We start from the raw sequence: 115,343 nt of genomic DNA, 5'->3' as shown, positions 1-115,343 counted from the left end.
GACCAAGGATGTGGCGCCCTATGCCATCGTCGCGGGCAATCCGGCCGTGCCGATCCGCAAGCGCTTCCCGGACGCCGTGGTCGAGGCCCTGCTGGCGCTCGACGTCTATGGCTGGCCCGAAGAGAAGTTCGAGGCCCTGCGTCCCCTATTGTGCGCCAATGACATCGACGCGCTGGTCAAGGCGGTCGAGCGCTACGATCAGGGCTGAACGCTCAGGCGATCCTGATGAAAAAAAGGCCCCGGACGGCGAACCGTCCGGGGCTTTCTGTATCTGGCAGATCCGCAGATCAGCAGCTGTAATACATGTCGAACTCGACCGGGTGCGGGTGCAGTTGCAGCCGGGCGACTTCTTCCTGTTTCAGGGTGATGTAGGCGTCGATGAAGTCGTCATCCATGACGCCGCCCTTCTTGAGGAAGGCGCGATCGGCGTCGAGGGCGTCCAGCGCCTCCCTCAGCGAACCGGCGACTTCCGGGATCGAGTGACGCTCTTCCGGCGGCAGGTCGTACAGGTTCTTGTCTGCGGCGGCGCCCGGATCAATGCGGTTCTCGATCCCGTCCAGACCCGCCATCAGCAGGGCCACGAACGTCAGATAGGGGTTGCCCATCGGATCGGGGAAGCGGGCTTCCAGACGCTTTGCCTTGGGCGAGGTGACGTGCGGAATGCGGATCGAGGCCGAACGGTTGCTGGCCGAATAGGCCAGTTTCACCGGCGCCTCATAGCCCGGCACCAGACGCTTGTAGGAGTTGGTGGTCGAGTTGGCGAAGGCGTTGATGGCCTTGGCGTGCTTGATGACGCCGCCGATGTACCACAGGCATTCCTGCGACAGGCCGGCGTATTGGTCGCCGGCGAACCGGGGCTTGCCGTCTTTCCAGATCGACATGTGGACGTGCATGCCCGAGCCGTTGTCGCCGAACATCGGCTTGGCCATGAAGGTCGCCGACTTGCCATAGGCGTGGGCCACATTGTGGATCACGTACTTATACAGCTGCATCCGGTCGGCCATGGTCAGCAGGTCGCTGAACTTCAGGCCCAGTTCGTGCTGCGCCGGGGCGACTTCGTGGTGGTGCTTTTCAGGATCGAGGCCCAGATCCTTCATGACGGCCAGCATTTCGCCGCGCAGATCCTGGCCCGAGTCGACCGGGTTGACCGGGAAGTAGCCGCCCTTGGTCGCCGGACGGTGGCCCAGGTTGCCCTCGGCGTATTCGGCGCCGGTGTTGGCGGGCAGTTCGGTCGAGTCGAAGCTGTAGCGGGTGTCGTGCGGCGCCGTGTTCCAGCGCACGTCGTCAAAGACGAAGAACTCGGCTTCGGGGCCGAAGAAGACGGTGTCGCCCACGCCCGACGACTGGACATAGGCCAGCGCCTTCTTGGCCATGGAGCGGCTGTCGCGGTTATAGGGCTCGGCCGTGTCCGGGTTCAGAACGTCGCAGAACATGAACAGCGTCGTCTGCTGATAGAAGGGGTCGATGAAGGCGCTCGACAGGTCCGGCTTCAGCAGCATGTCGGACTCATTGATGGCCTTCCAGCCCGCGATCGACGAGCCGTCGAACATGGTGCCGTCTTCCAGGAACTCTTCATCGACCATGCCGATGTCGAAGGTCACATGGTGGACGCGGCCGCGCGTGTCGGTGAAGCGCAGGTCGACATACTGGACATCCTTGTCCTTGATCTCCTGCAGGATCTTTTGGGCGGCGCTCATTGGGGGAGGTCCTGTTTACTGGAAAAAAGAAATCGGCCGCCCTGTGAGGCGGCCGCTGGTCTAGATGGCTTGTGGGCCGGTTTCGCCCGTGCGGATGCGGATGACGTCTTCAAGGTTGGTGATGAAGATTTTGCCATCCCCGATCTTGCCGGTGCGGGCGGCGTTCTGGATCGTCTCGACCACAGCGGGGGCCAGATCATCCGCCACCACGACCTCGATCTTGATCTTGGGCAGGAAGTCGATGACGTACTCGGCGCCGCGATAGAGTTCCGAATGACCCTTCTGGCGGCCGTATCCCTTGGCCTCCAGCACGGTCATGCCCTGCACCCCGATGTCCTGGAGAGCGTCTTTAACTTCATCCAGCTTGAACGGCTTGATGACGGCTTCAATCTTCTTCATGGCGGGTCCCGAGCCGGCTCCTTGTTTGGTCCGACGCTCGGGCGCTAAAGGGACATTGCATCGCACAATTTGGCAAGCGATTTTCGCGCCCAGAGGCCATCCGTGAACGGAAATCCACATGAAGTTCGGTAACAGCCCTTCAGAGTGGCGTGATCTGCTGCCCCGACCGGGGGCTGACACCCATAAACATGTCCGTGGACGGCTGGGCGTCGTCTCGGGCGATATGCTGTCGACCGGCGCGGCCCGGTTGGCGGCGCGCGCGGGGCTGAGGATCGGCGCCGGTCTGGTCAAGGTCTTCTGCCCGCCGGATGCGGCGCCGGTTCTGGCGCCGACGCTGGAGGCGGTGATGCTGGCCGCGTTCGCCACGCCGGACCAGCTTCAGGCCCTGGCCGATCCCATGGACGCCGTGGTGATCGGCCCGGCCGCCGGACTGAACGACGGCACGGCGCTGAACCTGGCGGCTCTGGCGCGCACCGGGGCGGCTCTGGTGGTCGACGCCGACGCCCTGACCCTGTTCCGCGACCGACCTGAACAGCTGTTCGGCTGGCTGGACCGCGATGACGTCTTGACGCCGCATGAAGGCGAGTTCGAGCGGCTGTTTCCGGGCCTGCTGGCCGACATGGGGCGCGAGGACGCCGCGCAGGAGGCCGCCCGGCGTGCGGGCGCGGTCGTAGTGCTGAAGGGCGCGGCGACGGTCATCGCCGCCCCGGACGGCCGTCTGACGGTCAATGAAGAAGGCTCGCCCTGGCTGGCGACGGCGGGCAGCGGCGATGTTCTGTCCGGCATGATCGGCGGTCTGGTCGCCCAGCACATGGACAGCTTCGACGCCGCACGCGCGGCGGTGTGGATGCATTCGGAAGCGGCGCGACGGTTTGGAGCGGGTCTGATCGCCGAAGACCTGCCGCAGGGGATCCCGGCGGTGCTGGCGGCGCTTCATTCAGGCTGAAACCTGGTGCGGATGAGAGGACTCGAACCTCCACGCCTCGCGGCGCCAGAACCTAAATCTGGTGCGTCTACCAGTTCCGCCACATCCGCATAGGTCTGCCTCAGCCTGTAGGCGAGGGCGGCGGTTTCGGCAATCCCGCCCGGCCATGAAAAAAGGCCCCGGATCGCTCCGGGGCCTTTCTCCTTTTGGGCCTGCCGCGCTTCGCGCTGATTGAGGCCGTGAGGACTGATCGGGATCAGTCCTCCTTCTTGTTGTCCACGCCGTGACCCAGGGCTTCGGCCGCCGTTTCCAGCGTCGTGTCCTCGGTGATGTCGATGCCTCGGGCCAGCTTCGAGTGAGCGAAGCCGTACAGGCCGTAGATCAGCGCGCCGACCACGGCGTAGACGCCCAGGATGGTCAGCGGCAGCGGGTTGTCGTTCAGCGCGTGCTGGACCATCGGCACGAAGTTGAACGAGGCCAGCGTCAGACAGGCCAGGATGCCCAGCACGGCCGTGACCATGCCGCCCGGCACGCGGAACGGGCGCTCCATCTCCGGGTGTTTGATGCGCAGGACGATGACCGACAGGCAGACGATGGCGAAGGCCGTCGCCGTGCCCAGCGACACCAGATCGCCCAGGATCGAGATAGGCAGGAAGGACGCCGCGATGGCGATGACGATGCCCAGCAGGATGGTGCCGATCCACGGGGTGCGGAACTTCGGGTGCACCACGGCGAATGCTTTCGGCAGCAGGCCGTCGCGGGCCATGGTGTAGAAGATGCGCGTCTGGCCGTAGCACAGCACCAGCATGACCGAGGACAGGCCGGTGATGGCGCCGATCTTGATCAGGAAGGCGATCAGGTTCAGCTGTCCGCTCGGCGCGCCGGCCAGCGGCACATTGGCCCATTCCAGACCCATGCGGTCGATGGCGACGGCGATCGGGGCGGGCGAGGCCAGCTCCAGGTAGGGTACGACGCCGGTCATGACGGCCGCCACGACCATGTAGATCAGGGTGCAGACGAACAGGGCGCCCAGAATGCCGATCGGCACGTCCTTGGACGGGTTCTTGGCCTCGGCGGCGGCGGTCGAAACCGCTTCAAAACCGACATAGGCGAAGAAGATGATCGAGGCGCCGCGGAAGATGCCGCCCACGCCGAACTGGTCCCAGGTGTCGCCCTGCGGCGGGATCAGCGGATCCCAGTTGGCCGGGTTGATGTACTGCAGACCCACGGCGATGAAGGTCAGCAGGACGATGATCTTGATGACGACGATGGCGTTGTTGATGTTCGCCGATTCCGACACGCCCAGCACCAGCAGGCCGCACACGGCGGCGATGCCGACAGCCGCGACCAGGTTGAAGGTGCCCGTCAGCGGGAAGCCCGCATCCGCGCCCGAGGCGACATACTGGATCAGCGGGGTGGCCCACTGAGGCCCTTCGCCGCCGGGATAGGTTATTGTCGGGAACAGACTGGCGCTTAACCCGAAATCATTCAGGATCGACACCACATAGCCGGACCAGCCGACCGCCACGGTCGAGGCCGCAACGCCGTATTCCAGCACCAGCAGCCAGCCCATGATCCAGGCGAAGATCTCGCCCAGGGTGCCATAGGCATAGGTGTAGGCCGAACCCGACACCGGCATGGTCGAGGCCAGTTCCGCATAGCAGAGCCCCGCCAGACCGCAGGCGATGCCGGCGATGACGAAGGAGAACATGATGGCCGGACCGGCATGGGCCGAGGCCACCTGACCGGTCAGAACGAAGATGCCCGCGCCGATGATGGCGCCGATGCCCAGGCTCATCAGATTCATCGGACCGAGGGTCCGTTTCAGCTCGCTCTTGGCGGCTTCTTTCTGAATCTGGCCGATGGATTTTTTAAGAAATAGCCGGTTTCCGGCTGGCTTTACGCCATCTGCAGACATGCAGGTGCGCCCCCAAACTTATGCGACGACCCCTCCCGGGTCACCTTCTTGGGCGTGGACGCTAGCCATCTGAGGCCGTCCGCGCAACGCGGTTTACGACGGATGACGCGCCGACGACGCTTTCGTGACCCGGGCCGAAGGCGCTACAGCCCCTTCATGTTGCCGATTCACGCCGTTCTGGAGCCGCTGAAGGCCGCCCTGGCCCAGACCCCTGCGGTCGTTCTGGCCGCGCCGCCGGGCGCGGGCAAGACCACGGTCGTGCCTCTGGCCCTGCTGGACCAGCCGTGGCTGGGCGAGGGCAAGGTGCTGGTTCTGGAGCCGCGACGACTGGCCGCGCGCGCCGCCGCTGACCGTATGGCTGCCTCTCTGGGTCAAAAGGCGGGCGGAACCGTCGGATATCGCACCCGATTACAGAGCCGGATCGGCCCGGACACCCGAATCGAAGTCGTCACCGAAGGCGTCTTCACCCGCATGATTCTGGACGATCCGGGGCTGGAAGGTGTCGGCGCCGTCCTGTTCGACGAATTCCACGAACGCAGCCTCGACGCCGATCTGGGTCTCGCTCTTGCCCGCGAGAGCCAGTCGGTGCTGCGCGACGACCTGCGCCTGCTGGTCATGTCTGCGACGCTGGATATCGCCGGGGTGTCGAGGCTGCTGGACGGCGCCCCCGTCATCGAGGCCGAGGGCCGGATGTTCCCGGTCGAGACGCGCTATCTGGGCCGCAACCCGGTCGAGCGGTTCGAGGACGCCGTGGCCAGGGCTGTCATGCAGGCCCTGCATGACGAGAGCGGCTCCATCCTCGTCTTCCTGCCGGGGCAGGGCGAGATCCATCGCACCGTCCAGCGTCTGAACGAGCGGCTGCGTGATCCGTCGGTCGATGTCGTCGCTCTGTATGGCGCGCTGGACAAGGGCGAGCAGGACCGCGCCATCGAGCCTGCTGCGCCCGGCCGCCGCAAGGTCGTGCTGGCGACCTCTGTGGCAGAGACCAGTCTGACGATCGAAGGGGTGCGCGTGGTCATCGACGGCGGCCTGTCGCGCGTGCCGCGTTTCGAGCCGTCCAGCGGCCTGACCCGGCTGGCCACGGTCAAGGTCAGCCGCTCCTCGGCCGAGCAGCGGCGCGGCCGGGCGGGCCGGGTCGAACCTGGCGTCTGCTATCGCCTGTGGGACGAGGAACAGACACGCGGTCTGGTCGCCCACCAAAGGCCCGAGATTCAGGAGGCGGACCTGACCGCCTTCGCCCTTGATCTGGCGCGATGGGGCGCGAAGTCGGTCGATGGGCTGGCCCTGCTGGACCCGCCGCCCGCCGGAGCGATGTCCGAGGCGCGCAGGGCGCTGACCCGGCTGGGCGCGCTGGACGACAAGGGCGATCTGACGCCGCACGGACGGCGTCTGACCCGCATCCCGCTGGCGCCGCGATTGGCGCATATGGTCGCCGTCGCCTCGGATCAGGGCGACGCTCTCGGCGGGGCCAGGATCGCCGCCGTGCTGAGCGAACCGGGGCTGGGCGGCAACGGCGTCGATCTGCATGACCGGTTGAAGGGGCTGGAGCGGGATCGTTCACCCCGCGCCCGCGACGCGATGAAACTGGCCGAGCGCTGGGCGCGGGCCGCAGGCGGCGGGCGGGACGCAGAGGTCGACGCCGGGCTGTTGCTGGCCGAAGCCTTCCCTGAACGCATCGCACGCACCAGGGGCAAGCCGGGCGAGGTGCTGCTCGCCTCGGGACGCGGCGCCTTCATCGAGCCGACGGATCATCTGGCGCGCGCGCCCTGGCTGGCCGTGGCGGAATTGGGCGGCGGCGATGCCCGCGACCGCATCCGTCTGGCGGCAGGGCTGGATTCGACGACACTGGAAAACGATCTGGCCCATCTCATCGAGGTCGAAGATCGGCTGACGCGCGAACCATCAGGCAAGCCTGTGATCCGCCGCATCCGACGCATCGGCGCCCTTGTGCTGGATGAAAAGGTCGTCGGCGCCCCTGATCGCGCGACCATGACGGCGGCCCTGAAATCAGAGATCGAAGCAGGCGGGCTCGGCGCGCTGAACTGGGGCGAGCAGGCCGGGGTGCTGCGGGCGCGGTTGACCTTCCTGCGCGGGCTGGATGCGACATGGCCCGATGTTTCGGACGAGGGCCTGCTGGCGGCGCGCGAGGACTGGCTGTGGCCTCTGTTGGACGGGGCGCGGTCGCTGGCCGACATCGGCGACGGCAAACTGGCCGAGGCTCTGCGCGGCCTGATCCCTTGGGATATGCAGCGCAGGCTGGATGATCTTGCGCCGACGCGATTGACCACGCCGCTGGGCAGCGCAGGTATCGACTACGGCGCCGAGGGCGGGCCGCGCGTCGAAATCCGGGTGCAGGAACTGTTCGGCGTGAAGTCTCATCCGATGGTCGGCGGCGGACGAACGCCCCTGACGCTCAGCCTGTTGTCGCCTGCGCGACGGCCGGTGCAGGTGACGAAGGATCTGCCGGGCTTCTGGGCCGGATCATGGGCGGCGGTCCGCAGCGAGATGCGCGGTCGTTATCCGCGCCATTCATGGCCGGAAGACCCGGCTAATGCGGCGCCGACCAGCCGGGCCAAGCCGCGCGGAACCTGATGCCTGCCGCTTGACGCCTCGCGTCGGCGCGCCGCAAAGATCGTGCGTCAACCGTAAGGATACAGCGTGACCGACGCCGCCGTTTCACCGCCATCCGCCTCCAAGCGGCGCGTTCTGTTCGCCAGCCTGATCGGCACGACGATCGAGTTCTACGACTTCTACATCTACGCCACAGCGGCGGTGCTGGTTTTTCCAGACCTGTTCTTCCCCGGGGGCGACCGGATGACGGCCATGCTGGCTTCTTTCGCCACCTTCTCCATCGCCTTCTTCGCACGACCGATCGGCGCGGTCGTCTTCGGCCATTTCGGCGACCGGGTGGGGCGTAAGGCGACGCTGGTGGCGGCCCTGATGACCATGGGCCTGTCGACCATCGCCATCGGCCTGTTGCCGACCTGGCATTCGGTCGGCGTGATCGCGCCCCTGCTGCTGGCCCTGTGCCGGTTCGGTCAGGGGCTGGGCCTTGGCGGCGAGTGGGGCGGGGCGGTCCTGCTGGCGACCGAGAATGCGCCGCCGGGCAGGAAGGCCTGGTTCGGCATGTTCCCTCAGTTGGGCGCGCCGATCGGATTCATTCTGTCGACGCTGAGCTTCATCCTGCTGGGGCAGGTGATGAGCGAGGCTCAGTTCATGGCCTGGGGCTGGCGCATCCCCTTCATCGCCAGTTCGTTGCTGGTCATCGTCGGCCTGTGGATGCGATTGAAGATCACCGAGACGCCCGAGTTCAAACGCGCCATCGACCGCGCTGAACGCGTTCAGGCGCCCGCCCTGACGCTTGTGGCGCATCACAAGTTCGCCCTGCTGACAGGGACGCTGGCCGGGCTGGCGACCTTTGTCCTCTTCTATCTGATGACCGTTTTCGCCCTGGGCTGGGGCACGACGAGCATGGGCTATACGCGCGAGCAGTTTCTGCCGATCCAGTTGCTGGGCGTCTGCTTCTTCGGCCTGTTTATCCCGCTGGCGGCTCTGGCGGCGGATCGTTGGGGGCAGGGAAGGACTCTGCTGGTCACATCCATCGCCATCGCCCTGTTCGGTCTGGTGCTGGCGCCCCTGTTCGGCAGCGGCGGGATGGCGGGCGTCGTCGCCTTCTTCGTCATCGGCTTCAGCCTGATGGGCTGCACCTATGGCCCGCTGGGCGCGGCATTGGCGCGGCCGTTCCCGACGACGGTGCGCTATACGGGCGCGTCCATGACTTTCAATCTGGCGGGCATCCTCGGCGCCTCGCTGGCGCCCTACGCTGCGACCTGGCTGGCGGGCCATTACGGGCTTCAGGCGGTCGGCGTCTATTTGACGGTCGCAGCCCTTCTGACGGTTCTCGCTCTGATCGGCATGGGTCGCATTCGGACCGAGGGCGAAGTCTGATCGTTCAGCAAAGACCTGAAAGATAAAACTGAAGCCATATTCATAAAACTGGCGCTTAACGGTGAAGCAGGTGTCGCCTGATGGGGGCATGGCGAGGATACGGGGACGTATTCTGGCAAGGCGATGTCGAAAAGAGGCCAGGCGGACGGGCGACGCGACAGCCGTTCGCTGAACTATCTGCTGGCGCGTTATGGCGTGGAAATCCGTACGGCGCTGGTCCGTCGTTATGGCGCGCAGCAGGATGGGGTGGATGACGCCCTGCAGCAGGCCTTTCTGCGCTTCAGCACGCTGGAGAACCGGGATCGGGTCGCCGATCCACGCGCCTTTCTGTTCGTCATGGCGCGCAACGCCCTGAAGGACTCCATCCGTCGTGCAGACAGCCAGAAACGTCGCTGGAAGGCGCTGGCCGACACCACGCCGCCGCAACATGAAATCAGTCCCGAGGAGGCCCTGTTGATGCGTGAAGAACAGGAGGCGCTGGATCGCGGCATTCAGGCGCTGGATCCTGAGGCGCGCGGCCTTTTGCGGATGAGCCGGATCGAGGGGCTGACCTATGCAGAGATCTCGCGCTTGACGGGGCGCTCTGCGGCGGACATCAGCCGCACGATCGCGCGGACGCTGATCGAATTGCGCCGCGCCGTTCAGATGCGCGGGACGGAGGCGGCATGACGGCGCGGAGTGATGCGCCGCCCATCGAACAGGCGTTGGAATGGCTGGCTCTGCGATGCGGCGGGCCGGTCACCGCGGCGGATCGCCGGGCGTTCGAGGCGTGGCGGGCCGCGTCGCCGGATCATGCGGCGGCCTATGCCGAGGCCGAGGCTCTGTGGGCGCGGCTGGACTGGTCCGAGGCGCTGAACCAGCAGAGTTTGAGTGAAGCGCAGGCTGTTCCGGCTGTTTCGCCACACGCTGGGCCGCGCCTCTGGGCCGCGCCGTCGCGTCGAGGGCTGATGGCGATAGCGGCGGGGATCGGAGCCTTGGCGGTGACGCCTCTGGCGCTGCAACTGGCCAGCGGTGAGCGGCGTCGGTTTGCGACCGAGGTGGGTGAGATCCGTCATCTGTCGCTGGAGGACGGCTCGCGCGTGTCTCTGGGCGGGCGCTCGGTTCTGGCGACCCGCGTGGGCGAGCGGATGCGTCATATGCGGCTGGATGCGGGCGAGGCCTTCTTTGATGTGGCGCGGGATGAGACGCGGGTGTTCACCGTGGTCGGCGCAGGGCTGAAGGCCGAGGCGCTGGGCACGGCGTTCGAGGTGCGTCTGGGCGAACAGGGGCCGGAAGTCTTTGTTGAAGAGGGGCGGGTGCGGGTGACGGCGACCGCCACGGGCGAACAGGTCGTGATCGGCGCAGGCGAGCGCGCAGCCCTGCGCGAGGGCGTGCTGAAACAGGCGGCCATCAATCCGGCGGGCGTCGCCCCGTGGCGGCGTCAGCGCTTCAGCTTCATCGACCAGCCGCTGTCGGAGGTGGTGGCCGAGGTGAACCGCTATTACCGGCCCGGTGTGACGATCGCCTCGCCGCAGCTGGGCGCACACAAGGTGACGGCGGCCTTCACCATCGAGCAGATCCCGCAGGCGCTGGAGAGTCTGGCGCAGGAGCTGAACGGCCATCTGACGCGCCGCAGGAACGCCGAGGGCGAAATCCAAATGATGCTGAAAAGCTGAGTTATCTTGAAGCTTTAATGAAATCGACCGGCGAGCTGGAAGGAAGGGCGTCGGCCTGCGTCTGGGGGATGTCGAAGCTGTTGGGGGCCGTGTCGGCTGCAGGCTTCGCGCATTGCTCAGGGGATAGAGTTGATCATTCGTCGTTCCACGCTGAAGGCCGTCGCCACGTCTTCCGCCGCCGTTTTTGTGCTGGCTGCCGCTGCCATGCCCGCAGTGGCGCAGACCCAGTCCGCTCCGGCCGCCGCACAGGTTCACGCCATCCGCATCGAGGCCCAGTCGCTGGACCGGGCGGTGGTGGCGCTGGCTGAACAGACGGGCACGGTGATCGTCGCCGCGGGCGTGACGCTGGACAACCGTCGTTCAAGCGTGCTGACAGGCTCGATGACGGCGTCGGAGGCGCTGGCGCGTCTGCTGGAAGGCGCCAATCTGACGTTCCGGCGCGACCCGAACGGCGCCTTCGTCATCGTTTCGGCCGCCGAGGCGCGGGCTGAGACGACCCAGATCGGCGACGTGGTCGTCACCGCCCGTTTCGATCCGCTGAGCCGCCTTCAGAAGGGCGCGACCGACAGCTTCACCGGGCTGGACCGTTCGCTGCTGGAGACGCCGCGTTCGGCCTCGCGCGTCAGCTCGGACACCATCGCCCGCTATGGGATGGAGAACGTCGACGATCTGGTGGCCGCCGTGCCCGGCGCCTATACGGCCAGCTTTTTCGGCGTGCCGGGCAATCTGAACGTGCGCGGCACCCTGGCCGACACCTATTTTCAGGGCTTCAAGCGGATCGAGAACCGGGGCAGCTTTTCGTCCAATCTGGGCGCCGCCGCCTATGTCGAGGTGCTGCGCGGGCCGTCATCGCCCATCTATGGCCCCGGCAAGGTCGGCGGCCTGCTGAACTTCGTGCCCAAGTCGGCGCGCGGCGTCGATGCGCGCTATGCCGATGAAATGAGCGGCGGCGTCAACGTCACCGTCGGCTCTTACGGACGGCGCAATGCGGCGGCGGACATCGTCGTGCCGGTGGGCGAGGGCGGTTTCGCCTTCTATGTCGAGCGCGAGGACTCGGACTCCTACTACCGCAACGTCCACCCTGAGCACCTGAACCTTCAGGCCACCTATGTCGGCGACTTCGGCGACGGCTGGTCGGGCGAAGTCAATCTGATGCACTTCAAGGAGTCGGGCCGCATCCAGTCGCCGGGCTGGAACCGGGTGACGCAGAACCTGATCGATAACGGCGTCTACATCACCGGGCGTGACACCGATCTGGTCGATCTGGATGGCTCGGGTATGATCGAATACGGCGAGATCGACGCCGCCTTCGGCGCCTGGGGCGGCACGTCCAACATCCGCCAGATCCTGGAATACGGCGGCAAGAACAATCCGAAATTCGCCCTTGATGAAGGCGTCGGCACGACCAAGTTGAGCCGCCGTAACGTCATGGCCGACAACGCCGACTATAACGACAGCCGCACCTTCACCGCCTATGCGGGCCTGCAGAAGCAGATGGCGAACGGGTCGGTGCTGGCCTTCAAGGCCTTCATGGACGACATCGAGAACCAGCGTTTCAACAGCTTTGGTTTCGCCGCCGACTATGACGCCCGCGCCCTCGAAGGCCGCGTGACCTACAGCTTCCCCTCGCGCTTCGGCCAGCACGTCAGCGCCGACACCGTCGTCGGCGCCGGTTATCGCGACCATACGGCCAAACAGTATGAAAGCTTCCTGTCCGGCTATATCGCCCTGAACCGTCGCGACCTGTCGCACGGCTCGACGGCGGGCGATCGCATCGCTGCGCCCCTGATGAAGGACGGGGTTCAGATGTGGGACTCGCGGCACGAGATGGAGTGGAACAGCCGCTCGGTCTTCGCCATGAGCGACATCACCATCTTCGACCGTTTCAGCATCCTGGCCGGGCTGCGCTGGGACGATTACGACGTGAAGGCGATCAACAAGGGCGAGACGGTCTTCGGCCTGAAGGACACCTGGGTCGAGAACAGCAAGGACGCCGTCACCTGGTCACTGTCGGCCCGCTATGAGACGCCGTGGGGCCTGACGCCCTATGTCACCTTCGCTGAGCCTCGCTCGCTGGAATCGACCCAGACCGGCGGCGTGTCGGTCGGCACGGTGACCAGCAATCTGTTCATCTCGCCGTCGGAGTTGAAGGAAGTCGGGGTCAAGTTCTCGCTGTTCGACGGCGCCCTGTTTGGCGGCGCGGCCTATTATGAGCAGTTCCGCCGCCAGACGGACATCATGGGCAATGTCAGCGGCACCACCTCGGACGGTTTTGAGCTGGAGGCCCACTGGCTGGCCACTGACAAGCTCAGCTTCACCACGGCGCTGACGCTGCAGGAAACGCGCGTGGATGCGCCGGGCAAGGGCAAGGGCGAGTATCTGGAGCTGCGGCCCGAGCAGTTGGGCTTTGATCCGGTCCTGTCCTACGGCGGCACCTTTGCGGTGAACAATGCGGGCAGCTTCCCGGAACTGGCCGACGGCTATGTCGTGCGCACCATGCCCGACACGGTGTTCAGCCTGTTCGGCGCCTATACGACCGATCCCTTCACCCTGATGGGCGCCGAGGCCAGCGCGGGCTTCACCGCCGGGGCCACCTATGTCTCGGAAACGGGAGGCATTCTGGAAAGCAGCCTGCGTCTGCCCGGCTATACGCTGGCCAAGGCGGCGGCCTATGTGAAGGTGCGCAACGTCACCGTCTCGGCCAACATCGATAACCTGTTCGACGAGGAATATTTCACCCCCTCGGCCGAGGTCTACAAGGAAGTCGCCGTCATGCCGGGCCTGCCGCGCATGTTCCGGGTGAACCTGGCCTATCGCTTCTAAGGCCTGAGACTCTCCATCCGGCGGCCGGGACGACTGGCCGCCGGAATGCTTTATTCCGCGCCGTCTGCACGGCGCATCTCGAACGAAAAGAGTATGTTCGATGACGCAGAACCTTCGTCTGTCGCGCCGCGGCGCTCTGGCCCTGATGAGCGGCGGCGCGGCGCTGACCGGTCCCGCCGCCGCGCGCGCCTCGGTCGATCCGGCCGTCTTCACCCACGGCATTGCAGCGGGCGATCCGACGCGGACGGGGTTTGTGATCTGGACCCGCGCGACAGGCGCGGGCGGCGTGGTCACCCTGCGCTGGGAGGCGGCCGAGGACGCCGGGTTCAACCGCATCGTCCAGTCCGGCACGGTCCAGGCCACGGCCGCGCGCGACCACACGGCCAAGGTCGATGTGACGGGCCTGCGCGCCGGGCGTGAATACTTCTACCGCTTCCACAGCGCTGACGCCGTCTCGCCGGTCGGGCGGGCGCGCACCCTGCCGGGCGGAGATGTCGAGCAGGCGCGGCTGGCGGTGGTGTCCTGCTCCCACTACGGCTTCGGCTATTTCAACGCCTATCGCGCCATCGCTGATCTGGAACAGCCGGTGGACGCCGTCGTCCACCTGGGCGACTACATCTATGAATACGGCGTCGACGGCTATGGCGGCGACGAAAGCCGCGCCCTGGGCCGTGAGCATGATCCCGCACATGAGATCGTCACCCTGGACGACTACCGCCGCCGCTTCGCCCAGTATCGCACCGACCCTGACCTTCAGGCCGCCCACGCCCGCGCCGCCTTCATCACCGTCTGGGACGACCATGAGACGGCGAACAACAGCTGGATGGGCGGCGCGCCCGACCATGACGAGGATACCGAAGGCCCTTGGGATCGCCGTCGCGATGCGGCGATTCAGGCCTATTTCGAATGGCTGCCGATGCGCGACCCGCCGCCGGGCCGCCCGGCGCATGTGCTGAACCGCGTCTATGACTTCGGCGACCTGCTGTCGCTGATCGCGGTCGAGACGCGTCTGACCGGCCGCACCAAGGCGCCCAGCGCCTCACGCGAGATGATCTTCGACGCCGAGGGCCGTCCAGACGCCGCCCGTTTCGAGGCCGAGGTGTTGAACCGCCCCGAACGCTCCATGATGGGCGCGGCGCAGGAGCTATGGCTGGAAGACGCCCTGACCGCCTCGGTCCAACGCGGAACGACGTGGCAGATGCTGGCCAATCAGGTTGTCGTGGCCCGGATGCGGGCGCCGGACTTCATCTCCGTCATGCCTGAAGACCTGCTGGAAGAGGCGATGTCGCGACCCGGCTCGCGCCGCTGGCTGGAAAGCACGCGCCTGGGCCTGCCGATCAATCTGGACGCGTGGGACGGCTATCCGGCGGCGCGCCTGCGCCTGTATGACGCCGCCCGCCGCAGCCGGGCCAATCTGGCCATCCTCAGCGGCGACACGCACATGTTCTGGGGCAACCGCCTGCACGACCCGCGCGACGAAAGCTTCGTCGGCGTCGAGTTCGGAACCGGCAGCGTCACCTCGCCCGGCGGCTATGAGACCATCAGCCCCGACCCCCGCATCTATGAGGTCGCCGAAAAGGCGCTGGTCGCCAAGAACCCCGACGTCCGCTTCGCCCACGTCCGCGACCACGGCTTCCTGATCGTCAGCATCACGCCGGACGCCCTGACGTGCGACTATCATCAGGTGGCGGATATCGAGACGCGCGACGGCCGCGCCTGGCGCTTCGCCCGCATCACCGCTGATGGCGAAGGAAGCTTTCAGGTGCAGGAGGGGTAAGAGGGCCCGCGGTTTTTTCTTTCTGTAAGCGTGCGATGCTCATACTGAGGTCGAAGCGTGGCGAAGATCGCGCAGTGAGGAAATCCGCGAGCCCGCTGCTCGCTATCAGGAGCGACCTTCTTGTTCCCCATCGCGTCCAACACGACGGTTGTCGTGCGCCGCCCCTTCTATCGGCATCTCTATTTTCAGGTGCTGGCGGCCATTGTAGCGGGGGGCGCCATCGGCCACTTTTGGCCCGAGTTCGGCGAGAGCCTGAAGCCGCTCGGAGACGCTTTCATCAAGCTGGTGAAGATGGTCATCGCACCGGTGATCTTCCTCACCATCGTTACCGGCATCGCCGGAATGCGGGATATCGGCCGGGTAGGGCGGGTGGCCGCCAAGGCCTTCGGCTACTTTCTGGTCTTTTCAACGCTGGCGCTGATCGTCGGCCTGATCATCGCCAATGTTGTACGCCCGGGTCATGGGCTGAACATCGACCCGGGGTCGTTGGATCAGGGCGCTGTCGCCCAGTACGCCCAAGCGGCGCATGAGAGCACCATTGTCGGCTTCCTGACGGGCATCATCCCCGACACGGTCGTCAGTGCTTTTGCGACGGGTAATATCCTTCAGGTGTTGTTCGTCTCGATTCTGTTCGGCGTCGCCCTGGCCATGGTCGGCGATCTGGGCAATCCGCTGATGAAGGTGCTGGAGTCTGTCAGTGCGGCCTTCTTCAAGTTGGTGGCCATCCTGATGAAGGCCGCGCCGATCGGCGCCTTCGGGGCCTTCGCCTTCACTATCGGCGCCTATGGCATTTCGTCTGTCGCCAATCTGTTCGCCCTGATCGTCACCTTTTATCTGACGTCCGCCATCTTTGTGGTGGGAGTTCTGGGGCTGGTGGGAATCGCGAACGGCTTCAATATCCTGAAGTTGATCCGCTATTTGAAAGAAGAACTGCTGTTGGTGCTGGGCACCTCCAGTTCGGAGGCGGCTCTGCCCAGTCTGATCTCCAAGATGGAGCACGCCGGGGCGTCCAAATCCGTTGTCGGCCTGGTCGTGCCGACCGGCTATTCCTTCAATCTGGACGGCACCAACATCTATATGACGATGGCGGCGCTGTTCATCGCTCAGGCGCTGAACATCGACCTGAGTCTGCAGGATCAGATCCTGCTGCTGCTGGTGGCCATGCTGTCCTCCAAGGGGGCGGCAGGCATCACAGGGGCGGGCTTCATCACCCTGGCGGCCACCCTGTCGGTCGTGCCCAGCGTGCCGGTGGCGGGCATGGCGCTGATTCTGGGTATCGACCGTTTCATGAGCGAATGCCGGGCGTTGACCAACTTTATCGGTAACGCCGTGGCCACCATCGTCGTCGCGCGATGGGAAGGCGAACTGGACCGCAATGCGCTGAAGGCGGCGCTGGATGGCGGGCCTCAGCCGCTTGCCGCTGCGCCTGATCCTGCCGCCGGTCCGGGAGATGATCAGGTTCTGGCGGGCGACTGATTTCGAAACTGCAGTTGTGGCATGAATTGACATGCCAGAGCGCTGTGCCGTTCACGGTTGATGGCTGCGGATTCACGCCATGCTGTTTCGGTCGCGTGGGGCGTTAAACGTCGACAAGTGTAATCAGAGTGGGGAGTAAGACATGACACATGAATCGATGAAGGCGGGGCATGCAGAGGTAGGCCGCAAAGGTATCGGTCGGCGCCAAATTCTGCTCGGCGGTATGGGCGGCGCGGCGCTGGCCGTGGCCCAGGGTCAGGACGCGGTCGCCCGCACCGCCTTCCAGACCGGCGTAGGCCGTCAGGCGCCGGACGCCCCAGCCAGCGGCGCGGCCTCGGTTTCCTCGCACCGGGTCGAAGTTCCCTTCCCGCACGGCGGCGTCGCGGCGGGGCATCCGCTGGCCTCGATGGCCGGGGTGCGGATGCTGATGCAGGGCGGCTCGGCCGCCGACGCCGCCGTCGCCGCCATGGCCGTGCTGAACGTGGTCGAGCCCTGGGCCTCCGGCGCAGCGGGCAACGGTTTCGCCACCTGTCTGGACAAGAAGTCGGGCGAAGTCCTGTCGCTCGCCTTCACCGGCGCCGCGCCGGGCCTGCTGGACAATCAGATCGACCCGTCGGAACTGAACGCCGGGCACAAGGCCGTGGTCACGCCCGGCGCCTTCGGCGGCTGGATCGAGTTGGCCCGACGCTTCGGCCGCCTGCCTTTGTCGGTGCTGCTGGAGCCCGCCATCGGCTATGCCCGCGACGGCCATCCTATGGATGTCTCCATCTCGGCCACCATCCGCCGACAGCAGGCGGCGCTGGCCCGTTATCCCACGACAGCGGCCATCTATCTGCCCGGCGGGCAGCCGCCTGCGCCGCGTTCGCTGTTCCGCAACCTGCCGCTGGCCCGCACCTTCCAATCTCTCGCGGATGCTGAAAGCGCCGCACTGAAGGCAGGCGGCGACCGCAACGCCGGGCTTCAGGCAGCCTATGACTATTTCTACACCGGCCCCATCGCGCAGGAGATGACCCGCTTTTCACAGGCGGGCGGCGGCTGGCTGCGTATGAAGGACATGCAGGACTATCGGCCCAAATGGCAGGCGCCGGTCAGCACCAGCTATCGCGGCATCGACGTCTATTGCAGCCCCGTCACCTCGCGCACCGGGCTGGAGATGTGCGAGCAGTTGAACCTGCTGGAGGGCTTCGACTTCGGCGCCCTTCCGGCCGACGGCGCTCAGGCGGTCCACCTGCTGGCCGAGACGATCAAGGTCGCCAAGTCCGACGTCTATCGCTACGCCGCCGATCCTGCATCCGCCCCCACGCCGACCGAGACGCTGATTTCCAAGGCCTTCGCCGATCAGCGTCGTCGCCTGATCAATCCGCAGGCCGCCATCGCCTATCCGACCGGCGCCGACCTGATGAACCGCTCGGCGGGCCTGCGCCGCCGCCTGCGAGCCGCCAGCGTGCCGGGCGACACCACCAGCCTGTCTGTGATCGACAGCGACGGCAACGCCATCGCCTGCACAACCACCCTGGGCGGCGGCTTCGGCACCCTGCTGGTGATGGGGGAGACGGGTCTGATCTGCAACAACGGCCTGCGCGTCGGCTCGACCGCCCCCTATCGCGACCATCCGAACTTCGTCTCGCCGGGGCGTATTCCGCTGCTGGGCAACTGTCCTGTCATCGTCAAGGACAACGGCAAGCTCAGGATGATCTTCGGGACGCCGGGCGGCGAGACGATCGGCCAGACCCAGTTCCAGACGCTGGTCAACGTCATCGACCGCGGCCAGTCGATCCAGGAAGCCATCGAGGCGCCGCGCATCGCCATTGACGCCGATCCGGGCTTCTACACGCCCGGCGCCGCGATCCGCCTGCAAATGGAGGCGCGCTTCCCCGTCGAGACGATGGCCCAGTTGAAGGCGATGGGCCACACCGTCGAGCCTGTTGGCCCCTACGCCATCGGCAGTATTCAGGGCATCCTCGTCTCTGCGGACGGCCAGCCGATGGCGGGCGGCGATCCCCGACGCATGGGATACGCAGTCGGCTACTGAAAACCAGATCGCCCGCCTTGCATCCGCTCGGTGGGCGATCTGCTTATGGAGTGGCGAGGAAGCTGTTCTGAACGCAGAGATGCGGACGCACGTCTATGCGTATCGTTTCAGGAGATGAATTTTCCAGATTCGCAGGGGGCGTTCTTTCAAGGTTTGAAGAACGCCCCCGAGTGGCTCCGCTTCGCGGAAGCCTTTCGAACTATCTGCTTCCTGCCAAATCGAGAAGTAGGAGCTTTGTTTGAGATGGTGCGATTCTTCTATGACGAACGACGGGAGGCTCCTGATCTCTCACCAACTTGAATCGTGTGCCTCTTCATGCGGGACCGTGTTGACGCTCAACGCGCGCGCAGCGGCGATCTCAGAATAGCTCATTGCGCTTTTCGGTGCCGTGGCGGTTCTCGCCGGGAATGTGAGAGGATGAATGGAGGCTCCGTGAGACGGCCGACGCTGCGGATGCCTCAGCGGTCAGACAGTCGCGTCTGGCGAGCTTGAGTTCGAGCCGCCGCGTGGGGGAGGCGCGGAAGAACGCCGCGCCTCGGAGCGGCTGCTCGCGGAAGGGAGAGCGTTCGCCGGCAGATGGGCGTAATCCGTTGGACCTGGCCTTGAGCATGCGTTCGGCATAGGCCACGCCGCTGTCGCGGGCACCGGGAAAGCCTGATGAGGGAAACGACGCGGACCTGTTTAGGCATTTCGATGTGCTTCCGTACCCAAGTCGGAAGGCGCCATGAGATCGGCGAGAGCGGCGACGGCGCCGGCGATCTGGCGTCGCTTGTTCGGCGACAGCAGCGCGAGCCTCGCCAGCACATCTGCATGAAGAAGGTCCGGCGCCTCGGCCAGAGCCTTGTGCCCTGGTTCGGTCAGGCGCGCGTGGACGATGCGACGATCCGTGGTCGATCTGTACCGGACGATGAGGCCGCGCGCCTCCAGTCGGTCGAGCACCGCCACCACGGTCGGCGGCGACATAGAGACGTCCCGCGAAATGGCGCGGGTGCTGACCTCGCCGAGATGACGGATGGATTGCAGCACCAGAAGCTGGGGAAGCGTCAGGCCTGTCAGCCGGACGATCTCGCGCGAGCGGACGTCGATCGCTTGGGCTATGCGGCGGACCGAGCGCACCAAAGACGCCGTGGCGTCGGCTGCTGACGGCAGGGGAATTTCGCTCATCGGGTTGAACTCATTCGTGGACTAACCATTTGTACGCGCTGCATCTACATTTCAAGGAGGACCCATGTGCGGTTTTAGCGGCGAGATCAACTTCGACGGGCGTCCGGCCGACGCCGGCGCGGTACAGCGGATGACGGACGCTCTCTCGCCTCGGGGACCGGATGGGGCCGGCATCGTGATACGTGGGCCAGTAGGATTGGGGCATCGGCGCCTCATGATCATCGACCTGTCGGAGAAGGCGCAGCAACCGATGGTAGACGCCGATCTGGGCGTCACCCTGGCCTTCAACGGCTGCATCTACAACTATCCGGAATTGCGCGAGGAGCTTCAGGGCCTGGGTTTCCGCTTCTTCTCGCACGGCGACACGGAGGTGATCATCAAGGCCTGGAAGGCTTGGGGCGAGGCCTGCGTCGAGCGGTTCAAGGGGATGTTCGCCTTCGTCCTGCACGAACGCGACAGTGGTCGGATCGTGATCGCGCGCGACCGTTTCGGCATCAAGCCGCTGTATCTAGCCGAACGAGGCAGGCGGCTGCGTTTCGCCTCGACCCTCCCGGCGCTTCTGGCGGCGGGCGACGTCGACAGGACAATCGATCCGGTAGGTCTGCACCATTATATGACCTTTCATGCGGTGGTGCCGCCGCCGCACACCATCCTGAAGGGGGTGAAGAAGTTTCCGCCGGCGACGATACGTGTGATCGAGCCGGACGGCGCGTCGCGCGAACGGGTCTACTGGCGCCCGGACATGACGCGCCACGCCGGGGACGCAGCCCTGACCGCCGAGGACTGGCGCGACCGGGTGCTGGACAGCCTGCGCACGGCGGTGAAGCGCCGCATGGTCGCCGATGTGCCGGTCGGCGTGCTGCTCTCGGGCGGAGTGGATTCCAGCCTGATCGTCGGCCTGCTGGCCGAACTGGGTCAGAAGGACCTGATGACCTTTTCGGTCGGCTTCGAGGAGGCTAACGGCGAGAAGGGAGACGAGTTCGTCTATTCCGACCTGATCGCCAGACACTATGGGACGAAGCACCATCAGATCTTCGTGCCGCACCAGCGGCTGATGGAGGCTCTGCCGGGCACGATCGGCGCCATGTCCGAGCCGATGGTCAGCTATGACAATGTTGGCTTTTATCTGCTGAGCCAGGAAGTCTCGAAACACATCAAGGTGGTCCAGTCCGGGCAAGGGGCCGACGAGGTGTTCGGCGGCTACCATTGGTATCCTTCGATGGTCGGGGCCGCCGACCCTGTCGAAGGCTACGCCGGCGCCTTCTTCGACCGCAGCCACGAAATCCTGAAAACCCAGTTGAACGGCGCCTATATGACGGATGTCGATGTCAGCCGGGCTCTGGTCGAGGCGCATTTCGCGCAAGCCGGGGCGGAGACCTCTGTCGACAAGGCGCTGCGGCTGGATAGCCAGGTGATGCTGGTCGATGATCCGGTGAAGCGGGTCGATAATATGACTATGGCCTGGGGACTGGAGGCGCGCGTGCCCTTCCTGGACCATGAACTGGTCGAACTGGCCGGCCGTATCCCGCCGGAACACAAGCTGGCCCAGGGCGGCAAGGGCGTGCTCAAGGCGGCGGCGCGCCTTGTCGTCCCATCAGAGGTGATCGATCGCAAGAAGGGCTACTTCCCGGTGCCCGCGCTCAAGTACATCCAGGGTCCCTATCTCGACATGGTGCGCGAGACCCTGACTAATCAGGCGGCGCGCGACCGCGGGCTGTTCGACAGAGCCTACCTGGATCGGCTGTTCAACGACCCGACAGGCCATATCACCCCTTTGCGTGGTTCGGAGCTGTGGCAGGTCGCCGTCCTCGAGATGTGGATGCAGCAACATGGCGTCTGATCTTCGTCTCGCGCGCCCTAAGGCGCACCGGCTGAAACGCATGCGTCATGAAGGCCTCAAACCGCCCGTGCCCTCGGGACGTGAGTCCGTGCGCGATGCTGTCCTTGACTGCGGCTGGGGCCGCCTTCTGTTCGCCCAGACCTTCGAGACCGCCGCGCCTCTGGTCGAGGCTCTGCGCGCGGAGGGGCCGGATCGCCGCGACATCGCCTTCTACGTCCGCAATCCCCACGTCCTGCTCGCCTCGGCGCCGCAGGAGCTGTTCCTCGATCCGTCTCATACCTATCGGCTGGACCTGGCGACCTATCGGTCCAGCCGCCGTCAGCCGCGGGGCTTCACCATTCGTCGTCTGATGTCTGAAGCGGACGCCCAGGCGGTCAACGATATCTACGCCAAGCGTCGCATGGTGCAGGCGCCGCAGGATTTCCTCTGGTCGCATCGCGACGATCGGACCCTCTCCTATTTCGTCGCGGAGGACCTGACGACCGGAGCGGTGATCGGGACGGTGACGGGTGTGAATCACGCTCGGGCCTTCGAGGATCCGGAGAACGGCGCATCCCTCTGGTGCCTGGCGGTCGATCCCCAGGCGACACAGCCGGGGATCGGCGAGGCTCTGGTCCGCCGTCTGGCGGAGCATTTCAGGACGCACGGCCTGGCCCACATGGACCTGTCGGTCATGCACGATAACGCCCAGGCGATCGCCCTCTATGAGAAGCTGGGTTTCCGGCGCGTCCATTTCTTCGGCGTGAAGCGCAAGAACCCGATCAACGAAGCCTTGTTCGTCGGGCCCTCGGACGATCATGCGCTCAATCCCTATGCCCGGATCATCGTGGACGAAGCGCGGCGACGGGGCATCCAGACCGACATCATCGACTCGGAAGGAGGGCTGTTCCGCCTTTCCTGGGGCGGACGCTCCGTCCGCTGCCGCGAAAGCCTTTCGGAGCTGACCTCGGCCGTGGCTCTCAGCATCTGCGACGACAAGCGGGTGACCCGCAGGATCGTGGAAGCCGCCGGAGTGCGCGTGCCGCGCCGCATCGATCCGCAGGATCTCGGCGCGATCGACGAAGCGCTGGAGACCTATGGTCAGCTGGTGGTCAAGCCTGCGCGAGGGGAACAGGGCAAGGGCGTGGCCGTGGGTTTGAAGACCATGGCCGACGTCCAGGCGGCCCTGCTGCGCGCCCGGCGCATCTGTCCGGACGTCCTCGTCGAGGAACAGGTGGAAGGCGAAGATCTGCGCCTGGTCGTGATCGACTATGAGGTCGTGGCCTGCGCCGTGCGGCGTCCGCCGCGCGTCATCGGCGACGGACGCTCGACCTTGCGGGCCCTCATCGAGCATCAGAGCCGTCGGCGCGCCGCCGCCACCGGGGGCGAATCCAGCATTCCTATCGATGCGGAAACGGAGCGCACCCTGGCGGAGGGCGGTTATGGCCTGGATGACGTCGCAGGGGAGGGCGAGGAGATTCTCGTCCGCAAGGCGGCCAACCTGCATCTCGGCGGCACCATCCATGACGTGACGGACGAGGTGCATCCGGTTCTGGTCGAAGCGGCCGTGGCGGCGGCGCGGGCCATCGACATCCCGGTGACGGGGATCGACCTCATGGTGCGTGCGCCGGATCAGCCGGATTACGTCTTCATCGAGGCCAACGAGCGCCCTGGCCTGGCCAATCACGAACCCCGCCCCACGGCAGAACGGTTCATCGATCTGCTGTTCCCGCTGTCGGCGCGCGCCGACGCCTGAGACTATGTCAGGAGCGACCTTGACCTTCCCGAAGATCGATCTGGACTACCTGAACGCCCGCCTGGGGGAACTCCTGAACCTGCCCAGTCCGACGGGCTACACGGACGAAGCCGTCTGGGCCCTGTGCCGGGAACTGGAGCGTCTGGGCCTGGATTATGAACTGACCCGACGCGGCGCGATCCGAGTGCGCCTGCCGGGTCTCGAAGCCGTCCCGGCGCGGGCCATCGTCGCGCACGTCGATACGCTCGGCGCCCAGGTGAAGGCGGTGAAGGACAATGGCAGGCTGGAGCTTGTGCCGATCGGCCACTGGTCGTCACGCTTCGCCGAGGGGGCCCGCTGCACCGTCTTTGCGGAAGGCGGAGGCTATCGCGGAACGATCCTCCCCCTGAAGGCCTCCGGGCACGCCTTCAACGAAGAGGTGGACGATCAACCCGTCAATTGGCGTCAGGTCGAACTGCGAATCGACGCCGTGATCCACGGGCGGGCCGACACCCTGGCTCTGGGCGTGGATGTCGGCGACATTGTCGCCATCGACGCCCAGCCCGAATTCACCGACAGCGGCTTCATCGTGTCACGTCATCTGGACGACAAGGCCGGCGTCGCGGTCATGCTGGCCGCTCTGGAATGCATGTTGCGCGAAGAACGCACACCCAGGGTCGATACCTGGTGGCTGTTCACCATCGCCGAAGAGGTGGGCCTGGGCGCCTCCGCCGTGCTCGTTCCAAACGTCGCGGCGATGGTCACGGTGGACAACGGAACCACCGCGCCGGGTCAGAACTCGTCCGAGTTCGGCGTCACCATCGCCATGGCGGATCAGACCGGTCCCTTCGACTGGCACCTTTCCCGAAAGCTGGTCCAACTGGCGCGGGATCACGACATCCCGCATCAGAAAGACGTGTTCCGCTACTACCGTTCGGATTCCGCCTCTGCATTGGAATCCGGCGCCGACATCCGCACGGCCCTGGTGACGTTCGGCGTGGACGCCAGCCATGGCTACGAACGCATCCATCAGAGCGCTTTAGTCGATCTAGCTCGCCTCTTGACCCTCTATGCCCAGAGCGAGGTGGAAATCGGACGCGACGCGCGCGCGCTGACAGGCGTCAGGGGATTCACGCATCAACCGAACATTTCGACGAATTGACGCTGCCCTGGCGGTCGGGACGAAGGGAAGACCTAGGTCCTTCTCAGCCTGAAACGCTATACCCGGCGCAGATCGAAATACTGTTCTCGCAAGGCGGGAGCGAAGCGGAGCGCGAGCCGTCACGCCCGGCAAGAAGGAGCCGCCGGATCGTGCGAGGGCGTTTCCCGACCATAGGGTTATCGCGCGCTGGCGATCAGGGAGCCGCAGTCCGCGTTTTCCGCCAGGCCGGGATCGATAAAGCCGAGCAGCGCTGCGATGGGGCTGACGAGCGTGGCCAGGGCTCCGACAACGCCGCCCTGTGCGGCGACGGCCGACAGGTCCACGCCCAGATCCGGAGAAGCGAGGGGGCCGGTGATGGTGATCGGCGCCCAGACCCGCATAAGACGAGGCTTCTTGGTTTCGCCGTCGATCTTCAGATTCAGCTTTTCGGCCCCCAGGTCGATGGTTCCTGATCCCTGGGCCAGGACCACATCCGTGTCGATCACCAGGGTGCGGGCTGTAGCAACGCCGTCTGAGACCTTGAAATCGGCGACGGCGCAGCGGATGGCCGAAGTGGACTGATCGCCCGAAAGTAGCTTGCGCAGGCCGGCGCCGACGTTGATCCCCAGCAGTTCGGCGAAGGCCGAACGCATCCGCCCTTGAGGAACGACGAGGCTGAGGCTTCCCTTCGAACGGGCCGCCAGTTCATGAATGGACGCGCCGGGCCCTTCCAGCTTCGCCCGGCCCAGGGCGTGGCCCGTCACCGTCGGCGCGCCGTCCCGGGCGGGTATGATGGATTCCAGCGGGTAGCCGCTGAGACGGAAGTCGACGGCGCTGTAAGGCGTGTCCTTCGTGGCGTCGATCCGCGCGGTTCCGTTCAGTTCGCCGCGGTTGAAAGCGAAGGAGACCGGATCGAGCTTCAAAACGCCGTCCTTCAGATCCGCGCCGAGCCGGACCTGCCGGATGTCGAAGGCGTTGGCTTTCACCGAAGCGGCGCGATAGGCGAGGGTTCCGTCCATCACGCGCAGACGTTCTGTTCGCAAGGGCGCGGCGGGCAGCAGTTTGCCGGGCTGGCCCGAGGTCGCGACAGTGCCCGCAGTCGTGACCTGCGGGCGAGCGCCCAACACGGCCGCCAGGTCGTCGATGTCCAGGGCACGGGACGCGAGCTCGGCATCGACGCGGCGGCGCCCTTCGACATTGTTCACCTCCAGGGTCCCCGACAGGTCCGACGATCCGACCTGCCCGCTGAAGTCCGCGAAGCGGAACCGGGCTCCGTCGCGCGTCAGGCTTCCTCTCAGCCTATAAGGCGGCGTGTTGGGGGTCGTAATCCCGGTGAGAAGGTAGAGGTCGGCCAGATCACGACCTTGTAGCTCGAGCCTGGCGTTGAAACGACCCAGGTCGAAGGGCCGGGTGACGGCTCCGGTGGCGCTCAGCCTGGAGCTCGCGCCGGCCAATTCAGCCGTAAAGGCGTAGGGCCGGTCGCGGCGAATGTTGATGAAGGCACCGCCCGTCACGCGAAGCGTCAGGGGCTCGCCATTCATGGTCCCCTTGCCGTCGAGCACAAAGCCGCTCTCTCCATCCTGGGGCGAGCGCGCCTCACGCGCCGTGACCACGGCGTCGAGCGTCATGCCGCGTCGCTGCTCGTTCAACGTCAGCCGCCCGTCGTGAATGACCAGGCGCTGTATGACGGGCAGCCTGGCGCCCCTCCCGTCATCGGGTCGGTCCGGCTCCAGGTCCCAGCTGCGCCGGCCCTGGCTGTCGACGACCAGGTGGACCCGCGGGCGGGTGAGGGCCAGCGAGGCCACTTCGATCTGGCCCAGAAACAGCCGTCGCAATCGTATCGAGACGTCGAGACGTTCGATCTCGGCGGTATTGCGCCCGGACGCCCATGTGGGCCCGCCGACGCTGAGACTGCGCACCGTCGCCGAGGGCGTCCAACTGAACAGCCTGACATCCAGGTCCCTTTTCAGAGCCACCTCCCGGCCGGTTGCGGCGGAGGCGGCGCGACCGATAGGGCCGCGCACCCAGTTCCAGTCGAACAGAACGAGGAACAGGAGGAAGGCGGCGACGAGGGCGAAGGTGATCGCCGCCGCGATGAACTCCGGCCGGCCGGGACGACGAACGGCGAGCCATACCGGATCCCGAGCGACCACGTAGGCGCAAAAGGTGTCGCGGCACTCTCCTGCGCGCCGCAGGGCCGCTTCCGCTTTCTGGCGCAAGCTGTCGATCGCCGATTTCGCTCCAGGCCTGTCGAGCAAGATCACCTCCGGTGAGGCTGCTTAACGCCTCAACCGGCAAAGGGCGCCATGTGCCGGATCGGCTTGCGCGGGTTCAGGCGCTCATCGGCTTTCCCGAGGCTCTCGCGTTCGAGCGCCTCAGACGTTCAGAACTCTACGCAGGGATTGCTCGATGTCGCCGCCGCAATAGGCGTCGCCGTATTCGCGGCGCGACCACTCCGCCAGGCGGGCCAGGGCTGGCGTCCTTGAGAGGCGCCATGCAAGGCCCCCGGTCATGGGGGCGGTTTCTTCAAGCATTACTTCGATAGGGCGGAAGCGCTCGGTCAGGGCGGACCAGAGGGTCGCGGTGACGATGTCGGCCACGCCCGGCCTTTCTCCACCCAGCAAGAAACCGGAATGCGCCGTCAGGCCATGGCGTCGGCCCAGGTCCTCCCACAACGCCATCCATTTTTCCAGGCGGGGCGCGAAGCCCGACCAGCGCGCCTCGGTCCACATCTGTCGGCCGCCGTCCAGAGTGATCTCATCGATGACGTAGTTCGCGTCATTGACCACCTTCATCGTCAAGGCGCGCAGCTCTGGCGTGGAAGGCAGCAGTTCAAGCGTCTCTCCCAGATACAGAAGGATCGCGGGCATCTGGGAGATCGCCGCTCCGGAAACGTGATCGACCAGTACTGGCGGCCCCATGAAAGGCACGGGCATCTCCCCTGGCGGCTCCTGCATGAGCGCGCTGATCGCCGCTTCGTTCGTCTCCGACCAGGTCCTGCCGGCATGGGCGAGAATGGCGCGAACGAATTGGCCCCGGAAGGGAACCGGCCAATAATAGAGGGTGAAGTCCGTCATGGAGCTCTCCAGCGCTTAGCTGATCGCGAACGCCAGCGGGGGTGGGCAGCGTCTACTATCACGACGTCGAGAACCTCTCCCCCAACGACAGGGCCGCGTTCGAAACCGCGCGCACGCCCGCCGCTTATGACTATGACGATTTCAAGCGCGACGTGGTCACCCAACTCGCCAAGCGTTTCGACCCCGACGTGACTGTCGGCCACAAGGCCATCGCCGTCGCCGCGCGAGGCTCCCGGCGGGATGCCGACGTCGTCGCTGCCGTGCAGTTCCGTCGCTACTGGTCGTACAAGAGTTTCTACGATCAGAGGTACACCGACGGCATCTGCTTCTGGACCCGCGACGGCGCGCAGATCATCAACTATCCGAAGCAACACCGGGCCAATGCCACGACCAAGCACCAGGCCACCAACAGCTGGTTCAAGCCCTGCGTGCGCATCCTCAAGAACATGCGCAACACCATGATCGACAAAGGGCATCTCGCGGCTGGCGTCGCGCCATCGTACTTTCTGGGGGGATGCTCTACAACGTGCCCAACGACCAATTCTTCGGGACCTACGTCGACACGATCAGTCGGGCGATCAACTGGTTGCTGGCCTGCGACCGCGATAAACTGCTCTGCGCCAACGAGCAGTACATGCTTGAAACAGATGTCGAGGCAGCGATCCCTCATCACCCGATGCAGGAGATATTCTACGGTGACGCGCCACGAATGGCCGACAAGCCCAGGATCATCCGCGCGAAGGTGATCATTGACCAGGTGCGCGCTAGGCTGGCACCGCACGATGACGAGCAGGGCGTGGTCAGTTTCGTGGGCTTTCCCCAACGCGTGAACGACTATCTCGTCGCCGTCGTGCTGCGCGTCCGAGCATCATGCTTGACCTCCACCACCTCGATCGTGCCGTCGCTCAGAAGGCGTACACAATCGACGATGTAGGTACGCTTCTGGCCGTTGCTGACAAACTCGAAGCGGAACGGCTGCGCGCGATAGTCCACGACATCCGTGTCCACTTCGCTCTGCATGAACAGGGCGCGTTCCGCCATGCTTTCATATGGGAGTCCTCGCCCGGCCTTACGGCTCGCGTAAGAACCGGTCGTGATGTGTCTGCGCCCCGTGATGATCGATCGGATCGGCGCCCCATCCTTGGTGAGAACGAGCGTCGCTGTCGCAGACAGATTCTCCCAAGAGAGCGCATCCCCATCATCATGGCCGCATGCCTGGATCGCGTGGTCGAAGGCGGTTGGATCGTGCCTTTCGGGCACGCTGAGGGGTGGATGGAGGGTTTCCATCTGAATCTCCTAGTCTTTGTGAGTTAGACCCAACCCGAGCGCCATCGACCTTCGTTTCTTGCGAAACGCAGTTGACCCGACCGGCATTTCAGGAGATGATCTTCAAGTCGCAGCCAAACGACAGGATGATCAGTCCTCAGCCGAGCCCCTGGCGAACTGCCTCGGGCTCGAGTTGTGTCCGGGGTAAGCTGCGGACATAGTTTATCAATCAGGGCGGACGCACAGCGACCTTCTATTTCCAGGACTCTGTCACAGGCGGAAAATCCGACCTGAAGCGGGCAAGGATTCGCCGCCGCGTCGGCCATGATGTCATTATTGGATCGAAGAGTCCAAGACTCGTCAGCTGGAGATTGAGTCCTCATGATCTGCGGAAATGCGATATATATTATTCTATATATATACGCTGGCCACGTTGCTTGAGAACCGAGACGCCGACGGCAAGTCTCTAAAAGCGGATCGGCGCGCGCCAGACGCAGTGTTCGTGCGCTTGGACAGCCGGTTTTGCCTCATAGACGCGGTCGGCTGCGCCTATTTATCGCGGCATCTCCCTGTACAGGGGCTAGGGCGGCTGGCCCGGGCCGAAGCCGCGAGTAGCGCGCTCCCGCTGCTTCACACGCGGCGGCGACAGAGCCGAACCGCTTTATGTAGGTCAACACCTGAACTATCGTGGCAGCCCGAGGAACGACGTCACGGACGCCCTGAAGGTGCTGCTGGACAGTGGAGTGGTCCCGATCGCGTTTCTGGGGACGCTGGAAGCCAAGGTGCTGTTTGAGCGCAATCTCCAGCTCAACGGTCGTCTGCTGCCGCCCTGCGACCTACAGCCCTTGGATAGTAAACGAGCGGGTGATCGTGACCTGTTCGCTCGGTTCGTGGATCGGCTGGATCACGCCATTGTCGAGCAGGGGATCCTTGCTCCGGATCAGGTCGAGAGTGGTCGGCGCCGTGTGCCGCCGAGCCATGTCCCTGGCGCGCCGGACAAAGCCATCTGGATGGTGCGCGACCTTGGGTTCTGCCCGACCAGCTGGGAGATGTTGATCGACTGCTGCCCTCGCCCGACCTGTAATTTGCTGACCTGGATGAACGCGACAGCGCTCCACGTTTGCGGTTACTGCAGGACGCCGGTTTCAGCGCTAAAGCGGCGCACAGTGCCGAGAGCGTATCGGCCGGCGCTCAGCTGGGTAGTGGGGCTGTTCGGTGATGATGCTGAGCAGGAGCGGTCGATGAAGGCTTTGATGCTGGCCTACTCCATGAGGATAGCAAGCTAGGCGGCCAGCACCGGATGCATAGCTCGCTCCAGAGGGTGAACGTGGATACCTGAACTGCACGGCTCAGGATGTGTGCTGGCTTCGGCAGCGGAAATATCTCCAGTCGCTGAGCGCCAAGGGCGAGGTCGCACAATACGCCAGACATGAGGTCGAGACTCTGGGGCGACGGATGATCACGACGCGAGAGGTCGCCGCTCGTATCGGAAAGCCGCCCGCTAAGCTCTGGCCGGAACTACAGGCCTTCAGCGTCGGAGGGAGCTTGGGGCAAGGCTTCTACGAACGAGCTCTCATCGAGCCTTGGATGGCGCCGGCATGAATAACGAACGCAAACGCCGGGTACGACAGCGTCAAATCCTTCACTGGGCTCAGGGCGGTCGTTGTGCGGGATGCGGCAAGCCCATGGGACTGAAGCGTGGCCTGCCGAGGGATCGACCCGATTATCCCACCTACGACCACATAGTGCTCAAGTGCCCTGGCGGCGGGCACGGGCTTATCAACGGTCTGCTGAAGCACTTCGCCTGCAATATGCGACGGGGATCAGACCCGCCGACAGGATGTGATCGAATCTGGCACGCCGTGGTGCTGGAGCGTCTCCACTCTCAGGCCGCCGCCAAGCGGTGGCGGCTGGAAATGGACAGGCCGGTGACGTTCTTGATCGGGCGTCGGGATGAGGCCTGATAGAGGCTTTTGCGCTTAAGCGGCATTTCACGAACATTGCGCGGCTAGGAAGCCTAGCTGTGGCCGCCGGGGGCAGCCCGCTCGCTGCCATCAGTTCCCCTCAGGGCGCAGCGAAGCGCGTCCTCGACTCGCTGATTGTCCGACTGCGCGACGTTGAACCGTAGGAAGGGGGCTGCAGATTGCGAGACGCTGAACACGTTGCCGGGAGCAAGGATCACGCCCTGATCCATGCACCGCCTGGCGATGTCGGCGGAATCCAGTCCCTCTGGCAAGCGGCGGCATAGATAGAAGCCGCCGCGCGGCATGATCCAGGGCGCGATGTCCAGCTTCGACAATCGCTCCGCCGTCTTGTCGCGGGCGCGAGCGAGGCGTTGCCGCAGCTCAGACATGTGTTTGCGGTAGGTGCCGCCTGCCAGGACATCGGCGATCAGCTCGGCCGCCATCGGACTTGGCCCGCCGAAACTTGTCGCCACCTGTAGATCCAGGAGCCCTTCGATCCATTCAGGGCGGGCTGCGATATAGCCGCAGCGCACCGATGCAGAAAGAGTCTTGGAAAAGCTGCCGATCCGAATGATGCACAACGCCACCGCGTTGGAGGTCTCCGGTCACGCCAACTGGAGAGCTTTGGACAAGAGGGCGGAAATGCCATGATTTCTTGACGTTCACCTGCGGACGAAGCGATCAGCGCTGTCGTCTGATCGCGGAACAGCACCATCCATTCGGCGTCCACCACAATCTTCACGCGCATGTGATCCTTGTTAGCTTGACCATATTCGCTTCTTGGGTGCGCATTGCTTACCTGTCAGGGGAGGCGGTCATGAAGCGTGGCGTTCTCGGCGGGGTGGTCTGCATCTTTGGTTTCGGCCTTTCCGGATGGGCGGTTGGGGCCCAGGAGACCCAGTCCTACTTCTACGACGTGCACGGCCGGCTGACCGCCGTGACCCGCGCTCCATCAAACGGCGGCTATCGCACGCGCTACAGCCTGGACGCCGCCGACAACCGGGCCAGCGACGCGCGCCAGCTGATCGCCGCCAAGGCGGCCCAGCACACGTTGCAGTCGGGTGACGGGCTGCTGCCGAGCCAGTTCCTGCGATCCGCTGACAACCGCTTCACCTTCGTCCTCCAGGGCGACGGCAATGCGGTGATCTACGGGCCGACCGGGGTGCTGTGGGGCTCTATGACGGCGACCGGCCAGTCCACGCTGCTGTCGATGCAGAGCGACGGCAATCTAGTGATCTACGGGCCGTCCAACAACGCCATCTGGGCCACCGGCACCTCGGGTCATCCAGGCGCGCGGCTGTCGATGCAGAACGACGGCAACCTCGTCATCTACGACGGCTCGACGCCGGTTTGGGCGTCGGGTACCGGTGGGCATTGAAGGGATACCATGAATCGCAAGGCGCTGGCTCTCGGAACCTCCAGCATCGCCCTCGCCCTAGGTCTGGCGATGGCCGCACAGGCCCAGTCACCGCTTCAGGCGCCCCCGCCGCAGTTCTACTCGGTTGATGCACGCGGTGTGGACGTGACCTCGGGCAAGTTCGTCCGCCAGGCGACCCTGGCGTCGATCGGCGATCCCAGCGGGTCGGGTCTGGCCTATACTCGCACCTATTTCAACGGTGACTGGCGCGACAACGTCACGGGCACCCTGACGGCCAGCGGCCCCAGCAATTCCATCTATTCGCTGAGCATCGGGGGTGTGACCGACGTCTTCACCAAGTCCGGCTCGACCTTCACGCCGACCCGAAACGTCGGCTAGACCCTGACCCACAGCGGAACGACCTACACCTACACCATGCCCGACGGCACGGTGGCGACCTTTAACCAGGATCTCTCGGACCGATCGATCCCGCCGCCCCAGACCTTGGCCAACCAGGGCCGGATTTCCCAGCTTCGGCGACCGAATGGGGAAACACTCTCCTTCTTCTACCAGATCGCCCAGAACATCGACGATCCGGGACAACCCGACTATTGGGCGATCCGCCTCAAGTCAGTGCGCAACAACTATGGCTATGCGCTGATCTTCACCTATGAGCTCGACGGCCTGATTCCGCCGACTTACTTAAGCCTCGGGGCCTGGCAGCGGATGACGAAGGCCACCGCCCTGAACCGCACGGCTTGCGTGAGCCTGGTCACCCCATGTCCCAGCACCACGCCCTGGCCCAGCGCGAACTTCTCAGGGGCGACCACGACCGACCAGAGCGGACGGGCGACCTATTATGGGTCCGATGGGACGGTCTATACTCAGGTCCTTCGCCTTCCGGAGAATCCGACCGTCGATGCGGTGCGTTACAGTTTGGACACGGCGACCCTGCGCGTCACTTCCGCCCAGGTCGCGGGCCAGACTTGGAACTACGCCTATGCCGAGGCCGGGGGCGTGCGGACGGTGACCATCACCGATCCCGATGGAGGCACGTCCGTGGCGCGCACGACCACCGCCACGGGGCTGCTGGCCTCGTTCGAGGATCAACTGGATCGCACCACCAGCTACGAATATGATTCCAACAGCCGAGTGACCCGGATCGCCCTACCGCGCGGCAATTCGGTCAGCTATGTCTACGACGGCCGCGGCAACGTCACCCAGACGACTTACAACCCCACCCTCTTGCCCGGGCCGGCGCCGTCGCCGATCGTCACTTCGGCTACCTATCCGTCGTCCTGCGCCAACCCGGTCCTGTGCAACCAGCCCGAGACCACCACGGACGCCAACGGCGCGGTCACGAACTATACCTATGACGCGACGCACGGGGGGGTGACCTCGATCCGGTCTCCGGCCCCCACGACCGGCGCGGCCCGGCCCGAGACCCGCATCACCTATGAAGCCAGGCAGGCCTGGATCAGCAACGGCTCGGGCGGCTTTACGGCCGAGGCGCCGATCACGCTGCCCGTCGCCGCCAGCGCCTGCACGACCGGCTCCAGCTGCGCGGGAACGGCGAATGAAGTTAAGACCACGATCGCCTATGGAACCTCGGGCGAGGCCAACAATCTGCACCCGACGGTCCTGTCGTCGGGCTCCGGAAATGGCGCGCTGACGGCCGCCATCACCTTAACCTATACGGATCGCGGCGACGTGGCCTCGGTCGACGGGCCGCTCAGCGGGACGGCGGACACCACCACCTATCGCTACGACGACGCTCGCCAGCCGGTCGGGGTGATCGGTCCCGACCCGGACGGCGGCGGCGCCCTGCTGCGCCGGGCCCAGCGCGTCACCTACAACGCCGACGGCGCCGCCACCCTGGTGGAACAGGGCACGGTGACGGGCCTGACCGATCCGAACTGGGCCGCCTTCGCCAGCCTGCAACAGGTCGCGATCGCCCATGACGTCTATGGCCGACCGACCCACCAGCGGCTCCAGGCGGCCGGGACGACCTTCAGCCTAGCCCAAATCGGCTATGACGCGCAGGGGCGGACGGACTGCGTCGCGACCCGCATGAACCCGTCCGCCTTCGCCAGCCCGCCGGCCTCGGCCTGCACCTCGTCCACGACTGCCGGCTACGGCCCCGACCGGATCATGAAATACGGCTATGATGTCGCCGGCCAACTGACCTCGACGATCTCTGGCTATGGCTCGGGGACGACGATCACCGAGAGCGCGACCTACAGCGCCAATGGCCTGCCGCTCACGCTGACCGACGGCAAGGGCAACGTCTCGACGCTGGAGTATGACAACTTCGACCGGCTGAGCCGGCTGCGCTATCCGAACAAGACCGGGGGCGGCTCCTCGACCACGGACTTCGTGCAGTACGCCTATGACGACAACGGCAACGTCGTCTCGCTGAAGACGCGTGCCCAAGCCGTCACCAGTCCGATCACCTACGACTTCAACTTCACCTACGACGCCCTGAATCGTCGCACGCTGCTGAACGCCCCGACCGGCCTGGCCGACACCAGTTACACTTACGACAACCTGGGCCGGATGCTGAGCGCGAACAACGGCGTGATCAACAGCCAGGCTTGGGACACGCTGGGCCGGCTGACCTCGGAGACGGGGCCGCTGGGGACGATGAGCTACCAGTACGACCTGGCGGGCCGCCGCACGCGCCAGACCTGGCCCGACGCCTTCTTCGTCACCAACAGCTGGAACCTGGCCGATGAGATGACCGCCGTGCTGCACGGCGGCGCGACCCAGATCGTCGGCTTCGCCTATGACAACCTGGGCCGCCGCACGGGGATCAGCCGCAGCAACGGGGTAAACTCTACCTACGGCTATGACGGCGCCGGCCGCCTGACCAGCCTCAGCCACGACGTCGGCGGCACGGCGGCGGACGTCACCTACACCTATGCCTACAATCCCGCCGGCCAGATCACGTCCAAGACCACCAGCAACGACGCCTATCTGTGGACGCCGTCGGTCGGCTCGACCGCCTATACGCTGAACGGCCTGAATCAGGTCACGGCGGCGGGAGCGACGTCGCTGACCTACGACGCCAACGGCAACCTGACCCACGACGGAACGCGCGCCTACGCCTTCGATGCGGCCAACCGCCTGACCGGCAACGGCACGGCGACGATCAGCTATGATGCTCTGGGCCGGCTGGACAACTACGTCGGTACGTCCGGCGCGCGCTACCTCTACGACGGGGTGGAGGCCGCCGGCTTCGCCACGTCGGGTTCAACGATCAACACCCGGTTCATCCGGGGGCCGGGCGTGGATGAGATCCTGGCCAGCTACACCTCCGCCGGCTCCACGCCGGCGCAGTTCTGGCTGTCGGACGAGCGGGGTAGCCTGGTCGACACCGTCAATGGCTCGACGGGGGTGAGCACCGCCATCAACACCTACGATGAGTACGGCAATCCCGGTTCGGGCAACGTCGGGCGGTTCCAGTATACCGGCCAGATGTGGCTGCCGAGCTTCGGGGCCTATCACTATAAGGCGCGCGCCTATCATCCGGGGCTGGGGCGGTTCCTGCAAACCGATCCCATCGGGTACACGGACGGGGCGAACCTCTATGCGTATGTGGGCGGCGATCCGGTGAATCTTGTAGACTCGCTGGGGCTCTGGGGCGTAGAGACTCCATGTGATACTGCCACTGATACTCCGGATTGCACAGCAGTGGGGCCGCCGGTGTCGCCCTGCACAAGAGGTTGGAGTTGCATCGGTGGTAACGATTGGTTCTGGGGGCGAATAAATTATTGGGATTTGAACCGTCCTACAATTGGGAGTCATTTCCGTGCGCAGGGTTACGAAGTACTTCAAGAGTTAGGGTATGATGATCGCCCAGACACGACGCAATGCACCATCGCTTCCTACGGACGTCTTCTAAACGCAGCCGCCACTGGCGCTGGGCTAGCTAGTACCAGTGTTCAGGCTGGCGCTTTTTCAAATGCAGTTGCAGGCCGCATTACTACCGATGAGAGACTTTATGCGAGAGCGATCTTGATATCACGCAGTGGCGCAGCAAAAATGACTCATTTGACTGGGATGCTTGGCACGGTAACGGCCGCAGGAATGTCATATTTCGCGGGGGATAACGAAGCTGGAGACAACGCAGTCCTTTCTTTGGTTGCACCAACTGCGCTTTATAATGAATGGCTGGGGCCGCTTGTTGTTACTGTAATGACAAATACATCGCCGTTATCCAATCCTAAATCGTGCTTTAAGTAGATATGTACGCGCTAGCTGCATCGACAATAGTTGCGATTCTGACTCTTTTTCTAATTAGTAAAAGAAGAATTGGCGACCATGCTTCACGTAGGGAGTTTTCAGATTCTGAAAAAATCATTCTCAATTTATTAACTATAACTGCCGGCGTTGGATTTGTTATGGCTATAGTATTTGGCGGAATTACATTTTTGGCAAATTTTAACCTGTTGACCTTCCTATTTGGTGTGGCAATTTTTGTTTTTTCTATAGTTGCTCTAGTTTTCGTATCAAAAAGCAGCCATTAGAACCCGATTGACGACCGCCGTCTATGCAGCCTGATCGTCGGCTTCGCCTGCGACAACCTGGGCCGTCGCACGGGGATCAGCCGCAGCAACGGCGTCGGCTCCACCTACGGCTATGACGGCGCCGGCCGCCTGACCAGCCTCAGCCACGACGTCGGCGGCACGGCGGCGGACGTCACCTACACCTATGCCTACAATCCCGCCGGCCAGATCACGTCCAAGACCACCAGCAACGACGCCTATCTGTGGACGCCGTCGGTCGGCTCGACCGCCTATACGCTGAACGGCCTGAATCAGGTCACGGCGGCGGGAGCGACGTCGCTGACCTACGACGCCAACGGCAACCTGACCCACGACGGAACGCGCGCCTACGCCTTCGATGCGGCCAACCGCCTGACCGGCAACGGCACGGCGACGATCAGCTATGATGCTCTGGGCCGGCTGGACAACTACGTCGGTACGTCCGGCGCGCGCTACCTCTACGACGGGGTGGAGGCCGCCGGCTTCGCCACGTCGGGTTCAACGATCAACACCCGGTTCATCCGGGGGCCGGGCGTGGATGAGATCCTGGCCAGCTACACCTCCGCCGGCTCCACGCCGGCGCAGTTCTGGCTGTCGGACGAGCGGGGTAGCCTGGTCGACACCGTCAATGGCTCGACGGGCCTCAGCACCGCCATCAACACCTACGATGAGTACGGCAATCCCGGTTCGGGCAACGTCGGGCGGTTCCAGTATACCGGCCAGATGTGGCTGCCGAGCTTCGGGGCCTATCACTACAAGGCGCGCGCCTATCATCCGGGGCTGGGGCGGTTCCTGCAGGCCGATCTGATCGGATACGCGGCGGGAATGAACCTCTACGCGTATGTGGGGAATGATCCAATCAACTCGATCGATCCCCTTGGTCTGTTCGAGGACGAGCCAACTGACGTTGACGACGTGCCTGCTTATGGCGAACGCTGTCCATGGTATGCAGTATGCTTGTTCGATAGGGAGTCGATCGAACGCTTTTTGGCCGATGTAGCTGATCTTGGGGAGATCGTCGTTACAGCTTCACTCGGGCATACCCAAAGAGAACGGCGGGGAATTCTCCCGTCAACAGAGTATTTCCAATGCTTTGCCGCCGGCACAGGAGGCGACGGCACAATCCTAGGAAACTTCCTTGCGGCAGCAGGACTGGCGCTAGCGGGCTCTCCCATTATCGACAAGCCCAGAGCTGGGTTTGGTGGAGGAGGGCCAAGCGGGATCAAGACGACGATGATATCTGAGTCCGTACGCTCTCTTCCCGGGATGAGTTTGCGGGCTCCATCGGCATTGCGTGGGGCGGCCGCTGCTGTTTCTCGGCCCGGCACTCGACCGAGGAACTATGGAGCTTCGTTGGGACGTATCGGAAGTCGTGGTGCGGGATATCTCAGCCTCGGCCTCACCACAGAAGGCGTGGGGCGAGTGGTAGGCATCGCACAACAATGCAATCAACTAGTTGGGAGATAGGGCGATGAATGCAAGGTTGCGCGAGATCCACGCCAAGCTCGCTAAGTGGACAGGAGAGCCAGCGGAATCGATCACGCCTACCACCCGTATTTATCATGATCTAGGGATTGCCGGCAGTGATTTCGTCGATTTGATGGATTGGTTTTCTAGCACCTATCAGGTCGATACCTCAGGCATCGATTTGTCATGCCTGTGTCCGCATGAACTCGGCGGTAGACGGAAGCAGACCTATGAACCACTGACCGTTGAGGATCTGAGCTCGCTTTCACACTACGACCATTGGACCGACTGGTCCGGTGCGTCGCGATTGCGGCGACTCGGCGGAATGTAAGGAGTTAGATGTGCCCCCTGAAACTACTCCAAGAATGGTGCTGTCATTTGTGGACGGACCCTGCGCTTGGTCTGCGCCCTTTGAAGTGATTGATACCTCATGTTGGTCTGCAGACCGGAGTGGATGGAGCCAAGAACGGCTAGGAAGCGTCACGAGCCCTGCGTCCCGCTCGACGACAAGGGATACGACGCCGACTTTATCCTAGCCGATCTTGAAGCCAAGGAGATCGCCGCCCCTACAATAAGTTTCTGGCCAAGTTGGCCTCGGAACGACGCAAGCCGAACGGCCAGTTCGTGGTCCCGCCCGGGCGAGGAGAAGCCTTTGTCGAGGTCCTGCCGGTGAAGCGTTTCCACGGCGTCGGGCCGGTGACGGCTGAGAAGATGAACCGCCTGGGTATCGAGACCGGCGCGGACCTCAAGCGTCAGTCCCTGGCCTTCCTTCAGCATCATTTCGGCAAATCCGGTGCCTGGTACTACGGCGTGGCGCGCGGGGAGGATCCGCGCCCCGTCAATCCGGACCGAGAGCGCAGGTCCAGCGGCTCGGAGACCACCTTCGCCAGCGACCTGGTCGATCCCGCGGCGATCGAGGCGGGCGTGGATCGGATGGCCGACGAGGTCTGGGCCTGGTGCGAAAAGGTGGCGGCGCTCGGCCGGACCGTGACGGTGAAGGTCAAATGGGCGAACTTCCAACAGTCGACCCGCAGTCGGTCCTTCAAAGAGCCGGTCGCCTCGAAGGTGCGGTTGCGTGAGATCGCCCGCCTGCTGGTGCGCTCCCTCTATCCGCCAACCAGGGGCGTGCGGCTTCTCGGCGTGACCCTGTCCAATCTGGAGAAGGCTTCGCCTGGAATCCCGTCATGGACGCCGGCGGGCGAACTGGCGCTGTGACGGCCATCCTCCAGACCGATCTGTTCGGCCACGTCCCGCGGCCGGCCGCGCCTGCAGGTTTCGACTATTGGCCAGACGTCCTCACGGCGGCCGAACAGGCGGCGGTGGTCGCTCACCTGCAGAAGCTGAGCTTCAGGCCCTATGAGCATATGGGCTATCAGGGCTTCAGACGGATCGCAGCTTTCGGACGCTGCTACGACCGTGAGCGACGTCGACTGGAGACGGCCGAACCTTGGCCGGATTTCCTTAAAGCGCTTCTGGATCGCTTGGCTGGACTGCTCAGTCTTGATGAGGGGGCGTTCGTGCAGGCCCTCGTCAATAAATATGCGCCCGGCGCCGGGATCGGCTGGCACCGCGACCGTCCCGTCTATGGGAAGATTCTGGGCGTCTCCTTCCTTGCGCCCTGCGTCATGCGCCTTCGTCGCAAGGCGGGGTCGAAGTGGCGTCGCGGCGCTGGGGCCGGGCTGCGTCTATCGCCTTTCCGGCGAAGCGCGGAGCGACTGGGAGCATTCCATCTCGCCGATGACGGCGCTGCGCTACTCCGTCACCTTCAGGACCCTGGCCTGACAGGCGGGGCTAACCCGTCAGGATTTCGGCGGCTTCAGGGTAGCGCTGGGCCAGACGCGAGGCCCAGTCCGCCGATGCGGGGCGCAGCACCTGCCGGGCTTCGCGAGGGCGCGCCAGGACGAGGGCGGCCGCCTCGCGATGGGCGGGCCAGTCCATCAGCAGGCGCATGGCCGCTTCAAAGTCCAGGTGGGTCGAGGCGTGAACGAAGGCCTGGACGAGCGCTTCGACATCGTCGAAGTCCGCCAGGCGCGAGAGGTAGTCGCGAAGGACGGGCGCCGACATGTCGCGCTCGAACAGGCGCCAGCGAAGGTCCTGGGCTTCCTGGCGATGGCCCCCGGGGTCCATCACCTCGATGGATGCGGCCTCCCAGGCCGGGGTCAGTCGCGGCGCGCCGTCAGTCGGGTCGCGCCCATAGGTCCAGCGAAGGTTAAGCGGGGAGGGGCTAAGGGCGGCTTCCAGGGCGGCGCGGTCTTCTGCATTGCGGCCGACCTCCATGAGCCGGCGGGCGATGTCGGCGGCGGCCTGTTCAGGCGTGACGAGGGACAGCCATAGATCGAGATCGCCGGCCCGATCCGCGAGGCGACGCAGCAGGTTGCGGCCGGCCGGAGTTTTGCAGGTCGATACGTCCAGGCCGTTCAGAAGTCGGCGCGCCGTGAGCGGGCCGAGGGCCTCGCTGGCGGCGGAGATCCAGCGCGCGTAATCCTGCGGACGTCGGCGCAGAGCGTCGATCAGGTCGCGCAACGCCTCGTCTCCTGCGGTTTCGGCGAGGGTGAAGAGATCTTGAGAGGCGGCCTCGAAGGCGGCGGGCAGTTCCCCCTTGGTGTCCTTCACGCGGGCGGCCAAGCCAGGATAGAGGTCGAACCAGCGAATGAGGTCGGCGAGCGCCTCGCCGGGGACCTCGGGCGCCAGGCGCTCCAAGATCATGTCGCGGTGCGTGTTCAGGTCGTCGATCAGTTCGCCGCGCTTGCGCCAGGACACACGTGTTCGGGCGACGGAGACGGCGGTGATGCGCTTGTCGATCTCAAGGGCGAGGAGGTCGGGGCCGGCCTCGGCCGCCAGTTCCAGACGAAGACGGCGCTTGAGATTGGCGTTCCCGGCGCCGGCCTCGATGAGCAGGCCCGCCAGGCGGGGCGCGCCGAGATGGACGAGGTTGGCTTCGGAAAGCCTGGTCGAAATCCTCGGTTGTCGCGCCATGAGGTCCTTTGGGAGGAGCGGGGTCGTCCGAGGGGCGCCTATAGCACGGGCGCCGAGGGCGATTTCGTCACCACCCTGCTATCCAGCAGTCGCTAAGTGTCGGGCAAGAGGCGCGCCTTGCGCATGCGGCGCAGCGGGGTGAGGGCCGAGTTGGGATTCGCCGGTCGATCGATGGAGGCCGCGATCGGCCCGCTCGGCGAGTCTTCCATATCGTACACCACCATGCCTCCAAGCTTCCGATGGACCGGGTCTGTGCCGTAGGTGCGATGCTTTTTGAGCGTACCGCCGGATAGCCCGAGATGCCGACCCGCCTCAGGGGTGCGCAGAAATCGCCTCACCGGAACTGTCTCATGACGCTTCCCTCAAAGGAGATCGATTAGGCCTGGGAAGCGACGGGGGGAGCCCCGCTACTTCATCACCGTAACGACGTGGTCGGGCTTCGCCTCAAGACCAGGGGAAGCGAACGGGCACTTGAAACGGTTTGTCCAAAAGTACCGTTCTAAATGCCGTTCTAAACGGTCAAGCTAAAACAGAACGCGCCGGTCTCGTCTTCAAATTATATTGTAATTTCAATTCTCTATCTCCGAGTGGCTCCACTTCGCGAAAGCCTGTCGAACTATCTGCTTTCTGCCAAATCGTGAAGTAGGGGCTTTGTTGGAGATGGTACGATTCTTCTATGAGGAACGAGGGGAGGCTCCTGATCTCTCACCAACTTGAATCGTTTGCCTCTACATGCGGGACCGTCTTGGCAATGTCGCGGGCAAAGTCCCGGGCGCCTTCGTGAATGGAGCGCGTGACCTTGTTGGGGCCGCAGCGAGAGACCTGACCGTCAGGAGCCGACGCGACCTTAGCCTCCATGACCTTCAGCATCGCCCTCTGGGAGTCGATCGACCTTCTCAACCAGACGGCAGACCGCGCCTCAGCGGCCTCGCCCTCGTGGCGCTCGGCCGTGTCCAAGTCTTGAAGATAACCGGCGATGTGCTTGGCGAGCCCATCAGGACAAGTCGGCTTGATTTTCGTGGTTAAGCCCGCCGGTAGGGCGGCCGCATGGCCCGCGGGAAGGGAGACTGGCGTGGAGTGCGCCTGAGCAGAGACTGAGCCGAGGAGCATGATGCGGCCGAGGCAAACAGCCCGCCGAACCCCATCGCCTAAGGCGCAAACGATCCGTTCAACCCTTACGAACGTATCTCGCGGAGCTAAAGGAATTGCGCCATGAACATAGCAATCGCCTATCTTCTGACCCTAGTGATCTTCGCCGTGATCGACACGGCCTGGTTGGGGAGCATGGGGGATCGGCTCTATCGACCTTTCATCGGCTCTATGCTGGCTGATAATTTCAGGCTGGCGCCCGCAATCGCCTTCTACGCTCTGTACGCGGCCGGGCTGACGATCTTCGCCGTCTTGCCGGGGCTGGCCGAGGGCGGGTGGAAAAAGGCGTTGTTGTGGGGCGGGTTGTTCGGCCTGTTCGCCTACGGGACCTATGACCTGACCAATCTGGCCACGCTGAAGACCTGGAGCCTGAAGCTCTCCCTGATCGACATGACGTGGGGCGTGATCGTCAGCGGCGGTTCGTCCGCGATCGCCTGCGCCCTGGCCGCCAAGGCGTTGCGTCTTCTCTAGTCGCGCGGCGGACGAGGGAAAAAGACGCTGGTGCGGGCGGCGTAGGCGGCGAAGGCCTGGGGCCGTGAGCGACGCATATGGGCCTCCAGCAGGGGCACGCCCGATACGCGGGTGAGCAGCCAGTAGATGTAGGCCGGTCCGCTCAGCGCCAGCCAGCCCCAGGGCCAGCCGCCGCTCAGGTCGATGGCGAAGATCGGCCAGGCGCACCAGCCCAGCCATTCGAAAAAGTAGTTGGGATGGCGTGACCAGGACCAGAGGCCGGTGTCGCAGACCTTGCTGCGGTTGGCGGGGTCGGCCTTGAAGCGTTTGAGCTGACGGTCGGCCAGTCCTTCGCCGATCAAGGCGACCCCGAGCACCAGGGCCGCAAGGGCGTCCTGGACCGTCAGGCCCGGCGCCGGATTGCGGGCGGCGACGAGGATGCTGAGCGCCAGGAAGGCGGCGGCGCCCGCCTGCAGCATCAGGAAGCCGAACATCCGCGGCTGGAAATGCGGCGCCCACTCCTGTCGAAGGCGGGCGTAGCGCGGGTCTTCTTCTGATGAGCGGGCGCGCGCGGCGATGTGCAGCCCCAGACGCAACCCCCAGACGCCGATCAGGCAGGCCGCCAGCATCTGGCGAGCGGACGGCGCGCCGTCATCGAGCGGGAACAGGGAGACGAAGACGCCCGCGGCGCCCAGGCCCAGCGACCAGAAGGCGTCGGCCCAGCCGCCCTGTCCCGTGCGACGCTGCATCAGCCAGGCGGCGGTCATTACGAGGACGAGGAACAGCGCCGCCCCGGCCCACAGCGCCAGGAGAGAGCCGATCACAGCCGCACGAAAGGCTGCATCAGCCGGCCCAGCCAGCCGTCGAGCTGAATCTGGCCGTCCAGCGCGACGACGCACAGGCACGGCTCGTCGGAGACGACGCGCGGCCGGTGCAGCACGTCCTCGTCGGCCTCTTCCAGATCGCCGACCTCGAACTGCTCGGTCTCGGTGGCGTAGGCGCCGGACAGGACGCAGGTCAGTTCGACGCCGCCGTGGGTGTGGCGAGGCGTCTCCCTGCCGGGATCGATCTTCAGCAGGATGACCCGGCAGTCGCCGTCACGCGGGGCGTGCACGTCACGCACCCGCATGCCCGGCCCGATCCAGCGCCAGGGGCCCAGGGCGTAGCGGCGCAACGGCTCGGGCAGTTCGGTCATGTCGTTCAGCGACGGCGGAACACGCGCCTCGCCGGAGTCGGTCTCGATCCGCGCCATGGCTCGGGCCAGGGCGCCGTCCGACAGGTCGGCGGGACGGGTGGTTTCCAGAAACGCGCCGCCGACGGCTTGCAAGCGGTGGACCCAGGCGTCGTTGGCGGGCCGCAGCGCCAGGTGAGCGGCCACGACCACGGCCTCGGGCGGACTCAGCGTCCCGGCTGCGTAGGCGAGCAGGCGTTCTTCGGAAGGATTGCGGGCGGCGACGGTCATCGCGACGCCTCCTCTGACGGTTCTAGGATCGTGCGCAGCTTGATCATGGCGTTGCGGATGCGGGATTTGACCGTGCCCAGCGGCAGGTCGAGCCGCCGGGCGATTTCGGAATGGGGGCTGTCCATGAAGAAGGCCTGGCGCAGCACTTCGACCTGATCGGGCGTCAGCCGGGACAAGGCTTCGCGCACGCGCCGGGCGTCGTCCGCCATGGCCAGGATGGCGTCGGGCCGCATCGCCTCGTCCGCGGTCGGTTCGATCTCGGGCGTGGGCAGGGCGCGGGCGTCGCGCCGCAGCATGTCCAGGCGGCGGTTGCGGGCGATGGTGAAGATCCAGGTCGCGGCCCGCGCCTTGCGGGAGTCGAACAGTTCGGCCTTGCGCCAGACGGTCAGCATGGCGTCCTGAGCGAAGTCCTCGGCTGCGGCGGCCGTGGCGCCCGACTTCATCAGCCAAGCCTTCAGGCGCGGGGCGAAATGTTCGAACAGGCGGGCGAAGGCTTCGCGGTCGCGGCGCAGGGCCACCGCCTCGATCAGCCGATCATGCGCAAGCGCATCTTCAGCCTCGCCGCTCATTACGCCGACGCGCTGTTCAGGGGGGGCGAAAGACGGAGCCTCGACATGCATGGAGCCTAATACGCTTCGCGCAAAAGTCTGGATCAATCGTCATCCGTTCGGCCGCTCCGGTCGTATCAGCCGGACCAGCATCGCATTCGATCGCGGGTTTCGCCGGAGCTCCCATGTCGTCATCCTTCGCCGCCCCGTCCAAAGCGCCCCTGAAGGTTGCTGTCGTGGGGTCGGGCGTGGCCGCCCTGTCTTGCGCCTGGCTGCTGTCCCGGACGCACAGGGTCACGCTGTATGAAAAGGCTGAACGGTTGGGCGGCCATTCCAATACGGTGATGGCCGGAACGTCGCAGGGCGAGGTTCCGGTCGATACGGGCTTCATCTGCTTCAACGACGCCACCTATCCCAATCTTATCGCCCTGTTCGAGCATCTCGGGATTGCGACGCGGGCGACCGACATGTCCTTCGCCGTGTCCCTGGACCAGGGGCGGTTCGAATACGCTGCGCCGGGCCTGTTCGCCCAACGGCGCAACCTGCTGCGACCGCGCTTCTGGTCCATGCTGAGCGAGATCCTGCGGTTCTATCGACAGGCGCCGGGGGATCTGTCCGGTTTGACCGACCCTGAATTGACGCTGGGCGACTATCTGAAGCGTCAGGGCTTCAGCGAGGCGTTTCGCGATGATCACCTGCTGCCGATGGCGGCGGCCATCTGGTCCTCGCCCGCGCACACCTTGCTGGACTATCCGGCCGAGGCCTTCATTCGTTTCTGCGGCAACCACGGCCTGCTGAAGCTGGTCGGGCGGCCGCTGTGGCGCACGGTCGAGGGCGGCAGCCGCGTCTATGTCGAGCAACTGGCGGGGACGATCCCTGACATTCGGCTGGATCGCGGCGTGACGGCGGTGCGCCGCGCCGGCGAGGGCGTCGTGGTCCACGACAGTCAGGGCGGCGTCGAACGGTTCGACCATGTGGTCATCGGCGCTCATGCGGACCAGGCGCTGGCCATGCTGGCCGAGCCGACGTCGCGCGAACGAGAGGTGCTGGGGGCTTTCCGCTACAGCCGCAACCTGACCGTGCTGCATACGGACCAGAGCCTGATGCCGCGTCGCCGCCGCGCCTGGGCCAGTTGGAACTACATCGGGGCCGACGACGGCCTGTGCGTCACCTACTGGATGAACCGGCTCCAGGGGCTTGGAGGCCAGGACCTGTTCGTCACCCTGAATCCGCCGCGTCCGCCGCGTCCGGACACCCTGTTGCGCAGCGAACTGTACGAGCACCCCATCTTCAACCCCGCCGCCATTCAGGCCCAGAAGCAGTTGTGGAGCCTGCAGGGGCAGGACGGCGTCTGGTTCTGCGGCGCTTATTTCGGCGCGGGCTTTCATGAGGACGGCCTGCAGTCAGGCCTCGCCGTGGCTGAACAGTTGGGCGGGGTGCGGCGGCCGTGGACGGTCCTGAACGAGAGCGGGCGCATCCATCTGCCGCCCGTGGCCACCGTGCTGGAGGCGGCGGCGTGACCTTGGCCTCGGCCCTGTATCGCGGAGGCGTCACGCACAGGCGGTTGCGGCCGCGCGATCACCGCCTGAATTACCGCGTCTTCTGGCTGCTGCTCGACCTTGCCGAGATCGACGGCCTGGATCGGCGACTGCGCTTGTTCTCGCGCAATCGCTTCAATCTGCTGTCCTTTCATGATCGGGACCACGGCGACGGATCGGGCGCGGTCCTGCGGCCGCAGATCGAGGCTTTTCTCGACCGGGCAGGGGTCGACCTTGAGGACGGGGCGATCCGGCTGCTGACCATGCCGCGCGTGCTGGGCTATGTCTTCAACCCCATCAGCCTCTATTACTGCCATCGGGCCGACGGCCGGCTGGCGGCGGTTGTCTATGAGGTGACCAGCACCTTCGGCGTGCGCCACGTCTATGTCATTCCCGTCCCGGTCGAGGATCAGGCGGCGGGATTGATCCGGCAGGGTGCGGCCAAGGCCCTCTATGTCTCGCCCTTCATGGGGATGGAGATGGACTATGAGTTTCGCGGCCACACGCCGGGCGATCGTCTGGACATGACCATCGACGGGCTGGACGCCGAGGGCCTGCTGATCACAGCCGCCATGACGGGCGAGCGCCGCGATCTGAGCGACGCGAGCATATTGTCCGCGGTCATCGCTCTGCCGTTCGTGACACTCAAGGTCATGGCGGCCATCCACTGGGAGGCGCTGAAGCTCTGGCTCAAGCGTGTTCCCTTGACCCGCCAGCCGCCGCGCGCCTGGGATCCGGTCACAATCCAGCGTAGCGCGCGGGAGAGCCGTCTTGGCCGCTGACGCCCCGCGCCCCGTCATCCTTTGGTTTCGGCGTGACCTGCGGCTGGCGGACAATCCGGCCCTGGCGGCCGCCATCGCCACCGGGCGGCCGATCCTGCCCGTCTATATTCTGGACGAGAGCGGGGAGGGGTGTCGTCCCGGCGCCGCCTCCCTGTGGTGGCTGGACAAGTCGTTGCGAGCCCTGGACGTCGCGCTGCGCCAGCGCGGAGGACGGCTCGTCCTGAGGCGCGGCGACAGCGAGGCCGAACTGCGCCGCCTGATCGACCAGACGGGCGCCGACCAGGTCTTCATGAACCGCCGGTTCGAGACCCAAGCCTTCATCCGCGACGCCGACATCGCTCACGCCATGATGGCCGAGGGCGTCGCGTGCCACGGCTTCAACGGCAGCCTGCTGGCCCGGCCGGGCGCGGTGCTGACTGGCGCCGGAAAGCCCTACCGGGTGTTCACTCCCTTCCTGAAAGCCCTGCTTCAGGCCATGCCCGAAGGGCCGGCGACGCCCGCGCCCGAAACCCTGGTCACGCCCCAAGGCCTCGCCAGCGAGGACATCGACGCCTGGAATCTGCATCCCTCGACGCCCGACTGGTCGCAAGGCTTCGACTGGACGCCGGGCGAGGCGGGCGCTGCTGAGGCCCTGTCCGCCTTCATCGAGGGCGGCCTGGCGGACTACGCCGTCGGCCGGGATGTGCCGGGTCGCCGCGCCACCTCGCGCCTATCGCCGCACCTGCACTGGGGCGAGATCAGCCCGCGCCGCGTGGTGCAGGCGGTCCGCGCCGCCGCCAGCCAGGGCCGTGTCGCCCCCGCCCAGGCGGACAAGTTCGTCGCCGAGATCGGATGGCGCGAATTCTCGGCCCATCTGCTGCATCAGTTTCCCTACATGACCGAGCGCGCCTTCAGGCCCGAGTTCGACGCCATGCCCTGGCGAGCCGACCCCGAGGGGCTGGCGGCCTGGAAGACAGGGCGCACCGGCTATCCGCTGGTCGATGCGGGGATGCGCGAGCTGTGGGCGACCGGCTGGATGCACAACCGCGTACGGATGGTGGCCGCCTCCTTCCTGGTGAAGCATCTGCTGATCGACTGGCGCGAGGGCGAGCGCTGGTTCTGGGACACTCTGGTGGACGCCGACCTGGCCAGCAATGTGCAGAATTGGCAGTGGGTCGCGGGCTCCGGCGCCGATGCTGCGCCCTATTTCCGCATCTTCAATCCGGTCGCACAGGGCGAGAAGTTCGACCCCGCCGGGCTGTATGTCCGTCGCTGGGTTCCGGAGCTGCGGACGCTGCCGGATCGCTGGCTGCACGCCCCCTGGACCGCGCCCGCCGCCGTCCTGGCCGAGGCCGGGATCAGGCTGGGCCGCACCTATCCGCGGCCGATCGTGGATCACGCGGCGGCGCGGGCGCGGGCCCTGGACGCCCTGAAACAGATCGCCGCGAGGCCGTTGGACGAGGAGCCGGTATGACCTTTTTGCGCGCAAAGGCCTTATGACGCCATGACCACGACCTTATGCGGCGCTCACGGCGAGAAGCGGGGCGCATCGCCCGTCCTCGATCTGCTGCTGCGCCTATTGTCCTCAAACTGGACCTGGGGGCGTCTGACGCTGGTGCTGCCGGACGGAACGACCCGACAACTGGCCGGGCCGTCGCCGGGGCACGCGGCCGTTCTGGTCATCCGCGATCCGCGCTTCGCCGCCAGGGTGCTGAGGGGCGGCGATATCGGCTTCGCCGAGGGCTATATGGCGGGGGAGTGGGACACGCCGGATCTTGCGGTCCTGCTGGAGACCCTGGTCAACAACTACGATCACATCCGGCGACTGTTCGACGGCAACCCGCTGATGAACGCGATCAACTGGCTGGGGCATCGGCTGAACCGCAACAGCCGTCGCGGATCGCGGCGCAACATCCACGCCCATTACGACCTCGGAAACGCCTTCTACGCCGCCTGGCTGGACCCTTCGATGACCTACTCCTCGGCGCGGTTCGAGCGACCGGGCCAGCCGCTGCAGGAGGCCCAGCGCGCCAAGTACGCCGCCCTGGCGCGGCTGATGGATCTTAAGGCCGGCCATAGCGTGCTGGAGATCGGCTGCGGCTGGGGCGGCCTCGCCGAGTTCGCCGCGCGAGAGGTCGGAGCCGTCGTCACCGGCGTGACCATCTCGCGCGAACAGCATGACTACGCCCGTCGTCGCATGTTCGAGGCGGGGTTGGCCGAACGCGCGGACATTCGCCTACTCGATTATCGCGACGTTCAGGGGCGTTTCGACCGCGTCGCGTCGATCGAGATGTTCGAAGCTGTGGGCCGCGAATACTGGCCGATCTATTTTCAGAAGGTGCACGACGTGCTCAAGCCCGGCGGCCGCGCGGGCTTGCAGATCATCACCATCCAGGACAGCCTGTTCGATGAATACGACGCCCGCACGGACTTCATTCAGAAATATGTCTTCCCTGGCGGCTCTCTGCCGTCGGAAGAGCGGATGGCCTCACTGGTCGAAAAGGCAGGCCTAAGGCAGAGGACCGTCGAACGTTTCGGCCTCGATTACGCCGACACGCTCGCCGAATGGACACGTCGCTTCGACACCGCCTGGACGGAAATCCGCAAGCGCAGCCAGACGTTCGACGAACGTTTTCACCGTCTTTGGCGCTTCTATCTCGCTTATTGCGAGGCCGGTTTTCGTTCGGGGCGAACGGACGTCATCCAGATTGGCCTGGATCGCCCCTTTGATCACCCATGATTTGTGGAGCTGACGATGAGCCTGAAACGCCATTTTCTTATCTTTCTGGTCGCGGCGAACTTTGCAGTGCCTCTCTCCGCCTGCGCCACGCTGCAGCGCGGCCCTGTCGGCAATCCGAACGTTCCCCAGCCCGCCAAGGCCGTGGACCTGACGCGCTACGCGGGGCTTTGGTACGAGATCGGGCGCTATGAGAACGGTTTCGAACTAGGCTGCGAAGGCGTAATGGCTGAGTACGCCTTGCGGGATGACGGTCTGGTCAATGTGCTGAACACTTGCCGCCAGAACGCGGTGGATGGTCCTTTGAAGACTTCGCAAGGCAAGGCAAAGGTCGTGCCGGGCTCCGACAACGCCAAGTTGAAGGTTTCTTTTTTCGGTGCCTTCTACCTCGGTGATTATTGGGTGTTAGACCGGGCTGATGACTACTCCTGGTCCATCGTTGGAGAGCCCTCGGGCCGGTATCTCTGGCTGCTGAGCCGCGATCCTCAGCCGGACGATCAGGCGCGCGTTGCCATCATGGAGCGCACCAAGGCGCTGGGATATGACCTTTCTCTGATCAGACAAACTAGACACTAGGGGCGCGTGCGATCCGACGACCCTTCTGCTGCGTAATGATTTTAAAGCAGGAGGAACGGCATGGATTGCAGAACGGCGCGGCTCACTGTGGCAGTAGCGGGCTTGTCGGCCACGTTGGGCGCTTGCACCACAACCGAGGTCAAGCCCGGGTCTGGTTTTCTGTCCTCCTACGAAGGACTTGAGCCGCGCTCGGACGTGGTGAGGGCCTCGGTGCTGCAGCGTCGCGACGAAGCGCTGACATCTTCGATCGACCGTATCTGGATCGCGCCCGCCGAAGCTTTTGGCGTTTCAGACCCCGTGCTGTCGCATGAGGAGCGGAGGCTGGTGTTGGCGGAGGTCGACCGTCAGCTTTGTTATGAATTGAGCGAGCGATACCAGATCGCCGAACATCCAGATCCGGGGGCCGGGACAGTCCGGGTGGGGGTGACGCACATACGGCCTACGCATCAGGCGGGCTCCGCAGCGGCAGCAGTCGCGAACTTCTTTGTTCCGGGGCCGATAAAGCTCCGAGCGCCAGGCGGCCTTGGTGGGCTGGGCGCCGAGGTCGAACTGTTGACGCCGGTCGGGCAGCAGGCCGCAGCGATCGTCTGGCGACGCGATGCCATGGTTGTGGGTACTGACAAGCCTTCCCTTTCTCGGGTCGGCGATGCTCATCAGTTGGCCGAGCCCTTGGGCGATATGGTTGCTGACGCCTTGGCGCCGGAAACCCGCGAAGCGCGTTCGTCGCCCACGCCCGACCCATGCCGACGGTTTGGTTCGCGGGTTCGACTCGAAGGCTTCGTCGCCAGCATTGCGACGGGCCTGTATCAGCCTGAGTGGAGCGTCGGTCGTGCGGTCTCGCCTGACGCCGACTAAGGTCTGGAGTCGGCGTCGGACGCTTAGTGGAAATCGCGCGATCCCGGCAGGATGCGCACGTCGCGAGGATGCCGGGGCGGTTGCGGGTGGGCGATGATGTCTGCGCGGGCCAATTGCATGTTGGTTTCGTGGTCTTCTGACAGGCGGGACAGTTCGCCCCCGATTGAGCTGCCCCGTCTTTCGCTCGTGCAGATTTGGCGCAACCGTCGCGACCACGACCATGGGCTCAGATGGCTTCGAAATGAGATCATGGCGGAGGCGAGGGAAGTGGGTTAGCCGGGAGAAGTCAGCCCGCGCTTTTAACCGGACGACCTGAATGGCGTTGGATGAAAGTCATCGTAGGTTGCCGCCTGGTTGCGCCTTCAAACGATGTCCACATAATCCGATGACTATCCGAATCCCCATCCTTCGAGCTTGTTTCCGTCATGCGGCGATGGAGCGAAGAGCGTGTCCAGGCGCTGTCACTGGTTCGGGTTGGCCCAGAGCGAATGCTCCCATACCAGGCGCGATCAGGCGAAAACCAAACGCCAGACGGCGCTTTTGTCGCTTTAACGGATCGGGCGCCTACCTCTGACAGCAGCCGCCTGATCGGTTTGCCAGAACGTTGGCGTTGTGTGAGGTTACACGCCATGAAACGTCGGCCCAGAACTGTAGAAGATATCGAAGATTTCGCCGAGCGGCTTGACGGCCCGCTGGGCGCAGCGCTGCACTCGACCGGGATCGCTCTGGAACGAAGGCTTCGTGAAGAGGGCCTGGCCTGGGCTGATCTTGACGACGATCAAGTGGCCCATCTGTTCCTTACGGCCTTTCTGGAAGCCGCTCCCGCCGCATACCCACATCTGGAACGCGAGTACGTAGAGCAAGCCGTGCAGGCCATGGCGGCCAACGTAAGGATGGAGCTGGCAGCCAATGCTGGCGGCAGCGACGCCTGGAACTGAAGAGCTCTCGCCGGCGCTCGGCGCAGTTCAGGCGGCGGCGGGCAACTCAGCGCTTTCATGTCGTTGTCGAGCGCTCCTCAGCACAGCCGTACGACCGCATCCGCGCGGCGTTCGCCTCTTGCAACCTTCCCGTTCAACCAATCCCTTTATAGGGGCCATATGGCCAGTCCAAAGGAAGCTTCCCAGTGCGTAGAAAGAGCCCTTTTCCAGCCCCGGAGGAGGACCGCTCGGGCCGAGATGATCGCGCCTTAGCGGCGACAATGCTTGCCTTCCTAGTGGTCGCGGGTGCGCTTCTTTGGATGCATTAGACTTAGAGAGGTTACGATGCGCGGAGCGTCAAGCATGGCCGCCTGCAGGTGGTAGGGCCTGGCTGCTAACCGACTGCTGTTCGTTGGATTTATGAGCGACTCCCGCTACGTGAATGATCCGGGGTCAGATCAGCTTGGGAGGGCTGAGCATGGGGAGTTCACTATTGCGGTTAGCGACTGCTTGGCGAGCGGCGTCCGACACGGATGAAAATATTTTGGATCGTCTGGAAAGAAACATCCTTCGTCACAGTCCAAAATCAGCAGAAGAAGCGGCGATCATGCTCGATGTGGTCGCCGTTAATGTTACTACAGGGCAACGATGTGATGGGCTGGATGTGCGCGCAGTTCATTCAGTCGCAGACTGGCTGAGAACAACTCAAGAGCACACGGATCACGGTCGTTCATAAATCTGCATAAGTGCTCATCGAAGTCCGCCGTTGGGCGGCCTTTAACGCTTGGTCGCCGGATTGACACGTCTGGCTCCGTTTCTGGCGGCGACGGCGCAGTTGCCGCGGCGTCCTGATTGGCGCTCAAGGTCGTCGCAGCGCGAAACCAAACTGGATTTGACTGAGCGCGCGCGGAGCTTTCCTTAGCAGGCCCCGAGGAGAGGTTTTGATTGGCGTAGGTTCGGCCTCTCAGACTTTCGCATCCACCGATGACGCCTGGCGGAGAGGGGGCAACTGACCTTCATCAGCCCCGACTTTCTATGTTTGTCGGTCGGGATGACCAGCGGCGCGCCGGAGCAGCAGCCGTAGAGGAGCGCTGTTTCGAACCAGACTATCGTCGGGCCGGCGCGATGCGGACGGCTTGCTCTAGCTGCGGCGGACGAGGGCGGCCAGCGCACTGCTCGCGCCGATCATTTTTAGGTTTATGGCCGGGAAAAGCTCTTTAAATGCCTTCTAAAGATGCGTCCGCGGCGCGCATCCCGCTGTGCATCTGCAGCAATCCGACTACGACGGACCTTCGCGTCCAACCTTGACCTGGTCGCATGTCAGGCTGCGGGCCCGACCACAGCCTTCGACGACGAACTGTCGCCCGATCAGGGGGCTGGAACGCTTCTCACCTTGCAGCGCTTCGATCTCTCATGGCGCCATCCGACAGGCGCGGTCGAACGTATCAGCCGTTCGTGGCTGATTGACTTGATCTGATGGGACATTGATGACTGATGAGCTGATCGAGGCCTCCTCCCTTAGCGGGTCCGCCGCCATGCTGAGTTGGGTTCAGGACGCAACCGGAATCGGGGTCTTTCAGGTGTCTTCAGACGGCGCCATGCAGGCCACGCCTGCGCTCTTTCGCCTATTTGGTCTGGAGCCTTCGCAAGGGGCGACGGCGGCCGATTTCGAGGCTCTGATCCTGCCCGAGGACCGGGACAAGGCGTCATCGGCGGCATCGCGAGGCGACGGATCGGCTCGGCTGGATGTTGAATATCGGATTCGCCGGGCAGATAACGGCGAGGTGAGGCGAATCGCCCGGGTCGGTGAGGTCCAGCGGGGCGTCTGCGGCGAGGTCGTTGGTTTCGCCGGAGTGGTGCGGGACGTCACTGAGGAGCGCGCCGCCGCCGAAGCGCTGGTCCTGAGCGAAGACCGCTATCGCGCCTTGTTCAACGCCGTCGACGACGGCTTTTGCATCATTGAATTCATCGACGGGCCGCACGGCCCTTTGAGCGACTATATTCATGTTGAGGCGAACCCCGGTTATGCCCGCCATACCGGCATCGCGAACGTCGTAGGGAAGACGCTACGGGAGATCGCGGGCGAGCAGGCGGAGGAATGGCTGCACACCTATGGGGAGGTTCTTCGGACGGGACGAACCGTCCGGTTTGAACGCTGTTTCGAAGCGGTGGGGCGTCATATTGAGGTGTCCGCCACGCGGGTCGAGCCGCCTTCCAAGCGTCAGGTGTCCGTGCTTTTCCGGGATATTGGCGAACGACGCGCTCTTGAGGCGGAACGGGTCAGGTCGGCCGAAGCGCTTGGGGCGCTGAACGAGACCCTGGAGCAGCGGGTCCAGGAGCGTACGGCGGAACTGATGAAGGCTGAAGAGGCGCTGCGGCAGTCTCAGAAGATGGAGGCCATCGGTCAGCTTACGGGTGGCATAGCCCATGATTTCAACAATCTGCTCGCCGGCATATCCGGAAGTCTCGAATTGATCGGCAACCGCATCGCGCAAGGCCGTTTTTCAGAGGTGGAGCGCTTCAGCACGGCCGCGCAGCACGCGGCTAAGCGGGCGGCCGCGCTGACGCATCGCCTCCTGGCTTTCTCACGCCGCCAGACTCTCGACCCCAGTCACACGAATACGAACGCCCTGGTGCGTGGAATGGAGGATTTGATCCGCCGGACCGTAGGACCGGCCATCAATGTCGAGGTCGTCGCCGGCGGCGGCCTCTGGCCGACCTTCGTCGATCCTCACCAACTGGAGAATGCGCTCCTCAACCTCTGCATCAATGCGCGCGACGCCATGCCGGCGGGCGGAAGGTTGACCATAGAGACGGCGAACCGCTGGTTCGATCCGCGAGCAGCGGCGCTGCTCGATCTGGAACCTGGGCAGTATGTCTCTCTCTGCGTCACTGACACCGGGCCGGGCATGAGCCCCTCGGTCGCTGAAAGAGCGTTCGAACCCTTCTTCACCACAAAGCCCACCGGACAGGGTACAGGCTTGGGCCTGTCCATGGTCTACGGCTTCGCGCGGCAATCCGGCGGACAGGTTCTAATCTACTCCGAGCCTGGAGAAGGGGCGATGGTGTGCATCTATCTGCCAAGATCCGAAGCCTCAGCCGAGCCGATTGAAGAGCCGGTCGCAGCGACCCTTCCTATGGCGACGGCCGATAAAGGCGAAACGATCATGGTGGTGGACGATGAGCCCTCCGTACGCATGCTGGCTTCGGAGGTGCTGCACGAGCTCGGCTTCAACTCCATTGAGGCGGCTGACGGCCCGTCAGCCCTCAAGATTCTTCGGTCCGACGCGCGCATTGACCTGCTCGTCACCGATGTCGGCTTGCCTGGAGGAATGAACGGCCGGCAATTGGCGGACGCGGCGCGCGAGCACCGTCCTGAGCTGAGCGTGCTTTTCATTACTGGGTACGCCGAGAATGCGGTCGTGGGCAATGGCCAGCTCGAAGCGGGCATGCACATCATGACCAAGCCGTTCGAGCTGGCGGGCCTCGCCGATAAAATACGCAGCCTGACAGCGCGGGACGAGAGCTAAGCGAAGGCCATGCGCCGGCGGCGTCTCCGCCATGTCGCGATCCAATCCATCGTCGGCCCGCCCAAGGCAGGATCGGCGGCGCGCGGAAGGCTGCTCGACCCGCTAGTGAAGCGGATCTGTTTTGATGTTGATTCCTAATCAACATTGAACCAGCTGCGTGGATCCTGCAGGCTCCCGTGCAAGACGCCGAAGACAAGCGTGCGGCTGGGCTTAGAGAACCTATCCAGAAGAGTATTGCTGCGGCGCAAGCGATGGCGTCGAGGAAGAGGCTCGGGTCAGCCGATGGGCTCAGTTTAGGGGCGCCTTGGGCGGGGAAGACGGAGTTGCGCCGGGCGCGGCGCCGAGGCAACAGCGGGCTGTATGACGACAGGGGAATTTCCGCGACAACGACTTACACTTGGGCTGTCGGCGCGCTTATGCTGAAATCCAGCTGTGGAGGACAGACGTGGAGCAACGCCGTATTCTCATCATTGACGGTCATCCTGACCCAGACCCCGCGCGCTTCGTCCATGCTTTGGCTGCAGTCTATAAAGAGGGTGCCGCCACGCACGACGTCCACCTCATCCGTATCGCGGATCTGGAATTTCCTGTGCTGACGAGTCCGAAGGACTGGATGGAAGATGAACCGCATTCATCGATCATCGCAGCGCAGGGTCGGATCAGATGGGCGCAGCACATCGTGATCCTTTATCCTCTCTGGCTGGGCGACATGCCGGCTCGGCTAAAAGCATTCTTTGAGCAGGCTTTTCGGCCGGATTTCGCCTTCAAATACGGCGCAGGCATGATTCCCGACAAAATGCTGGGAGGACGTTCAGCGCGCGTCATCGTTACAATGGGCACGCCGAGCGCCGCCTACGAGTTTTTCTATTTCGCCCATAGCGTACGGAGCCTGGAGCGCAACATCCTCAAATTCGTCGGAATCGGGCCCGTGCGACGCACGATCATCGGGGCGGTGGCGTCCTCGGCGGTCCATCGTCTGCGGTGGCTGGAAAAGGTCAGAAAGCTTGGAGCGGCAGGCGCATAGAGGCGCGCGTCGGCGACAGTCGAAGCAGGGCCCCAACGAACGATACGGCTGTTGGAGGGCCGTCCAGGGAAAGGCCAGTTGGACGCACGTATTCTTCTGGTCCGGTGGAAAATGGCATCCACGGCATATGCGCAGTCATAAGGCCAGTGAAGATCGTGGTCTGGTCGTTTAGTCTCGCCACTCGGGAACCGAGCGTTCCATTTGCGTAGGTCGGCCAGTGCATCAATAATCATGTTGCTGCCGAGCGGCCCCAGCCGTCATCCAGAAGCGTCTGCAACTTGGGTTTCGTGCAAACGCCAATGCAGGCGTTTCCTTGTACCCTGTCGCATCGATCAGACTCGGGGATTGCAGTCACCTACCGGGCGCAGCCAGAGATGCTCGGGTCGTGATCGAGAGTCTCGGCTGCGTCGCCACAAGACAAGCCTCGCCTGCGATAGATGCGTTTGGCCATAGGTCAATCTTACGAGCTATTCACGCGATCTCTAGCTCGCCATCGTCTAACGTTGGTTTAGCGCCCTGACGGAGTCCACCATGACTGAAGCCGATTCGACTGACGTGCAGACCCAACTGCGGCGGTTGCGCCTCTGGTCTCGACTGCAGACTGGCGTATTGGCCATTCTGTTGGCCGCAGGGGTCGCCGCGTTTGCGTCATCCCAGCCTGGGTCGTTGCAAGTGTCGGAATTGGTTGTGGTTGATTCCGAGGGGGTGGAACGGGTGCGCATAAGCGGCGATCTGCCCGACGCGGTGGTCGACGGGCGCCGCATGGTTCGCGGCGAGAAGGCGGCCGGGGTCATCCTTTATGATGCGGCGGGACGCGAGCGCAGCGGCTATGCGACATTCGAGCCGTCGGGCAATGTCATGCTGACGCTGGACAACCGTCAGAGCGAGCAAAACGCACTGTTCGTAGCGGGACCCGACAACGCAGCGGCGCTGCGCCTTTGGCAGGGACGAGACGCGCTGGACCTCAGGACCGATATCGCTGGGACGAGGATGACGATCGTTCGGGACGGCCGGGTGTTCAGTCAGTCCCCTGCAACGCCAATGCCGGCTGAAGCCTGCGAGGCGTATCGGGAGGCCGAGACACGAATCGGGCGAGACCGCACCTTGAACGAATGCAATGGTCGGTTCGTGGCCGAAGCCTGCACCGCCTGTTTGGCGTCCTGAGTTTCCAGAGCGGCCCCGGGGGGGCTTGTCAGTTCTCTGGGCAGATGCCCAGGATGCTCGTTATCGAAGGGACGGCTGCGCACGCGCGGTTGCTGGCTCCCAATCCTGGTCATCCACAGGATATGGAAGTGATCCGTCGACTGGCGTCGTCGAACTCGATGTTCATTCGATCAGGACGATGATCCTCTGTGCGCGAACAGGTGTCGCAAACGACGCGCCAGGTCGCGTCTGAGGGTGGCGAAGGCAGACTTTCGACAGGGCGGCCTAGCCATGCCTGGTGCTCTGACGACCCGCATTGATCATTACCCGCCGAGGGAACGAGCGACGGCGCCCCTTGCGCGGACGGATCTCGCGCCAAGGGCGCCGTCGACGGCTCGGCTGACCTATGCGGTCGTTCGGGAGCAGGAGTGCACGCCGCGAGCGCGGCCGCGAGCGTCAGGGCGTTGCGCGCGTCGAATATCCTCATTGTCAAATAGTCTCCTGAAGGGCGCGGGGCGCCGCCGGGGGCGCCGTTGAAGGCCGATAAGATCTTTCTGGCTCATTCGCCGTCGAGGGCAAGCTAAGCCGTTAAATGCAGCTGAACTCTGGATCCGCCTTCAGGCCGCGCACTGCCTATTGGCAGGCGGGCTGGAGGGCGAGCCAGGCGCGGGCGGCGTCCACGGCATCTTCGCCTTCACCATCCATGACCTGATCCGGCTCGATACCATCAGGATAGGTTCGGCCGTTTCGATCCACCATCATGGCTGTGGTCACGACCACATTGGTGCCGTCGGCCAGAGGATACCCCTCGTTCGAGGAGGCGACGCCATAGGTGCGGGCGCCGAAGCTGCGGGTGAGCGCCCGGCCGGCGAAGGCGATCGCAACGCCCTCGCCGGAACTGGCGGTCGCGTCATCCAGCAGAAGCGCGACGGGGGAGGCGGCGAGCGACGGGATCGGGCGCCACTCGTCGATCGTCATCATTGTGAGGCCGCGCCCCTGTTCGGCGAGCACGACTGCGGAGCCTTCCTTCAAGGTGGCATAGTCCTCGATCCGTCCGTCGGCGTCCTCGCTCCGGCCCTGCGGACCGTCCCCGAGTCGACCCGAAAGTCCGATCAGCATCGGCCACACATTGCCGCCCGTGTTGCCTCTCAGGTCCAGGACATAGCCGCAGGTGCGCGGGCTGGCGTCGGCGACGGCGCCGAACAGGCGAGAGGCGTAGGCGATGGCCTTTTCACCAAAACCAGAGACGGAGGGCACGATGATCAGCTCGGCGTCATGACCGGAGCCGACAGCAAGCGTGCGCGCTTCGATCTCCGCCCGTTTCATGAACGGCGAACCTGGACGAGGCCGAGGCGGCGCATCAGGCATAAGCGGGCGGTCGCCGTATCGCTCGCGCCAGGCGCCGAGCGCTTCGGGAGTCGGTTGGACGAAGGAATGGCCGTCGCCCAATCCATCCGCCAAGGTCGCCCAGGCCGGAAGCATGTCGATGTCGTCGCGGGCGCCTTCGGCGCGATGGCGCATATCCTCGGCCAGGGCGTCCCAGTCGACCTGCCGGCTGCGATAGGCCACGGGGCGAACGACAGCGATGGCGTCTTTGATGCGCGTCTCGGCGTCGAAACGTTCGGAAGGCTGCTGGATCAGCGACAGGGCGGCGAGAAGGGGAAGGAGCATGACGGACCAGAATGATGTTCAGGCTTGGTAGTCAGCTGCGCCGGGGCGCGGCCAGTTAAATCTCGGTCATGCGGACGAATTGGAAACAGATCGTGGTTGAGCAGCTAGCCTTTGCCAGCCGCGGCTTTCCACACCGATGCCGACAACCGCTCCTGAGGCGGGCTTGACGGTTTAGGACCCCGCTGAGATCGCAAAGGCGAGCTTTGGAGGGGAGTCGGGCGACGTTCTCACTTCTTCCCACCCGTCACGCTGGCCGTACACGCCCCATGGGCGGCGGCCTACTGAAGCCCAAGCCGATCTAATCGATTTCGACGGCAGCTGAAGCGCGACGAGCGCATGATTGGGGCCCCGCTTCCACCGGTTTGTTTGGTCACCACGACACGATTGAACCGCTTGGGTGTCCACTAATCAAAAGTGGGCTATGGATTATCCATGATCGGAGGTGCGAACAGTCTAACCGAGCGGGAGAAGGAGGTTCTGCGCCTTCTCGCGGCAGGTCATGACGCCAAGTCCGCCGCCGCCCAGCTTGATCTCTCTGTACATACGATCAATGAACGCCTTCGGGCGGCCCGTCGAAAGCTGGGTGTTTCCAGCAGCCGCGCAGCGGCCCGGGTGTTGGCCGAAGTCGAAGTGGCCGGCCCCCAAAAACTTGTAGACAAGGATTTTGGGGAAGACCCCCTCCCGGCCGTCGTGAACGATGACCCTCTGACAGCCCGCCGGCCTATGACGTTCCGAGGCGGGCTCTTCGGAGGACTGCTTTTGATCGTCGCGCTCGCTTTCTTGGTCGCTTTGAACAGCCGGGCCCCTGACGTCGCTGTCGACGTTGGAGAGGAACCTTCATCTCTTGCCGAGGCCTCATCGACCTATCCGCCGCCCGCCGCCCAGCCGATGGGAACGGTCGTGACGGCGCCGGCGCAATCCAATGCTCCAGCTCCGTCACCCGCCTCTGGAGCCCCAGGGCGGCGTGAGGCGCCTCGGGACGCCGCCGTTTACGCCCTCACATGGCTTGAGCTGGTGGACCGAGGCGACTGGAGTCAGAGTTGGCGAACGGCGAGTTCTACGTTCCAGGAGCGGATGACGGAGGACGCCTGGACGGCAAGAGCTGCGCAGCTCGACCGCCCGTCAGGCGCTCTCGTCCGTGTTCAGCAATATGCCGTGCGATCCGCCTCTGCAGACTCTGACGTCGGCGACTCTGTTCTCATCCAGTATCAGGCGAGCTCCGATACGGGGGCGCGCGTTCTGGAGACGGTCGCCCTGGTTCCCGAGGGCGATGGCTGGAAGGTTTCGGCCTATTTCACCTACGGCTCGCCGCTGGCTCCAGCGGCGAAACCCTCGCGCTAGCTCGCCTCCAACCCGTCATGCGCCCTTAGTAGCTTGTCGGCCAGCTGACGCCGGGAGCGCACCGTGTCGGATTCTGTGAACCGACATTTGAAGGTCTTCGCCAGATGACCGACCAAGGAATCTCCTCAATGAAATACTCCATCCTTCTGATCGCAGCGGCGATCGGCATGTGGTCGACCGCGGCCCCCGTTTCTGCATTGACCGCCATGCCGCCTCCGTCCGGCGATCTTCGAACGGCGCCGCTTGAGTTCCAGACACGCACCTTGGCCAACGGCCTTCAGGTCATCTCCTTGCCGGATCGAAATACCGCTGATGTGACGGTTCAGGTCTGGTATCGGGTCGGATCCAAGGACGATCCGCAGGGCAGGTCGGGTTTCGCGCACCTGTTCGAACACATGATGTTCAAGGCGACGAGAAATCTTCCTGAGGACACCTGGGAGACCCTCACAGAGAGCGTCGGCGGCGTGAACAACGCCGGCGTCTTCCCAGACGCCACCTGGTACTTCTCGGTGGTCCCGGCCAATCAGTTGGAGCGACTTCTCTTCGCTGAGGCGGAACGCATGGGCTCGCTTGTCGTCGACGAGGCCGCCCTGACCTCGGAGACCTCCGTCGTTCAAGAAGAATACCGCCAGCGTGTGCTCGCAGAGCCTTACGGCCGGCTGTTCAGCCTGTATCTTCCGCGCGAGCTTTACCAGGTCCATCCCTATCGCCGTCCCGCGATCGGCGCGCTCGAAGACCTGAACGCCTCAACCGTGGAGGACGTGCGCCGATTTCACGCCACCTACTATCGGCCGGACAACGCCGTGCTGGTCGTGGCCGGTGATTTCGACCTCGCGCAATTGAACGAATGGATCGATCAGTACTTCGGATCTCTGGAAAGGCCAGCGGAGCCGATCCCGCATATCGCCGTGGAAGAACCGAACCCGGCGGGTCCGCGCGAAGCTACCTACTATGCGCCGAATGTGCCGGCGCCTGCGGTCGTCGTGGGTTGGCGAACGGTTCCCTACGATCACCCGGATCGCGCCGCGCTGAAGGTATTGAACGGCGTGTTGTCGACAGGTCAGTCGTCGCGGCTGTTTCAGTCGCTCATCTATGATCGACGCCTCGCCTCTCGGGCGGCGTCCAGCGCAGATTTCAACATGCAGGCGGGTACGTTCACCGCGCACGCTATAATGGCCGAAGGCCACGACGTGGAAGAAGGACAGAACGCTATACTCGCGCAAGTGGCTCGCCTGCGAAACGAGCCCGTGAGCGCGGACGAGCTTCAGGAGGCCAAGACTGAACTGGTCGCGGCGCTGCTTCGAGGCCGCGAGACGATTGACCGGAAGGCTCATGATCTGGGGCAGGCTCTGATCATGACCGGACACGCTTCCAGCGCAGACACGGAGGCTATGCGAATTCAAGCCGTAACAGCCGAGGATATTCGGCGCGTCGCTAAACGCTATCTGACCGACGAGACGCGTGTGATCTTGCGATATCGTGACGAGGCCGAGCGGCCTGACGGCGTTCCGGCGGAGCCTACGCTCTTTCCTGTGCAGGCGCCCGTCGCACTTTCCGATCTCTCCAGAGCGTATGACATCGTCGAGCTTGCGCCAGCAGCCGAACGCGTCGCCACCCCTGAAGCAGGCCCTGCGCACGCTGTCGTAACGCCTGAAGTGTTCGAGCGTACGCTCGCCAACGGTCTTAGGGTCTATGTCGCGCCGACGCGGGGCTTGCCGCTTGTCTCGGCCAGGTTGAGCTTCGCCGCAGGGTCCGCTGACGACCCGGCCGAGCGCTCGGGTCTGGCTAGCGTGACCGCCAGTCTTCTCACCCAGGGCGCTGCAGGCCGGTCCGCCTCCCAGATCGCTTCGGAGATCGAACAGTTGGGCGCTGTCGTGGGCGCTACGGCGGGGGCGGATTTTACCAGCCTTCACGCCAACAGCCCGTCCGACACTTTTGGTCGCACATTCGCTTTGCTGAGCCATCTGGTGCGCCACCCCAGGTTGACCCCAGAGGAGGTAGACAGGCAGAAAGCTCAGGCGATCGCCGGCGTCTGGATGGAATACCGTCAGCCCATGATGGCGGCCTATGCCGCCATAGCCCGAGCCGTCTATGGCGACGCTCCCTACGGCTCTCCCGCTCGCGGCACGCCATCGGGCCTGAACGCCATCTCGCTGGACGACGTGGCCGCCTTCCGGGCTAAGAGATGGCGGCCCGAGGAGGCGACGCTCGTCTTTTCAGGAGACATCGATCCGGAAACAGCCTTCGCCCTGGCGCAAACCGCGTTCGGGGACTGGACGTCGTTTTCTTCCGCTGAGAGGGGGCTGAAGCCAGCGGGGGAACCCGCGGACCGACGAGTCATCGTGATCGACATGCCTGGCGTTGACCAAGCGGGAGTCTACCTGGGCGCGCGCTCCATTTTAAGGAAGGACGCATCCTATTATCCCCTTCTGATCGCCAACTCAGTGCTCGGCGGCGGCTTTTCTGGTCGTCTGAACCGGATCATCCGGGTCCAACGCGGCCTGGCCTATTATGCGCTCTCTGGCTTCCTTCCCCGCGAGGACGAGGGCATCGCCATGGCCTTCACTCAGACGCGAAACGAGGCCGTCCCGGAGGTGGTCCAGGTAATGCTGGCCGAGATCGGGCGCCTCTCCACCGAGCCGGTCGCGTCGGAGGAAATGGAGACACGTCGCGCGGCTTTAGTCGGCGCTTTCGCCAGAGGGCTGGAGACAGTCGACGGCCTGGGCTCTGCGGTGGCCGCCATAGCCAATCACGGCCTTCCTATCGGTGAACTTGAAAGACACGTTTCCAGTATCCGCGCCGTGTCGGCTGAAGACATTCGGAAGGCCGCGTCGGAGCATCTGGATCCGGCGAAATTCAGCATCGTCGTAGTCGGAGACTCGTCTCAGTTCCTTGAAGCTCTGCGCCGTGACTATCCGAATGTCGAGCTGATCCCGGCGACCGATTTGAACCTCGATGGGGCCGCGCTTTTGTGAGGCGTCAGACATAATGGGGGAGGGTGCTGCATGCCGCCCTGGCGGCGCCGCCATGCCTCCTGACGCTGACCGGTGCACTCCATGCCTTCCGCGGACGTGTGGCGATTGGGCGCAAGTCAGGAGCAGACGGCCACCGCCCCCTGCGGCGCGATTGCATATCAGGAGACGAACCTAACGTCTGGGATTCAATAAGCTATCTCGGCGGCGTTGTGCGCCCATCTGGCGTGCAGACCCCTTCAGCCACGAGACGCTGGCTGAACAATCGCCCTTGCTCCCGGACATAGGCCATAGCCGCTTCCCGGCCCTGGTTCCGGTCTATCTCTCGAAAGCGCGCCTCCATAGCACGACGTTCATGGGCGGGAAGGGCGTCAGCGGAACACGCTCTCGACGAGTTAGATGCGCGATCGCCGGAAGCACTCTCGCTTTCGTCATCATATCCGCCGGTCGTTGCATTCCGCGTGTGCTCAAGAGCGCTCTGGCCCAAAAGGCTGTTGCCCCATATGGGAACGTTGACCCACTCTTGTGCGGAAGTTGATCCCGCAGCCATCAACAGTGCTGCTGATATCGCCATCAGGCCAAGCCGCATAAACCTGCCTCCTGTGAATGTGGAGAGTTAAACAACTCAACATCATATATGGATGCCATATTGTCTGTAAGTGGCTCGCGTGGGACGCCCTCTCCGGCATTGGGGTGCAGGAGATGAATGAGGCGCAAGTCGCGGCTGCGCTAGGCGAACGCGACCTGATACAGGGCGCGCTGTGTCGGAAAGCCAATCTTGTTGCCCATGTGGTGAACGTCCGGTGGCCAGCGGCTGGGCAATGCGGGTTTCTGACGCATTGGAGACGTCACCTGAGGGCCGAGTTTGACTCATTGCCGAACTTCGGAAGGTCCGCCTTAGGGCACTAGAACCTGCATTTATGGCGTCCGAACTGTGACTCATGGATCCGGTTAGGAGAGGACCCGTGCTCGGCAGAGCAATCCCCTGCTTGGCGGTTAACGAAGTCGGTTTGCCGCGCTCGCGTCCGGGCCTGCACCGTACATCTAGCGGTTTGCGAAGGGAGCGGTGTCATTCGTCGGGGGTCAAGATCTTCACCTCGTCGAGGGTCCACAGAGTGACCAGCGCCCTCATGTGGTCGAGGGCGAAGGCCATGGGCACCGGATTGCGGAACACCAGATGGCTTTCGATCCGCGGGTTCGGCAGCTTCAGGGAGTCGGCCACCTCGTCGATGGCCTGCCGGGCCACCTCGACGCGGTCGAGGTGAAGACGCAGATAGTCCCCTTTGCCGTTGGCGCGGGTCTCGCCCCGGAAATCCGCCAGCTGTTTGCCGACCTCGCCGAAGGTCTTGCGATACTGGACGTCCTTGCACTCCACGATCAGAACTCGTCCGGTCCGGTGATCCCACGCTAGGACGTCGATGTCGCCGTAGTTGCGGTCCAGGGATCGCTTCAGCAACTTGGTCATCTTGACCTCGGTCTCGACCGTCCACCCCTGCTCCGACAGCGCCTCGGCCACCACGGCCGTGAAGCGGGCGCCGCGCCGGTCCGCGATGCGGGCCTTCAAGCGGCGCATCCCGGGGCCAAGTTGGGAATCGTGGAAATCGCCTCGACGATAATTGTTCAGCATGTAGCGGATCGCCTCGCGCACCATGGCGGGCGCGACGATCAGCTCGGGGTCCGGTCCGTCTCCGACCTGACCCCAGTGGCCGTCGTCAGACCGATCCCGGGCGCGTCTTTGGCGAGCCGCGCTATAGGCTGAGGGTCAGAACACAATAGCGTTGCGTGCCGCTCGGTGCTGGCGGGCGATGTGGCAAGTTCTGTGCCCGCCCTTGCACTGGCTTAGCTCGATGTTTATCAGTTGCAAATCATTCGCAAATTTTAGCGAATGTCAGTTTAAGCGTCGCTCTAGTGGGCGGGCACCGCACGCAAGGCGATTCAGGTGGGGCGGACCCGGCATCAGCACGAAGAGTTTGAAGGCCAGCGCCGCAACCTCATCCGCTATGCGAGTCGGATCACGGGCAACCGGGATCATGCGGAAGACGTGGTGCAGGAAGCCTATCTGCGCCTTGGCGAGATGGCCAGGAAGCAGCATCTGGCGAGCCCAGGCGGCTATCTTGCGCGGATCGTCCGCAATCTGGCGATAGATCGGCTATGGCGGTCGCGCCGGGACGGCGAGGTTTTTGCTCCGGATGGTCAGGCCGCACTCGACGAAATGGCCGCCGATCAGCCCACGCCGGAACAGATCGCCCTTTCGCGCGATGAGCTGATCCGGCTGGAGGCCGCCCTTGCCGAGTTGCCCGAACGAGTCCGGATCGCGGTGGAAATGCACAGGTTCGGGGGAGCGAAGCTGCGGGAGATCGCCGTCGAGCTGGGCGTGTCCGTTACGGTCGCGCATGAGATGGTCGTGACAGGCATCGCCCACTGCCGTTCGCGGCTGCGGTGACCCGTACTGATGCCTGGCGGATTACCGAAAAAAGCGACGGCTAGACAGTCAATATCAAGGGGCGCCCGTGAAGTCCGGGCGACAGGGATATCTGTTTTGACGCGAGCCGGGGGAGGAGACTGGGATGACTGAAGCTTCTGACTCGGACCGGATGCGCGCCGACGCTGAAGCTCTGGACTGGATCATTGCCCTGCGGGAGGCGCCGGAGGATCTGGAGACGCGGGCGCGTTTCGATCAATGGCGCGCCGCAGCCCCGGTCAGGGCCAGGGCCTGGGAAGAGAGCGCCCGGATCTATGCCGGGATAGGCGAGGCCAGCCCGCTCCATTCCGAGCACTGGGCGAGGTTAGGCGAAAGGCGCGAAGCCGCTCCGATCTCTTCGATCCCTGGCGCACGTAGACCCCGGCCGGCGTATGGAATGAGAGCCGAGGGGCGCCGAGCCCCAGGCAAAGGCCGGGCGCCTATGGCGGCGGCCCTGTCTGCGGTCGCGGCGGCGCTCGTCGTCGTCCTCGCCGCGCCCGAAGCCGTTCTGCGTTGGCAGGCCGACGCGATCGCCGGGACCGGCGAACTGCGCACGATGACGCTGGCGGATGGAAGCCACATCAGCCTGTCGCCAGGCTCCGCCGTCAGCATCGACTATTCCTCGGCGGAGCGGCGGATAGGCCTGCTTCGAGGCCAGGCATGGTTCGATGTGCAGGATGACCCAAGGCCATTTCGGGTCACCGCACGCAATGTCGAGACGACCGACATCGGAACGGCTTTCGAGGTCGGGCTGACCGACGGCGCCACCCGCGTCGCGGTTGGACACGGGATTGTCCGGGTCGACGACGCAAGGACCGGCCGCACCATCTCGGAACGGCTCGTCGCCGGTCAGAATGTCTCAGTCGATCCAGCAGGGAAGGCCTTGCGCGGGACGGCGCCGCTCGAACTGATCGGGGCCTGGCGTGACGGACGGCTTGCGGTCCAGGATCGGTCAGTGAGCGAAGTCGTGGACGCGTTGCGTCCCTGGCATCGCGGCATAATTCTGGTGCGCCCCGGCGCGCTTGCCGGGCGGCGCGTCACGGGCATCTATGATTTGCAGGATACGGCCGGGGCCATGGGCGCCTTGACCAAGGCCCATGGCGGCCGCGTCACCCAGATCACGCCCTGGCTGCTGATACTGTCTGACGGCTGAGTGGTCCCGAAAGATTTTTCGTCCGGCAACTGTCTGTAAACTAAGCAAAATCATGCCGTCGCTGTGATCTCGGCTCATTATTTGGCGAAAAAACTCTCGTCTCGCCCGTCGATATGAGGTGAGGGCATCTGCATTTGCATCGCGTTTGCAAATATGTCGGTCGCGTCCCTCATCGAGTGGTTTTGACGGAAGGACGATTGATGATGACCGATGGGGGCCAAGCCAGGCGGCGCGCGCTGTGGATGAGCGCATTGCTGGCGACGACGACGATCTCCGGCTTGGTATGGACCGACCCTGTTGCGGCCCAAGCGCGCGATGAACAGCGCGGCTTCGATATTCCGGCCCAGTCGCTGTCCTCTGCGTTGGCGGTCTTCGGCCGTCAGGCGAACCTGCAGGTCAGCGTGCCTGCAACCCTGGCGAGCGGTCGTGCTTCTGCATCGGCGGCAGGCGTCATGACCCCCCGAGAGGCCCTTGGCCGTTTGCTGGTCGGCACAGGTCTGACCTATCGCATCAGCGGGAATGTCGTCACCCTTGAGCGCGCGCCACAGGCGCAGCCGGGCATAATCCAACTGGGCGCGGTGCGGGTCGAGGGCGGAGGCGCCGACACCGGATCTGGAGCCGGCAACGGGCGCGCTGCGGGCTGGGATGGAGCGGGCGATTCCGTCTATGTGACGCCGGGATCGGTCAGCGTGATCAACCGCGACCAGTTGGAAGCCTATCCGGCGCAGGCTCCGGCCGACATGCTGCGCGGGGCCACCGGCATTATTTCAGGCGAGGCGCGCAGCAGCGGCGGCCTGGACGTCAATATTCGCGGCATGCAGGGCCAGGGCCGGGTGCCGGTAACGGTTGATGGGGCGATCAACGGAACGACCGTCTATCGCGGCTATCAGGGGACCAGCAACCGCAGCTTCGTCGACCCGGATTTCATCAGCCATATCGCCATCGAAAAGGGCCCTTCGATGGGCAATGCGATCGCGGGCGGGATCGGCGGATCGGTTTCGATGAAGACCCTCGGCGTCGATGACATCGTGCCCGAGGGCGACGTCATGGGGATCCGGTTGATGGCGTCCCTGTCGGGCAACAACACGACGCCCAACTCGAACATGACGCGAAACATCCTTGAGCCGCTCAGCTTCTACGGCGATCCGCTTGCCGCGACGCGCGGCCGTGAAAGGCCGGGCTTCCTGCTGCCCGGCGGCGGTTCGGCCAGCCTGGTGTTGGCGCGCAAGAGCGACAGGGTGGACCTGCTTGCAGGCTATTCCTACCGCAACACTGGCAACTATTTTGCCGGCGCGAGCGGCAAATACGCGCCCAAGGCGACCGGGACGCCTTCGCCTTTCTGCGCGGCAGGCACGAACGAGACCGTGCTGCGCCAGCTCTGCGAACGCGCGGTCGCCTTCTACGACATGCACGGCTCAACGCCGTTCGTAGGCGGCGAAGAAGTTTACAACACCTCCAGCGAGACAGAGTCCGTGCTGCTGAAGGCGGTGATCCGTCCGGCTCCGGACCATGTGCTGGAACTGGGCTATGGCGGCTATCGCAGCACGTTCGGCGAAAACTATCCGGGGACGCTCGCCAGCACGACGGGGGCGGTGTTCCAGAACACGATCTTCTCCAAGACGGACCTGGATCGCTTCACAGCGCGGCACCGCTGGAACCCGGACAGCGACCTGATTGATCTGAAGCTGAACGGTTGGGTATCCAGGCTGAAGGAAAGCGCGCCTTCGTTCTACAATTCCGACCCAGCGCGCCGTTATGTCGACAGCTGGGGCGCGGACGTCGGCAATGCTTCGAGGCTGGCGACACCGCTCGGCCAACTCTCTGCGGACTACGGCGTCTCCTACCTGCATGAGAAGGCGGGACCGGACGGCGCGTGGGCCGCTGGAACGGCCATTCCGCCGGGACGTGAAGGCGTCCGCAGCGAGTACAGCCTGTTCGCAGATACGGCGCTGGATCCGACGTCATGGCTGCGCCTGACCGCAGGCGTGCGATATCAGAACTACACGCTGGAAGACCGCCAGTCCGGCACGGTCCACCACGGCGCCCGCCTGAAGCGCGACGAGGACGCCTTCAACTGGTCGCTCGGCGCGGTGGCGACGCCGTTGGACGGTCTGCAGTTGTTCGCCAACTACAAGCACGCCGCGCGACTGCCCTCGCTGCTGGAGGCGACCACCAACTTCTTCATGGTGGCCAATCCCGACCTGCACAAGGAAACGGCGAGCAACTGGGAAATCGGCGCCAACTACATCCGCAACGATGTTCTGAAGGCGGACGACGAACTGGGCCTGAAGCTGGTCTGGTTCGACAACGACATCGACAGCTATATTTCGCGTCGCTACATCCTGCAGCTCGGCTCGATGCAGATGTACAACATCGACCGGGCGCAGTTCCGGGGGTTGGAAGGCAATCTCAGCTACAAGTCGGGCGGCTTCAGCCTGGACGCCGGGGTCACCTATTACGACAGCATCCGCTTCTGTCGTCCGGGCGAAAGCTGCATCGCCAGTTCGCTGGCCTCGGACTACGCCACCAACTACATCCCGCCCGACTGGTCGGCCAATCTGTCGGTCAATCAGAAGTTCCTGAATGATCGGGCGACGATCGGCGCGCGCGTGACCTACATGGGCGAACGCTCCATCGGCGCCGAGAAGCCGACAACCGGCTATCTGCCGCTGATCACCGCTGTCGAATGGCATCCCTATACGCTGGTCGACCTGACCGGCAGCTTCAAGGTGGATGACGGCCTGTCGATCAACTGGAGCGTCGATAATCTGACGGACCGTTATTATACGGAGCCGATGAGTCTGGGCTTCATCCCGGCGCCCGGCCGCACATTCCGCATCGGCCTGTCCCAGACCTTCGGCTCGCGCGGCGGCCTGTCGATCGGCGACTGGTTCAACGATGCAGGCGATGCCGAGACTGTCGACTGGACCGGCCCCTATGTCGGACTGGACTTCGGCTACGGCTCCGGCCGCAACCAGGGCAGCGTGACCGATACGGCCGGCAAGCCTGCTGATATCGACAACGGCAGCCGCGTTGACGAGAAGATCCGTAACTTCATCGGCGGCGTGCGCGCGGGCTATAACTACCAGTTCGCCAACAATGTCGTCGTGGGTGTGGGCAGCGACATATCGACGGGCGATCTGGCGGCCTGGTCCGGGGTGGTTGTCTCATCCACTTCGGGCGAAAGCCCCAGCGTCGCGTCCCTTCGTGCGGCGGGCATCCTGGAATCGGACACCCGATACAAGTGGGATCGGCTGGTCACGCTGCACGGCAAGCTGGGCTACGCGTTCGGGCAGAACCTGGTCTACGGGACCGCAGGCGTGGGCTGGATGAACGAAACCCAGACTCGTCGCCAGTACCGCTCGACGCCGCCCACAAGCCGAACTGATTTCGGCATCAGCAGCTATTCGCCCGGCGGCCTGCCACTCGAACACTATTTCACCGAGCAGGACCGCCATGTCCGAACCGGCGCCGTGCTTGGCGTTGGGGCCGAGCGGGCCCTCAACGACCGCTGGTCGCTGCGCGCCGAATACAACTACGCCAACTTCGGGCGCGAGACGTTTGAATATGAGGATGCACGCGCTGGCGTGGGTCTGGCCTATTCGTTCGATGGCTTTGTCCGCGACCCTGTGACCGGAGAGCGCGTGCGCGTTTCAAAATCCGGTCCCGGCACCATCAACATCGCCGAGGGCCGCAAGGTCCGTTCGGACGCGGATCTGCACACGGTCCGCATCGGCCTTAGCTACCGCTTCTGACCCGCACCCCAGTAGGAGTTTAATCCATGACCGATACGATTGATCTGCCCCGGTCCAAGCGGCTGAAGGCCCTGACGCATGAGGTTCATGACCGGCTGGACAAGTCGATCATGGAGGCGTCGTCTTTCGACAGCCTTGAGGGGTATGGCCGGTTCGCCGGGGTGCAGTGGACGTTTCACCGCGACATCGACGCCCTCTATGACGACGCAGGCCTGATTGCATTGTTGCCGGGCCTGCCCGAGCGTCGGCGTCTGGCGCTGATCGCGGCCGACCTGGCGGATCTGGGACGGGACACGCCGCCGGTCGAGACGCCGCCGGTGTTCCAGCCCGGTCAGCCGGTGGACGCAGCCACGGCGCTGGGCTGGCTCTACGTGGCAGAAGGTTCGAACCTCGGCGCGGCGCTGCTGCGCAAGGAGGCCGCCAAGCTGGGGCTGTCCGACGACCACGGCGCCCGGCATCTGGCGCCGTCCGGCGATGGACCGGCGGCTCACTGGCGCGCCTTCACCGCAGCGCTGGACGCCGCCAAACTGTCTGCGCAAGAGGAGGATCGCGCCGTCGCTGGCGCCAACGCCGCCTTCGCGCGCGTTCAGTCCCTGGCCAATGCCGCGCTTAGCTGAGGTCACGACCATGCCGGGGCGCTGGCGACCCATGCGAGCGGGGTGGCTGGCTCTTGGCCTGATGTTTGTCGGGCTGGGCTTCATCGGAGCTTTCGTTCCGCTGATGCCGACGACCATCTTCCTGATCCTGGCCGCCGCCTGCTTTACGCGATCGTCGCCACGGCTGGAGGCCTGGCTTCTGAACCACCCTCGGTTCGGGCCGACCCTGCGCGCCTGGCGGGCCGAGGGCGCTGTGCCGCGCCGGGCCAAGATCGCCGCCTGTCTGGGTATGGCGGTGGGTTTTGGTCTGTTCTGGCTGGTGGTTCGACCTGGTCTCTGGCTGGGCCTGACGGTAGCGGTCGCTATGACGGCCTGCGCGGTCTTCGTGGCTTCACGCCCGTCGCCGGGAGGCCAGGATGGCGTTTGACCTGACGACTGCTGCAGCGCCCTGCGGCGCCGAGGTTCGAAGCGGCGCCCGATCTCGTCGCCGGCGGCGGTGGGGCGTGGGCGTTGCGGCCTCGGTCTTGCTGCACGTTACGCCTCTGGTCGTGGCGGGCGGGCTATGGGCTGCGCGTCCGCCCGTGGTCCTGCCGCCTGAGCAGGTGTTTGAGGTTGAGCTGGTGCGCTTCCAGGCGCCGCCGCGCCCGCTGTCCGAGCGCCCGCCCGGTCCGATGCAGGCCGAGGCGGTTGCCCAGCAGTCTTCTCCCAAGCCTCGGATACAACCTCGCCTTCAGGTCGCCGCTGCCGCTGACGTCGAACCGCTGACGGCGCCCCAAACGACGCCTCGCATTGAGAGCGCGGCCCAGACCCAACCGTCAACAGAAGCCATGGCGCCGCCCAGCCGTGACGCTCCGCCCGCCGCCTCTGCATCCTCTGCCGCCCAGACATGGGAAGGCCGAATTCTGGCTCATCTGGAAAGTCGCAAACGCTATCCGGCCGAAGCGCGCGCACGGCGCCTTCAGGGAGTGGCCTATGTCAATTTCATCATGGACCGGCAGGGTAGGGTGCTTTCCTCCAAACTGGAGCGCAGCTCGGGTCATCCCGCTCTGGATCGCGAAGCCCTGGCCTTGCTACAGCGCGCCCAGCCGCTGCCCGCGCCGCCGCCCGAGACGCGTGGCGAGCGCATCACCCTGACCGTCCCGGTCGACTTCTACACGCGAGGGCGATGATGGCTTGAACGCGGAATGTGAGCTTTCATTGACCTGCCTCAATGTCGCCGGTGAGCGCTCAACCGATGTCCTGAGATGGCCCAGCCGACGGCGGGCCGAAACGCACGGTCAGCCACTCCCGCCACGCGGTGTCGAGTCCCACCATCGATTCCGGGAGCTGGTGCGTAGATCCCTGCATGCTCAGCCAGTCTTCGAAGCTGTCGCCTTGGGCCAAGGCCTCGGCGATGGCCTTGAACACTTGGGGGGCGCCCGTTCGATCCAGCAGGAAATCGGCGAACATGCGGCCTTGGGGGTAGTAGAGTGCGGCCTCCAGAACTCTCGTCATCGCCTCCGGGTCGTTTGAGTCGATTATCCGCATGCCCACCGCGCCTCCCGCCGGCATATCGTCGGGCCGGATATCCGGGCTAGCCTGAGCGGGGTGTTCCCGGCTCAGGAACCTCGGCAGATCAATGAGATTCGCGACGGGGAAGGTTGACAGAGCTCCGCCAGCGCGCCCTTGATAGACCGCTCGGAAGACCTTCCGCCGCTCCTCCGCGCCGTCGCCGTCCTCCATCAGCATGGCGGCGATCTCGTCGAGCCAATCGGGTCCAGGACCTCCATAGTGATCCTGTGCGGCGGGCTGATAGTCGGGCCAGAACGCCTTGACGAACCAGCCGTGTCCGAGCTCGTGCGGCACGACCTGGGCTTCCCGTGCGTCTAGCGTCAGCCGTCCCGGTCGACGCGCGGCTACCGCTTGGTCGGCAACAGCGGCGATCTTGGCCTCATCCAGACCCTGACGCCGAGCCGCCGCCTCCGCGCTAGCTCGAGTGGCGGCCGTGATCTGGCGAACATGCTCCTCCTGAGATGACCAGACCAACACGCGTTCAAATCCCACCGCCTCCAGCGCGGCCTTGGGGTTGGGCGCGCCGGCCAGCTCGGTTGCTTCCAGAACAACGTAAAGGGGCGTATCTCGCCCGAAATAGGTCTTGAAACGGGCTTCTCCCGCCTCGCCCAGTCGAGACAGGCGGTCGGCGCGTTCAATGTCGGGAGCGATGGCGATACCAGCTGGCGTTCCGGTACAGGCTAGGGGCGCCGCACTGGGGCCCAAGGCAGTCAGCGCCTTGGCGCACAGGTCGTCGGCTGCCGCGGGGGACGCCAGGGCGATCGCGCCGCAGGCGAGGGTGGTGTGAAATCTGAACATGAAGCCTCCGTATGTTGAGGCTCAGATGGCTCTCTCGACCGCAGCGCCGAATGTCCCGATCTTGTCGGTATGACGAAGGACGGACACAAACCGGCTACACGAACTGACCAGTCTGGCCTCATGCCTTCAGGAGACCCAATGGCGCCGCCCGCCGTGATCGTGGTAGATGATGACCGTAGCGTCCGTGATGCCCTGTGCGAATACCTGTCCAACCAAGGTTTCGCGGTCCGCGGAGCTGCTGATGCCCGGGAGATGGATCGACAGCTGAACGACGAGCGCGCCGATCTGATCGTACTCGACCTGATGCTGCCGGGCGAAGACGGGCTCTCCATCTGTCGTAGGCTGGCGCGTGACGGCCAGTCTGTCCTAATGCTCAGCGCGCTCGGCTCGACGGTGGACCGGGTGGTAGGCTTGGAGCTGGGCGCTTCGGATTATCTCGCCAAGCCGTTCGATCCTCGCGAACTGCTGGCGCGCGTGCGGTCGGTGCTCCGGCGCGGGGGCGCACTCGACACCGCCGGGCAAACCCGCAGACTGACCTTCGAGGGCTGGACCTTGGACATCGATGATCGGCTGCTACTTTCGCCTGAAGGCGAGGCGGTCGCCTTGACGGCTCGAGATCATAGGCTACTCCGTATCTTCCTTGACCGGCCGCGTCGGCTGATGTCACGGGACCAACTTCTGGATTGGCTCGATGAAAACGGCGCCGACACTTTTGACCGGTCGATCGATCTGGCGATCAGCCGTCTGCGCAGGAAGCTCGGACCCGCCGCCCGCTTCATCGAGACGGTGCGAGGGGAGGGGTACCGGTTCATCGTGCCGGTAAGGCGCCATTGACCCCTCGGTCGATCCTGTTCCAGATCGGCGCCTTGGCGCTGGCGATTGTTCTGCTGGTTCAGGCGATCAGCGTTGCGGTCGTGCTGCTCACGCCGCCTCCAACCCCCTCCAGGATGAGCCCGGCACGGGTCGCTCAGGCGTTTCAGGATCCGGCGATCGCGCGCCAAGAAGGCTGGAGACGGGTGGAGGCGCGCGAGGCCCCGTTCGAGACGACGGCGGGCACAGGAGCGCTTCTGGCGTCCGGGATCGCGGCGACGCTGGGCGACGACACTCGCGGGGTTCGCGTCCGCCTCGACGCCGCTTTAGCGCCAATTTCATCTCAGTCCAGCGTGACACTGAAGACGACGGGACAAGCGTCCGTCGCGCGTCGGTCGACGTTGTCTCCAGCGAACGTCAACGCCATTGCAGGCGCGGCTCTGATGTCTCCGGACTTCAGCCTGTCGGCGTTCGAGGCGGCTTGGCGTCAACCCAACGGACAGTGGGTGGTTATCCGGCCAGCGGAACGCGCCATGGAGCGCTGGATCGCCCGCCTGGCGCTCATGCTCGGCCTCAGCCTGTTGCTGATCGCGCCGATCACCTGGTGGGCTGCGCGCCGGCTGACGCGCCCGGTTCGCGCCTTGGCCCTGGCAGCCCAACAGGTTCAGATCGACCGATCAACCGATCTGGATTTCTCCAAGGGGCCTCGAGAAGTCACGGCGGTCGCCGCCGCATTGAGCGAGATGCGCGCCCGACTCGAGGGCCAGTTGATCCAGCGCATGCGCATGCTGACCGCCGTGGCGCACGACCTGCGCACGCCGCTGACTGGCCTGCGTCTTCGCGCCGAACAATCCCCGCCGTCCGCACGTGACCGGATGGCTCGGGACATTGCGCGCATGGACGCGATGATCTCGGAAATTCTAGACTATGCGGCGGTCCAGGCGGGCGATGCGGCCGGGGCAGAACCAGTCGATCTGGCCGCCCTGGCCGAGGAGGTCCTCGACACGTTCGCGCCGGGCTCAGTTTCGCTGAGCGTCAAGACACAGGCCGAGGCGACGGCTGCCCCCCAACGTGTCCGACGGGTTCTGCTCAACCTAGTCCACAACGCTCTACGATACGGCGAAGACGTCGTCGTGGAAATCGGCGCAGATAAGGAATGGTCGATCGTGCGCGTTCTTGACCGTGGACCGGGGTTGGAGACGCAAGATCTCGAGAAGGTGTTCGAGCCCTTCTATCGCCTGGAAGGCTCAAGGAGCCGGGGCACGGGCGGCGTAGGGCTAGGTCTCTCGGTTGGCCGTGAACTGGCCAGGATCGACAACGGCGAGATTTGGCTCGAACAAAGGGATGGTGGCGGTCTTGCCGCAATATTCCGCCTGCCGATCCGACAAGGCGGTCAGGTTTAGTGATTGTTACGGCTTGGGCATAAACCTGACATCGAAATGCAAGCGGTCGCGCGCCATTCTATGCTCAGGACTCATAGCCAGAATAGGACGTTAGCGGTGAGGGCTATGGCGGAGAGGAAAACGGTCGGGCAGCGGTCGTAGTGGGTGGCGGCGCGTCGGTAATCCTTAAGTCTGCCGAACATGATCTCAATGCGATTGCGTTGTTTGCAGCGGCGTCTGTCGTAGCAGATGGGTTCGGTTCGGGATTTCGGGAATGCAAGGCGTGACGCCCCGGGCGTGCTCGCCCAAAAGCGGTTCGGCGAAGAAGCCCGACTGTTGATCCGAGGCTCCGGGATTTCGCAGAGCTACCATCAGCGTGGCGTCCTGGTCGCCTAGGATGGCGTGCCGTTCGCCGACGCTGACGGATTTTCAGACTTCCAGAAGATCGACCCGCTGAGCGCGCGGTATGTCGAGATCTATCGCGGCGGCAACGTCCTGCGGTTCGGCGGCACCCAACTGGGCGGGGCCATCAACTTCGTCACCCCGACCGGCCGCACAGCCCAGTTCGACAACCTGCTGCGGATCGAAGGCGGCTCCTTTGACACCTACCGCGGGCAGGTCGCCGTCGCGCAGGAGGCCGGAAAGGGCGGGTTAACTTACTGCCTTCTTAACAATAAGCGCAACCTTACTCGCTACCACGTTCGCCATCTCATCTATCGGCTTCTCGCCCTGCAGTCTGAGAACCGGATTCGTTTGTTGGGCAAGCCAGCGTTCATGTTGAGCGAGGTTCCGTCCAGTGAACTGCGGGTCATCATATCCTGAAGCCCAATTCCGAAACGCCACATGCGCATCGTGCATGTCCCCACCGGGAAGGATGCGCCCACCGTGGCGCGCCGCCTCGCGCTGGTCGAGACGTTGCAGTCTGATGGCGGCAGGCGTGTAGAGAAAGACAATCAGATCAACGTCACGGGTCAGGGCCTCACCCCATCCGGTGAAGGAGCCGGTCAATATCCATCCTTGGGACGCACCTTGCTGTTCCGTGATCAGTTTCACTCGCTCCTCAGGGGGGCGTTTGACGCTGAAAGGCGGGTCCGTCGGCATCCAGTAGAAATCATCGACATCTATGAGCGGGATTTCGAACCGCTTTGTCAGCACCGCGCCGAGCGTCGAGACACCCGAGCAGGAAGCCCCCGTTATGTATACTTTCGGCCTGCCGAGCATTCAGATCGGTTTCCTCGTCGTTTCTTGCATTGATATTCTTCCTGTTTAACCTTCTCAACATTAGCCGAGTGGCCCATAGCCTGTCCGGCGCTCAGACTGAAAGCCGGACAGTGATGATAGACGCGACCTATCTGAAGGGGCACCGCACGGCTTCGAGCCTGCGGGTAAAAAAGGGGGCCTGGGCCGACCGATCGGATGCACGAAGGGCGGCATGAACACCAAGCTGCACGCCGTGACCGATGCGAGCGGACGCCCCGATTGGCCTGGTCATGACGGCGCGACAGGTCAGCGACTACACCGGCGCCGCCGCGATGTTGGATAGCCTACCCAAGGTGCAATGGCTGCTGGGCGACAGGGACTATGACGCAGAGTGTTTTCAGGGCGCTTTGCAGGCCATGGGCGTCGCGCAGGATGTCGTACAGGCCCTGGACGTTGCGGTTCTCATAGGTCTCGGCGGCGACGACCGACACCGCGCCGGGCGTGCGGGCCAGTCGGGCGCGGGCCTCCGCGACGACGGGCGGATCCTCGGGATTGCGCATGGCGGTGACGATGGTGCTGTCGAGCGTGATGGGCTCGTCGGCGATGGATTGGGCGAGGGCCGGCGAGGCGCAAGCCGCGAGCAGCAGCGCGCATGGCACCGCAGAAAGTTTGAGAGACATGAAAGGTGGTCCTGAACAGCAGAAGAGGCGCGCCGACACACTGGTCGGCGCGTGTTTTGCGATGTTCAGGCGATAGGCGGGGCCGTTGGCGGTGGTCTCAGACCGGGACGAAACGCGGGGAGCGAAGGGGCGGCGGCCACCGGGACCGGCTGCGGCTCCGTAATGCGTGAAGGGTGGGGCTGGGTGGGTGGCGATAGGCGGAGGCGGCAGGGCGGTGAAGCTCGCAGTGATACAGGCGGCGCACTTCAGGCTGTCCATCGGCCCCGGCTTCACCGTGACGCTTTGTCCAACCCGGTGATCTTGTCCTCTCCAATCGCGAGCCGAAATCGTCCGCCGCTTTCCGGACGCCACATGATCATTGCTTAAGCGCCGACACGCCGTTAAGGCGCGAGACATGTCTCGATCCTCGTCCGAGCACTGGTCGCTGTCGCGATCGCTGGCGTTCCTCGCCGCGGTCTTCGCGATCACGTTCGGGACCTTCCTGCCCACCGCTGTGGCGGCGTCCTCGGCCCTGGGCGAGCCGGTCATGCTGTGTTCGGGCGACATGGCCATGGTCGTCTATGACGCCGAAGGCCACCCGAAGCCGGTCAAGGGCACGGATCTTGGCAGCCTCAGTTGCGCGGCGGCCTTGCTGTCCAATCTCGCGGCGATTGATTCGCCGCCGCCGAGTGTGCCGATCCGGATGCGGGTCGCACGGAGTAAGCCCGCGCTCAGCCCGTTCGCCGCCGTTTCGGCTGAGGGTCGGGAAGCCCTTCGGCCGCCGTCCACCGCGCCCCCGCACGCCTGAAGCGATCCCGTTCGCACCGGTTATGGCCGGTCGCCGTCGTCTCTTCAGAAAGATCAAATGTCTCTCAAGACCACCGCGGCGCCGCTGGCGCTGCTTCTCGCCGCCTGCGCCGCCACGCCTGCATTCGCCCAGGATACGGGTGCGATTCAGCTCGAGGAAATCACCGTCTATGGCGCTCGCACCGCCGTGACCGTGCCCCAGACCGCCCAGGCCGAGGCGGAGATCCAGCGCACCGCGGGCGGGGTCGACGTAATCCCGGACACCGCCTTCAAGTCCGGCCCGGCCGCCGCCGTAAAGGACGTCCTGGCCTATGTGCCCGGCGTGGTGACCCAGCCGCGCTTCGGCCCGGACGCCCGGATGTCGATCCGCGGTTCGGGCCTGTCGCGCGCCTACGGCAACCGGGGGATCAACGCCTATATCGACGGCGCGCCGATAAATACCTCGGACGGTCTTCTGGATCTGTCGGAGGTCGACCCGACCGCCTATCGCTACGTCGAGGTGTTCAAGGGCGCCAATGCCCTGCGCTATGGCGGGAACGCCCTTGGGGGGGCGATCAACTTCGTCTCGCCCACCGGCCGGGACGCCCAGGCCTTCGACGGCCGGCTCGACATCGGCAGCTTCGGCTTCGTGCGGGGGCAGGTCAGCACTGGCGGGGTCAGTGGCCGCACGGATGGGTTCGTCACATTTTCTTCCCAGACCGAGGACGGCTATCGCGACCATAGCCAGCAGGACTTCAACCGGCTGAACGCCAACCTCGGCTATCGGCTGTCGCCTGACGCGGAGACCCGCTTCTATCTCAACGCCTTCACCTGGCGCTCGCGCATTCCCGGCGAGGTCAGCAAGGATAGCGCGCTGAACGATCCGACCGCAGCCAACCCGGACTGGATCGTTCAGGATCAGCAGCGCAACATCGACTCTGTTCGCCTGACCAACAAGACGACGGTCCGCTTCGGCGATGCGTCGGTGGATTTCGGCGCCTATGGTCTGTGGCGGCACGTGATGCACCCGATCTACCAGTGGCTCGACTTCACCGCCGAGGACTACGGCCTCTATGCCCGCGCCGCGCATGACGGTCGGATCGGCGGGCTCGAGAACCGTCTTGTGGTCGGCGCGACAATCGCCACCGGCCGGATCGACACCGAGCAGTTCATCAACCTGCCCGACGCCGTGAAGGGCGACCTCGCCTCGTCCATGGTCGACACCTCGGACAACATCACCCTCTACGGGGAGAACACGCTCAAGGTCCGGCCTGACTTGAGCCTGATCGCCAGCGTCCAGTATCTCCACGCCACGCGCGAGCGCCGTGACCGCTTCCTGTCGAACGGCGAGCAGTCGGGTCGGGCGAGCTACGATCTGTGGAGCCCGCGCCTGGGCATCCTGTGGGACGTGGACAGCAGCACCCAGCTGTTCGCCAATGTCTCGCGCAGCGCCGAAATCCCAACCTACGACGCCAACGCCTTCTCGACCCCGGACGATCTCGAGGCGCAGACGGCGACGACCTATGAGGTGGGTGCGCGGGGCCGCCGCGGGGAGGCGAGCTGGGACGTCGCCATCTATCGCGCCGAGATCGAGGACGAACTGCAATGCCTGACCCTCTTCCCCTGGGCGGCCTGCACGGTGGTCAACGCTGGACCGACGGTTCACCAGGGGATCGAGGCGGGCGGCAGCGCGCCGGTGTTCGGCTCGACATTCGTCGACGGTGATCGGCTGGTGCTGACCGCAGCCTACACACTGAACGACTTCGCTTTCGACGGCGACCACACCTTCGGCGACAATGAAATGCCTGGCGTGCCCCGGCATCTGCTCCGGGCCGAGGCTCTCTATCGCCACCCTTCAGGCGTCTATTTCGGGCCGAATGTGGAGTGGTCGCCCAGCGACTATTTCGCCGACAACGCCAACACCTTGACCGTCGACAGCTACGCCTTACTTGGCCTTCGGCTCGGTTATGACGCGCCGCAGGGCTGGTCGGGCTATGTCGAAGGTCGTAACCTCACCGACGAGCGCTACATTTCGACGGTCGCAGTGGCGGGCAGGGCATCGCCGACTTCCCAGCTGTTCAATCCGGGCACGGGACGGTCAGTCTACGCCGGTCTGCGCTACCGGTTCTGATCGCGTCGGCGGCGGGGTCTCGACGAGACCCGTCGCCTGACGTGCGGGCAGGGTCCCGGGGTGTCGATCCGACGAGGGTCGCCCCCGGATTTCGACCGCCTCGCCCCAGCGCATTTGTTCGAAAGGGACGCCATGACCGACCGTCCTCAAACCGGAGCCGACGTCAGCCCGATGGCCGGCGCCTATCGCGCCGTCTGGCGCTGGCATTTCTATGCCGGCCTTCTGGTCCTGCCCCTCCTGTGGCTGATGACGCTGACGGGCGGCCTCTATCTGTTCAAGGACTGCATTGACGCCGCCGTCTACCGGCCCTTGGCCCATGTCGAGGGGCGGGCAGGAAGCTCCTCGCCCCATCAATGGGTGTCGACCGCCGAGGCGCGAACGGGCGGGATCGTCTCGAACGTTCTTGTCCCTGCGCGCGAAGACCAAGCGGTGCGGCTCACGGTCGATCTGGGGAAGGGAGCCGAAGCACGGCCTTCGTCGATCCGCACGACAGACGGCTGCTCGGGGTGACGGCCTTCGGCGGGGTGATGGAGACGATCAAGGGGCTCCACAGCCTGTCGTTGATCGGCACATGGGCCACCTATCTGGTCGAAATCGTCGCCGACTGGGCGATCATCCTGGTGGGCGCGGGGGTCTTCCTGTGGTGGCCGCGCAAGCGCGACGCCGGTGTGGTGACGATCCGCGCGGCCGACCCGAAACGCTGTCCCTTCTGGCGTGATCTACACGCGGTGACCGGTTTCTACGCCGGCGCGGTGATCGTCTTACTGGCCGTGACAGGGATGCCGTGGTCCGCCTTCTGGGGCGACCAGTATATGGCCTTCGTCCGCGGCCACGGCCTGGGCCGACCCGCCGCCCCGCCTGCTGCCAGTCCCTTCGTCCACGCCAAGGCTCACGACCGCCCCGCTGGCGTCGGCTGGACCGTGGAAGGCATGGTCATGCCCGCCTCGCACCATGGCGCGCCGTCTCTGGCCAAGGTTGTAACGGCCGCCGACGCCCATGGGCTCGCACGGCGCTATCAGGTGTCCATCCCGACGGATCCGCATCTGGCCTATATGGCGGCCCACAGCGTCAGAGAGGCGGAAGACACCCGCGCGCTCTATATCGACGGCACGACCGGCGCGGTGCTGGCGGACATCCGATACGGTCAATTCAGGGGCGGGGCCAAGGCTTTCGAATGGGGCATCGCCGTCCATCAGGACACGTAGTCCGGACGCATGAACCAGTTCATTATGCTAGGCGGCTGCATCGCCGTCTGGCTTCTGGCGATCAGCGCGGTGGTGATGTGGTGGAAGCGCCGTCCGAAGGAGCGCCTGGGCGCGCCGGTCGTTCCGCCGGAGCCTCGTCTTCGGGCTGCGGTGCTGGCGATCGTCCTGCCGCTCTTGATTCTCTATCCCTTGACGGGGGTGAATCTCTTAGCGGCCCTGATGATCGATCTCTGCTTGTGGCGGCTGGGACTGTGGCGCGGCGCCCAAGGCGCATGAGCAATGGCACTATCGATGTAACGGGTCGATGTCGCTCGTTTGCGCCGAAGCGTAAAGGGTGATGAAATACCGATGATCGTCGCTGCAGAGGTCAAGAGAAGGGGCTTTTCGTCTTTGTCTATGTAGTCAATACATATCTAAAAAAACCGCAATAACGCGCTTTTTACATCAGTCCGTTTTCTGAGTATTTTCAAGATGCTTGTACTGGGTCGGCCTTCGGGCCATTCAGACGCGTATTCGTCCTTGAAAAGTGTCGTTGAAACAAAAGTTTGTCAGATTTCGTGTAATCGAGTGAGCATAATCGATAACAGCCTGCCTGTGCGTTTAATAGATTTCGAGAGAGCGAGGCGGCTGAGAAGGCAAGCGATCAGGTCGGCGACGATAGATTATCTGACGAGCGGCATTCGCCGCTGCCGGCTTGGGGCGGCCGCCACTCTGGCGCGGGGGGGGGGGGGCCCGGCGGGGGCCCACGCCCCCCCGCGCGGGGGGAGGGGCGCGGGGCGGGGGGGGGAGGGGGGGGCTGAGGGAGGCTGGGCCCCCCCCCCCCCCCCCCCCCCCCCCGCGCCGGTCAGGGATTCGAAGTCGCTTCAGGAGCGTTGATATCCAGTGGAATGCGGACGATGCTTTCGACGCCGCTGGCGGAATAGGTGCTGGTGAAGGGCGTCTTCACCGTCACGAACAGGGCGTTCCCATCAGCGGAAAGCGCCAGGCTGTTCGGGTTCGGCCCAGCCCGCACCGTGCGTTTCAGGGTGTGCGTGTCCGCATCCCAAACAGACACCGTGCCCCGTTCGCGGTTGGTCACATAGAGCTCACGTCGTTGGGGATGGAGCAGGATGGCCATGGACTCGCCGGCGTCCGGAATTTCCCCGATCTTCTCACCGGTGTCCGGATTGACGATCAGCAGGGTCTTCAGCTTCGAGTGATCGGTCACGTAGAGACGATTGTTGTCGACATCGAAGGCGAAGTTCAACAGCAGAGCCTCGGTGTCTCCTGCCGGTCGGAAACGGTGCTTGATGGCGTAGGATGCGGTGTCGATGACCAGCATTTCGCCCCCGCCGTTGGTCGCGTAGAGGTCGCCTGTGCGCGGGTGTACCGCCAGGCCCGTGACCCATTTCCCGGCCTCGCGGATTGTATGGCGCAGTTGAAGCGTATCGGCGTCAACGACCCAGATCACGCCAGGGTCGCCTACCGCTCCGATGTAGAGCGCGCCTTTTGCGGCGTCATGGATCACCTGACGGGGGCCGAATTTATTGCCGTCCGGACCGACCTCATTCAGGTCCAGCCGGCCGATGATGCTGTTGTCTTCCAGGTTGAAGGCGGTGACGCTGTGCTCAAGGCTGTTTGTCGCATAGAGCCTGGAACCGTCGGCGTTGAGGGCCAGGGCGAAGTTGCCTCGGTCCGTATGGATCGCTCCTACCGGCTCCAGGGTGTCGGCGTTCAACTTATAGACAATCCCGCCCTTGACGCCTGGAGTGGCAAGGGCGGACGCGACGTAGAGCGCATCGTCGTGAGGATTGTAGCGGACTTCATAGATCCCCCGCGTCAACTCGCGGTAGAGCACGCCATTATCCAGCACGGCGGCGCTGGCGGCGGGTTCGGCGGGCAGGCCCGACGGCATGTTCTGCGCCAGCGCGGAGGTGGAAAGCCCGGCTCCAGCGAGCAGCAGGAGGGCGGCGGCGGATGATTTCTGTATTCTGGTCATGTTGACGGCCTGGGCATGAGGGGGTCAGAAGCGGTATCGCAGGCTGACCGTCGCGTTTCGCGGCGCGCCGTAGCGATACTGGCTGAAGAAGCCGATCTGGCTGTAATAGGTCTCGTCGAAGAGGTTCTCGACATTGGCCTGCAGCTGGAGCGCGTCGCTCAGGTCGTAGCGCGCCATCAGGCTGACCAGGACGAAGCCATCCTGCTGGAAGCGGAAGGGCGCGTTGGTGACGGGATTGACGCTGGCCGAATAGTTCTTGCTGCGGTAGTTGACCCCGCCGCCGATGACCAGATCGCTCCAGGCGCCGGGCAGGCGGTAGGTGGTGAACAACTTGAGCAACTGGCGGGGATGGTCGGTGTTCACGGCCTGGCCGGTCGCGTCCTCGACCTCGAACTGGCTGTAGCCGAAGTTGATGTTCCAGCCTTCGAGCGGGCGGCCGGTGACTTCCAGTTCGAAGCCTTTGCTGGTCGCGCCCTCGGCGCCGTAATACGCCTGTGCTGGCGGGGTGACGCCGGGAACGAAATAGCCGATGTCCGCCTGAGCCAGATTGTCCTGTTCGATCCGGAACACGGCGACGGATGTCTGCAGGGCGTCGTCGAAGAAGGCGCTCTTGAGTCCGGCTTCATAGGCAGCGCCGACGATGGGTTCCAGATAGCCGCCGTTGCGATCGCGCGCATCCTGGGGCTGGAAGATCTCGGTATAGCTGGCGTACAGCCGATGCGTCGGCGTCAGGTCATAGAGCGCGCCGACATAGGGAATGAATACGTCGTCGTTGCCGTAGTCGCGCTCGGGTCCGAAATTGAATCCCGACAGATCCCAGCTCGCCAGGCGCCCCCCGCCGATCAGTTTCAGCGAGTCCGTCAGGTTCAGCCGCAGGGCACCGTAAAAGCCTGTCTGCTTGACCGTCTCATCGACCGCCAGGACGCCGACGTCGGAGAAGCCGGGATAGGGATAGGCGGCGCCGTCCCAATTCACGAAGTCGTCGGCCGGTGGGAAGGCGAGGGCGGCGTAGGTGGAGGTCTCCCGTTCCTGGGTGCTGTGCAGGGCGCCGACGACGAACTCATGCCGGCGCCCGAACAGGCCGAAGTCGCCCTTCAACTGAATGTCGAAGCTGTTCTGGATGCTCTCGCCGTCGTCCGAATAGGGATAGGTGTACTGGATCGCGCCGGTAGAGAGATCGACCAGGCCCGACAGATAGAGAATCTCTGTGGTCTGGGCGTTGCGCAACCAGTTGTAGTTGGCCGTGAGTCGCCAGCCGTTGGCGAACTCGTGCTGGATGTTGGCGAAGATATTCTGGTTCTCGGTGTCCCAGTAGGTCCAGTCGGCCGAAGCGGTCTTGGAGCGCGGCCATATGGCGAAGGAGCCGTCGCTGTAGAAGGAGGGCAGGGCGCCCCAGGCCGGGGCGTTCGGCGAACCGGATTGGTGACTCGCGCCGAGCCTCAGCAGGGTGCGATCGGTCAGGTCGGCGTCGATCACCCCGTACAGCACGGTCTTCTCGTTATGGTAGAGGTCGATGTAGCTGTCGCCCTCCTCGTATTTGGCGACCAGACGCCCGCGCAGCGCGCCCGAGGCGTTCAGCTTGCCGCCTACATCGGCCGATACGCTCCAAGTGTTCCAGGATCCTACGCTGGCGCTGACATAGCCGTTCGTAATCTCGCTGTCGGCGTGTTTGCGGACCAGGTTGATAGAGGCGGACGGATCGCCGGCGCCGGTCAGCAGTCCGGTGGCGCCGCGCACAATCTCGACCCGTTCATAGAGGGAGACGTCAGCCACGGTCTCGCCAGCGCCGCCGGCGAGGGTCCAGGCCAGGGGCACGCCGTCGACCTGATAGTTCTTTATGTCGAAGCCGCGGGCGCTGAAGGTGTTGCGGACGTCATCGACCTCATTGACCGACACGCCGACCCCATTGGCTATGACGTCCGCGACGGTCGCCAGATTCTGGTCGAGGATGCGCTGCTCAGTGACGATGCTGACCGATTGCGGCGTCTCGCGCACGGTCAGGCCCAGGCCCGTTGCGGTGTCGATCCGGTTGGGAAGCGTATAACGGCCGGTGACGACCACCTCGTCCACCGCCACGGGCGCTTCAGCAGCGACGGAGCCTTCAGTTTGAGCCGCGGCCGCGAGAGGCGACATCGCCAGGGTTGCGCCGGCGATAAGGGCGGGTTTGCGCATGAATCATCCCTCGAAGCATCGATCGACCGCTGGCGAATGGCTCGACGGCGTAGTGATGCCCTACTATATTGCGAGGGATTATCAATAGCAAATTTTGAGGCTATTTTACCGACATGGCTTCGAGGATTGCAGGTGGGCAACTAGCCTGCGCTCAATCTTTGAGCGTGGGCGCTGTGGCGAGCGCGCGACGCTCCGGCGGATAGGAGGCGCCAGAGAACGCGGCTGACGTGCAGCGCCGCCGGTGTAGTCGCTGACCTGGCCCGCTGTCATGAACAGGCCGATCGGTCGTCCGTTGGCATCGATCACGGCGTGGAGTTTTGGTGTTCATCCCGCCTTTCGTGCGTCCGATCGGCCGCCTGAGGCCCCCTTTTTTACCCGCAGGCTCGAGCCGTGCGGTGCGCCTTGCAGCAGGTCGCGTCGATCATGACGGTGCGGCGTTCGGTCGGGGCCTCGGACAAACCCTCCATCATTCGAACGAAGACCCCAGCCTCGCTCCATCGCTTGCAGCGATTACAGGTTCGCTCGCGGCGATCATCAAGCCGTCGGCCACCTGGCCCGTTCTGCATAGGCAACCCAGAGTGCCGTCAGGGATCCCAGCGATGTTCCAGCAGAAGAAACACAACGAGTGCAAGCGCTAAAAGAAGAACACCGGCGACCGCGAGGATAACGGAGTGCGCGTTGTTGAACGCGGCCTGACCGGCTTGGATCAGCGGTGCGGCTTCTTCGGGGGGCAACTGTTTGGCGACGATCATCGTGTCGCCGATCGAGCGGGACGCCTGCGCCGCCAATTCTGCCGGGGTGTTCGCCGGCATATCGAGCCTCCGACTGAAAAGGACGGAGGTGAAGACCCCGAACAGAGTGATTCCGAACCCGGCGCCGAGTTCGTATGCCGTGGCCTCCAGCGCCCCTGCGGAGGCGCCTTCTGACGCCTTAACCGCTCCCATGATGGCGATGGACGACGCTGTCAGTCCGATGCTGAGCGCTAGGCCGAGGCTGGCCAGTAGCGCGGGCACGATAAAGCCGGGCTCTGCCAGATCGCTGATGCTCAGCAGGATCAGGGCGGCGGCCGCCAGGAGCAGGCTGACGCTGGCGACGGCGCGCAAGCCGAAGGCCGTCGTCAGCCTGCCCGCTACCGGGCCGCCGACCGCCGCCGCCGTCATGATGGGTATGAGATAGATGCCCGCCTCAAGCGGCGACTTGGTCAGGACATACTGTAGTTCCTGCGCCAGGGTCAGTTCGACGCCCGACAGGGCTCCGGACGCAACCAGGGCCATGAAGATGCCTGCCAGGATCGCCGAGCGCTGAAACAGGGCCAGGTTCAGCATGGGGCTGGGCGATCGCAGTTGGATTCGTATGAAGGCCGCCAGCGTCAGGGCGCCGATCGCGAAAATGCCGAGAACCAGTGCGGGGCCGTGTTTCGCGCCGATCCCGGCTTTCAGGCCATAGACCAGAGCGATCATGGCGATGATCAGCATTACGGCCTGGCCGATCGGCAGGCGTCCGGGCGTGACCGTTTCGTCTTTCGACAGCAGAAAATAGCAGGCCGGAGCGACGAACAGCATCACGGGTACGTTGATCAGAAAGACCGAGCCCCACCAGAAATGGGCTAGCAGCAGGCCGCCGATCAGGGGACCGACAGCCGCACCGGCCGCGCCGACGGTCCCCCAGAAGCCCAAGGCCATGGCGCGCTCGGATTCATCTTCGAACGTTCTGCGGATCAGGCCCAAAACCGTGGGCATGATCATGGAGCCCCCAATCGCCAGAAAGGCGCGCGACCCGATCAGAAACGCTGCGCTCGTAGAATATGCAGCGAGGGCTGAGGCGGTCCCGAAGACGACCAGTCCGGTCAGCAGGATGCGCCTTGCGCCCACCCTGTCAGCGAGAACGCCCATCGGAACGACCAGCCCCGCCATCAGCAGGGGATAGATGTCGATGATCCAAAGCGCTTCGGCTCCGCTGGCTTTGAGGTTGAGTGTCAGGGTTGGAACGGCGACATGCAGGATGGTCATGTCCAGCACGACGGGCAGGAAGGCCAGCATGACGGCCAGAAGCGCCAGCCAGCGCCTTGGATTCCGGGGCGTGGGTTGACCTGGTGTCATTGCGTCACCCTGTGGGATGATCGGGTCGTTCTGCAGGAAGGCGCAGTTCGAAGGTGGAGCCAAGCTCGACGTTGGGGCGATATCGCAGTTCGCCGCCGTGGGCTTCGGCCACTGCCATAACTACGGATAGACCCAAGCCGGAGCCTTCTCCACTTTCACCGCCCCTGATGAAGGGCTGGAACAGTTTCTGAGCCGACGAGGGAGAAAGCCCCGGACCCACATCGGATATGGCGATGCAGATCCAGCTATCGCGTTGTTCGACCGAAACACGCAGCAGGCCAGGGGTCGCATGTTTGCGGGCGTTGTCGATCAGGGCGAGAACGGCCTGTCTGACCCTGAATGGATCGCACTCTGCTGAACACCTGTCGAGAGACCATACCGTGCGGAAACCGCCCTCTGTCAGAGCAGGGTCTACGACGCCGCGCAGATCTTCTACTACGTCCGCCATGTCCACGACTTCGAGCCGCAGGTGAAGATGGCCGCTGTTCGCCAGGCTGACGACTCGAAGGTCTTCGACCAGACGCGCGAGCCCCTCAATCTGTTTGATCAGGCTGGCGAGAAGGGCGGGGTCCAACTCGAACAGACCGTCCGCGACGCCCTGCAAACGGCCTAGCAGAATCGTAACCGGCGTTCGAAGCTCATGGGCGATCGACGCGTTCCATGTCGCCAGGTCTTCAGCGACGTTTTCAAGCCTCTCAGCCATGGCATTGAAATTCTCGACCATCTCCGTTGCTTCGCCTAGAGACCGATCGTCTGAGGAGGCGCGTGCGCTGAGATCGCCATTTTTAATCTGACGCGCCGCGAGCGCGAGCGATGAAAGGGGGCGTGCGATGCGTTTCGACAATTGCAGTGCTGCTGCCACGGACAATGCGATTGAAAGCAGGATGAATCCGCACGACATTAAAAGGTCGATGGGGTTCAGAGACCATACAGATTCGTCAATGTAATCAGGGTGCTTGGTGAACAACCAGCCGTATATGAAGTAGCTGCCAACCGTCGAGATACATAGGCCCAGCGTGGTTACGGCGGACATATAGATCGCGATGTTCCGGCCAAGGCCGCTGGGCAGCTTCATCACAGGTTTTCCAACCGATAGCCGACACCTCGAATCCCGGTCAGAAGCTGTGAAGCATCCGCTTCGTCCAGTTTCTTCCGGAGTTTGCTGAGATGGCTGTCGACGGTGCGCTCAAGCACGTCTTGACCGGGCAGACAGGCATCAACCAACTCGCTGCGGGTGAAGACCCGCATCGGCTGACGCGCCATGAAAGCAAGAATTCGGAACTCAGTGAGTGTCAGGTTCAGACGATTTTCCTCACCTGATGCCCTGATCGTCGCCAGATGGCTCTCAAGGTCGATCTCCAGCGGTCCGACCCGCAGCACTCGGCTGTCTCCAGCGCTTTGGCTGCGACGCAGGATGACGTGAGCGCGCGCCGCGACCTCGGCGGCGTTGAAAGGCTTGATGACATAGTCATCCGCGCCCACCCGCAGAGCCTGAAGCTTGTCGATATCCTGATCCAGCGCCGTGATCATCATGACCGGGGTGTCGCCACGTCGGCGTATCTCGCTCAGGACTTCCCAGCCGGTACGCTTGGGCATGCGGACATCGAGCAGCACCAGATCGGGTTTCAGCGCCAAGTGCAGGTCCAGAGCTGTCTGGCCGTCGCCTGCGCGTACGGTGCGGAACCCCTCTCGTACGAGATAGGCGTCGAGCACGGCCGCAATGTCCGGCTCGTCTTCAGCAATCAGTATCAAGGCGCTCATGCTGTCTCCGTCGCAGTCTAGATGGGGGCATGCCTGCGGCTGCGTCCAGTCCCGCTGTCGGGCGTCCACACATCCTCCATTAACTCTCGACGCAACTCTCATGCTGCGGTGCGAAAAAAGTGCGTCTCAGCCATTGTGGCGGAACTCTCGGAGACGATGACATGACGCGCCACCCGCGCAAAAATCTCCTGATCGGAGGGGCCGTTCTTGTTCTACTCGCTGCGTGCGGCTCGAGACAGGAAGAGAGTGCGCTGCCGCCGCCGACCGTCGCAGTGACGACCGTCCAGGCCGGACATGTCCAGCTTTCCGACAGCCTGCCGGGCCGTGTCGTGGCCTTCCGCACGGCGGAGATCCGCGCTCAGGTCGGTGGCATTGTGCAGCGCAAACTCTTCACTGAAGGCGCAGTCGTGCGGGCGGGGCAGCCGCTGTTCCAGATCAATGCGGCGCCGTTCCGCGCCGAGGCCGAAAGCGCGTCAGCCGCGCTTCAGCGCGCAGTCGCCATACGTGATCGTGCGCGGCTTCAGGCTGAGCGGCTGGCCCCTTTGCTGCAAGCCGATGCGGTCAGCCGCCAGGCCTATGATAACGCCGCCGCAGAATTAGCTCAGGCCCAGGCCGATGTCGCAGCCGCTCAAGCCGCGCTGGCGCGCCGTCATCTTGATGTCGGTTTCGCCACGGTCACGGCTCCGATCTCGGGTCGCATAGGCGCTTCGACCGTCACCGAGGGCGCGCTCGTGGGCACGGCCGACGCCGCGGCTCTGGCGACCATTCATCAGATCAATCAGGTCTATGTGGATGTTCGCCAGCCCGCGTCGCGGCTTGAGGCGCTGCGCGACGCAGGGCAGGGGGTAAACACGGTCGATATTCTGGACAGCGACGGCAAGCCGACTGGCATGACCGGCCGGATGCTTTTCTCTGAACTCAGCGTCGATCCGGCGACGGGTGATGTCACGGTTCGAGTCCTGGTCGACAATGCCTCGCAGCGCCTGTTGCCGGGTATGTTCGTACGCGCCCGCCTGCCGCGTGGCGCTGAAAAGACTTTGCCGCGGGTTCCACAACAGGCCGTGGTCCGAGCCGGAGCCCAGGCGACCGTCATGGTGCTTGCGGCGGATGGTAAAGCCGTCTCACGCCCTGTCGAACTCGGCGATGTTGTCGACGGGGACTATGTCGTTCTCGCCGGCCTCAAGGCCGGAGAGCGTGTGATCGTCGAAGGGCAGGATCGGGTTCAACCAGACCAGCCTGTTGTCGCTGAGCCCTGGAAGGCGCCGAGCGCTGCGGCGGTTTCGTCGACCCCTGCGACCTGATCCGGGAAAGAATCGATGCCTCAGTTCTTTATCGAGCGCCCCATCTTTGCGTGGGTCGTGGCCATCTTCATCATCCTGGCCGGGCTGCTGGCCCTGCCCAACCTGCCTATCGCGCGCTTTCCTGATGTGGCCCCGCCCAGCATCAGCATCTACGCCACATATCCGGGGGCGACGCCGCAGACGATGACGGACAGCGTCATCGCGCCGATCGAGCGCGAGATGTCCAGCGTCAAGAACCTGCTCTATTTCGAAAGCTCCAGCGACACGTCGGGCACCGCCAACATCACGGCGACCTTCCGTCCCGGGACGGACCCGGAGCTGGCCCAGGTCGATGTTCAGAACCGTCTGAAAAGCGTCGAGCCGCGCCTGCCGCAGGCGGTCCGCCAGAGCGGCCTGATGGTCGAGGCCGCCGATTCCGGCTTCCTGATGATGGTCGCCCTGATCTCCGACGGCGACGCCTTCGATGCGGAGCAGCTTGGCGACTATATGAGCCGCAACGTGGTCGAGGAGCTGAAGCGCGTTCCGGGCGTCGGTCGTGTTCAGAACTTCGGTTCAGAATATGCGATGCGCGTCTGGGTCGATCCGCAGAAGCTGGCGGCCTACAATGTCGGCATCAGCGATGTGACCAACGCCATCGCCGCCCAGAACATGCCCATCGCGCCGGGTCGAACGGGCGCCGACCCGACCGTTGCGGGTCAGACTGTCACCATTCCGCTGACCGCCTCAGGTCAGCTCACGACGCCGGAAGAGTTCCGCGCAATAACCCTGCGCGCCGAAGCCGACGGTTCGCGGCTGACGCTGGGCGATGTCGCTCGCGTCGAGCTAGGGCCGCAGACCTACGCCTTCTCGACCTATCAGGACGGCAAGCCCGCCAGCGGCATCGCTATCCAGATGTCGCCCGGCGCCAATGCAGTGAAAACCGCTGAAGGCGTCCGCGCCCGCATGGACGAGATCGCCAAGGCCATGCCGTCGGGCATGAGCTATGTCGTCCCATACGACACTGCGCCCTTCGTGAAGGTGTCCATCGAAAAGGTGGTTCACACCCTGGCCGAGGCCATGGTCCTGGTCTTCCTGGTCATGTTCCTGTTCCTGCAGAACATCCGCTACACGATCATTCCCGCAATCGTGGCGCCGATCGCTCTTTTGGGCACGCTGGCGTTCATGCTGGTGACGGGCTTCTCGATCAATGTTCTGACCATGTTCGGCATGGTGCTGGCCATCGGCATCATCGTCGACGACGCCATCGTCGTGGTGGAAAACGTCGAGCGCATCATGGCGACCGAGGGCCTCTCGCCTAAGGAGGCGACCAAGAAGGCGATGAAGGAGATCACCAGCCCGGTGATCGGCATCACCCTCGTGCTGTGCGCGGTCTTCCTTCCCATGGCCATGGCGTCGGGATCGGTGGGCGCCATCTATCGCCAGTTCACCGTGTCGATGGCGGTGTCGATCCTGTTCTCGGCCTTCCTGGCCCTGTCGCTGACGCCGGCCCTGTGCGCCACCATCCTGAAGCCGGTTGCGGCCGGTCATTGTGAAAAGAAGGGCTTCTTCGGCTGGTTCAACCGTCAGTTCGAACGGTTCACCCAGGGCTATTCAGCGTCCGTGACCCGACTGCTGAAGCGGACCGGGCGCGCCATGGCGGTCTTCCTTGTGCTGGTCGGCGTGATGGCGTTCGGCTTCACCAGGATTCCTTCGGCCTTCCTGCCTGATGAGGATCAGGGCAGCCTGATCACCTCGATCACCCTGCCGGCCGATGCGACGGGTGAACGGACTCTCGGCGTCATCAACCAGTTCGAGGCGCACCTGCGTGAGCGCCCGGGCGTCAGCGACAGCTTCTCGATCTTGGGCTTCGGCTTTGGCGGGTCGGGCTCGAACGCAGCCATGGTCTTCACCAACCTGGTCGACTGGAAAAAGCGTGACGGCGCGACGGCACAGGGCGAAGTCGCTGCGGCGACCGAGGCTATGAGCGGCATCACCGACGGTTCCGTCATGACGCTGAATCCTCCAGCGATCGACTCGCTGGGCAATTCGTCAGGTTTCGCCATGCGTCTTCAGGCGCGTGCAGGTCAGAGCGTCGAGCAACTGCTGGAAGCCCAGAACCAGTTGCTGGCTCTCGCTGCGGTCAATCCCAAGCTGACCGGCGTCTATCCCGAAGGTCTGCCGCCCGGCTCCAGCGTCGAGCTGAAGATCGACCGCGCCAAGGCCGAAGCCATGGGCGTCTCGTTCGAGGCGATCAGCAGCACCATTTCGGCGGCTCTGGGTTCGACCTATGTGAATGACTTCCCCAACAACGGACGCCTGCAACAGGTCATCGTTCAGGCAGATGCGCCCGCGCGCATGCAGATCTCTGATGTTCTGGGTCTTTACGTTCGCAACGCCCAAGGCCGCATGGTGTCGCTGTCGGAAGTGGTGACCCCTGTCTGGACGACCACGGCCCTGCAGGTGGTGCGCTACAACGGCTATCCTGCGGTCCGTATCAGCGGCGGTGCGGCGAACGGCGTGTCCAGCGGTCAGGCCATGACCGAGATGGAGAAACTGGTCGAGAAACTTCCGACAGGCTACGCCGTCGCCTGGACGGGCCAGTCGCTTCAGGAGAAGGAGAGCGGCAGCCAGGCGCCCATGCTGCTGGCGCTGTCCATGCTGGTCGTCTTTTTGGTGCTGGCGGCTCTATATGAAAGCTGGTCGATCCCGCTATCGGTGATGATGGTGGTGCCGCTGGGCCTGATCGGCGCGGTGATGGCCGTGCTGCTGCGCGACCTGCCCAACGACGTCTTCTTCAAGGTGGGCCTGATCACTCTGATCGGGCTGTCCGCAAAGAACGCCATCCTGATCGTCGAGTTCGCCCGAACGCTTCAGGCGCAAGGGCAGCCTCTGATCCCCGCCACTATCGAAGCCGCGCGGCTCCGGCTGCGGCCGATCATCATGACCTCGCTGGCCTTCACCCTGGGCGTCGTGCCCCTGATGATCGCCAGCGGCGCCAGCGCCGCCACCCAGCACGCCATCGGCACCGGGGTGTTCGGCGGGATGGTCACCGCCACGGTGCTGGCGATCTTCTTCGTGCCTGTCTTCTTCGTCTTCACCCTGACGGCGATGAGCCAGTTGGGCCAGCGTCTGGGACGGATCAGATTGCCGTCGTTCAACAAGACCAAGGAGGGCTGAGAGACATGAAAGCGCCCGCAACGCTTGCCCTGATGGCGGCCGTCCTTTCCACGGCGGCCTGCCAGACTGCGCCGAAAGCGCCCGCGACTGACGTGGTGGCGGCCAGCTATCCGCTGGTATCGCCCATAGACACCGCCAATGCAGTGGAACTGGCGTGGCAGGATGTTCTGCGCGACGCCCGGCTGCAACGCCTGGTCGACCTGGCCCTGACCGACAGCCGCGACCTGCGTCTGGCGGTGCTGGATGCGGAGGAAGCCCGCGCCCAGCTGCGCATCCGCCGCGCGGACCCGTTCCCGCAAGTGGACGCCAATGCGGGCATGACACGTGGGCGGGCCAGCCAGAACTCAGGCCAGGGCGGCAATGCGGAAACCCAGTCGCAGTATTCGGCCGGGCTGGCCCTGACCGCCTTTGAGCTGGACCTGTTCGGTCGGCTTCGCGCCCAGTCCCGCAGCGCCTTCGAGGCCTGGCTGGCCGCAGAAGAAGGCCGCAACGCCGCCCGCATTGTCGTAATCTCGACGGTGGCCGAAGCCTATTTGGCCGAGCGCGCGGCGGATGAACGGCTGGCGCTGACCCAGTCCACGCTGGAGGACTGGCGGGCGTCGCTGCGCCTGGCTCAGCAGTTGCGGGAGGCCGGGCAAAGCAGCGGTCTGGAGGTCGCTCAGGCCGAGGGTCAGGTCAGGAGCGCCGAGGCTGATCTTGAAGCCGCGCTCAGGACGAGACAGGTCGCCGTGAACGCCCTGGTGCTGGCGGTTGGCGCGCCGTTGCCGGAGGGGCTGCCTGCGCCGATGAGACTGGCGGATCGTCCCGTTCAGACCGAACTGCCCGCCGGGGTGCCTGCTGATCTGCTGGAGCGGCGGCCCGATATCCGACAGGCCGAGCACCAATTGGCGGCGGCCAACGCCGATGTGACGGTGGCGCGCGCGGCCTTCTTTCCTCGTCTGTCGCTGACCGGCTTGCTTGGGGTCGCAAGCGGCGATCTGGGCGATCTGTTCAACGGCGATAGCGACACCTGGTCGTTCGCGCCGCAGATCACCGTGCCGATCTTCCACGCCGGCCGCCTGAAGGGCGCGCTGGATGTGGCGCAAATCCGCAGCGACAAGGCCGTCACGACCTATGAACGGACGCTTCAGACCGCCTTCCGCGAAGTCGCGGACGGGCTTGCGGCGCGGGCCACCTTTGAACGCCAGATCGAAGCTCAGAGCGGCGCCGTAACGGCCGCCGATCAACGCGCGCGCCTGTCCGAACTGCGCTTCCGCGCCGGCGTCGACAGTCGGCTGGAACTGCTCGACGCCCAGCGTCAGCTCTATGCGGCCCGACTGGCGATGGTGGATCTGCGACAGGCTCAGGCGACCGCGAGCGTCCAACTCTATCGCGCGCTGGGGGGAGGCGTCAGGGGGCGGAGCTAAGAACAGGGCGACGCGTATGCTCGTCTGTCAGTTAATACAGATCGCTCATGTCCAGACTCGTCGGGGGGCCTGAAACAGATCCAGAACCTATTATCAATGACCCCGAGCCTAAGGGCCGCGCAATCCTGATTGGCGAAGGTCATTGACAGCCTCATACAGTATGTCGCATACACTGTGTGTCACACACTATGTGGCGGCAGGTGAGGCGGCGCCGTGGACCGGGAACTGTTCGAGACGATGCGGCTGGAGCTGCGGCGCGGGACACTGGTCCTGGCGGTGCTCGCCTGCCTGCGGGCCGAACGCTACGGCTACACCCTGCGTCAGGCGCTGGCGGCGGACGGGCTGGAGATGGAGGAATCCACCCTCTACCCCCTGCTGCGGCGGCTGGAGGGGCAGGGGCTGCTGACCAGCGAATGGCGTGAGGAGGAGAAGCGAAAGAAGCGTTTCTACGTCCTGTCGCCGGGGGGCGAGGCCATGCTGGCCGCCCTGACCGAGGAATGGCGCGGCATCAACGCCTCGCTGGAACGAATTCTCTGAAGAGGGATGGGAGAAGGCGCGATGGACATCATCGAACGCTATCTGGAGGCCGTGGCGGCGCAACTGCCGACCGAGGAGCGCGAGGACATCGTCGCCGAACTGCGCGACCTGATTCTGAGCCGCGTCGAGGCGCGCGAGGAGGAGTTAGGCCGGGCCCTGACGGACGAGGAGAAGGAGGCGATCCTGCACGAGATCGGCCACCCTCTGATCGTCGCCGCCCGCTATCGCAGGGGGCCGGACAGCCTGATCGGGCCGGAGTTGTTCCCCTATTGGCTGTTCGGGGCCAAGGCGGGGCTGATTGTCATCGCGGCCGTTCAGGTGCTGGGGCTGTTGATCAGCGTGCTGGGCGCTCCGGCTGATTTTGGGCGAGCGATCAGCCAGGCCTTCCACGGGTTCTTTTCCGGCGCACTGACTCTGCTGGGGGCGCTGACCCTGGCCGGGGCGGTCATGGAGTATTACGACATCAAGCCGAAGTGGCTGACGAAATGGCGGGTGCGCGACCTGTCGGCCTTCGGCCTGGCCGATCCGGCGAAGTGGGGCGCGTCCCTGGCCGGAACCGAGAAGGCCAAGTCCGAGTGGTTGCCGAAGGGCGCGCGCGTCTGGGGCGTGACGGCTCACGACAAGCCGGGGCTGGAGGCGCTGGCCTCCCTGATTGTCGGGGGCGTCTTCGTGATGTGGTGGATCGGCGTGATCCGCTTTCCGGGCCTGGGCGAGTTCTCCTTGAGAAGCGGCGCGGTGGGGATCGAGGCGGCGCCGGTGTGGGCGGCTCTCTACGGCCCCATCCTGGCCCTGGCCGTCGGCGGCATGGCGGTGGACGCGGTCAGCCTGATCCGTGGACGCGAGGGGCGGCTGACCTGGCTGCTGAAGATCCCGCTGGCGGGCGCGGCGCTCTGGGTGTTGTGGCGGCTGTTTGATGCGGGTTGGTGGTTCACCCTGAACCAGGGCGAAGCGAGCGCCTGCGTCGAGGGCGGGGCGACGAACATCAGCCTGGACGCCCTGCGCGCGGTGAACGATGCGGGCCGCGATCTGAGTGGGACGGCCCTGACCCTGGGTACTGTGCTGACCTGGGTGTTCGCGGTGATGGCGATCAGCTTCGTCTTCAATATCACGACCTATGTCTGGCGAGTCGCGACGACGCGAGAAGCGTAGACGCGTGCTGAGCGGCCGTAGGCCCAGGATTCATGACCAGAAGAGCACGGTAGCGGGAAGAGCTATGGCGGAGAGGAAGACGGCAAGGGCATGAGAGCGGCCTTCGCGGCGACGCCTCTTAAATCTTATCTCGGTATTCGTGGTGGCCACCCGGTCGATGGCGTCGCCGAGATGCCGGAAATGCGGTTCATACTGACAGCAAATATCTGACTTCATAGCCGAGCTTCGTCATGACCAAATACCTAGGTTAATCACCAGCCCAAAGGGTCAGAACCATCTTGCAAGACGGGCAGCAACCAAAAGCTTGAGTTTGGATTCACCAGATAAGCGCACCTTTCAGGTTCGTTGAATGTGCGAGGGGGAGACAAACGGTGACTCGCAGTCCTCTTATGTCGCGGTTTGTCAGTGCAATTGATCCGCGGCTGGCGGCAATTGCGCGACGGGCGATGCCTAAACCCAGACCAAAGCCTTGGCCGGCCTGACTGACGCCCTGAACGAAGGGTTCCAGCAAAAGGGAAGCTTCGCCATCGGCGATGCCGGGGCCCTCGTCTTCGATGACGATCTTGCAGCCGTCCGCACCCTCGCGGTAAAGTGCGAGGGTGATCGTTTGCCTGGGCGACGAGAAACGCAGCGAATTGCGCAAGATGTTCTCGACGGCGCGATGAACCAGTTGACCGTTCCCAAGGATCAACCATTCCGTTTCGGTCCCGTCCGGCGGAAGGTCGGCGTTGATCTTCACACCCATCGCATCGGCTTCGAAGCGTATATCCTCTATCGTCATGCGCAGCACGTCGAGCAGATCGAAATAATCCTCGCCGATGCCAGCGTTGCTTTCCAGGCGCGCCAGCGTCAGAAGTTCGCCGACCAAAGCGTCCAGATGGCCCGCTTCCCGGTCAATCCGGTCGAGGGAGGCATCGAGGCGTGCGGGGTCTCGACGCAGAAGGTCGGCCGCCAGCCGCATCCGCGCAAGGGGCGAGCGCAACTCGTGAGAGACGTCATGGAGCAGGCGGTCGCGCGCGCCGACAAGTTCTTGAAGGTGTTCGACCATGGAATCGAAGTCGCGGGCGAGGTCGGCGATCTCGTCATTACGACGTCCCATTGCGTGGCTGAGGCGTGTGTCGAGACTGCCTTTGGCCAGTTGTGCGAACCCGGCCTGCAGACGATGGATCGGCCGGGAAAGATAGGCGGCCAGACCCGCGCTGAACACGAGGCCGGCCAGAGCAATGGCGATCAGATATTCGGGAGGCCCTGCCGTGCTGAACCAGTCTTCATCCATCTTAGGAAGGGGCGGGGTGGCGTAGCGCAAGCAATACCCCTCAGCGTTTCGCGCGATGGCGCGAAGGTCTGCTGATGACGCGCAACTGTCATGAGCCAATGGTGCGATGGTGAAGCGGGCACGTTCGCGCACGGGCCAGTTCGCCATTTGCGCCTTTAGCGCATCGGGTCCGCCAGCACGAAGCGCGGTCTCGCCCGTATCGACAAGAACCTCGCCAACAGCATGAGACGGGTCAAAATCTGGTTGAACCAGGGTCGGATGAAGCGACCAGTAAAACCAGAGCCCTATCGTCAGGAGCAGATAGGCGCCCCAGAATCCCAAAAGGATCTTCCAAAATAGCGGCAGCCTCACGGAACGAACGCCAGCCGGTAGCCGACGCCGCGTATGGTTTCGATCTCGGCCATTCCGCCGCTCACAACCCTGAGCTTCTGACGCAGGTTGCTGACATGAACATCAATGCTGCGGTCGTAGCGCTGGCGCTGACGTCCGAGCGCCGCAAGAGAGAGGTCGTCCTTGGTGGCGACCCGTTCTCCCGATCTCATCAGGGCTTCCAGAAGGCTGAATTCGGCAGCCGTCAGCTCCAGTCTTTGGTCAGCCCAGCGCGCATCGCGACGGCCGGGGTCGAGTGTCAGCGATCCGTGGGTCAAGGGTCCCGAAGGCTGTGGTCCCGTCGTTCGGCGCAGGACGGCGCGCAAGCGCGCCACAAGTTCGCGCGGATAATAGGGTTTGGCTATGTAGTCGTCGGCGCCGAACTCCAGCCCAATCACCCGATCAACATCGTCACCCCGTGCCGTGAGCATCAGCACCGGCACCCGACTGGACTGACGGATGCGGGACAGCGCCTCGACCCCGTTCATGCGCGGGAGCATGATGTCGAGGATGACGGCGTCAAACCGTCCCGTCAAAGCGAGTTGGACCCCATCCTCGCCATTTCCAGCCACGGTGACGACGAAGCCTTCCTGCGCGAGATACTCGCGTAGCATCGCACTCAGTTCGGCGTCATCGTCGATGAGGAGCAGGTTGGTCACGTCTGGCTCTTACCTCTTGGAGAACGCCGGCTGGAAGGTTCGACAGGCGAATTCAGCTGGCCTTTACGCAATCTTTTCGATCCGCTTTCGATCATCTTACCCATGAGCGCTTATGAGTTTTGGCATAAGTCTGCTCATGCAGATACGCCGTCTTCTCCTGTTCATCGGTCTTCCGCTTGCCCTGGCGCTCATAGCTGGAGGCTGGTGGCTGGCCACACGGCCGTCGCTCAATGAGGGCCTGACGGTCGCCGAAGTCACGGTCGGCGATCTGGAGCAGACGGTCTTGGCTACCGGCAAGCTTCGCCCCAAGGAACTGGTGAGCGTCGGCGCGCAGGTATCAGGTCAGGTCAAGCGGCTCTATGTGGAACTGGGCCAGCAGGTCCGGGCCGGCGATACGATCGCCGACATCGACGCGGCGCCGCAGCGACTGGCCCTGAGGAATGCAGAGGCCGCCGCCGCCGCCCTTGTCGCCCAGAAGGCGTCCCGACAGGGCGCACTGGTCCAGGCCGAACTCGCCTTCGAGCGCCAGAAGACGATGCTGGCAGCAGACGCCGCCCCACGAGCGGACTATGAGGCCGCGCAGTCGGCGCTTACGTCCATACAGGGCGAAATCCGGTCGCTTGAGGCCCAGATGGTCCAGGCCCGGACACAGGTTGAAACGGCGCGCCTGAACCTGGGCTTCACGCGTATCGCGGCGCCGATGGATGGGACGGTTGTCGCGGTCGTGACCAAGCAGGGGCAGACGGTGAATTCATTCCAGTCCGCGCCCACCATCGTGATGCTCGCCCGTCTGGATGTGATGACGGTCAGGGCTGAAATTTCCGAAGCCGACGTCCAGAAGGTGCATGCGGGACAGGCGGTATCCTTCACGACCCTGGGTGTTCCTGATCGGCGCTATAATTCCAGGATCGACCGTATCGAACCTGCGCCGGAATCCATCGTCTCAGACACCGCAAATGCTACCGGCGCGGGTGGAGCTTCGGCCGGAACGACCGCAATCTACTATAATGCGCTGTTCGACATACCGAATACGGACGGATCGTTGCGTCCGTCCATGACCGCCCAGGTTTCTGTGCTGCTGGGACGCGTGCAGCATTCTTTAATTTTGCCCATGGCCGCCCTCGGTCAGCGCGAAGCAGACGGACGCTATCAGGTGCGTGTCGTCGATCAGAAGGGCCGGATCGAGAACCGGCTGGTTCGTATCGGCGTGTCGAATGACACCAGCGCCGTAGCGCTGGATGGTCTGAAATCGGGCGAAAAAGTCGTCATCGCCGAGGCGACGGCGCAGCCCGCAGCAGACGTCGATATGGGAATGGGTTTCTGATGTCGGCCCCCCCAATCATCGAGACGACGGGGCTCGGCCGCGCGTTCGCCTCGGGCGAAGGCTCTGTCGCGGTTCTGAAAGATGTCGATCTGACGATCCGTGCCGGCGAGATGGTCGCGATCGTCGGCGCATCCGGGTCGGGCAAGTCCACGCTGATGAACATTCTCGGCTGTCTGGATCGACCGACCTCGGGTTCATATCGTGTGATGGGGCGCGATACAGGCACGCTGGAGCCGGACGAACTGGCGGCTCTGCGCCGCGAGCATTTCGGCTTTATCTTCCAGCGATATCACCTGCTGTCGGACCTGACGGCTGTCGGCAATGTGGAGGTGCCAGCCATCTACGCTGGCCGCGATCCTAGGGCGAGACGCGCTCGCGCATTTGAACTGCTTGCTCGGCTAGGGCTAGGCGAGCGAACCCTCCATCGACCGGGTCAGCTTTCGGGCGGTCAGCAGCAGCGGGTGTCGATTGCGCGCGCGCTGATGAACGGCGGCGCGATCATTCTAGCTGATGAGCCCACGGGTGCGCTTGATCGGGCCAGCGGCGACGAGGTCATGCGCATCCTTCAGGAGCTGAACGCCGAGGGTCATACGATCATCTTGGTGACGCATGATATGGCGGTCGCCGGACATGCCAACCGCATCATCGAGATCAGCGACGGGGTGATCACCGCTGACCGGTCTACCCGCGATGTCACGCCGTCAAACATTGTGAAAGCAACCATGCAGTCCAGCGCGGCGCCCTGGCGCGCCATGGCCGACCGGTTCGCAGAGGCTTTCCGGATGGCGCTGCGGGCAATGGCGGCGCATCGCATGCGCACCTTCCTCACCATGTTGGGCATCATCATCGGCATTGCGTCGGTGGTGTCTGTGGTGGCCTTGGGCAAGGGCGCGCAATCCAGGGTGATGGCCCAGATCAGCGACCTTGGCACCAATACGATTGACATCTTCCCCGGCCGGGATTTCGGCGACCTGCGGGCCGCCTCGATCCAGACGCTGAACGAATCTGATGCGCAGGCGCTCGCCCGACAGCCCTATATCGACAGCGTATCGCCCAATGTCTCGACAAGCGTCACGGCGCGAAGGGGCAATTTCGCCGCCTCGGCGCAGGTCAGCGGCGTCGGCGCCGACTATTTCCGGGTGCGCGGGTACAAGACCGAGCGCGGGGCCGTATTCGACAAGGCTGCGGTCGTGCGGTCCGCGCAGGTCGCAGTGCTCGATTCCAAGGCCTTACAGGCGCTGTTCCCGCATGGCGGCGATCCGATCGGCCAGACGGTTCTGCTGGGCCGAATGCCCGTGCATGTGATCGGCGTTCTGCGTCCTTCGCAAGGCATGGGCGGGTCTGGGATCACCATTTACGTGCCCTACAGCACGGCTGCGACACGAATGACCGGGCGAAACAATCTGGAGAGTATAACCGTCCGCGTAGCCGACAATGTGAAGAGTGATGCGGCCCAGACCGCTGTTACCGCCTTTCTGACGCGCCGACACGGGGCCAAGGACTTCTTCATCTTCAACTCGGACCAGATTCGACAGGCGGTCACCCGCACCAGCCAGACCATGACCCTGCTGATCTCGTCGATCGCCGTGATCGCCCTCGTGGTTGGCGGGATCGGCGTCATGAACATCATGCTCGTGTCGGTCACGGAGCGGACCCGCGAGATCGGCGTGCGGATGGCCGTCGGGGCCCGGCAGAGCGACATCCTTCAACAGTTTCTGATCGAGTCCGTGCTGGTCTGTCTGATCGGCGGCGCCATCGGAGTGTCTCTAGCTCTCATGCTGGGGGTGATGGTTCGTCTGATTGGGGGCGGATTCGAGATGGTGTTCTCGGCGCCGTCCATACTGCTAGCCTTCGCCTGTTCGACTGTCATCGGCGTTCTGTTCGGCTTCTTGCCGGCGCGCAACGCCGCCCGTCTCGATCCGGTCGAAGCCTTGGCGCGAGACTGATTATGAAAACCGCTCTTTCTCCGATCATGGCCGCCGCGCTTCTCTCGGCCTGCGCGACGCCCACTGACTATGTTCGTCCCGCCGCGCCCTTGCCGACCTCGTTCGCCAACGCGAATGCAGGTGTCGCCTCTTCGGTTCGGATCGACGCCTGGTGGCGGGATTTCGCAGATCCAGACCTGGATTTGCTGATCGATCTGGCCGTCGCGCGCAATCCTGACCTCGCCGCAGCGGCGGTGCGCGTGCGCCGGGCCGATTTACAGGCGCGGCTGGCGGGCAATGCTCTGCGCCCGGTCGCGAATGGGTCGCTCGGCAGCGGGCTGTCCCGCCCGCTGTCCGGCGGGGATCGCCGCACGAGCGAAAACGCATCGGGCGCCGCCAGCATCGCTTGGGAAGTTGACCTGTTCGGTCGCCTGGATGCGCTTGGTGACGCCGCCCGGTTCGAGGCGGAGGCGACTGCTGAAGATCGTGAAGGCGTGTTCCTGTCGCTTGTCGGGACGACGGCGTCGCTTTACTGGCAGATCGCCTTGGCGAACGAGCGGATCGCGCTGGGAGAGCAGAGTCTCGCCTATGCGCGGAGAACCCGGTCCCTGATTGAGGTGCAGTACAACGCCGGCGCGGTCTCGGCGGTGGAGCTTCGCGAAGCCGAGCAGGCGGTCACCGCGCAGGAGGCGAATCTATCCGAGGTGCGGCAGGCGCGGGTGCAGGCACGTGAAGGCCTGATGGTGCTATTGAACGAGGCTGTGCCTCCGGCTGGCGAACCACAGGCGTTGAACGTCCGCGAATTGCCCGCCGTCGCCGCAGGCTTGCCGTCTGATCTACTGGGGCGACGTCCTGATCTGCGCGCTGCCGAGTTGCGACTACGCGGCGTCTTGGCCGGCGCCGATGCGACCCGAGCCGGATTCTATCCCTCGCTGACACTGACCAGCGCCTTGGGTACGTCGAGCGGAGGTCTGCTCAGCCTGCTTTCGAATCCCGTCGCAACGCTTGGCGCCGGGCTGACGCTGCCATTCCTCAATATCAACGCCATGCGGTTTGAAACCGACATCGCGCGCACTCGCTATGAAGAAGCGGCGATTCAATTCCGGAGGTCTCTTTACGAGGCGCTTTCGGAGGTGGAAAAGGCGCTTTCGGCGCGGACAGAACTGGCTTCGCAGGTCGCATCTCTTCGGCAGGCGCGAGACGCGGCCATTGAGGTTGAGCGTCTCTATGAAGTCCGGTATCGCGCGGGGGCTGTGCCTCTGCGGACCTGGCTGGACGCACAGGAGCGTCGGCGAAACGCTGATCTGGCGTTGTCGTCGGCCCGGTTGTCGCAACTCCAGAACCAGGTCACGCTCCATCAGGCCTTGGGAGGCGGCTTTGGCAGTCAGATGTCGGGGCGCTCCATGGAACGTCCACAAAGCCGCGGCCAACCCTCAACAGCCAGATGAGACACTTCGTGGCGAAGATGCCAGCGCCTCATGCTGGCGGGAGCCTGTCCATGCGTTTCGGTCTTATCGTCATGATGGCGGGTCTAGGTCTGCTGACCGGGGGCGTCCAACCCGCCCGTGCCGCGTCGGTCGACGGCTATTCCGTCGCTAATCTCAACATCCGTTCCGGGCCCAGTGCCCGGTTCCCGTCGGTCGGTGTGCTGGGCGCCGGAACAGTTGTGACCGTTCACGGCTGCGTATCGCGCTACAGGTGGTGCGACGTCAGCGCATCGGGCATTCGCGGGTGGACGTCGGGAGGGCAAATCCAGATCATCGACGACGAACGTAGCGTCTATCTGCCGTCACGCACCGGGGCGGTGTGGGTTCCGGAGATCACCTTCGAGATCAACAGCTATTGGCGCGATCACTATCGTGATCACGATTTCTACGGCGACGCTGAAGACTGGGACGATTACGACTGGGAAGATGATGGACCCCCGCTGGGGTGGGATGACTAGGCGCCCGATCTGATCCGGGCGAACGCTGCGTATTCAGCCTAATTATGGCGCGGGGCTCGGACGACCGTTGCGTTTCTTGGCCTCCGTTTCCGCCGATGAACTTGAAACTGCGACATTCCAACCATGCACGACCTCGACTACGACTTCGCGGACTATGAGGCTTCAGCGCTGAAGCACACCCCTTGGCGTCGGGTTCTGGCTCTGTTCGGGCCGCATCGTAAGGCCTTGCTGGTCGTTCTCGGCCTGATCATCGTCGCCGGCGCGGCGGGGGCGATGACGCCCTTCATGATGCGAGGCATCATCGACGACGCTTTGCCGGCCAAGGACAGCGGATTGCTCATTTGGCTGTGCGCCGGGCTCGCGGGCGTCGCAATACTCTCCGCCATCGCCGGCGTCTTGCAGTCCTATGTCTCGACCGATATCGGCCAGCGCATCATGCATGACCTGCGGGTGACGCTCTACGGGCATCTGCATTCGCTTTCGCTGTCGTTCTTCGCAACGGCTCGCACCGGCGAAGTCCAGTCGCGCATGTCGAGCGACATCGCCGGTCTACAGTCCCTGTTCACCAACACCGCGACCGACGTGGCCCGCAATGTCACCGTAGTCATAACGACGGTGGTGGCTATGTTCCTGCTGGACTGGCGTCTGGCGCTGGCGTCGCTGGTCTTCATGCCGACCCTGCTGTGGCTGAACAACCGGGTCGCTGGTTTGCGTGAACGCATCACCTTCCAACAGCAAGAGCGTGTCGCCGACATGTCGGCCACCGTTACCGAATCCCTGTCCGCGGGCGGTTTCATCCTGGCCCGGACCATGGGCCGTGCGAGCTATCTTCTGCAGTTATTCCATCAGACCTCGTCCGACGTCGCGCGGCTCGAACTGAAGTCCCACACCGCCGGTCAGTGGGAGATCGCCATCATCATGTTTGCGCTCGATATCCTTCCGGCGCTGACCTTCCTCGTCGGGGGGCTGATGCTCGCCCATGGTCTGGGGGTGTCAATCGGCACCCTGGTGGCTTTCATCGCGCTTCAGGAGCAACTGTTATGGCCCACGCTGCAACTGTTCGAGTCCCGGGTGGAACTGCGCAAGGCGCGCGCCTTATTGACCCGCGTGTTCGGCTATCTGGATACCAAGCCGACATTGCTCGAACCCGCCCAGCCGGTCAGCATCGACCTGGACGCCGTGCGCGGGGAGATCGTCTTCGAAGACGTGAGCTTCACCTATCCCGCGACTGATCGCCTGACTCTGGATCACATCGACCTGCGCATCAAGGCCGGCACACACACCGCCATCGTCGGCAGCACCGGATCGGGCAAGAGCACCTTGGGCTACCTAGTCGCGCGCCTCTATGACCCGGACAGCGGTCGTGTGACCTTGGATGGCGTCGATCTCAAGGACTTCAGTTTCGAAGCCCTCTCCCATATCCTTGGCGTGGTGACGCAGGATCCGTTTCTCCTCAACGCCAGCATCGAGGAGAACCTGCGCTTCGCCAAGCCCGAGGCGTCCTTGGCGGAGATCGAACAGGCGCTGGCCCTGGCGCAACTGTCCGAAAAGGTGGCTGGCCTGCCCAAGGGGCTGCAAACCGAAGTGGGTGAGCGCGGATATCAGTTTTCAGGCGGAGAACGGCAGCGCTTGTCGCTGGCGCGCACCATACTGCGCAATCCGCGCGTGCTTCTGCTGGACGAAGCCACCAGCGCGCTCGATCCCCAGACTGAAAGCGCTCTATCCGCAGCCCTGGCCGCCAATCACAATCGCACCGTGATCTCGATCGCGCATCGCCTGTCGACGGTGCGCCACGCCGATCAAATCGTTGTGCTCGAAGGCGGGCGGATCATCGAGATAGGCGACCACGACACCCTTATGGCCGCGAATGGTCGTTATCGTCGGCTCGCCACGATCGGTTGACGGTCAGACTAACTAGCGTTCGACGAGAATCGCAGTTCGCGGCCGGATTGGGCCAACGAAAATCCGGTCTTGATCGCTAGACCTTCGCCCTGGCTGTTGGACGCGGGTCGGATCGGCCTGCGCGGCCAACATTTGCAAAAGCTGATTTCAGCATCGTCGGTGATCCCGTCGCAAAGAGCGCCAGATCGCTTCGAGCCGAGCGCTGGAAGGTGGCTGCGGCGCCGTCGCGGCTTTGGTCCCAATAGGGCCTTACCGCGTCCACAAATCCTACACTCGACGTCGATGGATGTTGCACTGATCTGTTGGAAAGAAACTCACGAGTTAGATGGAGATTCGACGTGAGCCTTAATGTGCAGGAACTTCTGGAGCAGGAAGCACGCTACTGCTCCTTCGGCGATACGGTTCACTATGTTGATCCGCCCAAGATCTTCACCGGCTGCGAAGGCAGCTATATGTTCGACAATGACGGCACCGCCTTCCTGGACCTCCAGATGTGGTATTCGGCTGTCAACTTCGGCTATAAAAACAAGCGTCTGGAAGAGACTCTGATCCGTCAGATTCAGGAGCTGCCGCAGGTCGCCAGCCAATATCTGCACCCGACCAAGATCGAACTGGCCAAGTTCATCGCCGAGGACGCGCAGAAGAAATGGGGCAAGCAGGGCCGGGTCCATTTCAACGTCGGCGGCGCCCAGGCGGTCGATGACTCGCTGAAGGTCGTGCGCAACGCCAGCAACGGCAAGACGCTGATGTTCGCCTTCGAGGGCGGCTATCACGGCCGGACGCTGGGCGCCTCCAGCATCACCTCCAGCTATCGCTATCGCCGCCGTTTCGGCCATTTCGGCGACCGCGCGCAGTTCATTCCCTTCCCCTATCCGTTCCGCCGCCCGCGCGGCATGACGGCCGAGGAATACGCGGATGTCATCGTCCGCGACTTCGCCCGCAAGTTCGAGAACGAGTACCACGCCGTCTGGGACCCCAAGACGAACCAGTGTGAATACGCGGCCTTCTATGTCGAGCCGATCCAGGGGACGGGCGGCTATGTCGTGCCGCCGGCCAACTTCTTCACCGGGTTGAAGTCGGTGCTGGACCAGCACGGCATCCTGATGGTGGTCGATGAAATCCAGATGGGCTTCTGGCGCACGGGCACCCTGTGGTCGGTCGAGAACTTCGGCGTGACGCCGGACGTGCTGATCTTCGGCAAGGCGTTGACCAACGGCCTGAACCCGCTGTCCGGCATCTGGGCGCGCGAGGAACTGATCAATCCGACCACCTTCCCGCCAGGCTCGACCCACTCGACGTTTGCGGCCAATCCGCTGGGCACCTCGGTTGGTCTGGAAGTGCTGAAGATGACGCACGAGATCGACTTCGGCCGTCAGGTGAAGGAGGCAGGCGCCTATTTCCTGGACGGTCTGCGCGACCTGCAGACGCGCCACAAGGAGATCGGCGACGTCGACGGTCTGGGTCTGGCCCTGCGGGCCGAGATCTGCACCGAGGACGGCTTCACCCCGAACCGCGAACTGCTGGACAAGATGGTGGACATCGGTCTGGCGGGCGGTCTGGAGTATCAGGGCGAGAAGCGCGGCCTGGTTCTGGACGTGGGCGGCTACTACAAGAACGTCATCACCTTCGCGCCGTCGCTGATGATCTCGCGCTCTGAGATCGACGAGGCCATGGTGCTGCTGGAGCAACTGCTGAACCGCGCCAAGGCGGCGTGAGGGGCGCGCCGATGCGCTGGCGTAATGTGCTGGAGCCGCAGACCCTGATCGACCGGTGGACGGCCTGTCCGCCGGAAGGGTTTTCGGTCGTCAGTGATGCGCCGGCGCCGGCGTTCGTGGCGCCGTTCGACCTGCTGACCACGGCGGACGCCGAGTTCGTCGAGCGGCTGTCGCAATGGCCGGGGTTCCGCACATGGCGGCGGTTCCTTCGCCTGCGCACCACCTTCATCGGCACGACGGTGACGGAATATGCGCCTGTGCCGGATGCCGGTGCGGCGGATGTTCAACAGTCGGCGGCGACGCTGGCCGCATCCCTGCGCGAGCGTCTGGGACGCGGCGCGGCCCTGACCATACTGAAGGACCTGCCGCAGGCCTCGCCCCTGCTGCCGGCGCAGGACAACGCCTTCGCCGATGAACTGGCCCGCGCGTGCGAGGCGCGGGACTTCATCCAACTGGCCGGGCAGGCGCTGGCCTATGTGCCGATCGATTTCAGCGATGTCGGCGACTATATCGCCCGCCTGAACCGCAAGGACGCCAAATACGTCCGCAAGAAGCTGCGTGCTCGCGCGGGCCTGACGGTGACGGTGGCGCGCACCGGCGACGCTTGTTTCGATGAGGCGAAGGTGCGCCTCTATTACGCGATGTACGAACAGGTCTACGCCCAGAGCGAGATCCACTTCGACCGACTGACCCATGATTTCTTCGCCGGTGTCCTGACCGATCCGGCGCAGAAGGGCGTGGTGTTCGAATACCGCAATCAGGACGGCGCCTTCATCGGCTGGAACCTGTGCTTCGAGCATAAGGGGATGCTGATCGATAAATACATCGGCTTCACCTATCCGCAGGCGCGTGAGGCGAACCTGTATTTCGTCAGCTGGTTCGTGAATCTGGAATACGCGATGGAGCGCGGCCTGACGCACTATGTCGCCGGGTGGACGGACCCCGAGGTCAAGGCGCTGCTGGGCGCCAGCTTTACCTTCACGCGGCATCTGGTCTTCATCCGCAATCCGCTGTTGAGGGCGCTGGGCCGCCGTCTGGCCGGGTCGTTCGAGAGCGACAGGACGTGGAGCGAAAAGGCGGGAAGCGAGAAGCCGGGGAGTGAAAAGCCATGACGCGGCCGCCTCTGGTGCTGGATCTGGACGGGTCGGTGCTGCCCCTGCCGGGCGAGATCCGTCCGGCCCTGCCGCAGGAATGGCGCGAGACGCTGCGGTTTGGTTGTGGGACGGAGGCGTTCCGCTGGGCGGGCGCCGCCCTGTCGTCACGGACGCCGTCCTATGAGACGCATGGGCCGGTGCTGATGGGCAGCGGCGACTTCCATCATCTGAGCTGGCCGCTGATCCATCGTTGTCTGGAACAGGCCGAGGCGGCGGTGCGGGTGGTGGTGCTGGATAACCACCCTGACAGCATGGTCTTTCCGTGGGGCGTCCACTGCGGATCGTGGATCGGCCGCATGGCGATGGACCCGCGCGTGGCCGAGGTTCACGTCGTCGGCGTCACGTCCGAAGACCTGGGCGCCGCCCATGCGTGGGAACATGACCTGCGCGCGGTGAAGGCGGGCAGGGCGACCTATTGGAGCGTCGGCGTCGATGTGGAGTGGGCGCACCGGCGCGGGTTCGGTGAGCGGTTCCGGTCGTTCGGCGATACGGGCGCGCTGACGACGGCTCTGTGCGGCTATCTGAAGGATGACCCGGCGCCGACCTATCTGAGCATCGACAAGGACGTCTTCGCTCCTGACGTGGTCCGCACCAACTGGGATCAGGGGCAGATGACGGCGGCGCAGGGGCTGGACATCGTGGCGGCGCTGAACGGCCATCTGGTCGGCGCCGACATCACCGGCGAGGTGTCGCTGCATCGCTACCGCACATGGTGGAAACGCTGGCTGAGCCGGATGGACGGCCAAACGGTCGAGCCGTCCGCCGAGGTCGTGGCCCGGTGGCAGCAGGACAACCACCCTTTCAACCTGCAACTGGTCGCGGCCCTGCAGGCGGCCTGGCGTATCGCACAATAGTTTTCGGGGAGACGCGCGGATGCTGGATGGACTGATGCTGAAGCTGGTGAAGCGCGTCTTCACCCCCCTGATGCAACGCGGCGATCTGGAGATCGTCATGCCGGATGGCGCCGTGCTGCGGTTGGGCGACGGCGGGACGCCAAGCGTGCGGGTGCGCTTCACCGACCGTGGGGCGATCCTGAACCTGCTGCGCGACCCCGACCTGAACATGGGCGAGATGTTCATGCAGCAGCGGCTGAGGGTCGAGCGCGGCACGGTCTATGACTTTCTGGAACTGGTGCTGCGCGATGATCGCGATGTGCCCGTCGGCGCCACCGTGCGGGCTCTGGACGCCGTGCGGTCGGCGCTGCGGCCCATCCTGCAGAGCAATAAGCGGAAGAAGTCGCGCAGCAACGTCGCCCATCACTATGATCTGGATGACCGGCTCTATCGGCTGTTTCTGGACGAGGACCGCCAGTATTCCTGCGCCTATTTCGAGCGAGGCGACGAGACGCTGGAAGAGGCGCAACTGGCCAAGAAGCGCCATATCGCCGCCAAGCTGCTGATCGAACCGGGGCATCGGGTGCTGGATATCGGCTGTGGCTGGGGCGGCATGGCGCTGTATCTGGCCGAGGTCGCGGGCGCCGGTCAGGCGGTGGGCGTGACCTTGTCGACCGAACAGCTGGCGGCGGCGACGACGCGGGCGGAAAACTCGCCGCGCGGGGCCAATATCGAGTTCCGGCTTCAGGATTATCGCGACGTTCCGGGGCCGTTCGACCGTATCGTCTCGGTGGGGATGTTCGAGCACGTCGGCATCGTCAATTTCGACGCCTTCTTCAGCCAGTGCCGCGACCTGCTGACCGAAGACGGCGTCATGCTGCTGCACTTCATCGGCAACAGCGATGTGCCGGACTTCAACAACCCGTGGCTGGAGCGGTACATCTTCCCCGGCGGCCATCTGGCGTCCATGTCCGAGTTCACGCCTGCGATCGAGCGTTCGGGCCTGATCATCACTGATATCGAGGTGGTGCGCCTGCACTACGCCCAGACGCTGAGGCTGTGGCGCGAGCGGTTCATGGCGCGGCGCGAAGAGGCAAAGGCGCTGTATGACGAGCGGTTCTGCCTGATGTGGGAGTTCTATCTGGCCATGTCGGAGACGGCCTTCCGCTATCAGGAAATCGCCGTGTTCCAGGTCCAGTTGGCGCGTCGGCAGGAGGCGGTGCCCCTGACGCGCAACTATATCGTCGAGCGCGAGGCTGAACTGAAACGCAAGGAGCAGGGGCGCGCCTGAAGCCGCCCTTCGACTGCGCGGCGGATGATGTCGCACACCCGCGCGAAGTCCGCATCGCCCAGCCACGGACTGTTGCTGACGGCCAGCAGCCGCCCGGCCCAGTCGCGGGCGTTGGGCAGGGCGTCTGGCGCGCAAGGCGGGACGACCGAGGCATAGCGCCGGTAGTCGGGCAGGGCGCGCAGGAAGGGCGGGCTGAGGCCCAGCCCCTGTTCCCAGCCGTGGGCCAGAACGGCGTCGCGGGTCGCCTGATCGGGCAGGCGCAGCATCAGGATCGGCCAGACGCCGCGCGCGCCAGGGGCGCTGTCCTTGACGACTTCGACGCCGGGAATCTGTTTCAGTGTTTCCAGCCGCGTCAGGGCCTGCGCTTCGGTGGCGGCCAGAAAGGCGGGCAGGCGTTTCAGGGCCTCGGCGCCGACCTGTTTGCGCCAGCGGCCGGGGCGGTGCAGGGGGATGGCGTCGGGGAAGTCGTCGCCCGCCGCCGCGCTCCAGTCGCCGCGCGACAACGCCTGACGCAGGGGCGCGCCATAGCTCCACCGCAGGGCGCCGGGCCGATAGAGCAGGGCGTATCCGACCAGTTCGGCGATGCGCCGCGCCTCCATCGCCAGACTGTCGGGGATCAGGCGGCGGCGGGTCTCCATCAGGGCCTGACGCAGGCCCTCGTCGCGGGCGATCAGGGCGCCGCCCTCATAGATGCTGAGGCCCTTGCCGACGGCCAGACTGTAGAAGCCGATGTCGCCCTGAAGGCCGACGGGGTCTGCGTTCATACGCGCGCCCAGCGCCTGCGCCGCGTCCTCGATCACCCAGGCGCCGACGCGGCGGGCGGCCTGCATCGCCGGGCCGATGTCGCTGACCCGCCCGCCCAGATGGGTGGGGACGACGGCCAGGGTGCGGGCGCTGCACAGGGCGTCCAGCGCGTTGGGCGACATATCCAGACTGTCGGGGCTGAGATCGGCCAGCTTCAGCTTCAGGTCGCAGGCGGCGACCGCCTGGGCGATCAGCGGACAGGTATAGGCGGGGACCACCACCTCGTCCCGATCCGGGGCGAGGGCGGACAGCGTCCGCAGGGCGATGATGAAGGCGGCCGTGCCCGAGCATTCGATCTGGACCGGCGGCGCGCCCAGAAAGGCCGCCAGATCATTCTCCAGACAGGGAGCGCGGCCCGGAAACAGGTCGCGGAGATGCAGCGGCAGGCCCGCCGTCGGCGGCGCGAACCTAGCCATGAGGCTCAGGCTCCGTCTCGCGGCTGAGGCGGCCTTCGCCCACGGCCAGACAGACGATGCCGCCAAGGATCAGCGCCATACCCATCAGCTGGGGCCAGCCGATGACTTCACGGAACAGCACCGCTGACAGCGCCAGCACGGAAATGATTTCGAGGTGGGAGGCGGCGAAGGCCGGGCCGACCGGCGCGCGCTGCAACAGCGTCATCCAGGTGAAGAAGGCGCCGACATAGCCCGCCATGGCGCCATAGATCCACGGCTGGCCGAACACCCGCGCCAGCCATGACGGCGAGAACTCAAGCGGCAGGGCGCTGTTCCCCGCCTGTTTGAAACAGATCTGGGCCAGGGTGTCGAACGCCATCAGCGTCAGGAAGCCGATGATGTAGAAGGCTTTTTGAGAGGACTTCATCCTTGCAGCCCCACCACGGCCACGCCCAGCGAAATCAGCGTCACGCCGATGATCCGCAAGGGGGTCAGCTTCTCACGGAACAGCACCCGCCCCAGCAACAGGATGGCGACGATGTTGATCGACCCCAGCAGCACCCCGTCGGACAGCGGCACCAGCGACAGGAAGGCCAGCCAGACCAGGAACTCGGCGACATAGCTGCCGACGCCGATCCAGATCCACGGCTTGGTCGCCATATAGCGCCAGCGCGCCAGACCTTCGCCCGCGCGCGGGTCGGATGCGGCGGCCTTGAACGCCAGTTGCCCGGTGCAGTCGACAATGATGTTGGCGGTCCACAGGCCGACGACCAACAGGTTCACGCGGCGGCCTCTGTCGCTGTCTGGTTCTGGCGTGCGATGCGGTCGGCGAAATCGGTGACGCAGGCGATGACCCGGCGCCGTTCCCGGTCAATGGTGACCATGTGATAGCTGTCGTCCAGCACGACCAGTTCGACCGGGGCCTTGTGGACGCGATCCTTGATGTCCTGTGCGTTGGACAGGGCGGCGACATCGTCGTGGCGGGCGTGGACCGCCAGACACGGAACCTCGATCAGCGACAGGCGGCGGCGGACGTGTCGCGCCAGCGCCTGCAACTCGCCGATGGACCACCACGGATTGCCCGGCAGGCCCGCCTGCGAACTGTCGCCGGACTGCATCTGGGCGACGATGCGGGCGCGGATCGCCTCATCCTTGATGCCGTAGGGCGGCATTTCGAAGAAGACCCGCTTCGCCCCGATCCCCAGAGCCCGGCACAGCGGCAGCAGGAAGGAGAAGCGGGTGTAGAAGGGCATGCTCCAGCCATCGTGCCGGAAGGTGGTCGACAGGGCGACGACGCCCGCCAGTTTGGGCGTCTTCTCTTCGGCCAGCCCCAGCGCCAGCAGGGCGCCCATCGACAGGCCGACGGCGATGATCCGGTCGGTATGGGCGGCCAGATGGCGCGCGCCTTCGCGGGCGCTGTTCATCCAGTCGCGCCAGCCGGTGGCCAGCAGGTCGTCCACATCGCCGCAGTGTCCGGCCAGTTGCAGGGCGTAGACGGTGAAGCCCTGCTTCTGCAGGCCGCGCGCGATCAGGCGCATCTCATTGGGCGTGCCGGTCAGGCCGTGGATCAGCAGGACGCCGACGCGGCCGTTATCGCCCTGACCCGGCAACAGATAGGCGTGGTCCTTCATCGGCGAGGCGACAGGCAGGGTCATACGGCATCCTGAAACAGAGGACGGCTCAGGATTTCCGGCAGCAGCGCCAGGGCGTCGGTGAAGTCGTCGATAGGGGCGTGGGGAATGGCGTTGGCGCGGCAGTGGTCGATCAGGCGGCTTTTCGCCAGCACGAAGTCCGCCTTGCCCGAGACGCAGAAGTCCGAGGTGCTGTCGCCGATATAGAGGATGCGGTCGGCCGAACGTCGGGCCTCG

At 64.5% G+C, this 115,343-nt stretch carries 90 protein-coding genes, 1 tRNA gene and 7 pseudogenes (1 of these 98 running past the window's edge); 66 read left to right on the top strand and 32 right to left on the bottom strand.

Features of this window, described 5'->3' with window-relative positions; translation table 11 throughout:
- Positions 1-208: the 3' end of a CatB-related O-acetyltransferase gene (locus tag ABE454_RS05495; RefSeq protein ID WP_346529818.1), read on the top strand. It extends 440 nt beyond the left edge of the window; the window shows 208 of its 648 coding nt (coding positions 441-648); its start codon lies off the left edge, out of view; its stop codon occupies positions 206-208.
- Between the two features lie 79 nt (positions 209-287).
- Here ABE454_RS05495 and glnA read toward each other — a convergent pair whose 3' ends face one another.
- Positions 288-1,697: a type I glutamate--ammonia ligase gene (glnA, locus tag ABE454_RS05490; RefSeq protein WP_346529816.1), complete on the bottom strand. Its 1,410-nt coding sequence runs from the start codon at positions 1,695-1,697 to the stop codon at positions 288-290.
- Positions 1,698-1,757: 60 nt separating this feature from the next.
- On the bottom strand, positions 1,758-2,096 hold the full coding sequence (locus ABE454_RS05485; RefSeq protein WP_346529815.1) for a P-II family nitrogen regulator: 339 nt from the start codon (positions 2,094-2,096) through the stop codon (positions 1,758-1,760).
- 118 nt (positions 2,097-2,214) lie between these two features.
- On the opposite strand from ABE454_RS05485, the gene ABE454_RS05480 reads away from it, so the two are divergent.
- The gene (locus ABE454_RS05480) at positions 2,215-3,042 is read left to right on the top strand and encodes an NAD(P)H-hydrate dehydratase (RefSeq protein WP_346529814.1); all 828 of its coding nucleotides are present in this window, start codon (positions 2,215-2,217) and stop codon (positions 3,040-3,042) included.
- A gap of 4 nt (positions 3,043-3,046) precedes the next feature.
- On the opposite strand, the gene ABE454_RS05475 is transcribed toward ABE454_RS05480, so the two are convergent.
- Both ABE454_RS05475 and ABE454_RS05470 read right to left on the bottom strand, forming a co-directional pair.
- Positions 3,047-3,131: transfer RNA gene (locus tag ABE454_RS05475), tRNA-Leu, on the bottom strand.
- A gap of 146 nt (positions 3,132-3,277) precedes the next feature.
- Positions 3,278-4,939, bottom strand: a complete 1,662-nt coding sequence (locus tag ABE454_RS05470) for an amino acid permease (protein ID WP_346529812.1) — start codon at positions 4,937-4,939, stop codon at positions 3,278-3,280.
- A gap of 156 nt (positions 4,940-5,095) precedes the next feature.
- Between ABE454_RS05470 and hrpB the strand changes: the two genes are divergently transcribed.
- From hrpB to ABE454_RS05430, 8 genes are all read left to right on the top strand, one after another.
- On the top strand, positions 5,096-7,531 hold the full coding sequence (gene hrpB / locus ABE454_RS05465; protein WP_346529810.1) for an ATP-dependent helicase HrpB: 2,436 nt from the start codon (positions 5,096-5,098) through the stop codon (positions 7,529-7,531).
- A gap of 66 nt (positions 7,532-7,597) precedes the next feature.
- On the top strand, positions 7,598-8,887 hold the full coding sequence (locus ABE454_RS05460; protein WP_346529809.1) for an MFS transporter: 1,290 nt from the start codon (positions 7,598-7,600) through the stop codon (positions 8,885-8,887).
- A gap of 123 nt (positions 8,888-9,010) precedes the next feature.
- Positions 9,011-9,556 carry an RNA polymerase sigma factor gene (locus ABE454_RS05455; protein WP_346529808.1) on the top strand — a complete coding sequence of 182 codons (546 nt, stop codon included), beginning with the start codon at positions 9,011-9,013 and terminating at the stop codon, positions 9,554-9,556.
- The gene (locus ABE454_RS05450; protein WP_346529806.1) at positions 9,553-10,542 is read left to right on the top strand and encodes a FecR family protein; all 990 of its coding nucleotides are present in this window, start codon (positions 9,553-9,555) and stop codon (positions 10,540-10,542) included. Before ABE454_RS05455 ends, ABE454_RS05450 begins: the two co-directional genes overlap by 4 nt.
- A gap of 129 nt (positions 10,543-10,671) precedes the next feature.
- Positions 10,672-13,365 (top strand): TonB-dependent siderophore receptor, encoded by a 2,694-nt coding sequence (locus ABE454_RS05445; RefSeq protein WP_346529804.1) that lies wholly within the window; start codon positions 10,672-10,674, stop codon positions 13,363-13,365.
- 100 nt (positions 13,366-13,465) lie between these two features.
- Positions 13,466-15,142, top strand: coding sequence for an alkaline phosphatase D family protein (locus ABE454_RS05440; RefSeq protein ID WP_346529802.1), 1,677 nt, complete (start codon positions 13,466-13,468; stop codon positions 15,140-15,142).
- Between the two features lie 120 nt (positions 15,143-15,262).
- Positions 15,263-16,618, top strand: coding sequence for a dicarboxylate/amino acid:cation symporter (locus ABE454_RS05435; RefSeq protein ID WP_346529800.1), 1,356 nt, complete (start codon positions 15,263-15,265; stop codon positions 16,616-16,618).
- Between the two features lie 142 nt (positions 16,619-16,760).
- Positions 16,761-18,650 (top strand): gamma-glutamyltransferase family protein, encoded by a 1,890-nt coding sequence (locus ABE454_RS05430; RefSeq protein ID WP_346529798.1) that lies wholly within the window; start codon positions 16,761-16,763, stop codon positions 18,648-18,650.
- 681 nt (positions 18,651-19,331) lie between these two features.
- Here ABE454_RS05430 and ABE454_RS05425 read toward each other — a convergent pair.
- Positions 19,332-19,814 (bottom strand): MarR family winged helix-turn-helix transcriptional regulator, encoded by a 483-nt coding sequence (locus ABE454_RS05425; protein WP_346529796.1) that lies wholly within the window; start codon positions 19,812-19,814, stop codon positions 19,332-19,334.
- A 64-nt stretch (positions 19,815-19,878) separates the two neighbouring features.
- Here ABE454_RS05425 and ABE454_RS05420 point away from each other — a divergent pair, with 64 nt between their 5' ends.
- The 3 genes from ABE454_RS05420 (at position 19,879) to ABE454_RS05410 (ending at position 24,530) form a co-directional block, all read left to right on the top strand.
- Positions 19,879-21,654, top strand: coding sequence for an N-acetylglutaminylglutamine amidotransferase (locus tag ABE454_RS05420; protein ID WP_346529794.1), 1,776 nt, complete (start codon positions 19,879-19,881; stop codon positions 21,652-21,654).
- A gap of 88 nt (positions 21,655-21,742) precedes the next feature.
- Positions 21,743-23,389 (top strand): N-acetylglutaminylglutamine synthetase, encoded by a 1,647-nt coding sequence (gene ngg / locus ABE454_RS05415; protein ID WP_346529791.1) that lies wholly within the window; start codon positions 21,743-21,745, stop codon positions 23,387-23,389.
- A gap of 19 nt (positions 23,390-23,408) precedes the next feature.
- Positions 23,409-24,530, top strand: a complete 1,122-nt coding sequence (locus ABE454_RS05410) for an osmoprotectant NAGGN system M42 family peptidase (RefSeq protein WP_346510679.1) — start codon at positions 23,409-23,411, stop codon at positions 24,528-24,530.
- A gap of 176 nt (positions 24,531-24,706) precedes the next feature.
- On the opposite strand, the gene ABE454_RS05405 is transcribed toward ABE454_RS05410, so the two are convergent.
- Positions 24,707-26,767 (bottom strand): AsmA family protein, encoded by a 2,061-nt coding sequence (locus tag ABE454_RS05405; RefSeq protein ID WP_346529789.1) that lies wholly within the window; start codon positions 26,765-26,767, stop codon positions 24,707-24,709.
- A 117-nt stretch (positions 26,768-26,884) separates the two neighbouring features.
- Positions 26,885-27,586 carry a glutathione S-transferase gene (locus tag ABE454_RS05400; RefSeq protein ID WP_346529787.1) on the bottom strand — a complete coding sequence of 234 codons (702 nt, stop codon included), beginning with the start codon at positions 27,584-27,586 and terminating at the stop codon, positions 26,885-26,887.
- Positions 27,587-27,627: 41 nt separating this feature from the next.
- Here ABE454_RS05400 and ABE454_RS05395 point away from each other — a divergent pair, with 41 nt between their 5' ends.
- Together ABE454_RS05395 and ABE454_RS16165 are read left to right on the top strand one after the other, a co-directional pair.
- Positions 27,628-28,332 carry a hypothetical protein gene (locus ABE454_RS05395; protein ID WP_346529785.1) on the top strand — a complete coding sequence of 235 codons (705 nt, stop codon included), beginning with the start codon at positions 27,628-27,630 and terminating at the stop codon, positions 28,330-28,332.
- Positions 28,221-28,520: a hypothetical protein gene (locus ABE454_RS16165; RefSeq protein WP_430825774.1), complete on the top strand. Its 300-nt coding sequence runs from the start codon at positions 28,221-28,223 to the stop codon at positions 28,518-28,520. The genes ABE454_RS05395 and ABE454_RS16165 overlap by 112 nt, the downstream gene beginning before the upstream one ends.
- On the opposite strand, the gene ABE454_RS05390 is transcribed toward ABE454_RS16165, so the two are convergent.
- Positions 28,421-28,873, bottom strand: coding sequence for a hypothetical protein (locus tag ABE454_RS05390; protein ID WP_346510673.1), 453 nt, complete (start codon positions 28,871-28,873; stop codon positions 28,421-28,423). The two genes, ABE454_RS16165 and ABE454_RS05390, sit on opposite strands and share 100 nt — an antisense overlap.
- A 704-nt stretch (positions 28,874-29,577) precedes the next feature.
- Between ABE454_RS05390 and ABE454_RS05385 the strand changes: the two genes are divergently transcribed.
- Positions 29,578-30,138: a hypothetical protein gene (locus ABE454_RS05385; protein ID WP_346510671.1), complete on the top strand. Its 561-nt coding sequence runs from the start codon at positions 29,578-29,580 to the stop codon at positions 30,136-30,138.
- Positions 30,139-30,869: 731 nt separating this feature from the next.
- Here ABE454_RS05385 and ABE454_RS05380 read toward each other — a convergent pair.
- Positions 30,870-31,403 (bottom strand): aminotransferase class I/II-fold pyridoxal phosphate-dependent enzyme, encoded by a 534-nt coding sequence (locus tag ABE454_RS05380; RefSeq protein ID WP_346529782.1) that lies wholly within the window; start codon positions 31,401-31,403, stop codon positions 30,870-30,872.
- A 68-nt stretch (positions 31,404-31,471) separates the two neighbouring features.
- On the opposite strand from ABE454_RS05380, the gene ABE454_RS05375 reads away from it, so the two are divergent.
- The 8 genes and pseudogenes from ABE454_RS05375 to ABE454_RS05340 all read left to right on the top strand — a co-directional run.
- Positions 31,472-32,194, top strand: coding sequence for a hypothetical protein (locus ABE454_RS05375; protein ID WP_346529779.1), 723 nt, complete (start codon positions 31,472-31,474; stop codon positions 32,192-32,194).
- 9 nt (positions 32,195-32,203) lie between these two features.
- Positions 32,204-32,572 carry a hypothetical protein gene (locus ABE454_RS05370; protein WP_346529777.1) on the top strand — a complete coding sequence of 123 codons (369 nt, stop codon included), beginning with the start codon at positions 32,204-32,206 and terminating at the stop codon, positions 32,570-32,572.
- Between the two features lie 36 nt (positions 32,573-32,608).
- Positions 32,609-36,418, top strand: a complete 3,810-nt coding sequence (locus ABE454_RS05365) for an RHS repeat domain-containing protein (protein WP_346529775.1) — start codon at positions 32,609-32,611, stop codon at positions 36,416-36,418.
- A gap of 2 nt (positions 36,419-36,420) precedes the next feature.
- Positions 36,421-36,702 (top strand): hypothetical protein, encoded by a 282-nt coding sequence (locus tag ABE454_RS05360; protein WP_346529773.1) that lies wholly within the window; start codon positions 36,421-36,423, stop codon positions 36,700-36,702.
- 486 nt (positions 36,703-37,188) lie between these two features.
- Positions 37,189-38,187 carry an RHS repeat-associated core domain-containing protein gene (locus ABE454_RS05355; protein WP_346529771.1) on the top strand — a complete coding sequence of 333 codons (999 nt, stop codon included), beginning with the start codon at positions 37,189-37,191 and terminating at the stop codon, positions 38,185-38,187.
- Between the two features lie 16 nt (positions 38,188-38,203).
- Positions 38,204-38,518, top strand: coding sequence for a DUF1493 family protein (locus ABE454_RS05350; protein ID WP_346510667.1), 315 nt, complete (start codon positions 38,204-38,206; stop codon positions 38,516-38,518).
- 257 nt (positions 38,519-38,775) lie between these two features.
- Positions 38,776-39,402: a DNA polymerase thumb domain-containing protein gene (locus tag ABE454_RS05345; RefSeq protein WP_346529768.1), complete on the top strand. Its 627-nt coding sequence runs from the start codon at positions 38,776-38,778 to the stop codon at positions 39,400-39,402.
- A pseudogene (locus ABE454_RS05340) lies at positions 39,372-39,776 on the top strand (alpha-ketoglutarate-dependent dioxygenase AlkB); the annotation flags it as partial. The gene ABE454_RS05345 and the pseudogene ABE454_RS05340, both read left to right, overlap by 31 nt.
- Before the next feature lie 202 nt (positions 39,777-39,978).
- Here the strand turns inward: ABE454_RS05340 and ABE454_RS05335 are convergent.
- Positions 39,979-41,163 (bottom strand): DUF6880 family protein, encoded by a 1,185-nt coding sequence (locus tag ABE454_RS05335; protein WP_346510660.1) that lies wholly within the window; start codon positions 41,161-41,163, stop codon positions 39,979-39,981.
- Between the two features lie 1,212 nt (positions 41,164-42,375).
- Here ABE454_RS05335 and ABE454_RS05320 point away from each other — a divergent pair.
- Positions 42,376-42,783, top strand: coding sequence for a DUF2177 family protein (locus tag ABE454_RS05320; RefSeq protein ID WP_346510658.1), 408 nt, complete (start codon positions 42,376-42,378; stop codon positions 42,781-42,783).
- On the opposite strand, the gene ABE454_RS05315 is transcribed toward ABE454_RS05320, so the two are convergent.
- From ABE454_RS05315 to ABE454_RS05305, 3 genes are read right to left on the bottom strand one after another with little or no spacing between them, the layout of a single operon-like run.
- Positions 42,780-43,586: a DUF1295 domain-containing protein gene (locus tag ABE454_RS05315; RefSeq protein ID WP_346510656.1), complete on the bottom strand. Its 807-nt coding sequence runs from the start codon at positions 43,584-43,586 to the stop codon at positions 42,780-42,782. The genes ABE454_RS05320 and ABE454_RS05315 overlap by 4 nt on opposite strands.
- A complete protein-coding gene (locus ABE454_RS05310; protein ID WP_346510654.1) occupies positions 43,583-44,224 on the bottom strand; it encodes a ChrR family anti-sigma-E factor in 642 nt (213 codons plus the stop codon). Before ABE454_RS05310 ends, ABE454_RS05315 begins: the two co-directional genes overlap by 4 nt.
- Positions 44,221-44,793 (bottom strand): sigma-70 family RNA polymerase sigma factor, encoded by a 573-nt coding sequence (locus tag ABE454_RS05305; protein WP_303699413.1) that lies wholly within the window; start codon positions 44,791-44,793, stop codon positions 44,221-44,223. Before ABE454_RS05305 ends, ABE454_RS05310 begins: the two co-directional genes overlap by 4 nt.
- 164 nt (positions 44,794-44,957) lie before the next feature.
- On the opposite strand from ABE454_RS05305, the gene ABE454_RS05300 reads away from it, so the two are divergent.
- The 10 genes from ABE454_RS05300 to ABE454_RS05255 all read left to right on the top strand — a co-directional run bounded on the left by ABE454_RS05300 (position 44,958) and on the right by ABE454_RS05255 (position 57,874).
- Entirely contained in the window at positions 44,958-46,292 is a 1,335-nt protein-coding gene (locus ABE454_RS05300) for an NAD(P)/FAD-dependent oxidoreductase (protein ID WP_346529767.1), read from the top strand.
- The gene (locus tag ABE454_RS05295) at positions 46,289-47,092 is read left to right on the top strand and encodes a DUF1365 domain-containing protein (RefSeq protein ID WP_346529765.1); all 804 of its coding nucleotides are present in this window, start codon (positions 46,289-46,291) and stop codon (positions 47,090-47,092) included. Before ABE454_RS05300 ends, ABE454_RS05295 begins: the two co-directional genes overlap by 4 nt.
- The gene (locus tag ABE454_RS05290) at positions 47,082-48,545 is read left to right on the top strand and encodes a cryptochrome/photolyase family protein (protein WP_346529763.1); all 1,464 of its coding nucleotides are present in this window, start codon (positions 47,082-47,084) and stop codon (positions 48,543-48,545) included. The genes ABE454_RS05295 and ABE454_RS05290 overlap by 11 nt, the downstream gene beginning before the upstream one ends.
- A gap of 30 nt (positions 48,546-48,575) precedes the next feature.
- Positions 48,576-49,811: a cyclopropane-fatty-acyl-phospholipid synthase family protein gene (locus ABE454_RS05285; protein WP_346529761.1), complete on the top strand. Its 1,236-nt coding sequence runs from the start codon at positions 48,576-48,578 to the stop codon at positions 49,809-49,811.
- A 15-nt stretch (positions 49,812-49,826) separates the two neighbouring features.
- A complete protein-coding gene (locus ABE454_RS05280) occupies positions 49,827-50,384 on the top strand; it encodes a lipocalin family protein (protein ID WP_346529759.1) in 558 nt (185 codons plus the stop codon).
- Between the two features lie 60 nt (positions 50,385-50,444).
- Positions 50,445-51,239, top strand: a complete 795-nt coding sequence (locus ABE454_RS05275) for a DUF3313 family protein (RefSeq protein WP_346529757.1) — start codon at positions 50,445-50,447, stop codon at positions 51,237-51,239.
- Between the two features lie 629 nt (positions 51,240-51,868).
- Positions 51,869-52,177, top strand: coding sequence for a hypothetical protein (locus ABE454_RS05270; protein WP_346510635.1), 309 nt, complete (start codon positions 51,869-51,871; stop codon positions 52,175-52,177).
- A 1,466-nt stretch (positions 52,178-53,643) separates the two neighbouring features.
- Positions 53,644-55,686, top strand: coding sequence for an ATP-binding protein (locus tag ABE454_RS05265; RefSeq protein WP_346529755.1), 2,043 nt, complete (start codon positions 53,644-53,646; stop codon positions 55,684-55,686).
- A gap of 445 nt (positions 55,687-56,131) precedes the next feature.
- Positions 56,132-56,710: an NAD(P)H-dependent oxidoreductase gene (locus tag ABE454_RS05260; protein WP_346510631.1), complete on the top strand. Its 579-nt coding sequence runs from the start codon at positions 56,132-56,134 to the stop codon at positions 56,708-56,710.
- Positions 56,711-57,241: 531 nt separating this feature from the next.
- On the top strand, positions 57,242-57,874 hold the full coding sequence (locus ABE454_RS05255) for a hypothetical protein (protein ID WP_346510629.1): 633 nt from the start codon (positions 57,242-57,244) through the stop codon (positions 57,872-57,874).
- Positions 57,875-58,486: 612 nt separating this feature from the next.
- Here ABE454_RS05255 and ABE454_RS05250 read toward each other — a convergent pair.
- A complete protein-coding gene (locus ABE454_RS05250; protein ID WP_346529753.1) occupies positions 58,487-59,524 on the bottom strand; it encodes a S41 family peptidase in 1,038 nt (345 codons plus the stop codon).
- 432 nt (positions 59,525-59,956) lie between these two features.
- On the opposite strand from ABE454_RS05250, the gene ABE454_RS05245 reads away from it, so the two are divergent.
- Positions 59,957-60,865 carry a DUF4019 domain-containing protein gene (locus ABE454_RS05245; protein WP_346510626.1) on the top strand — a complete coding sequence of 303 codons (909 nt, stop codon included), beginning with the start codon at positions 59,957-59,959 and terminating at the stop codon, positions 60,863-60,865.
- 128 nt (positions 60,866-60,993) lie between these two features.
- Positions 60,994-63,840, top strand: coding sequence for a M16 family metallopeptidase (locus ABE454_RS05240; protein WP_346529752.1), 2,847 nt, complete (start codon positions 60,994-60,996; stop codon positions 63,838-63,840).
- A gap of 1,066 nt (positions 63,841-64,906) precedes the next feature.
- Here ABE454_RS05240 and ABE454_RS05235 read toward each other — a convergent pair.
- Complete coding sequence (locus ABE454_RS05235; protein ID WP_346529751.1) at positions 64,907-65,401, bottom strand: hypothetical protein; 495 nt, start codon at positions 65,399-65,401, stop codon at positions 64,907-64,909.
- Positions 65,402-65,776: 375 nt separating this feature from the next.
- Here ABE454_RS05235 and ABE454_RS05230 point away from each other — a divergent pair, with 375 nt between their 5' ends.
- The 7 genes and pseudogenes from ABE454_RS05230 to ABE454_RS05205 all read left to right on the top strand — a co-directional run bounded on the left by ABE454_RS05230 (position 65,777) and on the right by ABE454_RS05205 (position 72,971).
- Positions 65,777-66,280, top strand: a complete 504-nt coding sequence (locus ABE454_RS05230; RefSeq protein WP_346529748.1) for a sigma-70 family RNA polymerase sigma factor — start codon at positions 65,777-65,779, stop codon at positions 66,278-66,280.
- Positions 66,281-66,404: 124 nt separating this feature from the next.
- Positions 66,405-66,557 (top strand): annotated as a pseudogene (locus ABE454_RS16160) (DUF4880 domain-containing protein); the annotation flags it as partial.
- Between the two features lie 183 nt (positions 66,558-66,740).
- Positions 66,741-67,451, top strand: a complete 711-nt coding sequence (locus tag ABE454_RS05225; RefSeq protein WP_233551900.1) for a FecR family protein — start codon at positions 66,741-66,743, stop codon at positions 67,449-67,451.
- A gap of 242 nt (positions 67,452-67,693) precedes the next feature.
- Positions 67,694-71,206, top strand: a complete 3,513-nt coding sequence (locus ABE454_RS05220) for a TonB-dependent receptor domain-containing protein (RefSeq protein ID WP_346529747.1) — start codon at positions 67,694-67,696, stop codon at positions 71,204-71,206.
- A gap of 26 nt (positions 71,207-71,232) precedes the next feature.
- On the top strand, positions 71,233-71,823 hold the full coding sequence (locus ABE454_RS05215; RefSeq protein WP_346529746.1) for a biliverdin-producing heme oxygenase: 591 nt from the start codon (positions 71,233-71,235) through the stop codon (positions 71,821-71,823).
- The gene (locus tag ABE454_RS05210; protein WP_119412469.1) at positions 71,807-72,229 is read left to right on the top strand and encodes a YbaN family protein; all 423 of its coding nucleotides are present in this window, start codon (positions 71,807-71,809) and stop codon (positions 72,227-72,229) included. Before ABE454_RS05215 ends, ABE454_RS05210 begins: the two co-directional genes overlap by 17 nt.
- Entirely contained in the window at positions 72,219-72,971 is a 753-nt protein-coding gene (locus tag ABE454_RS05205) for an energy transducer TonB family protein (RefSeq protein WP_346529744.1), read from the top strand. The genes ABE454_RS05210 and ABE454_RS05205 overlap by 11 nt, the downstream gene beginning before the upstream one ends.
- Positions 72,972-73,029: 58 nt before the next feature.
- On the opposite strand, the gene ABE454_RS05200 is transcribed toward ABE454_RS05205, so the two are convergent.
- Complete coding sequence (locus ABE454_RS05200) at positions 73,030-74,151, bottom strand: hypothetical protein (protein WP_346529742.1); 1,122 nt, start codon at positions 74,149-74,151, stop codon at positions 73,030-73,032.
- 138 nt (positions 74,152-74,289) lie between these two features.
- Here ABE454_RS05200 and ABE454_RS05195 point away from each other — a divergent pair, with 138 nt between their 5' ends.
- Positions 74,290-74,985, top strand: coding sequence for a response regulator (locus tag ABE454_RS05195; protein ID WP_346529739.1), 696 nt, complete (start codon positions 74,290-74,292; stop codon positions 74,983-74,985).
- Complete coding sequence (locus ABE454_RS05190) at positions 74,982-76,364, top strand: sensor histidine kinase (protein ID WP_346529737.1); 1,383 nt, start codon at positions 74,982-74,984, stop codon at positions 76,362-76,364. Before ABE454_RS05195 ends, ABE454_RS05190 begins: the two co-directional genes overlap by 4 nt.
- A gap of 71 nt (positions 76,365-76,435) precedes the next feature.
- On the opposite strand, the pseudogene ABE454_RS05185 reads toward ABE454_RS05190, so the two are convergent.
- Positions 76,436-76,597 (bottom strand): annotated as a pseudogene (locus tag ABE454_RS05185) (transposase); the annotation flags it as partial.
- A 397-nt stretch (positions 76,598-76,994) separates the two neighbouring features.
- Positions 76,995-77,564, bottom strand: coding sequence for a hypothetical protein (locus ABE454_RS16155; protein ID WP_430821791.1), 570 nt, complete (start codon positions 77,562-77,564; stop codon positions 76,995-76,997).
- Between the two features lie 104 nt (positions 77,565-77,668).
- On the opposite strand from ABE454_RS16155, the pseudogene ABE454_RS05170 reads away from it, so the two are divergent.
- Positions 77,669-77,968: pseudogene (locus tag ABE454_RS05170) on the top strand (transposase); the annotation flags it as partial.
- On the opposite strand, the gene ABE454_RS05165 reads toward ABE454_RS05170, so the two are convergent.
- The gene (locus ABE454_RS05165; protein ID WP_346510760.1) at positions 77,888-78,223 is read right to left on the bottom strand and encodes a hypothetical protein; all 336 of its coding nucleotides are present in this window, start codon (positions 78,221-78,223) and stop codon (positions 77,888-77,890) included. The pseudogene ABE454_RS05170 and the gene ABE454_RS05165 overlap by 81 nt on opposite strands.
- Positions 78,224-78,617: 394 nt before the next feature.
- Here ABE454_RS05165 and ABE454_RS05160 point away from each other — a divergent pair, with 394 nt between their 5' ends.
- From ABE454_RS05160 to ABE454_RS05140, 5 genes and pseudogenes are all read left to right on the top strand, one after another.
- Positions 78,618-79,010 (top strand): hypothetical protein, encoded by a 393-nt coding sequence (locus ABE454_RS05160; protein ID WP_346510577.1) that lies wholly within the window; start codon positions 78,618-78,620, stop codon positions 79,008-79,010.
- 57 nt (positions 79,011-79,067) lie between these two features.
- Positions 79,068-81,119, top strand: coding sequence for a TonB-dependent receptor family protein (locus tag ABE454_RS05155; RefSeq protein ID WP_346529729.1), 2,052 nt, complete (start codon positions 79,068-79,070; stop codon positions 81,117-81,119).
- A gap of 132 nt (positions 81,120-81,251) precedes the next feature.
- Positions 81,252-81,440: pseudogene (locus ABE454_RS16150) on the top strand (PepSY domain-containing protein); the annotation flags it as partial.
- 32 nt (positions 81,441-81,472) lie between these two features.
- On the top strand, positions 81,473-82,324 hold the full coding sequence (locus ABE454_RS05145; protein ID WP_430825693.1) for a PepSY-associated TM helix domain-containing protein: 852 nt from the start codon (positions 81,473-81,475) through the stop codon (positions 82,322-82,324).
- 9 nt (positions 82,325-82,333) lie between these two features.
- Entirely contained in the window at positions 82,334-82,600 is a 267-nt protein-coding gene (locus ABE454_RS05140; protein WP_346510570.1) for a hypothetical protein, read from the top strand.
- A gap of 568 nt (positions 82,601-83,168) precedes the next feature.
- Here the strand turns inward: ABE454_RS05140 and ABE454_RS05135 are convergent.
- The 6 genes and pseudogenes from ABE454_RS05135 to ABE454_RS05110 form a co-directional block, all read right to left on the bottom strand.
- The gene (locus tag ABE454_RS05135; protein WP_346529725.1) at positions 83,169-84,302 is read right to left on the bottom strand and encodes a YncE family protein; all 1,134 of its coding nucleotides are present in this window, start codon (positions 84,300-84,302) and stop codon (positions 83,169-83,171) included.
- A gap of 24 nt (positions 84,303-84,326) precedes the next feature.
- Positions 84,327-86,474, bottom strand: a complete 2,148-nt coding sequence (locus tag ABE454_RS05130) for a TonB-dependent siderophore receptor (RefSeq protein WP_346510567.1) — start codon at positions 86,472-86,474, stop codon at positions 84,327-84,329.
- Between the two features lie 228 nt (positions 86,475-86,702).
- Positions 86,703-86,986: pseudogene (locus ABE454_RS05125) on the bottom strand (IS5/IS1182 family transposase); the annotation flags it as partial.
- 72 nt (positions 86,987-87,058) lie between these two features.
- The gene (locus ABE454_RS05120; RefSeq protein WP_346510565.1) at positions 87,059-88,513 is read right to left on the bottom strand and encodes an MFS transporter; all 1,455 of its coding nucleotides are present in this window, start codon (positions 88,511-88,513) and stop codon (positions 87,059-87,061) included.
- Positions 88,514-88,577: 64 nt separating this feature from the next.
- Positions 88,578-89,648, bottom strand: coding sequence for an ATP-binding protein (locus tag ABE454_RS05115; protein ID WP_346510564.1), 1,071 nt, complete (start codon positions 89,646-89,648; stop codon positions 88,578-88,580).
- The gene (locus ABE454_RS05110) at positions 89,648-90,334 is read right to left on the bottom strand and encodes a response regulator (RefSeq protein WP_346510563.1); all 687 of its coding nucleotides are present in this window, start codon (positions 90,332-90,334) and stop codon (positions 89,648-89,650) included. The genes ABE454_RS05115 and ABE454_RS05110 overlap by 1 nt, the downstream gene beginning before the upstream one ends.
- Positions 90,335-90,495: 161 nt before the next feature.
- Here ABE454_RS05110 and ABE454_RS05105 point away from each other — a divergent pair, with 161 nt between their 5' ends.
- From ABE454_RS05105 to ABE454_RS05085, 5 genes are all read left to right on the top strand, one after another.
- The gene (locus ABE454_RS05105) at positions 90,496-91,635 is read left to right on the top strand and encodes an efflux RND transporter periplasmic adaptor subunit (protein WP_346529723.1); all 1,140 of its coding nucleotides are present in this window, start codon (positions 90,496-90,498) and stop codon (positions 91,633-91,635) included.
- A gap of 15 nt (positions 91,636-91,650) precedes the next feature.
- Complete coding sequence (locus ABE454_RS05100; RefSeq protein ID WP_346510559.1) at positions 91,651-94,791, top strand: efflux RND transporter permease subunit; 3,141 nt, start codon at positions 91,651-91,653, stop codon at positions 94,789-94,791.
- Between the two features lie 5 nt (positions 94,792-94,796).
- Complete coding sequence (locus ABE454_RS05095) at positions 94,797-96,197, top strand: efflux transporter outer membrane subunit (RefSeq protein WP_346510557.1); 1,401 nt, start codon at positions 94,797-94,799, stop codon at positions 96,195-96,197.
- Between the two features lie 213 nt (positions 96,198-96,410).
- The gene (locus ABE454_RS05090; protein ID WP_346510556.1) at positions 96,411-96,734 is read left to right on the top strand and encodes a PadR family transcriptional regulator; all 324 of its coding nucleotides are present in this window, start codon (positions 96,411-96,413) and stop codon (positions 96,732-96,734) included.
- Positions 96,735-96,755: 21 nt separating this feature from the next.
- Positions 96,756-97,883: a hypothetical protein gene (locus tag ABE454_RS05085; protein WP_346510554.1), complete on the top strand. Its 1,128-nt coding sequence runs from the start codon at positions 96,756-96,758 to the stop codon at positions 97,881-97,883.
- A gap of 316 nt (positions 97,884-98,199) precedes the next feature.
- Here the strand turns inward: ABE454_RS05085 and ABE454_RS05080 are convergent, their stop codons facing one another.
- Together ABE454_RS05080 and ABE454_RS05075 are read right to left on the bottom strand one after the other, a co-directional pair.
- Positions 98,200-99,510 carry a HAMP domain-containing sensor histidine kinase gene (locus ABE454_RS05080; protein ID WP_346510552.1) on the bottom strand — a complete coding sequence of 437 codons (1,311 nt, stop codon included), beginning with the start codon at positions 99,508-99,510 and terminating at the stop codon, positions 98,200-98,202.
- A complete protein-coding gene (locus ABE454_RS05075; protein WP_346510550.1) occupies positions 99,507-100,187 on the bottom strand; it encodes a response regulator transcription factor in 681 nt (226 codons plus the stop codon). The genes ABE454_RS05080 and ABE454_RS05075 overlap by 4 nt, the downstream gene beginning before the upstream one ends.
- Before the next feature lie 136 nt (positions 100,188-100,323).
- Between ABE454_RS05075 and ABE454_RS05070 the strand changes: the two genes are divergently transcribed.
- The 9 genes from ABE454_RS05070 (at position 100,324) to ABE454_RS05030 (ending at position 112,276) form a co-directional block, all read left to right on the top strand.
- Positions 100,324-101,511 carry an efflux RND transporter periplasmic adaptor subunit gene (locus ABE454_RS05070; protein WP_346510549.1) on the top strand — a complete coding sequence of 396 codons (1,188 nt, stop codon included), beginning with the start codon at positions 100,324-100,326 and terminating at the stop codon, positions 101,509-101,511.
- Complete coding sequence (locus ABE454_RS05065; RefSeq protein ID WP_346529721.1) at positions 101,511-103,457, top strand: MacB family efflux pump subunit; 1,947 nt, start codon at positions 101,511-101,513, stop codon at positions 103,455-103,457. Before ABE454_RS05070 ends, ABE454_RS05065 begins: the two co-directional genes overlap by 1 nt.
- Before the next feature lie 2 nt (positions 103,458-103,459).
- On the top strand, positions 103,460-104,884 hold the full coding sequence (locus ABE454_RS05060) for an efflux transporter outer membrane subunit (protein WP_346529720.1): 1,425 nt from the start codon (positions 103,460-103,462) through the stop codon (positions 104,882-104,884).
- A 50-nt stretch (positions 104,885-104,934) separates the two neighbouring features.
- Positions 104,935-105,381, top strand: coding sequence for an SH3 domain-containing protein (locus ABE454_RS05055; RefSeq protein ID WP_346510544.1), 447 nt, complete (start codon positions 104,935-104,937; stop codon positions 105,379-105,381).
- Positions 105,382-105,504: 123 nt separating this feature from the next.
- A complete protein-coding gene (locus ABE454_RS05050; protein ID WP_346510542.1) occupies positions 105,505-107,283 on the top strand; it encodes an ABC transporter ATP-binding protein in 1,779 nt (592 codons plus the stop codon).
- Positions 107,284-107,621: 338 nt separating this feature from the next.
- Positions 107,622-108,998 (top strand): aspartate aminotransferase family protein, encoded by a 1,377-nt coding sequence (locus tag ABE454_RS05045; RefSeq protein WP_346510540.1) that lies wholly within the window; start codon positions 107,622-107,624, stop codon positions 108,996-108,998.
- 11 nt (positions 108,999-109,009) lie between these two features.
- Positions 109,010-110,110, top strand: a complete 1,101-nt coding sequence (locus ABE454_RS05040; protein WP_346510538.1) for a GNAT family N-acetyltransferase — start codon at positions 109,010-109,012, stop codon at positions 110,108-110,110.
- The gene (locus tag ABE454_RS05035) at positions 110,107-111,006 is read left to right on the top strand and encodes a hypothetical protein (RefSeq protein WP_346510537.1); all 900 of its coding nucleotides are present in this window, start codon (positions 110,107-110,109) and stop codon (positions 111,004-111,006) included. The genes ABE454_RS05040 and ABE454_RS05035 overlap by 4 nt, the downstream gene beginning before the upstream one ends.
- Positions 111,007-111,025: 19 nt before the next feature.
- Positions 111,026-112,276 carry a cyclopropane-fatty-acyl-phospholipid synthase family protein gene (locus ABE454_RS05030; protein ID WP_346510535.1) on the top strand — a complete coding sequence of 417 codons (1,251 nt, stop codon included), beginning with the start codon at positions 111,026-111,028 and terminating at the stop codon, positions 112,274-112,276.
- Here ABE454_RS05030 and ABE454_RS05025 read toward each other — a convergent pair.
- From ABE454_RS05025 to ABE454_RS05005, 5 genes and pseudogenes are all read right to left on the bottom strand, one after another.
- A complete protein-coding gene (locus tag ABE454_RS05025) occupies positions 112,222-113,496 on the bottom strand; it encodes a DegT/DnrJ/EryC1/StrS family aminotransferase (RefSeq protein ID WP_346510533.1) in 1,275 nt (424 codons plus the stop codon). The genes ABE454_RS05030 and ABE454_RS05025 overlap by 55 nt on opposite strands.
- Positions 113,489-113,902, bottom strand: a complete 414-nt coding sequence (locus ABE454_RS05020) for a DMT family transporter (protein ID WP_346510531.1) — start codon at positions 113,900-113,902, stop codon at positions 113,489-113,491. Before ABE454_RS05020 ends, ABE454_RS05025 begins: the two co-directional genes overlap by 8 nt.
- Positions 113,899-114,258: an EamA family transporter gene (locus ABE454_RS05015; protein WP_346510529.1), complete on the bottom strand. Its 360-nt coding sequence runs from the start codon at positions 114,256-114,258 to the stop codon at positions 113,899-113,901. Before ABE454_RS05015 ends, ABE454_RS05020 begins: the two co-directional genes overlap by 4 nt.
- Positions 114,255-115,130, bottom strand: coding sequence for an alpha/beta hydrolase (locus ABE454_RS05010; protein WP_346510527.1), 876 nt, complete (start codon positions 115,128-115,130; stop codon positions 114,255-114,257). Before ABE454_RS05010 ends, ABE454_RS05015 begins: the two co-directional genes overlap by 4 nt.
- A pseudogene (locus ABE454_RS05005) lies at positions 115,127-115,343 on the bottom strand (hypothetical protein); the annotation flags it as partial. The pseudogene ABE454_RS05005 and the gene ABE454_RS05010, both read right to left, overlap by 4 nt.

The organism is Brevundimonas diminuta (genome assembly GCF_039673845.1).
Lineage (GTDB): Bacteria > Pseudomonadota > Alphaproteobacteria > Caulobacterales > Caulobacteraceae > Brevundimonas > Brevundimonas diminuta_E.
Note: the sequence above shows the minus strand (reverse complement) of the source record. Positions and strands in the feature narration are given on the sequence as shown.

What these genes read in the sequence shown, in the direction of transcription:
- glnA (WP_346529816.1), bottom strand. Translation starts at nt 1,697, where the DNA reads ATGAGCGCCGCCCAAAAGATCCTGCAGGAGATCAAGGACAAGGATGTC.
- ABE454_RS05485 (WP_346529815.1), bottom strand. Translation starts at nt 2,096, where the DNA reads ATGAAGAAGATTGAAGCCGTCATCAAGCCGTTCAAGCTGGATGAAGTT.
- ABE454_RS05480 (WP_346529814.1), top strand. Translation starts at nt 2,215, where the DNA reads ATGAAGTTCGGTAACAGCCCTTCAGAGTGGCGTGATCTGCTGCCCCGA.
- ABE454_RS05470 (WP_346529812.1), bottom strand. Translation starts at nt 4,939, where the DNA reads ATGTCTGCAGATGGCGTAAAGCCAGCCGGAAACCGGCTATTTCTTAAA.
- hrpB (WP_346529810.1), top strand. Translation starts at nt 5,096, where the DNA reads ATGTTGCCGATTCACGCCGTTCTGGAGCCGCTGAAGGCCGCCCTGGCC.
- ABE454_RS05455 (WP_346529808.1), top strand. Translation starts at nt 9,011, where the DNA reads ATGTCGAAAAGAGGCCAGGCGGACGGGCGACGCGACAGCCGTTCGCTG.
- ABE454_RS05450 (WP_346529806.1), top strand. Translation starts at nt 9,553, where the DNA reads ATGACGGCGCGGAGTGATGCGCCGCCCATCGAACAGGCGTTGGAATGG.
- ABE454_RS05440 (WP_346529802.1), top strand. Translation starts at nt 13,466, where the DNA reads ATGACGCAGAACCTTCGTCTGTCGCGCCGCGGCGCTCTGGCCCTGATG.
- ABE454_RS05430 (WP_346529798.1), top strand. Translation starts at nt 16,761, where the DNA reads ATGACACATGAATCGATGAAGGCGGGGCATGCAGAGGTAGGCCGCAAA.
- ABE454_RS05425 (WP_346529796.1), bottom strand. Translation starts at nt 19,814, where the DNA reads ATGAGCGAAATTCCCCTGCCGTCAGCAGCCGACGCCACGGCGTCTTTG.
- ABE454_RS05420 (WP_346529794.1), top strand. Translation starts at nt 19,879, where the DNA reads ATGTGCGGTTTTAGCGGCGAGATCAACTTCGACGGGCGTCCGGCCGAC.
- ABE454_RS05400 (WP_346529787.1), bottom strand. Translation starts at nt 27,586, where the DNA reads ATGACGGACTTCACCCTCTATTATTGGCCGGTTCCCTTCCGGGGCCAA.
- ABE454_RS16165 (WP_430825774.1), top strand. Translation starts at nt 28,221, where the DNA reads ATGCTTGAAACAGATGTCGAGGCAGCGATCCCTCATCACCCGATGCAG.
- ABE454_RS05390 (WP_346510673.1), bottom strand. Translation starts at nt 28,873, where the DNA reads ATGGAAACCCTCCATCCACCCCTCAGCGTGCCCGAAAGGCACGATCCA.
- ABE454_RS05370 (WP_346529777.1), top strand. Translation starts at nt 32,204, where the DNA reads ATGAATCGCAAGGCGCTGGCTCTCGGAACCTCCAGCATCGCCCTCGCC.
- ABE454_RS05365 (WP_346529775.1), top strand. Translation starts at nt 32,609, where the DNA reads ATGCCCGACGGCACGGTGGCGACCTTTAACCAGGATCTCTCGGACCGA.
- ABE454_RS05360 (WP_346529773.1), top strand. Translation starts at nt 36,421, where the DNA reads ATGTACGCGCTAGCTGCATCGACAATAGTTGCGATTCTGACTCTTTTT.
- ABE454_RS05335 (WP_346510660.1), bottom strand. Translation starts at nt 41,163, where the DNA reads ATGGCGCGACAACCGAGGATTTCGACCAGGCTTTCCGAAGCCAACCTC.
- ABE454_RS05320 (WP_346510658.1), top strand. Translation starts at nt 42,376, where the DNA reads ATGAACATAGCAATCGCCTATCTTCTGACCCTAGTGATCTTCGCCGTG.
- ABE454_RS05310 (WP_346510654.1), bottom strand. Translation starts at nt 44,224, where the DNA reads ATGACCGTCGCCGCCCGCAATCCTTCCGAAGAACGCCTGCTCGCCTAC.
- ABE454_RS05305 (WP_303699413.1), bottom strand. Translation starts at nt 44,793, where the DNA reads ATGAGCGGCGAGGCTGAAGATGCGCTTGCGCATGATCGGCTGATCGAG.
- ABE454_RS05300 (WP_346529767.1), top strand. Translation starts at nt 44,958, where the DNA reads ATGTCGTCATCCTTCGCCGCCCCGTCCAAAGCGCCCCTGAAGGTTGCT.
- ABE454_RS05285 (WP_346529761.1), top strand. Translation starts at nt 48,576, where the DNA reads ATGACCACGACCTTATGCGGCGCTCACGGCGAGAAGCGGGGCGCATCG.
- ABE454_RS05280 (WP_346529759.1), top strand. Translation starts at nt 49,827, where the DNA reads ATGAGCCTGAAACGCCATTTTCTTATCTTTCTGGTCGCGGCGAACTTT.
- ABE454_RS05275 (WP_346529757.1), top strand. Translation starts at nt 50,445, where the DNA reads ATGGATTGCAGAACGGCGCGGCTCACTGTGGCAGTAGCGGGCTTGTCG.
- ABE454_RS05270 (WP_346510635.1), top strand. Translation starts at nt 51,869, where the DNA reads ATGAAACGTCGGCCCAGAACTGTAGAAGATATCGAAGATTTCGCCGAG.
- ABE454_RS05265 (WP_346529755.1), top strand. Translation starts at nt 53,644, where the DNA reads ATGACTGATGAGCTGATCGAGGCCTCCTCCCTTAGCGGGTCCGCCGCC.
- ABE454_RS05255 (WP_346510629.1), top strand. Translation starts at nt 57,242, where the DNA reads ATGACTGAAGCCGATTCGACTGACGTGCAGACCCAACTGCGGCGGTTG.
- ABE454_RS05250 (WP_346529753.1), bottom strand. Translation starts at nt 59,524, where the DNA reads ATGCTCCTTCCCCTTCTCGCCGCCCTGTCGCTGATCCAGCAGCCTTCC.
- ABE454_RS05245 (WP_346510626.1), top strand. Translation starts at nt 59,957, where the DNA reads ATGATCGGAGGTGCGAACAGTCTAACCGAGCGGGAGAAGGAGGTTCTG.
- ABE454_RS05240 (WP_346529752.1), top strand. Translation starts at nt 60,994, where the DNA reads ATGAAATACTCCATCCTTCTGATCGCAGCGGCGATCGGCATGTGGTCG.
- ABE454_RS05225 (WP_233551900.1), top strand. Translation starts at nt 66,741, where the DNA reads ATGGCGGCGGCCCTGTCTGCGGTCGCGGCGGCGCTCGTCGTCGTCCTC.
- ABE454_RS05220 (WP_346529747.1), top strand. Translation starts at nt 67,694, where the DNA reads ATGAGCGCATTGCTGGCGACGACGACGATCTCCGGCTTGGTATGGACC.
- ABE454_RS05215 (WP_346529746.1), top strand. Translation starts at nt 71,233, where the DNA reads ATGACCGATACGATTGATCTGCCCCGGTCCAAGCGGCTGAAGGCCCTG.
- ABE454_RS05210 (WP_119412469.1), top strand. Translation starts at nt 71,807, where the DNA reads ATGCCGCGCTTAGCTGAGGTCACGACCATGCCGGGGCGCTGGCGACCC.
- ABE454_RS05205 (WP_346529744.1), top strand. Translation starts at nt 72,219, where the DNA reads ATGGCGTTTGACCTGACGACTGCTGCAGCGCCCTGCGGCGCCGAGGTT.
- ABE454_RS05200 (WP_346529742.1), bottom strand. Translation starts at nt 74,151, where the DNA reads ATGTTCAGATTTCACACCACCCTCGCCTGCGGCGCGATCGCCCTGGCG.
- ABE454_RS05195 (WP_346529739.1), top strand. Translation starts at nt 74,290, where the DNA reads ATGGCGCCGCCCGCCGTGATCGTGGTAGATGATGACCGTAGCGTCCGT.
- ABE454_RS16155 (WP_430821791.1), bottom strand. Translation starts at nt 77,564, where the DNA reads ATGCTCGGCAGGCCGAAAGTATACATAACGGGGGCTTCCTGCTCGGGT.
- ABE454_RS05165 (WP_346510760.1), bottom strand. Translation starts at nt 78,223, where the DNA reads ATGTCTCTCAAACTTTCTGCGGTGCCATGCGCGCTGCTGCTCGCGGCT.
- ABE454_RS05160 (WP_346510577.1), top strand. Translation starts at nt 78,618, where the DNA reads ATGTCTCGATCCTCGTCCGAGCACTGGTCGCTGTCGCGATCGCTGGCG.
- ABE454_RS05155 (WP_346529729.1), top strand. Translation starts at nt 79,068, where the DNA reads ATGTCTCTCAAGACCACCGCGGCGCCGCTGGCGCTGCTTCTCGCCGCC.
- ABE454_RS05145 (WP_430825693.1), top strand. Translation starts at nt 81,473, where the DNA reads ATGGGTGTCGACCGCCGAGGCGCGAACGGGCGGGATCGTCTCGAACGT.
- ABE454_RS05140 (WP_346510570.1), top strand. Translation starts at nt 82,334, where the DNA reads ATGAACCAGTTCATTATGCTAGGCGGCTGCATCGCCGTCTGGCTTCTG.
- ABE454_RS05135 (WP_346529725.1), bottom strand. Translation starts at nt 84,302, where the DNA reads ATGACCAGAATACAGAAATCATCCGCCGCCGCCCTCCTGCTGCTCGCT.
- ABE454_RS05130 (WP_346510567.1), bottom strand. Translation starts at nt 86,474, where the DNA reads ATGCGCAAACCCGCCCTTATCGCCGGCGCAACCCTGGCGATGTCGCCT.
- ABE454_RS05120 (WP_346510565.1), bottom strand. Translation starts at nt 88,513, where the DNA reads ATGCTGGCCTTCCTGCCCGTCGTGCTGGACATGACCATCCTGCATGTC.
- ABE454_RS05115 (WP_346510564.1), bottom strand. Translation starts at nt 89,648, where the DNA reads ATGAAGCTGCCCAGCGGCCTTGGCCGGAACATCGCGATCTATATGTCC.
- ABE454_RS05110 (WP_346510563.1), bottom strand. Translation starts at nt 90,334, where the DNA reads ATGAGCGCCTTGATACTGATTGCTGAAGACGAGCCGGACATTGCGGCC.
- ABE454_RS05105 (WP_346529723.1), top strand. Translation starts at nt 90,496, where the DNA reads ATGACGCGCCACCCGCGCAAAAATCTCCTGATCGGAGGGGCCGTTCTT.
- ABE454_RS05100 (WP_346510559.1), top strand. Translation starts at nt 91,651, where the DNA reads ATGCCTCAGTTCTTTATCGAGCGCCCCATCTTTGCGTGGGTCGTGGCC.
- ABE454_RS05095 (WP_346510557.1), top strand. Translation starts at nt 94,797, where the DNA reads ATGAAAGCGCCCGCAACGCTTGCCCTGATGGCGGCCGTCCTTTCCACG.
- ABE454_RS05085 (WP_346510554.1), top strand. Translation starts at nt 96,756, where the DNA reads ATGGACATCATCGAACGCTATCTGGAGGCCGTGGCGGCGCAACTGCCG.
- ABE454_RS05070 (WP_346510549.1), top strand. Translation starts at nt 100,324, where the DNA reads ATGCAGATACGCCGTCTTCTCCTGTTCATCGGTCTTCCGCTTGCCCTG.
- ABE454_RS05065 (WP_346529721.1), top strand. Translation starts at nt 101,511, where the DNA reads ATGTCGGCCCCCCCAATCATCGAGACGACGGGGCTCGGCCGCGCGTTC.
- ABE454_RS05060 (WP_346529720.1), top strand. Translation starts at nt 103,460, where the DNA reads ATGAAAACCGCTCTTTCTCCGATCATGGCCGCCGCGCTTCTCTCGGCC.
- ABE454_RS05055 (WP_346510544.1), top strand. Translation starts at nt 104,935, where the DNA reads ATGCGTTTCGGTCTTATCGTCATGATGGCGGGTCTAGGTCTGCTGACC.
- ABE454_RS05050 (WP_346510542.1), top strand. Translation starts at nt 105,505, where the DNA reads ATGCACGACCTCGACTACGACTTCGCGGACTATGAGGCTTCAGCGCTG.
- ABE454_RS05040 (WP_346510538.1), top strand. Translation starts at nt 109,010, where the DNA reads ATGCGCTGGCGTAATGTGCTGGAGCCGCAGACCCTGATCGACCGGTGG.
- ABE454_RS05035 (WP_346510537.1), top strand. Translation starts at nt 110,107, where the DNA reads ATGACGCGGCCGCCTCTGGTGCTGGATCTGGACGGGTCGGTGCTGCCC.
- ABE454_RS05030 (WP_346510535.1), top strand. Translation starts at nt 111,026, where the DNA reads ATGCTGGATGGACTGATGCTGAAGCTGGTGAAGCGCGTCTTCACCCCC.
- ABE454_RS05025 (WP_346510533.1), bottom strand. Translation starts at nt 113,496, where the DNA reads ATGGCTAGGTTCGCGCCGCCGACGGCGGGCCTGCCGCTGCATCTCCGC.
- ABE454_RS05020 (WP_346510531.1), bottom strand. Translation starts at nt 113,902, where the DNA reads ATGAAGTCCTCTCAAAAAGCCTTCTACATCATCGGCTTCCTGACGCTG.
- ABE454_RS05010 (WP_346510527.1), bottom strand. Translation starts at nt 115,130, where the DNA reads ATGACCCTGCCTGTCGCCTCGCCGATGAAGGACCACGCCTATCTGTTG.